Genomic DNA, 115343 nt, shown 5'->3' on the forward strand with positions numbered 1-115343 from the left:
CACGTTAACGGTAGCGACTTCAGCCACTCACTCACCGCCGCTGGCGCTGCTGGCGGCGGATAACGTGACCCGCATTGGCAGCGATCCGGATATTGCCCGCCTGCTGGCGGACAGCCTCGGGCTCAAACTTAAACTGGTACCGGCTTCCTGGGAGGACTGGCCGCTGGGGATCAGTGCCGGGCGCTATGACGTGGCCATGTTTAATATCGCGGTGACCGAAGAGCGGAAAAAGAAGTTTGATTTTGCGACCTATCGGGCCGATAACCACGCCTTTGCCGTCAAGGCGGACAGTCCGATCAGCGCGATAACTTCTCCGCCAGACGTGGCGGGCAAACGCATCATCGTGGCCTCCGGCACCAATCAGGAACGTATTTTACTCAGTTGGGACGCACAGAACCGGGCGAAAGGATTGCCACCGGTCACGCCGATTTACCTGACCGACGATGCCTCGGCCACGCTGTATCTGCTTTCAGGGCGGGCAGATGCGATGTTTGGTCCGCACGCCGTGGCGGCCTGGAAGGTGGCGTCACGCGGCCAGACGAAATTAGTCGGCGAGGGGCCCTACCGCGCCTGGGTAGCGGTGACCACGAAAAAAGGCAATGGCCTGGCCGCGGCGCTGCAAACCGCGCTGGATGGCACTATTGCCGGCGGGCAGTATCGCCAGGTGTTACAACGCTGGGGCGAGCAGGATGAGGCGATTACCCATTCGATGGTTAATCCACCCGGGATTATTTACTGAGTAAAACGAGCCAGCCAGGCGCTTCCGTTAAGGCCCATGAACGTGCACCGACCCGTCAGCTCTGGCGGGTTTTTTTATTTCCTTGCAACAGCCCGCGCAGCAGATCGGGGCGGTGTCATCGGCCCGTCATTTTCTGGCGGTATTGGTCTTCATCTTCGCGCTGACGGCGGCAAAAAAGCGGGCGGTTCAGCGGGCAACGATGGCCGCCGCACCGTTTACAGATTAATCCTACCAGATAAAAAAGACTTAGCGGGTTAAGGAGATATTGTTAACAACTAATTTGGCTTTGGTTAGCGAGTTAGAGTGATTATGTAAATTGTGATGTATAGCGCACATTCCAACCCTGCGACCTTTGTCACACTAAAGAAAAAAAGGAGACATTGTATGACTGCCCAAACTTCCAGTCTGATGTTGCTGATGTCTTTCGCAGCAGGCACATTTTCAGCTGGGGCATCAAATAACCCACAACATTTGATGTTCGCCAGCCCGTCTGCCGGCGTACCAAACAATCCGCTGCCGCTGATTATCTGGCCACGCGTGGTGCCGGAGGACGAAGAGAATATCGCCACCTGGTTCGAGGAAACCTTTGAAAAAAATGGCTGGCCGCCTGACTGGCGCGATCAGTTGTTTCCCTATATGCACTACCATCCTAATACGCATGAGCTTCTTGGCGTCGCTGAAGGCTGGGCGGAAGTGCTGTTTGGGGGCGACAGTGGCCGCATGATTACCCTGCGGGCAGGGGATGCCGTGCTGATCCCTGCGGGTGTCGGGCATCGACAGGTTTCCGCCAGCGAAGATTTCCTGGCGGTAGGTGCCTATCCTGAAGGGCTGAAGCCTGAAATTCTGCGCGATGAAATCGGCCAGCTCAAACTGTCCCAGGAAAAAGTGAAAAAAGTCCCGTTGCCAAAACGGGATCCCTTTACGGGTAAAGCGGGCGCGATGACCGAGATCTGGACCCCGGTTGCCGCCATGATGCACAACCCGTAGCGCGCACAGGGACCGGCTGCCCAAAAGGGATGAAGACGTGGCTGCAGAGGTTTGGCAGCGGCAACCGGCCCCGCTGCCTCCTGCTGAGAGGCGGCCAGGAGACGTTAGCGCCTTTATAGCAACCAGTATTAAGATTTTTCATATCCCGGCGCCGCGCCGAGCCGGCGAAATATCCTGTCTTATCCTGCTGTTTTTCCTGATGAAAACCTGTTTAGGCGCTCATGTGCCGCTGACAGCGCCAACAAATTTGCCTGCCGACCTGCCGTAATTCATAAAAGTGCAAACAATGCGACTTACTTTCGCTGTATCTCCGGGACAGGCACGAAAGGTTAACTATGTTTTCAGTCGATCAGGTCATTGAACGTTTCTGGCCGAACCAGCGTCCTGCCAACTGGCAGAAACGGATATTGAAGTGGATTCTACGTGAAGATGAATTCCAGCGCTTTGCCGCGCGCTATCCCCACCTGAAAGGGCTGGATATGGTCGAGCAGGTACTGGAACATCTTGACGTCCGTTGCGAACTTAGCGAGCGCGATCTGGAGCAGATCCCATCGCACGGACCGGTGGTGATCGTGGCGAACCATCCACTGGGTACCATCGACGGCATGGCGTTACTGCATGCGATATCTCAGGTTCGCCGCGACGTGAAAATCGTGGCGAACCGGCTAATTATGCTGCTGGAACCGCTCAACAGCCTGATGTTACCCGTCGACAATATCGGTAACCGCACCAACCGCCAGCAGCTGCAGCACATGCAACAGCACCTGAGCAATCAGGGCGTCCTGATTATCTTCCCGGCGGGCGAAGTGTCCCGCCTGACCAGCGCCGGCGTGCGCGATCGCGAATGGCATCACAGCTTTCTGCGCCTGGCCGCGAAAGCGCGCGCGCCGCTGGTACCGGTGCATGTCGAAGGTCGAAACAGCTCACTGTTCTATGCCACCGCGAAAGTCGCACCGTCCGTGGCGATGCTGATGCTGGTGCGTGAAATGTTTAAACAACGCGGGATGCGCATCAAACTGCGTATCGGCGCGCAGATCCCCTTCGCGCACTGGCACGATGGCCATACGCCCGGCAAAGAGCTGGCAAAGCGCGTGCGAAAACATGTTTACCGCCTGGGGCAGGGCAAAAAAGGGCTCTTCCAGACAGAATCCGCCATCGCGCTGGCGGAAGATCGTGCCGAACTGAAAAAGGCTCTGCTGCAAAGCGAGTTGCTGGGCAATACGCCTGACGGCAAGAAGATCTATCTGTGGCGGCGTAACGGGGCGACCTGGGTGCCGATACTGCGTGAACTGGGACGGCTGCGTGAGATTGCCTTTCGTGCCGTCGGTGAGGGCAGCGGTCGCCGACGGGATCTCGACAGCTACGATGATGACTACTATCACCTGATTCTGTGGGACGACGCAGAGCTGGAAATCGTCGGGGCTTACCGGTTTATCCCCGGTGGCGAACAGCTGGAACGACGCGGCATGGAAGGCCTCTACAGTCACAGCCTGTTCCATTACGACGAACGCATGATCCCTATTCTTCGTCAGAGCATTGAACTGGGCCGCAGCTTTATTCAGCCCGCCTACTGGGGTAAACGCGGGCTGGACTATCTCTGGCTTGGCATCGGGGCTTACGTGGCCAGATATCCCGAGGTGCGCTATCTGTTCGGACCGGTTTCCATCTCTGGCACTATGCCGCTGGCGGCGCGCGATTTGCTGGTCGCGTTCTATCGGATCTATTTCCCAACGGACTTTCCGCTGGCGACCTCGCGCTGTCCTTATCCGGCCTCTCTGCCTGCCGTACTGGCCCAGTTTAGCGGCAATGATTACAAAGAGGATCTTCAGCGGCTGAAGCAGCTGCTCAGTAACCTCGGCGTCGCCATCCCCACGCTCTACAAACAGTATTGCGAAGTCTATGAGCCAGGCGGGGTGCAGTTTATTGATTTCGGCAGCGACCCGGACTTTAACAACTGTATTGATGGGCTGGTATTGGCAGATTTAACCAAAATCAAGCCATCGCGCTACGAGCGCTACGTGGCGGTCCATCTGCCGAAGTAGCCCGGTGTCACGGTCCTGTCATCAAACTGTCGTAACGTCTTGCACAAAACGTACACGGCAAAGGCGACATCAACATGGCCGCAATTTCACTCTCCGGGCTGAATAAAGCCTTCGCGGCGCAGCCGGTCCTTGAGGCGGTCTCGCTGGAGATCCAGCAGGGTGAGTTTATCGCCGTGCTGGGCCCCTCCGGCTGCGGCAAAACGACCTTACTCAGGTTAATCGCCGGATTTGAAACGCTGGATCGCGGCGAGATCTGGGTGGACGACACGTTGTTTGCCTCCCCGGATTTTCATCTGCCTCCCGAAAACCGCGATCTTGGCGTGGTGTTTCAAAACTACGCGCTGTGGCCGCATATGACGGTGGCTGAAAACGTAGGCTACAGCCTGAAAGTCAGCGGCGTAAACCGTGCCGATCGGGAAGAACGTATCCGGCAGGCCCTGGCGCTGGTCGACCTGCTGGCCTTTGCCGATCGCCGCCCGGCCGATCTGTCCGGCGGTCAGCGTCAACGCGTAGCCCTGGCCCGCTGCCTGGTGGCAAAGCCCCGGCTGGTCCTGCTTGACGAACCTCTGGCTAACCTTGACGTGCATTTGCGTGCCGCCATGGAAGAGGAGTTTCGCCGTTTTCACCGTCACAGCGGGGCCACCTTAATTTATATCACCCACGATCAGCGCGAAGCGATGGCGCTCGCCGATCGCGTTGTGGTGCTGAATGCGGGGCAGGTCATGCAGTTTGCTTCACCACAAACCCTGTGGCGTGAGCCCGCTAATGAGATGGTCGCCACCTTTATTGATGAGGGGCGCGTGCTGCCGGTAAAAGAGATTGAACCGACAGGCCAGGGCCAGGCATCGGTGATGCTGTTTGGTACACGGATGCGGTTGCGCTGTGCCGCGCATCAGACAGCCTTGCCGCAGGGTAAAGCCAGCTTTCATCGGGCCAGTTTCCGCCTGGCGGCTGACGAAACCGGCCATTTCACCGCCAGGGTTGAACGCCTGATTTACCGCGGCGGCCATTACGACATCCATCTGTCTCCACAGGCAGAGCCTGAGGTTTCCATCACGCTGGCCCTTGACGATGTCTCTGCTCTCAGGGTTAACGACACCGTAAATATTGCCGTGACTGACGGCTGGATTCTTCCCGCATAAAGGACTTCAGACAGTATGAAAAAACTCATGCTTACCTCGGTTACATCTCTGCTCTTCACGGCTGCGCTGGCAGGCCCCACGCTGGCGCTGGCGGCAGACAAGCCTGCCGGCACGCTGGTGGTCTACACCTCGCAGGCACCGGAAATTGCGCAGCAAACCATGGACGCGTTCAAAGCGGCCTATCCCGGTATTCAGGTGGAATGGACGCGCAACGGCACCACGCAGTTAATGAACGTGCTGCACACGGAAATGATGAGCGGCAAGGTGAAGCCCGACGTGCTGTTGGTTGCCGACGCCATCAACCTTGGCGCACTGAAGAAAGAGAAGCAGCTCTATGCGTATCAGGATGCGCCCGTCGATCACCTGAAACCCGCCTTTTATGACCGGGATAAAACCTTTTTTGGCACCAAAATTATCGCCACCGTGATTGCCTACAACACGCAGCGCGCTAAACCCGTTAACAGCTGGAAAGCCCTGCTAAACGCGGACAACAAAGGGCAAATTGCCATGCCCAGTCCGCTTTACTCCGGGGCTGCCTTGTATAAGCTGCACACGGATATCACGACGCCTGACATCGGCTGGAACTTCTATAAACAGCTGGCGGCGCTGGGCATCGCGCCGCAGGGCGGTAACGGACCTGCGTTAAAAGCCGTAGCGAGTGGACTGGATAAATATGGTGTGATTACCGATGCCGACATTATCCGGGCCAAAAAACAGGGATCGCCCATCGACCTGGTCTATCCCGAAGAGGGCGTGTCTTACGTCACGGAACCCGTCGCCATTATGAAATCGGTGCATAACCTGCCTGCCGCGAAAGCCTTTGTGGATTTTCTGCTGTCAGAGCCGGGACAGAAACTGGTGGTTCAGCAGGGTAACCGGCCGGTCGATGACCGCATTGCCGCGCCTGAAGGCTTTGTTCCGGTAGACCAGATCAAACTGCTGACCCCGGACGTGGAGAAGGCGGTGGCCGATGATGCGCAGGTGCGTGAACAGTTTACCGCGCTATTCGGTGGCTGAGAATGAGCGTGCTGAGTAACGACTGTCAGCCTCGCCGGGTGCATCGCACGCGCTGGCGTTTTCGCGCTGAACCCTGGGTGCTAGGGCTGCTGGTGCTGACGATCGGGCTGCTGTCCGTGGCGCCTTTTACCCGGCTGATCTGGACAGCGATGGCCCCGCAGGGCGTACCGGATTTGACACGGCTGACGCAGCTGTTGATCAGCCGCCGGGTACTCAGCGCCACGTTAACGACCTTAAGCATCGGGCTGAGCGCCACCCTGTTGTCGCTGTTGCTTGGCACGCTCGCCGCCTGGCTGGTTGCGCTGAGCGATATGCGCGCTAAAGCAGCCTGGGTCTTCGCCTTTATCTTACCCCTGATGATTCCGCCACAGGTGACGGCACTTGCCTGGCTGCAGGCGCTGGCGCCAGGCAGCCTGCTGGCATCGCTGTTTCAGCTGCTGGATTTACCTTGGTTCGCGCCGGGTGAACAACCGCTCTATTCATGGGGCGGAATCGTACTGCTGCTGGGCCTGCACAATGCGCCGCTGGTGTTCCTGACGGTGCGTGCCGGGCTGCGTCGTTTACCGGCAGAACTGGTGGAAGCCGCGCAGATTAGCGGCGCTTCGCACGGGCAAATCCTGCGCACCATTATTTTACCGCTGGCGCGTCCCGCCATCTTCGCGGGCGCGGCGCTGGCTTTTGTGGCGGCGGTCGGGAATTTTGGTATTCAGGCGATGCTGGGCATTCCGGCACGCCTGCCGACCTTAATTACGCTCGTCTATCAGCAACTTAACGCCATTGGCCCCAGTGCGCTGCCGGATACGGCCGTCTATTCTTTGCTGATTGCGCTGATCACCTTAACCGGCATGATGCTGAGCGGCTGGCTGGGCGGACGGCGTGATGTTCGCGTGAGTGGCTCGCCGCGCCCGTTTCAGCAACCGCTTAACGGCGCGCGGCTGCCCACGGAGGTGATGGCCTGGCTGTGGATGGCGGCTACGCTCATCATGCCGGTCAGCGCGCTGCTGACCAGTGCGCTGACGCGCGGCTTTGGTCAGGCCTTGACGTGGCAGACCCTGACGCTGGAAAACTTTTATCAGGCGCTGTGGGGCTATCCCGCAATACGCCATGCTTTCGCGACCAGCCTGTGGCTCACCTCGCTGGCGACGCTGATGCTCACGGTCATGGCGCTGTTTCTGGCTTTCTTCCTGAGCTGGCGACGCACGCGACTGGTGCGCGGCCTGTGGTTTGCCAGCGAGCTGACTTATGCGCTGCCCGGTATCGTGACAGGCGTGGCGGCAATCCTGTTTTTTCTACCGCCGCTTCCTCTGCTGGCGGTCTCGATTTACGGCACGGTCTGGATCATTCTCGCCGCCTATCTGTCCAACTTCCTGGCCTTGGTCTTGCGCCCCACGCTGGCGGGCTTCGCACAAATTGACCCCTCGCTGGATGAGGCCGCGCGTCTGTGTGGGGCGGGGTTTCTGCGCCGCATGGGCGATATTTTACTGCCGCTGGCGGCGCCGTCTGCGCTGGCGGGAAGCCTGTTGGTCTTTCTGACCGCACTGAACGAAATTCAGGTCTCGGTGCTGCTGGTGACCTCCGATACGCAAACCCTTGGGCCAACCATTATCTTTCTTGATGAGGGCGGCTCTGCACCGCTGGCTGCCGCCGTAGGATGCCTGATGATTCTGGTTGTTCTGACCTTGATGTTGCTGGCGACGCGCCTGACGCGCGCGCTGCCGCAGGGAGTATTGCCATGGCAAGCCTGACCGTGGTGAGCGGCGTGGGGGGAAAGTTGCCCGCCGCTTTCCTGCTTGAGATTCAGGGATACCGCCTGTTGTGGGATCTGGGCGCGGGGCCGGAGCCCGGCGTAAGGCCGGATTTAACGGTCACGGGGCACGTCGATGCCATCTGTCTGACCCATTCTCATGGCGACCATACAGGTGCACTCGACAGCTGGCAGGCGTTGGGATCGCCGCCGGTTTACGCCACGGAGCTGACCTGGCAGCAGTTGGGAGAGTGCCCAGTACCTGCGCGATCGCGGCACGCATTGCCCTTACGCGGGCAGTGCGCGGTTGGCCCGCTTAATCTGTTTACCGGCCGGAGCGGCCACTCACCGGGATCCGTCTGGTTTCACCTGCCGGTCGCGGGCGGCATCACCTACATGGGCGACTGGAGTCGCGAATCACTGCTGCTGCCTTTTGACCGACCACCACGGGCGCGCTGGTTGATTACCGATGCCTCTTACGGCGACCGTCATCAGCGACTTAATCAGCAGGTTGACGCGCTGGTACAGGCTGCCCGCCACGGGGCGGTGGTCACGGCGCCGTTGCACGGCAGAGGCCCGGAGATGGCACTGCGGCTACGAGCAAAAGGATTACCGGTGGTGCTGTGCCCGCAGGTGCGGGAAGACGTGTCACAGCTGCTGGCGCAAAATGCGCTGCCGGCCGCCACGGCGCTGGCGTTGCTGCCGTTGCTGCGTGAGCCGACGCCTGCGCAATGGCGACCTGACAGCGTTATCGTCGCGGCCGATGCGGTGGCGGACAGCGGCCTGGCCGCCTTGCTGAGCCAGCGACCCGAGTTCAACCTGATTTTTAGCAGTCATGTCGCTCGCGGCACGCGGGCCTTCGCGATGCTACAAAACGGCTCAGCGCAGTGGTTGCCCTGGAATGTCCATCCCCCGCTGGACGATCAACTGGCGTTGATCAAACACAGCGGAGCGGAACAGGTCATTCCCGCTTTTGTCGAGCCGGCATTGTGCCAGCAGTTAATCGCCCGAGCGTCTGCCACGCTCAGCTGGCAGCGTCACTTTACGCTGTCATCCCGCTGGGAAAGCTTTGCCTGATCGCATTAGCTGTAAAGCCCGTGCTGCTGCACCGGCGCATGACCCGGATTATCCCGGATGCGTCGTACCGAGTCGCGTACCACCAGCTTGCCGTTCAGCAGCAGATTACCGGGCGGCAGGTTTGGATCTAAACGCAGCGCCTGAAGCATTTTGACGGCGGCCTCGCCCAGCTCGTCTCGCGGAACCTGAACCGAGGTTAACGGGATCTCCTGCACGGTGGCCAGGTTGAAACCATCCATGCTCATCACGGACACATCTTCCGGCACCCGCAGGCCCGCTTGCTGTAACGCCTGCACCGTTCCGGCGGCAATATAATCGCCACTCGCCAGAATCGCCGTAGGGCGCTGCGCCTGCGGGCAGCGACGCAAATAGTCGCCCAGACAGGCGCTGGCTTCGCTGCTGCTAAAACTGTTGAGCGTAATCAGGTGCTGGCGGCTGTCGAAGCGCAGATTCATGGCATGCCAGGCATCGCGTACACCCTGAAGCCGCTGCTCCATGGTGTAACGCCGAAGGCAGTGCAGCGACAGAATTTGCCGATGGCCCTGTTCAAACAGATAGCGCGCGGAAAACTCGCCAATAAGCTGATGATCCGGCGACACCGAGGGCAGGCGCATTCGGCGGTCGCGGGCGTTGATCAGCACGCAGGGTTTGTTCATTTCGGCCGCCAGCTGATGAATGTGTTCATCGTCGATACCGATCAACAGCGCGGCTTCCGTCTGCTGCATCTTGTCGATAAACAGCGCGGCATCACTTTCCACTTCTTCCAGCGGGCAGTAGCGCAACCGCACATCGTGCGGTTTAACGGCTTCGCTGATCCCCTGGATCACCTTGTAATAAAAGATATCCGTGCGGATATCGAATGCCCGCGGTGGCGCAAATACCATCAGGTCATTAAGCAACAGCCGACCATGCTGAAGATTATCCAGTACGCCTTGCTGTTGGGCGATGCGTAACACTTTGTCGCGCGTGGCGGCGCGAATATTGGCTTTCCCGGCAAGGACGCGCGAAACCGTGCTGATCGACACGCCGCTCAGGGCAGCAATTTCGCTCACTTTTAAGCTTTGCTTCATTCTGTGATCGCCCTCAAATCTGCAAATGAAAAAATTTTCATAAGGTGCTGAATCGTGTCCCTGCTGGTCTGCAAGGGCATTTTTGTTATTTCCCGATAGTGCCATGAAAAGGTTTGCAAAAAATGGGCTGTACCCACGTTTTCGGCTTTTTTAAGGTCGGATCAGATAAACAGGCTCGCTGCGCGGCAACGCGTCAATCACTGGCTACAGGAGTTTCATCATGAGTCTCGACTCGACCACCCGCACTCACGCGTCGTCGCGCCCGCTGCGGATGATTAAAAATTTGCGCTGGTGGATGCTGGGCATGTTCCTGCTGGGCGTCACGGTGAATTACATCACCCGTAACTCCCTGGGGATTCTGGCACCGGAACTGAAAAGCACCCTGAATATGACCACGGAGCAGTATTCCTGGGTCGTGGCGGCTTTCCAACTGGCCTATACGCTGTTTCAGCCTGTGTGCGGCTGGTTAATTGATGTTATCGGTCTGAAAGTGGGCTTTTTGATCTGCGCCGTTATTTGGTCTGTCACCTGTCTGCTGCACGCCGGGGCAGGAAGCTGGTTGCATCTGGCGCTGTTACGTTTTGTGATGGGCGCATCAGAGGCGGCAGCCACGCCCGCGAATGCCAAGGCCATCGGGGAGTGGTTTCCGAAAAAGGAGCGGCCGGTAGCGGCAGGCTGGGCGGGCGTTGGCTTTTCCGTCGGCGCGATGCTGGCTCCGCCCATTATTTATATCGCGCATATCTCGTTTGGCTGGCAGGGCGCATTCCTGCTCACCGGCGGGCTGGGTTTGATCTGGGTGGCGCTCTGGTGGTGGGGCTATCACTCGCCTGAACGCCATCCGCGCCTCTCGGATGAGGAGCGGGCGTTTATTACCCAGGACAACGAAGTCATCGGCGAAAAGCTGCCGTTTTTCACTGCGATGAAAGTGATTGGGAAAGAGAAGAAGTTTTACGGAATCGCTATTCCGGCTTTTTTAGCCGAGCCCGCCTGGGCGGTCCTGAGCTTCTGGGTGCCGCTCTACCTGGCCAATGAACGCGGCATGGATCTGAAGCAGATCGTGATGTTCGCCTGGCTGCCGTTCCTGGCCGCTGACTTCGGCAGCGTCGCCAGCGGTTACCTGACAAAACTCTACGTGCGCTGGTTTGGCTGCTCCCGCGTGAACTCCATCGTCGCCAGTTCCGTCACCGGGGCCGCGCTGATGATCTCGCTGGCACTGATGACGCTGGTTAAAGATCCCTATCTTGCCATTGCCCTGATCTCCATCGGCGGTTTCGGCCACCAGGTGATTTCCTGCATGTTGAGCGCGCTGGTGGTTGAGCGTTTTGATCGCCGCCAGATGGCGACGGTCAACGGCATGCGCGGGTCCTGCGCCTGGATAGCCAGCTTTATTTTTTCACTGATTATCGGCGTTACCGCCGACACCATTGGCTTCAATCCCTTGTTTATTGCTATGGGCTTTTTTGATCTGATTGGCGCGGTTTTTCTGGTGATGTTTATTGCCGAACGCCGCCAACGTACTGCTAAACAGTGAGGGTAATCTCATGAAAACACTTAAGACATGGACGCTACATCAACAAACGCCGCATTTTGTCGAACTGAAAGTCGAGCAGCGTCACTTTTTACGGATTTACGTATTAGAAAACGGCCTGATGCGCGTGCTGCTGAAACGCGACGGGGAACTGGCGCTGAACCGCACCTGGAGCATTGCCCCGCAGGAGGATGTGCCCTGGGAGGGGCGCGACCGCGAATCGCTGGAAGGTTTTACGCTGCCCGCCTTTACCCTGCAACAGGAGGCGCAACAAATCCGTCTGGCCACGGATCGACTGCGGGTTACCGTGCATTATCCCCTTTGCCTCAGTTGGGAACATTTTGACGGCACCGACTGGCAGCCGCTGGCGGTCGATCGCCATACCGGGGCTTACCTGCTGAACATGCATGGCGATGGCGTGGAACATTATCAGCGTCGTCAGCCGCAGGACCGGGTTTACGGCCTGGGTGAAAAGAGCGGCGATCTCAACCGGGTCAATCGCCGTTTCGAAATGCGCAATCTGGATGCGATGGGCTATAACGCTGCCAGTACCGATCCGCTCTACAAACATATTCCTTTCACGCTGACCCAGCGTGACGGCGTCAGCTTCGGGCTGTTTTACGATAACCTCACCAGCAGCTGGCTGGACCTGGGGAATGAGTTAGATAATTATCATCTGCCTTATCGCCGTTACCGCGCAGAGGCGGGCGATCTGGATTACTACATGATGCTGGGCCCGACGCTGCTGGAGGTGACCAAGGCATTTGTTCGCCTCACCGGCCGGACGCTCTTTCAACCGAAGTGGAGCCTGGGCTACAGCGGCTCCACCATGCACTACACGGATGCGCCTGATGCGCAGCAACAGCTCCTGTCCTTTATTCAACTGTGCCGCGAGCATGAGATTCCCTGCGATTCGTTTCAACTGTCGTCGGGCTACACCTCCATCAATAACAAGCGCTACGTGTTCAACTGGAACTATGACAAGGTGCCGAATCCCAATGCCATGTGCGCTGCTTTCCATCAGGCCGGGATGAAGCTGGCGGCCAACATCAAGCCCTGCCTGTTACAGGATCATCCACGTTATAAAGAAGTGGCGGATCAGGGGCTGTTTATCCGCGATTCGGAACAGGATCGGCCTGAGCGTTCCGTATTCTGGGATGATGAAGGCTCGCATCTGGATTTCACCCATCCCAAAACGGTGGCGTGGTGGCAGCAAAACGTCACTGAGCAGTTGCTGAAAAAAGGGATCGATTCGACCTGGAACGATAATAACGAATATGAAGTCTGGGACGGCGAAGCACGCTGCTATGGCTTTGGCCAACCCATTGCGATTAAGCACATCCGACCGGTGATGCCGCTGCTGATGATGCGCGCCTCGATGGAGGCTCAGCAGCGCTTTGCCCCGGAAAAAAGGCCGTACCTGATTTCCCGTTCAGGCTGCGCAGGCATGCAGCGCTATGTGCAGACGTGGAGCGGGGATAACCGGACAAACTGGCAAACCCTGCGCTATAACATCCGTATGGGGTTGGGAATGAGTCTGTCGGGCCTGTTTAACGTCGGGCACGATGTGGGCGGGTTTGCCGGCGATAAACCGGATGCGGAGCTGTTTGTGCGCTGGGTACAGAATGGCGTGATGCATCCCCGTTTTACCATTCACTCATGGAATGACGATCACACCGTCAACGAGCCCTGGATGTATCCGGAAGCCACATCAATGATTCGTGAGGCTATTCGCCTGCGTTATCGCCTGATGCCGTATCTGTATACGCTGGCCTGGCAGGCCAGCGAGCAGGATGAGCCAATGCTGCGGCCAACCTTCCTCGATCACGAGCACGATCCGCGCACCTATGACGAGTGCGATGATTTCATGCTGGGGCGCGATTTGCTGGTGGCAAGCGTGGTTGAGCAGGGCGCCCGTCAGCGCCAGGTCTATCTGCCAGATAACGCCCACGGCTGGTATGACTGGCACAGCGGTAGCTGGCTGGCGGGGGGACAGTCGGTAATGCTGGATGCGCCGCTGGATCGTCTGCCGTTACTGGTCCGTGCCGGTGCTGCCATTCCACTGGGACAGTGTGAAAGTACCACCGATGCGCAGCGTGATAACGTACGGGAACTGCAGCTGTGGCCTGCGCCGGGCAATGCGACCACCTCCGGCGAACTGTTTGACGACGATGGAGAAACGCACGGCTGGCAGAAGGGCAATGCGCTTTGGCTGAGCTGGACGTTAACCAGCAGCGCGTCAAGGTTGGAGCTGAGCATTGAAAAGCGGGGAGATTATCAGCCAGCGTGGCGTGATATGGCGATTAGCTTACCGCCGGGCGAGAAGCGTCCGTTGTGGGTCAACGGGGAAATGACAACCTGTTACCGACTGGCGTAACTCAGAGCGCAAATCACACTACCGGCCCACCTGCGTGGGCCGGTTTATTTTAGGCGGAGTGGGTTTCGGTGCTCATGCGTCCAAGGTCTTTATCGACCAGGAACAGACCGTTACCGCTATCGCCAACCATCGCCAGTTTATCCAGCACGGTTTTAAACAGCTTCTCTTCTTCATGCTGTTCTGCAACATACCACTGCAGGAAGTTGAAGGTTGAATAGTCCTGCGTTGTCATCGCTGAGTGCGCCAGTTCATTGATTTTACTGGTAATCAGCTTCTCGTGATCCAGCGCCTGAATCAGCACTTCGTTCAGTGAATTGTAGGCAACGGGCGGTGCAGCAATGCTGCCCAGCACCGGCATAGCACCGGTATCGCTCAGATAGTCGAACAGGCGCTGCATGTGTTCCATCTCTTCACGCGAATGCATTTTCAGGAAGGACGCTGCGCCCTCATAGCCTTTATCGCTGCACCACGCACTCATTTGTAAATAGAGATTGGCGGAGAAAAATTCGAGGTTCAGCTGGTCGTTTAAACGTCCAGTCATTTCAGCAGTCAGCATGGCCGCGTCCTTTGAGTGTTAATAAATTAGTGGTGAATTATGCAACAGGCTGGTAACGAATGGGAAGCCTTTTATTGAAAAATTTGCAATTTATCTGGTTGATTTAAAAAGAATTATTTCAACTGTTGAATGCGAGCGATTATCATTGTGGTCAGCTTTTCGGGTCGCCAGTTGTCACTCCCTAAGCCGGTGCGCCTGGCTTCCGTGCGGCTTCCTTTACCGGCAGGTCAGGCTGGATGCGGCCTGGCAGGAAGGCAAGGGTGACCCGGCGATGAACTGGCTGCAGCGCATGCGCAAGAAATGCCTGACCAGAGATTTGTGAGGCAAGGCGTGAAGGTGAATCTTATGCGGGTTCATCGCGAAGAAATCGCATAAACTTTTCGTGAAATGCCACCGTTAACCCTCAGGGTGAATATGCAATCTGTCAAAAGCCATGCTGAATTTTACGACGTCCAGTTTTCAAAAGAAGATTTCACCGGTCTGACGATCGCTGAAACGCATTTTGAAGACTGCGAATTCAATAACGCCAACTTTACCTCTGCGGTGTTTTCGGCCTGCAAGTTCATCAACTGTGTGTTTAATCACTGCAATATGAGCCTGCTGAACCCATCCAATAGCCGCTTCTTTGGCGTTCACTTCAATGAGTGCAAGCTGACCGGCATTGACTGGACGACAGCCTACTGGCCCGATTTTTATCTGGATCACGAACTGCATTTTCAGAAATGTATTCTGGCCAGCGGCTCTTTTTTTGGGCTGCGGTTGCAGGGCTTAAAAATGGAGGCATGCAAACTGACAGAGGTGGATTTCAGGGAGTGCGATTTAACCGGCGCAACGCTCACCGAATCGGACCTGACGGGCAGTTTATTCAATCACACCGTGCTACGTGGCGCAGATCTCACAGAATCCTGGAATTACGCCATCAATATCTTCCATAACACGGTCGATAAAGCCAAATTTTCTCGCCTGGAAGCGGTTTGTTTGCTGGAAAGTCTGGGCATCGAACTCGTCGATTAGTCGAGGCCTGAGGAGTAGCAGCCCCCGCGAATACGCTTTATGGGGCAGGTTTCGTTCGGGGTAACGCCTGGCCACCCTGACGCGCTACCGGTGCGGCGGCCTGCCGTTTCTGACTGACGCCACTTTCTCTTCCGTACGCTGTAGGCCAATAGCACAAAATATTGTATGCTATGCCGCCTTAAAGTTGACCAGGTAACCGGAAGCACGCCAATGTAACTTTGCGCTCACCCCGCGACGACATAAAGTCGCATTTGGCACCGTTTATCCGCCGGTAAGGTTCTGCCGGCCACCGTGATTTATCTGCCGCGCCTGTTAGCGCGTGGCTACGTTGAGAAGAATTCACTCATGTCTAATCCCTTTTTAGAAGAGGTGGCACGCCGCCGCACCTTCGCGATTATCTCGCACCCGGATGCCGGTAAAACCACAATTACCGAAAAAGTCCTGCTGTTCGGACAGGCGATCCAGACCGCCGGTACGGTAAAAGGCCGCGGCTCCAACCAGCATGCGAAGTCTGACTGGATGGAGATGGAAAAGCAGCGTGGTATTTCAATCACGACGTCAGTTATGCAGTTTCCCTATCGTGACAGCCTGGTAAACCTGCTGGATACGCCGGGGCACGAAGACTTCTCTGAAGATACCTATCGTACGCTGACCGCCGTTGACTGCTGCCTGATGGTGATCGACGCAGCGAAAGGCGTTGAAGATCGTACCCGTAAGCTGATGGAAGTGACGCGCCTGCGCGATACGCCGATCCTGACCTTTATGAACAAACTCGACCGTGACATCCGCGATCCGATGGAACTGCTGGATGAAGTGGAAAGCGAGTTAAAAATCGCCTGTGCGCCCATCACCTGGCCAATAGGCTGCGGTAAGTTGTTTAAAGGGGTTTATCACCTTTATAACGATGAAACTTATCTCTATCAGACCGGTAAAGGGCACACCATCCAGGAAGTGCGCATCGTTAAAGGCCTGAACAACCCAGACCTCGACGCGGCCGTCGGCGAAGAGCTGGCCGCACAGCTTCGTGAAGAGCTGGAGCTGGTGCAGGGCGCCTCGCACGAATTCGAAAAAGAGGCTTTCCTTAGCGGTCAGCTCTCTCCGGTGTTCTTTGGTACTGCGCTGGGTAACTTTGGCGTTGATCATATGCTGGATGGCCTGGTGGAGTGGGCGCCGCGCCCCATGCCGCGCCAGACCGATACCCGCCAGGTTGAGGCAAAAGAAGAGAAATTTACCGGTTTCGTGTTCAAGATTCAGGCTAACATGGATCCCAAGCACCGTGACCGCGTGGCGTTTATGCGCGTGGTATCAGGCCGTTATGAAAAAGGCATGAAGCTGCGCCAGGTGCGCACTGGCAAAGACGTCGTGATTTCTGATGCGTTAACCTTTATGGCGGGCGACCGTTCGCACGTAGAAGAAGCCTATCCGGGCGATATCATCGGCTTGCACAACCACGGCACGATTCAGATCGGCGACACCTTTACCCAGGGTGAGAACATGAAGTTCACCGGTATTCCGAACTTTGCGCCAGAACTGTTCCGCCGTATTCGCCTGCGCGATCCGCTGAAGCAAAAGCAACTGCTGAAAGGGCTGGTCCAGCTGTCGGAAGAGGGCGCGGTTCAGGTGTTCCGTCCGGTTCACAATAACGACCTGATTGTGGGAGCTGTTGGTGTCCTGCAGTTTGACGTGGTCGTCGCGCGTCTGAAAAGCGAATACAACGTTGAAGCCATCTATGAGGCGATTAACGTTTCTACGGCACGTTGGGTCGAGTGCAGCGATGCCAAAAAGTTCGAAGATTTCCAGCGTAAAAATGAGGTGAACCTCGCGCTGGATGGCGGTGATAACCTGACCTATATCGCTCCCACCATGGTGAATCTGAATATTACTCAGGAACGCTATCCTGATGTGACATTCCGTAAAACCCGCGAGCACTAATTCGTGCTTTCAGGGTCATTCCAGCACGGAATGGCCCTGTTTCAACGGATACAGAACCCTCCTAAAACGCGCCTTTTCCTCTCTTTTGACGCACGATCAACCAGTTACCCGAGCAAAACTCTAAATCCCGACTATGATTACTTCATCGGACGGTTTAAGAGACTTATTCTCCCCGCGTCCAGTGCCGCAGCAGCACTGTTTGCTGCTCTTGCGCCCACAGTTTTGGGCGAGTTAACAGATAGAAGGATGATATCGATGCACACAACTAAGATTACTAAAACATTGATGGCTGCGATGATCGGTACTGCTCTGCTGAGCGGAAGCGCATTTGCAGAGGAATCCGCGTCTCAGAAAGCCTCACAAACGGCTGACAGCGCTGGTGCAAAAATTGACAGCTCAATGAAGAAAGTGGGCGGCTTTATGGATGACAGCGCCGTGACGGCTAAAGCAAAAGCGGCCCTGGTTGATGACGACTCCATCAAAAGCACCGACATTTCTGTCAAAACCCATCAGGGCGTTGTTACCCTGAGCGGCTTTGTGACCTCACAAGACCAGGCTGAGAAAGCCGTGGCCGTGGTGAAAAAAGTTGAAGGCGTTAAATCAGTCAGCGACAAGCTGCACGTGAAAGACGCGAAAAAACAGTCAATGAAAGGTTATGCCGGTGACGCTGCCACAACCAGCGAAATTAAAGCTAAGCTATTAGCAGATGACATGGTTCCTTCACGTAACGTGAAAGTGGAAACCACCGACGGTGTGGTTCAGCTTTCAGGTGAAGTGGCGAATCAGGCACAGTCTGACCGTGCCGAAAGCATCGCTAAAGCTATCGAAGGCGTAAAAAGTGTTAAAAATGACCTGAAGGTCAAGTCTTAACACGACCCGGTGCGGCTTCTTTTGGAAGCCGCACTGATAAAAATACCCATCGTGGGATGAAACAAGCAGTTCAATATTAAAATGGTTAAGGAGAGGCTTATGTTTCGTTGGGGCATTATTTTTCTGGTGATCGCACTGATCGCTGCTGCATTAGGTTTTGGTGGCCTTGCCGGTACCGCAGCCTGGGCAGCTAAAGTCGTATTCGTGGTGGGTATTATTCTGTTCCTCATCAGCTTGTTCACTGGCCGTAAAAAGCTATAGCGATGACCCAGACTGTTTGATGCTGGCGTAGTCAGCATCAAACGGAGACCAGTTATTTGTGCGAATGTTATTGTGAGGCAAAGGATGCTTCATATTCGCAACGATGTGTTAAACGGCGCAACGCCAATAGCACAATTTATGGACAACGTAGCTGGTTCTCCGTGCTAGTATCCTTTCACAATTCTAATCCCTGCATTCCCTACATTTGCCTATCGGGAACCCAATCTGAGGTCGGTACATTGGGTATACGTATTCCCGTGACGCTTGGGGCGATTGAACCCCTTGCTCTCACACCTTTTAAAGCCAGGAAAATCGCCTTAGTGTGCGAGGGTGGCGGTCAACGCGGCATCTTCACCGCCGGCGTATTAGATGAGTTTCAGCGGGCTAAATTCAACCCTTTCCAGCTTTTGCTTGGCACGTCTGCCGGGGCACAGAATCTGTCTGCCTTTGTCTGCGCGCAGCCGGGCTACGCGCGCCGGGTGATCACCCGCTATACGACCAGCAAGCAGTTTTTCGATCCGCTGCGTTTCTTACGCGGCGGCAATCTTATCGATCTCGACTGGTTAATCGACATCACCCGAAGCGAATTCCCCCTGGCGATGAGCAGTGCCGAAACCCTGTTTTCCAGCGGGCGCGAATTCTATATGTGTGCCTGCCGCAGTGATGACTATGCGCCCAGTTATTTTGCGCCCACCAGTGATAACTGGCTGGAAATCATTAAGGCATCCAGCGCCATTCCGGGCTTTTATCGCCTGGGGGTGGATCTGGAAGGCATCAGCTATCTGGACGGTGGCGTCAGTGATGCCATTCCCGTGCGTGAGGCGGCCAAACGTGGCGCAGATACGATCGTGGTGATCCGTACCGTGCCCTCTCAGATGTTCGATACTCCACGCTGGATAACGCGTATGGAACGCTGGTTCAGCGGCGGTGCGCTGCAGCCGATGCTCACTATCCTGCATCATCATGAGCAGACCTATCGGGAAACGCAGCAGTTTATCGAGTCACCGCCAGGGGATTTACGCATCATTGAAATTTTCCCACCGCGCGTGCTGGCCAGTAACGCGTTAGGCAGCCGGATCGCCTCGCTTAACCAGGATTACCACCTGGGACGCCGCTGTGGCCGCTATTTTATGGCCACGCTGGGCCAGTGGCTGAGCGATGCCGAGCCGCAAACGGGGCTGGATATCGTTACGCCTGCCGCGCCGGTGGCGAATGAACCCAACAGTGGGGCGATCGTTACGCCGCTGGCGGGCAATGACGACGCCTGGAATGAAGGCTCGCTGGCATGAGGTTTGTGGATACCCATTGCCACTTTGATTTTCCGCCCTTCGTCGGACAGGCGGAGGAAAGTCTTGCCCGGGCCGCCCAGTCCGGCGTTGAAAAAATTATCGTGCCATCGGTAGACGCGGGACGCTTTGCAACGGTCTGCCAGTTGGCTCACGCCCATCCCGCCCTTTATGCTGCGCTGGGGCTGCACCCGATTGTTATTGAACATCATCAGGAATCGCATCTTCGCGAGCTGGAAGCCCTGTTGATAAAGTCGCCCGCTAAGCTGGTAGCGTTAGGTGAGATCGGCCTGGATCTTTATCGGGACGAGCCGCAGTTCGACAAGCAGAAACATTTTCTGGATGCGCAGCTGAAGCTGGCTAAACGTTACGATCTGCCGGTGATCCTGCACTCGCGTCGAACGCACGATCAGCTGGCGCTGCATCTGCGCCGTCACGATCTCTCGCGCCGTGGCGTGGTTCATGGTTTTGCCGGTAGCCTGCAGCAGGCCCAGGCTTTTATCAAACTTGGCTATGCGATTGGCGTGGGCGGCACCATTACCTATCCGCGCGCCAGTAAAACCCGACAGACCATCGCACAGTTACCGCTTTCATCCTTGTTGCTGGAAACGGATGCCCCCGATATGCCGCTGAACGGTTTTCAGGGCCAGCCCAACCGACCAGAGCGCGCTTTTCAGGTGTGGCAGGTGCTGTGTGAGCTGCGTGAAGAAGCGCCAGAGGTCATTGCCGATGCGCTATGGCACAACAGCCACAGACTTTTTCGCCTTTCCTGATGTCGCCCGTTTACCCTTCTTCTCACAAAATGTTATAATAATAACATTCCCGTCGCGGGCTTATACGGGCTCCACTTTGCCTGATTTCGTGACTGAATCAACTTTTATCTGAAATATTGCAGTTGTTTCATATTTCGATGTGACGAATGGCACATATTCACCGGCTCCGAATTGTTATTATTATCACATACGGGTGGATAAAAACTCACCCCTTGTCCTGGAGATTGTTATGACTGATATCAAACAGCAGGCTCTGCGCGCGCTGAAACTGATGGATTTAACCACCCTGAATGAAGATGACACCGATGAGAAAGTGATCGCACTGTGTCACCAGGCGAAATCCCCGGTGGGCAATACCGCCGCCATCTGCATTTATCCGCGTTTTATTCCCATTGCTCGCAAAACGCTGCGTGAGCAGGGCACGCCGGACGTGCGTATTGCCACCGTCACCAACTTCCCCCACGGCAATGACGACATCGAGATCGCACTGGCTGAAACCCGTGCCGCTATCGCCTACGGTGCTGACGAAGTGGACGTAGTTTTCCCTTATCGCGCGCTGATGGCTGGCAATACTCAGGTGGGCTTTGATCTGGTTAAAGCCTGCAAAACAGCCTGTGCGGAAGCGGATGTACTGCTGAAAGTGATTATTGAAACCGGTGAGCTGAAGCAGGAAGCGCTGATCCGTCAGGCCTCTGAAATTGCCATTGATGCCGGAGCGGACTTTATCAAAACCTCAACCGGTAAAGTGCCCGTGAATGCAACGCCCGAAGTGGCGCAGATCATGATGAGCGTGATCCGCGATAAAGGTGTGAAAGCGCAGGTTGGCTTTAAACCGGCTGGCGGCGTGCGTACCGCTGAAGATGCCGCCATCTATCTGCAACTGGCTGAAGATACGCTGGGTGCCGACTGGGCTGACGCTCGCCACTTCCGTTTTGGCGCTTCCAGCCTGCTGGCAAACCTGCTGAACACCCTTGGACACAGCAGCGATACCCGTCAGTCAGGCTACTGATATCTCCGGGCGGCATCTTGCCGCCTTTTCTCCTCTTTCCCTGACGTAAGGGGGCGACTTTGTACCTTGCACAAGAAATCATTCGAAAAAAACGTGACGGCCACGCGCTGAGTGAAGACGAGATTCGTTTCTTCATTAACGGCGTGCGTGATAACAGCGTTTCGGAAGGACAAATTGCCGCGCTGGCAATGACCATTTATTTTCACGATATGTCGCTGCCGGAGCGGGTTGCCCTGACGATGGCGATGCGTGACTCAGGCACCGTGCTGAACTGGAAATCCCTGAATCTGAACGGGCCGGTGGTCGATAAGCACTCCACCGGCGGCGTCGGCGATGTCACCTCGTTGATGCTGGGGCCGATGGTGGCCGCCTGTGGCGGCTATATCCCGATGATCTCAGGTCGCGGGCTGGGGCACACCGGCGGCACCCTGGACAAGCTGGAAGCGATTCCCGGGTTTGACATTTTCCCCAGTGATGACCACTTTCGCCAGACCATAAAGCAGGTTGGCGTGGCAATTATTGGCCAAACCAACTCCCTGGCTCCGGCGGACAAACGCTTTTACGCCACGCGCGACATCACGGCCACCGTGGATTCGATTCCGCTGATCACCGCCTCGATTCTGGCGAAAAAGCTGGCCGAAGGGCTGGATGCGCTGGTGATGGATGTCAAAGTCGGCTCCGGGGCATTTATGCCCACGTATGAAGCCTCTGAAAATCTGGCGCAGGCCATTGTTGGCGTCGCCAACGGCGCGGGCTGTCGCACCACGGCGCTGTTAACGGATATGAACCAGGTGCTGGCCTCCACGGCCGGTAACGCGCTGGAAGTGCGCGAAGCAGTGCGCTTCCTGACCGGTGCGCAGCGTAACCCGCGCCTGCTGGAAGTCACTTTGGCGCTGTGCAGCGAAATGCTGATCTCCGGCAAACTGGCGGAAAATGAGGCTGAGGCACGCGAAAAACTCATGACTGTGCTGGATAACGGCAAGGCCGCAGAGGTGTTTGCCCGCATGGTGGCGGCGCAGAAGGGCCCGACCGATTTTGTTGAGCGCTACGACAGCTATTTACCTGCGCCAACGATGAGCAAAGCGGTTTTTGCCGACCGGGCAGGCTGTGTTACCCATATGGATACCCGCGCGCTGGGCATGGCGGTGGTGGCGATGGGCGGTGGACGCCAGCGCGCCAGTGATGCCATCGATTACAGCGTGGGCCTGAGCGACATGATCACCCTGGGCGAGCAGGTGGATGCTTCACGTCCGCTGGCGGTCATCCATGCCAGCAGTGAAGCGCACTGGCAACAGGCCGCTGCCGCCGTAAAAGCCGCGATTACCTTGGGTGAACGCGCCCCGGCAGCCACGCCTGTCGTGTATCGCCGCGTCACTGAGGCAGGCTGACGCAGGGAACCCCTTTATACCGTCCCGGATTCAGGTATACTGATCTGATCGCTTTTTTTTGACTTGTCGCGCGCTTTTGGCGCAGGAGACTGGCATGAAACGTGCTTTTATTATGGTGCTGGATTCGTTTGGAATCGGCGCTAGCAAAGATGCCGATAAATTCGGTGATGCAGGTTCAGATACGTTAGGTCATATCGCAGAAGCCTGCTTTAACGGTCAGGCGGATAAGGGCCGTAAAGGGCCGCTGCACTTACCTAATCTGACCGCGCTGGGCCTGGGCAAAGCGGCTGAGCTGTCTACTGGTCGTTTTCCTGCGGGGCTGGATCCTGAGGCGAAGATCACGGGCGCCTATGCTTACGCCAGTGAGCTTTCATCGGGCAAAGATACGCCGTCAGGCCACTGGGAAATCGCCGGCGTGCCTGTTCTGTTTGACTGGGGATACTTCAGCGATAAGCAGAACAGCTTCCCGCAGGCGCTGCTGGACAAGCTGGTGGAACGCGCCGGTTTACCCGGCTATCTCGGCAACTGCCACTCATCCGGTACGGTAATCCTCGACCAGTTGGGCGAAGAGCACATGCACTCTGGCAAGCCGATTTTCTACACCTCGGCGGACTCCGTATTCCAGATCGCCTGCCACGAAGAAACCTTCGGGCTGGAGCGGTTGTATGAACTTTGTGAAATTGCGCGCGAAGAGCTGACCGAAGGCGGCTACAACATTGGTCGCGTGATTGCCCGGCCGTTTGTGGGCGACAAAGCAGGCAGCTTCGAGCGCACCGGCAACCGTCACGATCTGGCCGTTGAGCCGCCATCGCCGACCATGCTGAAGAAGCTGGTGGACGAGAAGGGCGGTCATGTGATTTCGGTTGGTAAAATTGCCGATATCTATGCTGAGCAGGGCATCACTAAAAAAGTGAAAGCCACCGGTCTGGACGCGCTGTTTGATGCGACCATTCAGGAAATGAAAACTGCGCCGGATCAGGCGATTGTGTTCACCAACTTTGTCGACTTCGATTCCACCTGGGGCCATCGCCGCGACGTTGCGGGTTATGCGGGAGGCCTGGAGCTGTTTGACCGCCGTTTGCCGGAGCTCATGGAACTGGTCAAAGAGGATGATATTTTGATCCTCACCGCCGACCACGGCTGTGACCCGACCTGGGAAGGCACGGAACACACACGCGAGCATATTCCGATCCTGATTTACGGACCGAAGGTTGAGCCGGGGTCGCTGGGCTATCGCGACACCTTTGCCGATATCGGCCAGACGATCGCGCACTATTTTGACCTGTCCCCCATGGACTACGGCAAGAACATGCTGTAAAAACAGCGAAATTTTTAAAAAGGATAGAGAATTATGGCAACTCCTCACATTAATGCAGAAATGGGTGATTTCGCAGACGTCGTACTGATGCCGGGCGATCCGCTGCGTGCGAAGCACATTGCAGAAACCTTTCTGGAAGATGCCGTTGAGGTGAACAACGTGCGCGGCATGCTGGGCTATACCGGCACTTATAAAGGCCGCAAAATCTCCGTCATGGGCCACGGCATGGGCATTCCCTCCTGCTCCATTTACGCCAAAGAGCTGATCACCGAGTTCGGCGTGAAGAAAATCATCCGCGTGGGTTCCTGTGGTGCCGTGCGTCCCGACGTGAAACTGCGTGATATCGTGATCGGCATGGGCGCATCGACCGATTCCAAAGTGAATCGTATGCGTTTCAAGGATCACGATTTTGCCGCGATTGCGGATTTCGATATGGTGCGCAACGCTGTCGATGCGGCCAAAAATCTGGGTGTTGACGCGCGCGTAGGGAATATCTTCTCTGCCGACCTGTTCTACACGCCCGATCCGCAGATGTTTGACGTAATGGAGAAGTACGGCATTCTCGGTGTGGAAATGGAAGCCGCCGGCATTTACGGCGTGGCTGCTGAATTTGGGGCGAAAGCGCTGACGATCTGCACCGTGTCCGATCATATCCGTACCCATGAGCAGACGACTGCCGCAGAGCGCCAGACAACCTTTAATGACATGATTAAGATTGCGCTGGAATCTGTGCTGCTGGGCGATTAATCTCCACGCTCATCGATGCTCTTGCTCACCCGGCAGCGCGACGTTGCCGGGTGAGCGCGTCAGAAGATTTACGCTTCCCGCTCATTTCGCAACATTCTCATCAAATGACACACTTTTCATCAGGCTTGTGCATCTTGCTACTGGCAAGGACCGCTTATGCCACTATCATGAAGCCGAACAATAAATAACAACATGCCAGACTGAAAATACCTGCCTGATGAATTTTCGAAATTTCGACGCTGAAGAGAAGTTGTTTGTACGCCGTGCCGCCATGGCATTTGTGCTGGTCTGCATCTGCTTCACCATCCTGGGTTTAAACCTGTATCGCCTGCAGGTACGCGATCACAGCTATTACCAGACGCGCTCAAACCAAAACGATATCAAAATGATCCCTATCGCGCCCACGCGCGGGCTGATTTTCGACCGTAACGGGATTCCGCTGGTGCGCAATGTGACCTGGTACGACATCACTATCACCCCGTATAAAGTGGACGATATGAAGGACGTGCTGCGCCAGCTCACGCCGCTTATCGATTTGACACCGGACGACATTGCGCGTTTTCAGCACGATCTCCGGCAGAACAGCCGCTACAAACCGGTTATCCTCAAAGAGGAACTTACCGACGAAGAGGTGGCGCGCTTTTCAGTCAACCAGTTCCGGTTTACCGGCGTCAGCATTGATACCTATCAGGACAGGGAATATCCCTATGGGGCCGATCTGGCGCATGTTGTCGGCTACGTCTCTAAAATCAATGATAACGACTATAAGCGGCTGAATGCCGAAGGCATTGCTGAAAACTACGCGGCTGACCACAACATCGGTAAGCAGGGGATTGAAGGCTATTACGAATCCCTGCTGCACGGTAAGCCTGGCTATCAGGAAGTGGAAGTGGATAACCATGGCCGCATTGTCCGGGTGCTGAAAGAAGTGCCGCCGGTAGCAGGCAAGAACATCACCCTGACGCTGGACCTGCATCTGCAACAGTATGCGGAAAGCCTGCTGGCCGGACAGCGTGCCGCATTGCTGGTGGAAGATCCCCATGACGGATCCGTGCTGGCGATGGTTTCCAGCCCCAGCTACGATCCCAACCCTTTTGTGAAGGGCATCAGCTATAAAGCCTACAAGACGCTGCTGCAGGATAAAAACCTGCCGCTGATTAACCGTGTCACCCAGGGCCTGTATCCCCCGGCCTCCACCGTCAAACCCTATATGGCGATGTCTGCCCTGTTAACCCATGTGATTACGCCGCAAACCACCTTTTTTGGCGGCCCAACATGGACGCTGCCGGGCACCGACCGTCGCTACCGTGACTGGAAAAAAAGCGGCCACGGCACGCTCGATGTCACCAAAGCGATCGAAGAGTCTGCAGATACCTTCTTCTATCAGGTGGCCTTTATGATGGGCATCGATCGCATTCACACCATGCTCAGCAAATTTGGTTACGGCCGCTCCACAGGCATCGACCTGAACGAAGAGTACAGCGGCCTGCTACCCAGCCGCGACTGGAAAATGAAAGTCCATAAAAAACCCTGGTATCAGGGGGACACGGTGTCGGTGGGGATCGGTCAGGGCTACTGGATTGCGACCCCGATTCAGATGGTGAAGGCGCTGGTAACCTTGATTAATAATGGACGGGTGATTACGCCGCACTTACTGGAAAAATCCCAGCTCGGCACCCGGGTTCAGCTCTATCAGCCTAAGCTGCCACAGGCGCAGATTGGCGATCCGAATTCTCCCTACTGGTCATTAGTGCGCCACGCTATGTTTGGCATGGCCAACGCACCGAACGGGACGGGCTATAAATATTTCCATACCGCGCCTTACGGCATTGCAGCGAAAAGTGGGACATCTCAGGTGTTCAGCCTGAAAGAAAACCAGACCTACAACGCCAAAATGATTCCGGTACGGCTGCGCGATCATACGTTTTATACCGCCTTCGCGCCCTTCAGCGCCCCCAAAGTTGCGGTGGCGTTGATTCTGGAAAACGGCGGAAGTGAAGGCGTGGTTGCCGCGCCGGTGATGCGCAAGCTGCTTGACCATATCTTCCTGCCGCCGACCACCCCGCCGCCCGTTGAGGTGGCACAGCATCAGGCAGGCTAGCGGAAGAATACCCGGTTACGCCCGTGCTTTTTGGCATCGTACAGCGCGGCATCTGCCTGGGTGTAAAGCGTTTCGAACCGGGTGCCTGCTGCGCCCCAGCTGACGCCGAGGCTGGCCGTGACCAGCCGCTCTGGCAGCGCATTTAACGGCGAAGCGTTCAGCGAGGCGAGAATGGCTCCGGCGACGATAACCGCATCGCCCAGCCAGGTATTGGGCAGCATGATGGTGAACTCTTCACCGCCGATTCGACCGATGCTGGCGATGGCAGGCGTATTACGCTGAATACGTTGTACCAGTTCGCAAATCACCTTATCCCCGACGGGATGACCGTATTCATCATTGATGCGTTTAAAGAAGTCGATATCAAGAATGATTAGGGCCGCCGGCGCCTGGTCCAGCGTATCGCTGATGCGTTGAATAATGGCGCTGCGGTTCCAGACATCCGTCAGGGGATCGTGCGTGGCTTTGTACTCCAGTTCCGTTGCCAGCTCGTTCAGTTGCTCATTTACCCGGTTCAGCTCACGCTCTGCCCGATCGCTGCGTGAGATTAACCGATAGGTTTCACGCATCAGCCGCTGGTAGTGCCCGTTGAGCTGTAGCAGCGCCTGCCGATACTCTTCAGCCTGCAGGCTATGCTGCGCCGCGACATGGCTGGCCTGATTGAGTGCCTGGGTTTCTTCCAGAAACAGCTCATTGAGGTGCGTCATTGGCGCTGTTCCGCATGCAGCTTCACGGTTAACGCGGTGAAATCCAGAGACAGCTCTTCGCCAAACTCTTCTGACACGTCATCTTCGGCATCGTAAAACCAGTTCAGTACGATCGTGCAGCCGCTCTGCGCGAGCCTGTTGAACTGATCAAACAGCCCAAACAGCATCTTGGTGCTTGAGCTGTTGAAATAGCTCAGGTCGATATTCACCTCTGCCGCTTGGCTGGCATGAGGCTGCCAGCTTTCCAGCGCGCTTTGCAGCGGACGGTAAAAGGCGGCGGCATTCTCTGGCCAGGATTCTCCCCGCAGGGAGAATCGGTGGGCCACAAAGTCAAACTCTACGGCGGGCGTACATTCAGTGGCGGTAAGTTGAATGATTTGCATAGGGGCTTCTTCAGTCATGGCAGATAGTGGCCTTAAGCCAAAAGGCAGAGAGCTCGCTGGCCTCCAGTGGCTGGAAACAATACTCCAGCGGTTCACTGACGTCGCGCGCCAGGGTAAGCAAGCCGATATTGGCGCCTTTGCTCCAGACCGGACTCTCAGCGCGTAACCGGTTTCGGTAAGCTTGTTTAATTTCATCCGCATTCATCACCCGCAGCGAATCCAGATCCCCGCGCAGTTGATGAGTGGCGTCGCTGCCGACCAGGTTTGCGCTTTCCAGATAGTAGCGGCCATCATCGTAACGCAGGCTCAATGAACCAAAGCGATACAGCTGATCGTTGTGGCTCAGCGCCCGGCTGTCCTGCGAGTAACGCAGAATGTTTTGCGCAATCTCGACAAAGCTGGAGAACAGCCGCCGCCTGACTTTTTGTGACCGCTCGTGATTCTCCAGAAACAGCTTGACCACTTCGCCCATCGCCGTGATGTTCTGCGGTGAAAAAAAGCCGGTATACTGCAATGCAATAAGGCCGGACTGCGATTCGGTATTAAAGGGCAGACCCCGTAGTGACTCGTTTTTCATTTTCTTCCCGGTGCAGTCAATAGCGAAAGCCAAACCAGGTGACGTCATCGCGTCGCGCCTGATTACCTTGCCAGCTTAAATAGTCTTGCTGAAACGCCAGCGATAACTCCGCCATAGGCAAATGCTGATAGCGCAACAGCAGAGACTGAATACGCTTATTGCCAAACATGATATTCCGTTCGCCACCTGGTTGATCGGTGACGCCATCCGTGAGGACAAACAGCATGTCGCCCGAATTAAACGCCAGGCTCTGTTCAGGCCAGTGATAGTCTTCCGGCGTATCGGTATAGCCGACGCCGACGCGATCCTGACTGAGCGAGATAATTTCATTGCTGATGTTGCTGAGCATAAATGCCTGGGTTCGGGCGCTGGCCCAGCGCAGCTGATGCAGCCCGGTATCAACTGACATCACGATGGCATCGCAGCCATCGTTAGAGAGTGAGGTTTGCTGGGAGGCGTTCAACTGGCCCAGGGTTTGTTTAATATGGTGATTAAGGGCATGCAGGATGCTGGCAGGTGCCTGCAGATCGACCTCGCGCAGCGCGTTTTCCAGCGCAGACTGCAAAATCACCGTCATAAAAGCGCCTGGAATTCCGTGGCCCGTGCAGTCGGCGATGACCGCCAGCCAGCCATTGTCATGGCGGTGAAAAGCGTAGTAATCGCCGCCCACGCCGTCTCGGGGCTGCCAGTACAAACACCAGTCGTCGAGCAGGGAGGCAATCAGCTGGTTGGAACGATCCAGCATCGCGTCCTGAATGACCCGCGCGTAATCAATGCTTTGTAAAATTTGCTGATGCTGGCGCGCCTGTAAATCGGAGACGCGGCGAATCAGATCGATCCCCAAGCCAATGCCGATATAGTGCCCGTTCTCCGTCAGGATAAACCCATCGGCGACGGACTTATCCCCGTTGGCCACGACCTGCTGCGCAACGCTTTCCAGCGTATTTTCCACGTCAATCACCAGCGGGAACTTATCCATAAAGGCAATGCAGCTCTTGCGGTCATAGAGTTCGGGAAAGAAAGGGCGCGCCATCTGCGACAAAAAGATGTGGCGGTTGATCATGCCGAACGGCTTGCCGTTTTCCACTACGGGCAACCCGATCAGATCTTTGTGTTCGGCAAAGAGTGCCATGACGGCACGGTTATCTGTTTCCGGACTGACAAAAGGGACCTCAATGCATAACACCCGCGCGTCATAACGGCTTGAGGCGGAAACCACAGTATTCACAGAGGCGGGTAACTGCATGATGCGGCTCTTGATTGTCCAGGAATAATCTTAGAGTAATGAGCGCAGATGACGGATTTATGGCAAAAAAACGGTTGGTAAAAAGAGGGCCGATAAATCGCAGTTAAAGCAAAATTGCAGCGAAAAATAGCCTGCCAGAGGGCGTTCTGCAGCGCGAAAATCCGGCGGTTGATTGGGCGGATTGTTAAATTTTCGCCCGTTCCCCTTCCTGTTGATGGAAAACCCGTCAGTTGATTTCATTTTTGTGAAAAGCGTTTGACGCTGGGGCCTGCTTAAGGTTTAATGCGCCCCGTTGCCCGAATAGCTCAGTCGGTAGAGCAGGGGATTGAAAATCCCCGTGTCCCTGGTTCGATTCCGGGTTCGGGCACCACAAATTTGAAACCCTCGCTTCGGCGGGGGTTTTTGCGTTTGGGGGCTTTAACGCTGTGATGTTGTTGGGGTAAGGTTGATTTACGCGATCGTAATGTTCTGGTTTACGGTTTCGATGGTCGGCATTTTCACTATGTGATGCTGAAAGCCTATGGGCGGGGATGGCACAGAGGCGCATTTTCGTCATTGCCTTGCACAACATGCAGCTTCGCCGTGTGCGAGCTGATGAGATACCGCAGAAGCGAATTATTCCCTAGATAACCAAACAGGTCAAACAGCAACAGGAAGCTGTATGATGAAACGTACATTATTTTTAGGCATCTTATATCCTGCGTTGGCATTCTCATACACTCCCGGTTTTATGACACCCGAAGTGGAATGCCTCAATGACAATACGATTCCTTTCATAAGCACAAAAATTCCACCAAAAAAAAACGTCGACGACGCATACATAAAATGCAAGCCAGAACTGGATGCCTGGTCAAAATCTCGTGAAATGCTTCCTAAAGAAATCAGAGAAAGGCAATATAAAGAGTTTCATGATTTCTATATAAGAATGATCGAGAAAAGACGGGCATACGACGCTAAGAAATAGTGTAAATTGCTCAAAAAGCATAAGGAAGTTTTACAGTTAATGAGCAGGCTATTGCTAAGCTGACTAATTTATTGAAATATATTTCAATTTTTAATTGTTAGTCCATGTAAAATACATATTTATTTAAGCTATCTGAGTATCACTACACTGTTTTTTATAGCTTATATGTTAATTTTGAGGAGTGGTTTGATTTGGTAAGGGGGTTATCTATTTGTGCAAAGGACGGGCTAATCATATAGCTAAAATAATGAACCCGATGAAAAATTAAAAGCAATAAAAAACTGATAATAATATTAATCCAGAAAGATTTGGTTAGCTTATTGAGGTGCGTGCGTTCTATACCTGTTTTTCCTGTTTCTTATATTGATGAAAAAACCGATTAGTGAAGCTAAGCCTCTTGTTACGTAGGAAACAAGATAAAGCACAAAAATAATTTTAATTGTGCCAGGGCTGAAACTGACTCGTCAAAGTCTTACGAAATGTCCATCATATTACCTTCATTCACGCTTAATTGGCGGTTTACCGCCTCCACGCTGTTTCTGCTCAGATCATTTGACTGACGGACTCCTCCGCTGCTCAAGAAGCTCTGTATGCTGAGCCGCAGAAAATGCATCACCTTTCATCTGTCCCCTCTGGCAGCCTACCGTCGAGCTCATACATCAGCGCGTGAGAGAGTACTGGTCGAAGGTGTTCGAGTTTCGTTAGCGGAGGGAAATCGAGTTGTGGTTGCATCTTACCTGGGGTCAGACTCAGGGGCTACCTGAAGGTGTGGGGCTGACTTAATCGCAACCTGCTAAAAGGCGTCCCTTTGAGAGATTCTGCCCGCGCCCTGCCCTGATGCAATTGGAAATTTTCTCCCGGCAGTGGCATTGCATGTTACGCACCAGATGGCCGGAAATGCTGTTGAAAATAACTTCTTAACCGAAAAAATAATTTCGAATGTTAATTCATAAAAGGGATGTCCACACTGATTACAGACATGTATTCGATTTGAACGATCGAAATATCGCGTTATGGACTGAAGCATTTAACGATGCCATGGGGGAACCCGCGTGGCATCTTCAGGTCGACGATGCTTACGGCCCACTTTTCGTACCGATCAATACGGTGGTGCATCTGAAGGAAAAGTTTGGCTTCGTCTATGACGCGGGTGTAGCGGCCGCGCATAACAGCGGCCAAAAGAATACAGACTGCTCAGCCTCGGCCGTTTTAGAGGGCACCATCTGGTCAGCAGAGCCCGGCAACTATTACTGCATGTCCAGAAACTGGGCGGGAAATAACAGGCTGACGATTGAGGTTAGCCGCACGTCTGATATAGCTGGTAGCTCCGCCACAAGGAAAGGAGCTTTATTAAATCGATGTATATCACATCCGATCTTAAGCTAGTCACTGATGCCTGGACGAAGCGTCTTTTCAGTCAGATTCATACGGGGACACGCATTGAAGAGGAGTAGAGCTGTCAGCTGGCACCGGATTGTACGGTGCTTCAGAACCATGAAGGAGAATGCTGACTATGAATGTGTGCTGCGAAGAGCATGCACACATTCATTACGTTGAGCCCTTTATTAACGCGACCTAATTTACTATGCCCGGTAAGCCTCTGGAGTGTTTATGAAGAATTTGCATAGTAAAATCAACTTACTGGATTCAGAGAGAGATACGGACATACAAACCGTAGAACGTCGAGAGCGTTCTGTAAAGCGTGCGGAGCGCAATCTGGTCCAGGCTGAGTGACCGCTGTATGAACTTTATATTCAGAGAGACATACTGGTGATTAAGTCTTGGGGAGATAAACCTAACTGGCAGGCCATTTATTATATATCGGCCCCAACACCTATAAAGAAGAACGTCAGAAAGGGAATTTATGCTGAGCGAAGAAAAAACCCGGAAACATATCACGGTACTGAATGGAAGGATCGTACTCACTCGGCTGCTTTCAACGGTTATGCCATGAACGAATAATGCCACCAACGTTATCTGTCCCAAAATGCGGATCTTATCACCCAAGATGAAAACAGGGGATTCAGTAACAGTCAAAGTGAGGCGTGTAAGATCAATTTATCCCCCGCCTTAAGCAATTTTCCAAAAGTCATTATCGTGGAGCTTGAGATAAGATAATTAACCTCGGATATAAGATAAATCTCATTTACTTGGAAGTGGCGGCACACGGAGAACGCTTGAGTATAAACAAATTAAAACAAAGTTTATTAACAAAAGAAACAAATTGTTTCGTACTAAAAGTTACATCAGAAAATACATAGAGTTAAAAACATGAATAAGTTTCATCTGTTACATGTTTTTTGTGGTGACTATCCTAAGTGTAAAAGATTGCTCTTTTCTAATGTTTAATATCGAATTGCCGCCATTAAATTTAATTTTAATTAAAGTTTAACAATGTAAAGTGTTGGTTTTAAGGGTTTTTTTGCAAAATTGACAAAAGATTACACTTTGATTAACAAATTGAAATATAAATTAAGTTGATAAGATTGTCGGGCGATAGCTATAAGATAGTTCACAGACATAAGCGTGACGGCAGTGATAAATCACGGTTAGTGTTTAACATTACTAATGTTGAAGCATTTTCAGTGTCGAAATACTCCAAACCAGATAGCCAGAATTTAAAGGCGTATTGAATAAACGAACGACTTTTTTCAAAAATTTTTTATTGATCATTTTATCACCACGGAAATGTAAAGCGTTTAGGCAGGCACTCTATAAGAGCGTCTTAATTTCTCATCTTTACGCATCAAAGGTGTTTATATGATCAAAAAACTTATTGCAGAAAAGGGTACTCTGATTTTTATTGAGGCCCATAATCCGCTCTCCGCATTAATTGCGTCTAAAGCAGAACAAACTAATTCAGAAGGCCGTATTGTCAAATTTGACGGTATATGGTCAAGCTCGTTAACGGACTCAGCATCTCGCGGTATTCCCGATAACGAAACACTGGCATTAAGCAGCAGGTTAGAAAATATTGCTGATATCCGAAATGTGACAGACATGCCCATCATCATGGATGCTGATACGGGGGGAAAACCAGAACATTTTAGTTATTACGTAAAAAGAATGATTAACAACGGTGTAAATGGCGTCATCATCGAAGATAAAACAGGATTAAAGAAAAATTCTTTGTTCGGCACTGAAGTAGAACAGACTCTCGCAGATATTAATGATTTTTCAGAGAAGATTAAAAGAGGAAAATCTGCAGTTTATATTGATGATTTTATGATCATAGCCAGACTTGAAAGTCTTATTGCAGGGTTCGACGTAGAACATGCACTCGAACGTGCCGACGCATACGTCGAAGCCGGGGCAGACGGAATTATGATTCATAGTTGTAAGAAGACTCCGGATGAGGTTTTCTTATTCAGTACGAAATTTCGGAAAAAATATCCATCAGTACCATTAATTTGTGTTCCTACTACTTATTCTGCAACCAGCAACAGAGAACTCAGTGAAGCGGGTTTTAACGTGATCATTTATGCAAACCATATGCTCAGGGCTGCTTATAAAGCAATGGAAAATGTTTCAAAAGAAATATTGAGATATGGCAGGACGGCAGAGATAGAAAAATCTTGCATGAGTGTAAAGGAAATTATTTCACTGATTCCTTAAAGAGAATGACCATGAAAAAAAAAGAGATGATAATAGGTGCCTATATATCGTATGGAACAGGACATCATCCTGCTTCATGGCGCGAAAGTGGCGTAAATGCAGCGGCAGCGCTTGATATTGATACGTATGCCAATCTTGCAAGAGTATGTGAGAAAGGATTAGCTGATTTACTTTTTCTTGCAGATACGCCTTCTGTATTTCAGGACAATATGGACGGTTATGGCAGCAGGGTATCTGTACTGGAGCCATTATCATTATTATCGTATTTAGCATCTCAAACACAAAATATTGGGCTGGTTGCGACGGCTTCAACGACGTACAAACACCCTTACAACATTGCGAGGGAATTTGCTTCGCTGGATTACATTAGCAAAGGAAGGGCAGGGTGGAATCTGGTGACATCCTCAAAGTCGGATGCGGCTAAAAACTTTGGCCTTGCCGCTCATCCAGAACATTCAAAGCGTTATGATATGGCCTGGGAAGCATGGCAGGTTATCAGTGGTTTGTGGGACAGCTGGGAAGACAATGCTTTAGTAAGGAATAAAACCAGTGGACAATTCTTCGTTAAGGATAAATACCGGGAAATAAATTTTGAGGGTGAATATTTTAATGTAAAAGGCCCATTAAACATAGCTCGCCCTCCTCAGGGCTATCCCGTCATCGTCCAGGCGGGTTCCTCTGAGGAAGGAAAAGAGTTAGCTGCAAAAACAGCAGATATTGTTTTTACTGCACAAAACAATATTGAAGATGCAAAAAAATTCTATGATGATCTTAAAGGGCGAATGGAAAAATACGGAAGGTCAAAGAGTGAACTTCTTATTCTTCCCGGATTAAGCTTTTATATTGCAAGTGACGAATCTAAAGCCCGTAAAAAGCTTAATGATCTCAACGCACTGATCCCTCAATCATTTGGCTTAAGTATGTTATCAGATTTACTGGGTGGGGTTGATTTAAAAAACAATGATCCTGAAGGACCATTACCAGATTTACCGAAATCTAATGGTAATCAGAGTAGACAAAAAATTATTATCGATTTAGCTCGAAAAGAAAAACTATCTATCAAGCAACTTTATGAAAAAATAATCATTTCAAGAGGACATTATACATTTACAGGTTCCTATCAAGATTTAGCAGATGAGATGATTAAGTGGGTTGAAAATGAAGCATGTGATGGTTTCAACATTATGCCTCCTCTCATGCCTGAATCTCTTATTAATCTTTTCGATCATGTCATTCCACTTATTCAGGCAAGAGGATGGTATAAAAAATCATATTCTACTGGAACATTAAGAGAAAAACTGGGGCTTAAAAGACCTACTAATAAATTGTTTAATCAATAATGTATTGCGAGGAAATATAAAATGCTTAATAAAAATCTGATTCTTGAAGATACCACTTTACGTGATGGTGAGCAGGCGCCAGGTGTTGCATTTACACCAGAGCAAAAAGTAGAAATTTTTTATCTACTTGCAAATATGGGCGTTAAATGGATCGAAGCCGGAATACCTGCGATGAAGGGTGATGAAGTAAAGGCTCTGTCGGAAATGTTAGAGAGAAAAAATGAAATTAACATCATCGCGTGGAACCGAGGCGTGCTTGAAGACATTGAGTACAGTATCTCACTTGGATTCAAAGCGGTGCATATCGGGCTACCGACTTCAGCTATCCATTTAGAGAAAAGCGTTAAGAAAGATAAGTCCTGGCTTGTAAAGACGGCTTCAGATTTAGTTAAGTTTGCCAAAGACAAAGGGATGTTTGTTTCTATCAGCGCAGAAGATATAGGCCGAACAGATATTGGATTCTTACAGGAGTATGCACAGGTAGTTGCTGAGGCTGGAGCCGATCGTCTTCGCCTCTCTGACACGATTGGTATTCTTTCTCCTGCACAATACAAAGAAAAAGTCTCTTTGTTAAATAAGAACGTCAACATCGATTTGCAGTGCCATTGCCACAATGATTTTGGTTTTGCAGTTGCTAACACGCTGGCAGGCATTGAAGCAGGAGCACGCTACTTTCATGTCTGCGTCAATGGCATTGGTGAAAGGGCTGGAATGCCAGACCTGGCACAAGTTGCTATGGCATTGCACTTTTTCCACGGGGTTGATTTAGGGCTCGATTTAACAAAATTAATCGCGTTGAGTGAAACGGTCGCCAGGTACAGCCATCAAAAAATCAGTCCATGGCAGCCGATCGTAGGCGATAACGTTTTTGCACATGAATCGGGCATTCACGCAAATGGTATGCTCAAAGACAGCAGTACTTTTGAACCCTTCGACCCAGCTACGGTGGGAGGAGAACGACGTCTGGTCGTGGGTAAACATTCCGGTCGCGCCATTATCAAACATTTTCTCGAAGAATCAGGCGTGAAAGCTGCCGACGATAAGGCTCTTGATCGCTGTTTAGAACGCGTGAGAAGTCATGCCGTGCGCCACCCCGGTGGGATCCCTCCACATGTATTAGTTGATCTGTATACCGCGGGGTAAACAGGTATGAAAAGTAATCAGCCGATTGTTAACCAGATCATTGCGTCACACAGTGGCAGAGGTCAGGTTTCAGCAGGTGAACTGATCACGGTAGATGTTGACTACGTCTATGTTCAGGATGGAAATTCACCGACCGTGGCAAAACTGTTTCAGGATTATCATCTGTCTGAGGTGCTAAAACCCGATAAAATCGGGTTCTTCTTCGACCATTCAGTTCTGGTACCTGATAAAACCATGGCTAAACGTGTCAACGAGGCCATGGAATTTGCAAAAAAACTTGGAATAAACATCTATTCACGAGGGGAGGGAATTAGTCACGTCATTGCCCTGGAGAGTAAAATATTTAAACCCGGCAATATAGTGCTGGGCGCAGATTCCCATACTTGTACAGGGGGGGCCGTACAGTCTTTAGCGCTGGGAATGGGGGCTTCGGATATTCTGGTTGCTATGTTAACAGGACAAACGTGGTTGAAAGTCCCTCAAACAGTCCATTTGTGTATTAAGGGTAAAACGGGAAAAGATGTGCGGGCAAAAGATGTCATGTTGGCACTTTTAAATAAGTACGGACAAACACCATTTCTTTATAAATCGATCGAAGTTTCAGGGGAATGGGCAGAAGAGCTAACGCTTGACGAAGCTGCAAGTTTTGCAAGTATGGCTGTTGAGTTAGGAGCCAAATGCATATTTATGCCAGATGGGCAAGGCAGGCCTGAGGGGCTATTGAAGGCGGATGCCTCAGTGGCAGACAGTGTCATCAATTTTTCTGTATCAGAATTAATGCCCCATATCGCACCACCTCACAGTCCTTTGTATGCTAAACCTGCAAATGACTTTGAGGGTCTGAAATTTGATTATATTTTCATTGGAAGCTGTACTAACAGCAGACTTGAAGATATCAAAGAGGTGGCCGAAATTGTTGCTGGTAAAACAATACATCCCGATATTCACTGCCTTCTGACGCCAGGATCGAAAAGTGTTTATCTAAAAGCTCTCCAGGCGGGATATATCGATACGCTTATCCGCTCGGGCATTATTGTCACCCCACCGGGTTGTGGAGCTTGTGTGGGTACCCAAGGAACCATTCCTGCGGATGGGGAGAAAGTATTAAGTACGATGAACCGCAATTTTAAGGGAAGAATGGGGAATGCTGAGGCAGACATCTTTTTATGTTCTCCACGAACTGCAGCGATGGTTGCATTGAACGGCACTGTTCCACATTTTGAGGGAGAGTCCGCATATGAGTAAAACTGCTGAAAATTATCGCGTCAGACGCGTGGAAGGGAACATCTCGACCGACGATATTATACCTGCGCGCTATAAACATATGTATACCGAGCCGGCCCAGCTGGCACCGCATCTTTTTGAGAGCCGTTTTCCCGGATTTAGGGAAACGCTCAGTATCAATGATGTGCTTGTATGTGATCAAATATTCGGTATAGGGAGTTCGCGGGAGCAGGCAGTAACAACTCTGTTGGCATGTGGTGTTAAATATGTATTTTCCCCTTCTTTCGGGAGGATTTTTTTTAGGAACTCTTGGAATTTGGGTTTACATGCGATTGAGGTCGATACGAGTGAACTTGCAGATTTAAGTGAAATTAAAATAGAACTGACTGGAGGGGTAATTTATACAGAAAATAATCAAATAAATTTTTTCCCTCCCAGCTCGCAGATGACGGCAATTGTCAGTGCAGGTGGCATAATACCCTACACCATAAATAAAATTATGGAAAAAAAAGGTGATATTTTAAGAGGTTATAGCAATGAAAAGTGAAAAGTTTGATGGTTTGGCTGATAACTATGATAAATATCGTCCCCGTTATCCTGCAATCCTTTTCAAGGAAATCCATGACTGGATGCAGCCGTCTGCCAAAAATATATACGATATTGGCGCAGGCACAGGTATTGCTATTGAAGGTATGACACGTGTCACTGGAAAACACTATGATTTCACGGCGATAGATATTTCTGAAGATATGATAAAAAAAGGAAGGGAAAAACTGCCTGGTACGACTTGGGTTAAAGGAAAAGCGGAAGATATTCTTTCTGATAAAAGCCGTATTGACGTCATTATGGCGGCACAGTCCTTCCAATGGATGGATAGAGCTAAAACATTAGAAGTTTCGATAAAATCTTTAAATAAGGGCGGGGTTTTTGCAGTTTTGCAAAACAATCGAGATTACAGAAATAATGAAATGCTTAACAAATATGAAGGTTTGCTAGAGAAATTTAGTCCAGGTTACAGCAGACATTATCGCGACTATGACTATGAAAATGAAATCACCAATGTTTTTAAATTGCCTATTGCTAACTTTAAGAAAGTCGTCACAGGGTGGACTATGGAAATGATTTCAGAAGATTTTTTTGGATTCATTTCTTCCTCAACCCAGGTACAAAGAGCTATTGAGAACGATCGTAATGGATTCTGGAAGGAGATTGAAATCTTGATTGACGAACACTCAGTTGGTGGAAAAATTAGCATAGATTATATAAGTGAGTTATTTATAGCTAAGAAGCGTGATGATTCATAGCATGACGATTCAGGACATCAGCATTGAACAAGCTTCGTATGAAGATGCGAAGCTGTTAAGAAAGGCTTTAGAAAAAGTTTACGAACCTTATACACTGAATTTCTCACCTACCGCTTTGCAGTTTACTGAAAATATCATTGCTCAGGAATCCTCGAAGTGGCTAGTCGCGAAATACAAGTCAGACATTGTGGGGGCAGTGAGATATGAACTTTATGATATTTATCTGGACTTCCATTTTCTCTGCGTCACACCACCATTCAGAAAAATGGGAGTAGGGAATGAATTATTTCATAAACTGAAGAAAATAGCGTATGAAAAAAGAAAGGATTTTATGAAGATCGTTTTGCGAGATTCGCTAAGCTATAACCGACGCTATTTTGAAAGTAAAGGATTTTACTTTTATCATAAATACCAGACAAATATGCATAGTGTATTTATTTTAAAATTAAACGGTGAAAAGCCATGAATAAAAAAGCATTGGTTATTGGGTTGAAAAGTAATATGGAAAGAGTCATCAAAGGGCTCAATGAGATAGAATTTATTATTATTGACAGAGGAACACTGGATAACGAAAGTATAGATTATATCATTAATCTTTCAGATGATTTAATGCATAAAAAATCATTCAGTTATGTTATAGCCAGTTCTGAGGATTTTATCGCTTTGGCTGGGTTATTGCGTAATCGTTATTCACTTTATGGTGAAAAATATTATAAAAGTACAATTGCAACCAATAAATTCCTGATGCGTAATTTTTGCTCAGGTTTTTTATCCTGTCCAAAGTTCTGGCTATCAGGTGAGATCATCAATTCAGAGAATCTTTTACTGTCATCCCAGAAAGATTACATCGTAAAACCTCTTACAGGTAGTTCTGCAAAACATGTCGAAACAGTCACACAGGAAGACTTAAACCAATATCTTAATGAAAATAACAAATTGATGTTAATTGAAGAAAAGGTTTTAATGAGAGATGAATATCATCTTGATTGTATAATCAAAGACGGTAATATCCTCTTTTCAACACTGTCAATTTACGACAGGCCTATACTCGAGGCAAAAAGTAAAAACAGAGCCAGTATCAACTTACCCGATGGCACACGGCTTCATGAAGATGCCTTAATACTTGCCACGAATTTGCAAAGTCATTTTGAAATGACTAATGGCGTTTTTCATATTGAAATGTATCATACTCAGGATGGATTTATACTCGGTGAGTTTGGTATCCGCCCTCCCGGAGCGGGTGTGACCGATATGTATTATATGTATAGAGGCGTCGATTTCTGGGAGGCATTTATTTATTCTCAGATTGATAAAGAATTTATTTTACCCCTAAATCATAAGTCCGATAAATATTGTGCTGCTATTGGGATATGTTCTTCTTTCCCGGTCGATGATATCAGAAGTACGTCAAAAGTATCCGTGGATAAATATGTAAATTTGCGTGAGAATGCTGCTAAACCCGCAGTTCCCAGTTCAACGTCTTTTAATCATATGATTTATGTTTCTTCATCATCCTTAGAAGAAATAAGGAATTTTTTGCATGATATTTCTGACAGACAAGAGTAAGATTCGATATGTTAAAATATGAAACCAAAAAAAACGCTTTCTTCCAGATATACAATTTTCTTTCATGCTCGGCTGAAGGGATTCAGACGGTTATATTTTTGTGGCTTATATATCATGAAACTCATAGTCCGATGCTTGTCAGTCTGACTATAGTTTCTTCATATCTTCCATCAGCCGTATTAGGATTCTTTTTCCTCAAAAAAGCTGATGCGAGCAGTCCTGGAAAACAGTTATTTATCAGTAATGTTTCTCTTAGTGCCATATCGCTAATTGTCTATTTTATTTTAATGAGAAATGAGGGTTTTGAACTAATCACGCTCAGTATCTTTTATTTGGCACAGGCCGTATTATCTGTTGTCAAAATGTTTAATAAGACATCCCAAAATCGCATTATCAGAACAGCATTCAGTAATAGTGATGCAATAAAAGCACTTCAGCTTGCCTCCTCTGGCATGCAGGCCGCTCAGGTTTTTGGCGCGGCCATAGGAGGATGGGCTATCAGTACGGGTTACTACATGCAAGCGCTCATGCTGACCTGCTGCATCTACCTTTTGAATATTTATATTTCGACACTTTTTGAGAAAGGGAATCCTGATAATAAAGACGCTGAGGTTATTGTGCAGATTCACTCTGTCACTAAGAAAAATGAATCCTTTACATATCTTTTTCGCAGTAAGGACTTTTTGTTACCCTTGATTTTTACTGTTCCATCAAGTGGAGCTTTACAATTTTTAAACACATCCCTTCCTTCATTATCTTCTCTATATGGTAATAGCGAGAAAATTTATCCAGTGCTGAATATGACTCTACAATGTGCTGTCATTATCTCGGGGATAGCAGCAGCACTCAATATGCTTTCTCTAAAGTCTTCATTACGGTTTTCTCTGTGTATTTCTGGCATCTGTCTGATTTTGATGTGTTTATCAACGAGAAATTATTATGCCGTATACTTTTTTTTATTTCTCACTTCTTTTTTTGTTTCATGGCATATGATTTCTATTAAGGTACTCACGAATCAAATGCCTGATATAGAAAATATTGGTAAATTCACAATGATGAGAAACTCAGTCGCTTCTGGTGTGAAAATTGTCTTTTCTATTTCGTCTGGTGCTTTTTTGACTTTTTACAGCATAACTACAACTTATCTAATACTTGCGATACTGCTTATTTTTTTCAATGTATTATGGGTTTGTCAGAGTCGCAGTTTTAACTATGAGGATTTAGGTGATGTTAAATTTCAAAAGTGATTTTTCTGAATTTATTACTGGTTTTTATCTTAAACAGTTTACTCATTTAAATACGCAGGAAAGAGAACATGTGCTTGAAACGCTTGGCGTCACACCCAGCGCAATCAATGAGTTTATAACATCAGAAGATATTTATATTACCTTACCTCATGCAAGTATGAATGTTTTTTTTCCAAGAGCGGGGGTCTCACGTTATGTCTACGATCTACAAAATAGTAACAAAAACGCGTTCCATTTAAGGTTTTTCTTGACCCATACCAACTTTAGCGATCTGAACTGGCGCCCTTATGCATGGTGGTTTAATAACGGCGGGAAAATAGATAAACTTACCTTTTTCACACGAAATAAAAAAAAGAAACATAATATCGTTTACTCGCTAAAACCAAATGAAATGCACTCTGCCTCTGTAGATCGACGTCTGCGTCATGACTTTGATACAAGTATGAAGTTTAAACGTATTTCTCTTAGCTTCATCTATATGACAGCCGTTCAAGAGGTCAATAGCGGTTTTGCACATAAAGGCCGTACCCTTTATCTCCCACTTGACGCATTTGTAGCTTTTATTATTCATCAGGCAAAAAACGATGTTATATCTTTTAATTTTTTAGAAGCTTTTTTAAGCCAGGCACAATGCAGAAGACTGAATGGCGAAGAATTGAGTTTTACCAGTGAATGGCGCGATGCATTTATCTTTGATAATTTTACAAACATTGCGCTGTTAAATTTTTTTCAGCCTGCAGCATTTGTGGGAGGCGAAAAAATGGATAACTACTGGCATCAGGTGATTGAAAAATGGAAAATGGCATTACCAAATCAATCTGAAGTTGAGTTTGCGTTACCCACTAATCTGGTCATGCCTGCCGTTCAAGAGTATATTTACCCTTATAAACCATCAAGCGATATAGCAGAACAGCTTATTAAAAATAACATCCCATACAGTCTTACCATGGCTATTCAGGAACATGATCTTTTTTCAAAGAAAGAATAATAAAACATAAACTAGAAATAACCTCTCATTTTGAAAAGGCGACATGGTTACCGGGTTGAAGGTTGTATATAAGAACCAGTTTAAAATATTTTAAAGTTACATGTCATTGCTCATTTAACATCATGCGATAACACCTCAACACTCATTGGAGCTCTATTATGCTAGATAAAAGTGCTTTTCGCCACGCAATGTCGCATCTTCCTACTGCAGTCACTATTGTAACATCAAGCGGCTCCTGCGGGGCTGCAGCATGTACAGTTTCATCCGTGTGTTCTGTCACCGACGACCCACCCACTTTACTCGTATGTATAAATCGTGCCTCCAATAACAATAGTGTTATAAGAAATAATGGCTCTTTGTGTGTCAGCATTCTTTCAGGAGAGCAAAGCAACATTGCAATGCAATGTGCTAATCATCAGGTTTCAGTTGAGGAGCGCTTAGCATTATTCGACGCAGACGTTCTGGTCACGGGGTCTCCTGCTGTAGTTGATTCCGTTTGCTGTTTAGATTGTCGTGTAGATAATATTGTGGAATCAGGAACCCACTCTGTCTTCTTTTGTCAGGTTCTTTCTTCTAAAGCTTTTGTGGGGAAAGATGCGCTGGTTTATTATTGCCGGAATTATCATCGTGTATCATAAGGCACTATGCCTAAAATGCTGTAATACTGTCTTTATTTCGTGGCATAAATATTCTGAGAAAAAACAGGCCGCATCATATTCATCAGATATAATCACCAGGTGTTAATATTCTTGTTTCTACATTAAAATAGAGTTGTAAGGTGTGTTTTTTTTAGGTGTTTAAATTATACCTTCCGTGTAAATATTAATTTTTTATTTGATTTTCACTTTCATTTAAATTCTGAATTTTTGCTTCCTTTTTCCTGAACCCATTATACCTGAATCCCAATTTAAATCAGATTCGGGAACCAGGTCAGGAAGTCAGGAAGGCCGTCAGCAGGAATCAGGGGATCTTCATCAACTATGTGTCCGTAATTAAGACGAAGGTTAAGCTGAGTTTTTACGTAATGCACTATAATTTTTGCAGAAGCCGTCTAATCATAATTCAGTAACATAAGAGGATTAGTCATCCTGATGTAATGCATAGGTACGATTCCTTAATAAAAAGGGAACCTTCCCAGAGTAAAATTATTTTTTTGAAGTGAGAATCAGGCACAAAATGCCAGATGAGTAAAACAGGTGTATGGGAGTGTGATGTGAAGTAGAAAAGGACCGGTGCTCTATTTTAAAGGTTAAACGGATTTGTTACCGCCCGATAGCGTCATCTCTCAGGTAATGATGACATTTGGATGTGGTTACCCCAAGGCGTTTCTCTCAATTCACTGGAACATAGGCAGTTGTTATGATGACAACAGCTAGCATTGATATCGTATTTTTTGATAAAACTAATGCCGATTTGTGGTCATTCTGGTCGTCTTGATGTAGTATTAATTCAGGTTTGGCTTACATATTAGACACTTGTTAGTAAAGGCGATTCCAGCCAAAGGACATGTATTGACGGCTTGCCGTCAGGCTCACAGTGCATGTATTATTATATTTAAGATATCGAAACTACATACTTATTTAGTGCGAGTTAGAAATTTAAATCTGGCATTTAGTTACTCTTTATAACCATTTTAGCTATTGAGTTAGTATTTTATAAACGTTCATTTTTCTATGGATGAAATTAAAGTAGCATAACTAAAGGTGTAAAATGATGAAAAGTTTAATTATTACGTCGCATTTTAATAGTGATTTATCCTCTATGGCATGCGATGAGTTTGGATTAAAAAGATCACTAATTTTCTATACTCCAAAAATAAATGAACTTAGCTTAGGTTTAAAATATGAGTACTACGATAAGATAGATTCTTACTCTGTAAGATTAATGGAGCTTGGGAATGAAATTGATTTTATATGGAGCACTTCCGGTTCTGAAATCAACTCGTTCGCTGAATTAAAAGCTGTTGAGTTGGCAGGATTAAGAAACATCTATCTAGGCATGAATGAAAATGCTTTTTCTACAGCTGCTTATAAAAGCATCACGCAAGAGTTAATGGCATTTTTGGGTGTTAGTATTCCCAAAGGGCTTCAATGTAACACAAAAAAAGAAATACATGATTTCCTTGAATATAATGGTGGAACTATAGTCTGTAAAGCTAACAATGGAGCAGGTGGTGTAAATCAATTTTATTGCCAAAGATTTGATGACATATATAAACTCCCTCATGAGGTAACTGATTGGTATGTAGAACAGTTTCTGAAAGGACTTGAGTTTTCTGTAAACGCTTATATGCTAAATGGGTTTTATATAGCCTCCCCGATAATGTTTAAAGGCGAAACTGATATTCATAGCGGGCACGCAATGGACAAATTCAGGTATATTAGCAAGCTAAAAAATAAAAGCTTAAATGAAAAAATAAATGCCATATTAAGTAAAATTAGTAATACCAATATCTTTAATGGATGGATAGAGGTTGAGTTTATAAAAACACATCAGGATTTGGTAGTTATAGAAATTAATGCGAGGTATAATGGAACAATCAGAGCTACTGGATATGCTTGTAATGAAAATTTATATCAATTGGATTTGGAAAGTAAAATTTATAATAAATTTTCTTCACAATTAAATCATGAAAACGAAGTCATTGAGATGCCAATTCATTTGAAACTTGAAACAGGTTTAAAAGAATTTGGTTTCGTCCAAAAAATGAAATCTCGAAAAACCAACACAGGAAGGGCCACAATATGGGGTGAAGATCAATGTGAACTATTAGAGAGGATCAAAAATACTGAATTAGAAATATACTCAGAAAGAATTATTCATGGCATAAATGAGAGTAAGGAGTTATTCGAAAAATATATTTAAATTTACATGTATTTGTAATATGCAGTTTTAAAATAGAAAACTATAAGTTTATTGGGGAAATAAAATAATTAACTGTATTATTTTGAGGTTGTCAAAAAAATTAGAATTAATTGATAAGTATGATGATTAATTATTATAGTAAACAGAGTGGGGTAGTAATTGATTAATTTAAAGATGGTTGCCCTCCCTGGTGTGGAATTAATTTTTTCAAAAAATGATCTATATTATTGGTTAGCTATGGTGAGACTATACGTGGTATTATATTTATTTAACTCGTAGGCAATGTTTTTGAAGGTCTGTAGATATTTAGATGTTCTGAGTTAATGGGAGTTTCGATGTTCAGAGGGGAGTTGTAATCTGCCTCAATGTTACTTCGCATTGATAAATATCATGTGTCTACGAATTGATGCCAATAATTGTTCATTTTGCCTCCCACAAATGCAGTTGGTATAAAAAGAGTTTAAAAGAACAATGTTTGTGATGTTATCAAAATTAAATGCTTCTTGCCATTAATAAGTTAGACTTAGCTCTTAACCATCAATTCTTCTGCAGCAAGCACTTTTTAAAAATTCATTTAAGATTTAATAATAGATAGTATCATATTTAGCTGTCAGCATCACGTCAAAGCGGACCATTCAACTTTAGAGATCTTTCGGCATAATAATTATTTTACCGGAGGAGATTGTCATGCGCAAAGCCCGATTCATCGAACACCAGATCTTTGCCGTTCTGAAGTCCGTGAAACATGTCTGCCGCGAAGTCGGAATTTCAGAGGCCTGTGATATCAAAAACATGAAAGACCTCGAAAATGTAAACCGCCGGCTAAAACCGATGTTTGTGGACCTGAGTCTCGAGTGTCGGCATTGAAAGACGTTATTTAAAATAAATGTTAAAACCAGCGATAAAGCGTCAGGTAGTCAGCTGTCTGACCGCGCAGTTTGCTATGAGATGACGTCATGCCTGCAGGATATTTTCGCTGAGCAGGACGGTATTTCGATATCAGCCGGATACGCGACGTGATGAGCCGGCCATTATGGCACTGACCGTGACGGCTGAACGCTATCCGCGATAAGGCTTTAAAAGCTTTTTCAGGTGCTGCGCATGCAGGGCAATAGCTGGAACCATAAGCGCGTTTACCGGATTTATTGCCTGCTGAACCTGAATTTTCGCCATAAGGGAAAACAGCGCTTTGCCGGTGAGTAATCCAGGCTCGCTGCCTACGCCAGAGGCAATGAACCAGAGCGGGTCCATCTATTTTATGCACGATGCGCTGGTATGCGGAAGACGCTTCCGGACCTAAAATGGGTTGGGTGATTTTAACAGCGAAGTACTGGCGTTCGAATTGACCTGAATATCACAGCCCAACGTGTCATCAGGGGACTGGACAGGATAGTGGCGAACCGCGGATATCCGCTGAGGGTGCGGATATGGTTAATTGCCTGGAGCGGGTCTCGCTGAGCTGGCACAATGGGCAGAAGAGCATGGTGTGATGCCAGAGTTTATCAGGCCTGGCAAGCTAACGCATAATGCCTTTGTCGAGCGATTCTGCGGGACGTACTGGACAGAAATACTGGGTTTTTATCTGTTCAGAACCCTGAATGAAGCACAGGAAATTCTAGAGCGCTGGCTGATGGAATATAAAAGCGAGCGCCCTCATGAATCCCTGAATAACCTGACGCCGGAAGAATACCGGCTGATAACTGAAAACCCGGAAATCTCAAAAAGTGCGTGGAACTAAAAAGGTGTACTTACAAGGGAGGAAGCCCGTAGCGATTTTTTTGATTACATCGAAATGTTCTATAACAGTAAGCGTCGGCATGGTTCGAGCGATCAGATGTCACCGACAGAATATGAAAACCAGTATTATCAACGGCTCAGAAGTGTCTGGATTATCCGTGGCGATTCATAGTGGTAAACTTGTTAAAAAAACTTTAAAAGAATATTAAAGTGAATCTTATTAATTTCTCTATGCTTGTGCTTATTATAGTCACTTCTTATCTCTTGAGAGATTTTTTTTAATTTTTAGATGTTATATTCAAACCCAGAAAAATAATCAGTTAAAATAAAAAACCTCTCCACATCAACTTTATACTCGCCTTCACTAAATATGACTTTCATTATATAAGTAGAGTCATCAAATTTATAAAGAGTGAAGTCCTATGGATTAATTGCAACTTTTACTGCACTCATTATAAATCCTCACCTGTCTAAAGCCATTTAGCTATGTAATCTTTACTTTTAACCATACCCTCTTTATTAACTACTGCTTCGAGATCACTTTGGGGTAATTTTACTCTACGTATCCATTATTCGTCAGCACTGTAGTAGTCAACTAAAACTGGCAACCGCATAAGCATTTATCTCTGGCAGCTGAAACATTGGCTGGTTGTTGAGACAACAATAATAATGCCGTTAAAGCGAAATAACTCCAACCTAAATTCCCCTTCGGCTCAATGCCCCTTACCTTAAGCTCTTTCCGCAGTACCCGCTTTATCCACGTCGCCAGGTTGACGTCACCATCCTCACACGCCTGTTCTTCGAGCTGCGTCCGAAACTCGTGAGAAAGTCGGATTTGGTACTGATTTGTTTTGGTCTTTTCCTTAGAGATTGTCATCCCATCATCCTTGTTATGAGAGAGGTACACACTTCAATGACTGGGCATGATGCAACAAAAAGAGTGAAGCCCGGTCATGCTGAAATCGAACCGAGTTGCTGACCACACCGTAAAGATGAACCATGCGCCATAACGTGTAAATGATTAAGGTTGCCATGACGAACAGCGGAAATCTGACATGGATGACAAAAATGGGAATCTCTTTCCAAAAACATGCTGTCTGTTCATCACGATGATAAAATCCGTCAGGTGCACAACCCTGTGCACCTGTCCTCTCACGTCACCCGCTTCTGGCTTCGCAGCAGCGCCAGGCCGCTCAGCACCGACATCGCCATCAGGTAATAGCCGGGAGCCAGGCTGGTGCCGGTGGCGGTGATCAACAGCGTGCAGATCAGCGGCGCAAATCCGCCAAATACCGTCACCGCCACGTTATAGCTGATCGCCATGCCGCTGGCGCGCGTGCCCATAGGAAACAGATCGGCCATGACCGAGGGTACCGTGGAGAAGTAAATCGACTTGAGCAACGCCATCCAGCAGACCAGCACGATCAGCGTGGTGGGCGTGGTGTGATTCACCACCAGCTTAAAGGCAGGGTAGATGGTGACAATCAGTAAAATCAGCGATCCCCACATCAGCGGAACCCGGCCCACGCGCTCTGCCCACAGGCCCATAATCGGCGTCACCACGGTCAGGATCACCCCCGCCAGCAAGGTGGCGGTAAAGGCCACAGAGCCGGGCAGGTGGAGATTGCGGGTGGCGTAGGTCGGCACATAGTTGAGCATGTAGTTAACCGCCGTAGAGATAACCATCAGGCCAATCGCCAGCAGCATCAGCTCTTTCTGGCGACCAAACAGGCGCTTAAGCGGGGCGACCTCGGGCTGCCGGGTGGCGAAGCTGGCAGGTTCATGTACGTGGCGGCGAATATAGATCCCCAGCGGGCCGATCAGCAGACCAAAGGCAAAAGGAATGCGCCAGCCCCAGTCCTGGATCTCGCTTTCCGTCAGGATTTTCGTTAATCCCAGACCAAAGGCCGATGCCATCAGGGTACTTGCCCCTTGCGTGGCGAACTGCCAGCTGGCGATAAAGGCTTTGCGCTCGGGAAAATGCTCGACCAGAAACGCCGTCGAGCTACCAAATTCGCCACCGGCAGAGAAGCCTTGTATCAGACGCGCCAGCAGAATCAACAAGGGCGCAGCCAGACCAATGTGTTCGTAGCCCGGCATAAACGTAATGATGGCACCGCCCAGCATCATCAGATTGATGGAGAGCAGTAGCGCTTTTTTACGCCCGTGGCGATCGGCATAGTTACCCAACACAATCGCGCCCAATGGCCGGATCAGGAAGGAGACACCGAAACTGCCGAAGGTCAGCAGCATAGAAACGGACGGATCGCTGGTCGGGAAAAACGCATGGGCAATATAGCTGGCAAAAAAGCCGTAAACCGCAATATCAAACCACTCCAGCGCGTTACCGATGCAGGTGGCGAAAAGGGTTTTATGCAGGCTGGGTTTATTCGCGTGCAGCGGTGCAGCGGTGTTGAACGTGCTCATGCGGCACCTACGGCATGTTGACGATGCTTCGCCACCAGTTCGCGGCCTTGCTCGCCTAAGTCCCATAACAGTCGGGTCATGATTTGCAGACCTTCACGCGCAATCGACTTCAGCATATGTTCGTTCACGCCGTGTTGGCCGCAGGCGGGATAGGAGTGCGGCACCCACAATGTGGGCAGGCCGAGGATGTCAGAAAACACCTCGTTGGGCAGCGAACCACCCAGGTTGGGCAGCAGAGCCGGTTTCTTACCGCTGGTTTCGGCGATGCTGGCCAGCACCCAGTCGACCAGCGGATCGGTGGGATCAAGGCGGGTTGCCGGCGATCCGCGCAGGAACTCGACCTTCACATAGCCAAAGCCGTGCTGCGTCAGATGTTCGCTGACGTGCTGCGCCAGCTTTTCCCAGTCGGTGCCTACCACAAAGCGCAGCTGACAGACGGCCGTTGCCTCACCCGGAATGGCGTTCATCGGGCGCGCAGGATTGCCGGTCAGGAAGGCCAGCACTTCCAGAGTGTTCCAGCCGTACAGGCGTTCCGTTGGCGTTAATGCGGGTTCGCCCCAGTTCGGATCGATCTCGGGATCGCCCGGCATCCCGCCCACGTTGATCTGGCTGAGAATGTCACGTACCTGCGGCGACAGTGAGTCAGGCTTCAGTGCTTCCACCTGAAGTACGCCCTGTGCGTTAACCAGCGCGGCAATGGCGTTGGCCAGCTGCGTGCCGGGATTGCTCAGCAAACCGCCCCAGTTGCCAGAGTGATAGGCGTTATCACGGGCCGTCACCGTCAGGCGGAAATTCACGGCACCGCGCGATCCCAGAAACAGGGTAGGTTGCACCGCATTCAGGCGCGGGCCATCCGAGGCGATAAACAGATCGGCTTTCAGCAGATCGCCGTGCTGCCGGCACAGCTGCGCCAGGCCGGGTGAGCTGATCTCTTCGCCCATCTCAAACAGCAGCTTGCAGTTGAAGCCCAGACGTCCGCCGCGTGCGAGAAACACCTGTTCCAGCGCGGCCAGATTCACGCAGTGCTGACCTTTATTATCTGCGCTGCCGCGGGCATACCAGCGATCGCCCTCTTCAACGAGCTGCCAGGGCATTAATCCTTCACGCCAGTTTTCATCATCGCCGAACACCACATCGCCATGGCCGTAACTCAGCAGCGTAGGGAGCGCAGGATCTTCGATGCGCACCGCCACCAGAAAAGGACGATGGGCCGCTTCGGCGTTCTCGATGAAGTGGAGGGTGAAACCCAACGCACTTAGCTGTGGGCCGATTTCGTCGTGTAAATAGTGGTGTAATTCACTGTCGCGATCCTGGCGCTGGCTCTCAGTTCGCTGCGAAACGCGGCGCGCCAGAACCTGCTGAAATTCCCCACTGTCGAACCAGGCGGTGGCCTGGTCTACCGCTTGTTGGGCTGTCATGTTTGCTCGTCTTTTATTCGTATTATGGTTTTCCCATCATTTCCGAAACGCTGCTTTGCCACAATTATCAATTTATCGAGTAAGATTTGCTTTTAAAGCAAAGCTGCCTGCCCGTTTTCGAGGCATGCACCAGCAAAAGGCGTTCGCATGATCAGTAATGAAATCCGCTATTTTCTTGCCGTCGCCAATGCCGGATCGCTCAGTGCGGCAAGCGAGCAGCTGTTTATTGCGGTATCGGCGATCAGTCGTCAAATTCAGCGGCTGGAGGCGCAGGTGGGCGTGCCGCTGTTTGATCGCCACGCGCGCGGCATGGTGCTGAATGAAGCCGGGGAAATTTTTGCCCATCACGTGCGCAAAAATATGCTGGATATGGAATACGCGCTGGCGGAAATCAAAGGATTAAAAGCAGTACGCCGCACCCTGATTCGACTGGTCTGTACCGATGGCCTGGCCTTCACGTTGCTGCCCCGCATGATCGCCGCATTTCGGGAGAATAATCCCGGCATCCTTTTTGAGATCAAGGTCGCCAGCCCACAGGGCGTATCAGAACTGATACGTAATGGCGACTGCGACCTGGCGCTGCAGTTCAGCCTGCACGCTGAGCACGGGGTTGAGATCCTCGGTTCCTGGCCTGCACCGGTGCTGTTAGTCATGCATCAGGGTCATCCACTGGCCAGCGCGCCGCAGGTAACGCTCAGCGATATCAGCCACTATCCACTGGCACTGCCGCAGCAAAACACCACGGTACGACAGCTGTTCGAGCTGGCAAGCCATATGAGCGGCAATCTGATTGAACCGGTCGTGACCTGCGACAATTTCTCAACCCTGTTCCAGTTCCTGCTGCATACGCCATTAGCCGTCACCATTTGCAGTGCGTTCAGCGTGATACAGGAAGCCGAAGCGCACGGACTGGTTTTGCGCTCCGTCGGCATCGATCAATTAAGCCAGCGCAATCTGCAGTTGCAGGTGCCTTCCGGCCGGCCCCGTAGCGCCGCGCTGGAGGTATTTCTAGCGTTTGCGCGGCAGCAACTGAACGCGCTGGACGAGTCGCTGACCATACAACCCGACCGTTAGCCCGATAATAATCAACAGCAGAGCAAGCATTTTTTGCGGTGAGATATGCTCGCCGAATATCATCATGGAACCTAAAATCCCGAAGACCGGCACCAGTAGTGAAAGCGGTGCGACTGTGGAAACCGGATACTGCTTGAGTAACGAATTCCATATCCAGTAGCCGAAAAGTGTATTGGGATAGACCTGGAACAAAACAGACAACAACGCGCGGTTGTCCATGTGGCTAAACATCTCTGTAAAGCCGCTGCTACCGTTAACCAGCCAGTCCAGGCCAAAAAGCGGTAGCGGCGAAAATGCGCTCGACCATACCAGAAAGGCGAATACCTGTTTTGTGCCTGCCTTTTTAATAATGATGTTGGCGACGCTCCAGGCAAGCGCACCGGCCATGACCAGCAGCATACCGCTCAGTGTAACCGAGCCATCCGTTACAAAAACAATGCTCAGTAAACCCGCACAGGCGATAACAAAACCGGTGATTTGATAGCGACTGAGGCGCTCCCGGAATATCAGGCTGCCCAGCAATAAGGTAAAAAAAGCGCTGAACTGCAGCGCAAGCGATGCTATCCCGGCAGACAAGCCTGTTTTGATTCCCAGATTGACCAGCCCCCACAAGCCGATGCCAAAAATCAGGCCGTAACCGATGAGGTAACGCCACGGCACATCGGGCTTTTTGATAAAAAAAAGGGCAGGCAGGGCACTCAGCGTGAAGCGAATGGCTGCCAGTATGAAGGGATCGATAGTGTGCAGGCCAAGTTTAATGACGGAAAAGTTTACGCCCCAGATTGCGGTAACCAGGATGGCGAGCAGAAGATGTGGGTATTTCATGATTAACGGGATCCTGACCAGATAAGAAAGGCACACGCGCTGACCGAGGCACCGGCAAGGCAGACGGCCTGCCATCCCCAGTAGGCATACAGTTGCGTTGCAATGAGGGCGCCTGCTGCGCTGCCCAGCGAATAAAAACACATATAAGCACCGACCAGACGGCTTGCTGCTGCGGGTCTGGCTGCAATGATGAGGCTCTGACTGGAGACATGAACGGCCTGCACCGCAAAGTCCAGCGCGATGATGCCTGCCACCAGCCAGCACAAAGAGTTTTCGACATATGCGACAGGCAGCCATGAGAACACCAATAGTGCCAATGCTAACCCTGTTGTGCGTTGGGCAAATCCTCTGTCAGCCCACTTGCCCGCGCGTGATGCCGCGAGCACGCCAGCCATTCCGGCTAAGCCAAACATACCTGTCTGGGTATGTGTCAGGGAAAGTGCCGTAAGTGGCATTACCATGGTTGTCCACAGCATGCTGAAAGCCGCGAAGATCAGGAGCGCAATCATCCCACGTTTTCGCAGTTGAGGTTCCGTGATAAACAACCGAAAAACCGACTTCAGCAGGGAGAGGTAACTGGGCCTGCAGGGCCGTGGCGGGGGCGATGGCATCACTTTCCAGACGAAACAGGTAATCAGCAACATCAGGCAGGCAGAGGTGAGATAAACAGCCCGCCAGCCGGCGATATCGGCAATGGCGCCTGAGATAAAACGGGATAACAGGATGCCTGTAACAATTCCGCTGGTCAGGGTGCCAATCACCTGGCCTCGTTTTTGTGGTGTCGCCAGTCTCGCTGCCCACGCTACGATAAGCTGCACCACCACGGCCATCAGGCCAATAACCAGCACGGCGCAGAGCAGGACCGTGACACTGCGTGATAACCCCGCCATAACTAACGCCACAACGGAGAATAACAACTGCGTCATCACTACGCGTTTAGGGTTCATCCAGTCCCCGAGCGGCACCAGAAAAAGCAAGCCGATGGCATAGCCCGCCTGTGTGGCAGTAACAATGCTGCCGATCATAGCGGGCGAGACTTTCAGGCTTGTCGCCATCGACTGGAGTAACGGTTGCGCAGAATACACATTGGCTACCGCCAGTGCACAGGTCAATGAAAATAGCATCGTCATCCCTGAACTCAGCGCAGTGACACTGGTCGATGCGGTTTTCGTCCCGTCATTGCGACACGTACTTGCCTTACCTGCCATAAGGTGCCTTTATTCTGGTTTCTTTTTAAAACTAGGTTGCTTATAGAAGTAACAAGAGTGGTTTTTTTTTGCAACTGTTAAATGCGGGAATTAAGCTTACATCAGTAGACAGACTGACAGGGAGAACACCCATGGCAAAACAGGAATCGCTAAGAACCAGCGAATGTCCCGTTGCGCGGACGCTGGAATCGATTGGTGAGCGCTGGTGCATGATGATTATCCGCGAGGCATTTGATGATGTGCGGAGATTCAGTGAGTTTCAAAAAAACCTGGGGCTTGCCAAAAACATCCTGGCTTCGCGCCTGAAACATCTGGTCGATATCGGCGTGTTCGACATTTTGCCAGCATCGGATGGCAGCGCCTACAGGGAATACGTCCTGACGGAAAAGGGGCGTTCCGTTTTCCCCATTGTTGTGGCGATGCGGCAATGGGGAGAGCGTTATATGTTTGAACAAGGGGAAACCTATTCTGTTCTGCTTGATAACGAACAGGGTAAGCCGGTTCAGTTTTTGGATGTGCGCTCCTCTCAGGGAAACAAACTGCAACCGGGCGACTGCCACCGCAGGCGCGTCGTTTCTGATAAAACCGCCGGGTGAATTGCTGAAATACCCGCAGTAAAAGGATGCAAAGCGCCTGAAGGTTATGGCGCAGCCTTTGATGGCTAACAGCTCGCTTACAAGGGGGCTATACCGCGCCGTGGTCACACCATGATATCTCTCGTTAGATAGTGTAAAGGACGTAAAAGGCTGTAAACAGGCGCGTTTTTTACCTGTGACACGCTTATCATTCCTGCTATGCGTTACTGTCACTCTGACGGTCATATGCCGATATAACAGAGAGCGGTGCACATACTGACCTGAACATTCATCTGCAAAGGAGAACCACCATGGATTCTTTCTTTCCTGAGGATGTCATTGATACCCTCAGTAAAACGTTCTGGCAGCGCGTCAGTGCGATGAAAGGGCTTATCGAACGTCACCAGAGTTTTCGCCTGCTGTGGTTTGGCGAGGCGCTGAAGCGTAACCGTAACTGGAAGGACATCACTGCCGAACAGGCCGTTAATCGGGCGATTAGCGAAAGTCATGGGCTGCCGCTGTCCGACGTTAAAAAAATGACGATTGCCCAGAAGTGGGTGGCGCTGGTGCCGGTGAGAAAAGCGCTTTATTCCCGCCCGGATGGCAAAGCGTTTCAGTGGCTGGTGGAAAAGAAACTGGACGAGCTTGATCGTCCTTGTCGCTTTTCGGCCTAACGGCTTTCCCCTAAATGAGTCCGTAGGGAGAACACCGATGCTTAGCACAGCGCCTGACGGTAATTAATAACGCCCCGGATATCAGCCTGTCTCTGTATCCGGGGCGGTTATACTGCATGACGCCTCAGATGGTGGCGCAAAAGGTGATCAATATTCGTCATGCCCCGCGCAGCGTTGAGATGACGGTTTACTGACTGGAACGCGATCATCCACGGGGCATCGTCAGATAACATTGAGCACTATCATCCCTTAAACGTCCTCATTACGGCACAGGCGATTACCAACTCTTAAGCGCCTGTGCCGTTAGCGGCTTTTTGAAACGAAAACGGCATGGTCGGCCGTATGGCGATTTTCATCATCAAGCCAGCCCTTAAGATCATGCTCGATCTGCTCCAGGCTTCTGTTACGGGTTTCCGGCACGCATTTGATGCCAAAAATGGCACCAAAGAGTCCAATGGCGGCGAAAATAAAGAACGTACTCGCCAGACCGACCCAGACAAGAAGAAGAGGGAAGAAAAGAGAGATCAGGAAGTTCGCTATCCACATGGCGAATACGGCACCGCCCATAAAGATGCCACGCAGTCGCGTCGGAAATATCTCTGACAATAACAACCATGTCACGGTTGATAAGGCACCCTGCTGGAAACTGAGAAACATCAGCATGCCCGCCAGTACCCTATAAGGCCGTAGCGCATCTGGCTGACCATTAACCGTTTCAGGCAGCAGATAGCTCACCATACCGATAAAGATTAGGCAGGCGGTGCAACCAAACTGTCCCGTCATCACCATGGTTCGGCAACCCACTTTACCCAGCATCCAGATCCTAACGAACGTCATCAGGACGGACACCACGCCATTGGCGATGGTGGCAAAAAGCGCGGCGTTATACTACATACCGACTGACTCCAGCACGGTGGGGGCATAATACATAATGGTGTTAACGCCGGTTAGCTGCTGGATGGCTGATCTCCACTAATAACCTAACCCGCGATAATCAGGTACTGGCCTGACACCGGCAAAAGATTCACACCTGACTGTCGCTGTCCTCGCAGGGTGCTTAAGGGCATTTAAATGAAATGAAATTTCCATTTCATCAGGGATGCATTTTTTCACGTGAACCTGCCCATTCTTGTCAGGAAAAGAATAATGAACAGTTAGTTGTTAATTAAGAGAAATGGTGGGGTTTATTCTTTATTTTCTGGGTTATTTAACCGGGCGTTAACGTATTTGCGAGTGTCATCAAAGAACTTTATTTTCCTTTTAATCTAAAATGAAATAAATATTTTTATTATCCCATTGGGTTCGCTTGATGTTACCGGGTTCAGGAGAGTCGCATGACCATCGCCGCAGAACGTTTTTGTATTAACAGAAAGATCGCCCCCTCGCTGAGCATTGAAGCCTTCTTCAGGCTGGTGAACGGTTTAGGGTTGAATAAGGTGGAACTTCGTAACGACTTGCCCAGCGGTAACGTGATGGACAACCTGAGTGCTGCCCAGGTTTGCGCACTGGCTGAACGTTATGGCATTGACATTATTACCATAAATGCCGTTTATCCCTTCAATCAGCGTACGGAACAGGTTCGCCAACTGACCGAATCCTTGCTGGCCGATGCGAAAGCGGTGGGGGCGCGTTCGCTGGTGCTTTGTCCCCTGAACGACGGCTCGTCGGTTGCGCCAGAGGTAACATTAAACGCACTGCGCGATTTGGCACCGCTGTTCGCGACCTATGGAATAACCGGACTGGTTGAGCCACTCGGCTTCCCACAAAGCTCGCTGCGTTCGGCAGCGCAGGCGCAGAAGCTTATTCGCGATGCCCATGTTCCCTTTAAATTATTAATCGACACCTTCCATCATTATCTCTATCCCGATGCTGACGCCGAATTCAGTCAGGTGGATATCGCCCAAATTGGTCTGGTTCACCTGTCGGGCGTGGAGGACAAACGTCCGCGTGAAAGCCTGACAGATGCCGAGCGCATAATGTTGACGCCGGAAGATCGCCTGTTCACCTGTCGCCAGGTTAAACAGCTTGAAGAACGAGGCTATAAAGGCATTTATGCCTTTGAACCTTTTGCGCCAGAACTGGCGGACTGGGATGAGAACAAGATTCAGCATGAAATTAAAAACAGCATCCAACTGATTCAACATTCCTTGAAGTAAAGCGCCTCGCCTGTGAGGTTTAACCCGCTGATTTATCGATGATATCTCATGCATCTTCGGTTCGCAGAAACAGCATTATGAGGAACAGCCAACAGGGCGTAGAAGTAAACGCGCCCAGGCTTCGTTGATGCACTTACGGGCAATTATGCCCGTAAGTGTGATTCATCATCTGTCCGCTCTGAGAGACGACAAATTTCCCGGCAGAAAGGCAGGATGTTTTACTCTGTCGCTATCGGCGTAGCATTTTCGTCAATCTTCGTATCGCCCTGAATCGCCTGGATGCGTTTTTCCACCGCATTCACCTGCTCGCTGTTATGCAGCAAGGTATAGGTCAGATCGAAGGTTGCACTCGCGCCCGGTGCCAGCTGTTTCACGCGCTTCTGTTCTCGTTCAATGGTCACCGGATAGGCATAGTTGGTGCCGGGCTCAATCCCGGTGACATAGCCTTGTTTCAGCGTATCGGTATTTTTCCACAGGGTCAGCAGCGGCAGCTGTTGAGTATCAAACTGGATAGAGGCACCTTTGTTTCCGGCTTTATTCACTACGGCGGCGAGGGTCTGATGATCCTTGTCAGACAGCGGCTTGATGTTAAACACCATTTCATCGAAGTCTTTTGTAGGGCCTTGATAAGTTTGCCAGTTTTTCAAACCGGCTTTGGCATAGTCATTAAACGGACTGATTTGCGACATCGGGGCGAGAAACCGTGCGCCTTCTTCCAGAATTGGCGTGCTGAAGTTGCTGTGATAGATAATCTCGTAATCGTGTGGGTAATCGGAATGGTTGGTCAGCACGTCATGCAGGCTGAACTGATTGCTGCCCGGTACATAGCGCAATTCCGTCCACGTCTGGAGATCGGCTTTCTTGAAGGTGCTCTCTTTGATCAAACCGCGGATGCGGATTTCGTGCGGGGCCGCATCCGCCACCTCGACTTCAAGCTGTGAGACCGGCGTGTTTCCAGCTTTGCCGTGCAGCGTATAGATGCGGCCTTTGTCGTTAACAGGATGGCCGGTCCATTCATAGCCGCAGCGCACCATCATCTCGTTGAACCCTTCCAGCCAGCCCAGGCCATTGCGACTTTCAAGGTTGATAAAAGCGGGATTCACCACCTCTTTAACCGGTGAATCCCAGCCCAGTCGGGTGCCAAAGCCTTCCACGCGGAGCAGGTTCATTCCCCGGGTGGGAACGAGCGTGATGGTCAGGCCATCCTGACTTCGAATCTCCAGGATCTTACTGCCTTCCTGCTTACCGCCGTGCAACACTTTCTGCTCAATGCTGAACGGCTTGCCCTGGAATTTCAGCTCGCTGCTGTTAACCTGCCAGTTTCCTTTGTCTGTGCCTTGTTCAGCACTCGTCAGCACCCAGGTTTTGGCAGACGCAGAACCAGAAATCATCACGGCTAATACCGTCAGTGCGAGTTTTGTCTTCATCATTTACCCCTTTAGCTGAATCGTTTTTTCAATCATCAGAGGAATTTACTGATTCGGACGTAACGGAAACGTGATTTTCCTCACCTGCTGGAAAATGAGGAAGGATTAAGCGTGTTAGTGGGATGTTGCTCACATTTAAAATGCTTTTTAATGGTGTTAAGTCATCTTTTTATCGGCAGTAGTCAAAAATCTGTAAACGATTCAGCCACGATGTATAGGTAAGGCTTTTTTCGTAAAACCAGGATGTATAAGGGAAGCGCGAAGAAAGGGCCTCGCGCATTTCCCGCAGGGCAGATTCACGACAGATAAAACTGGCGCTTAAAAGCAAACATATCATTCAGCAGGCAGTACTCGGGATTGCCGAGCGTGATAACCGGCGCGCGTTGGGCAATCATGGTTTTCCAGTTTGCCAGTGAATGTCGCCAGGCGGCATCTTCGTCGTCGGTTAACGGCGCAACCTGATATCCCAGCGTAATATGAAACTGGTAACGATCGTGGCCCGGCTCGTGAATGCCGGTGACTTCAGACAGGCGATCGCGCAACTGGCGCAAGCGCTTCTCCGTATCTGCATCGGCCGTTAACAGGCGCAGCGTTAACGGGGTTTCATGCGCAGAGGGCGCCTCCGGATTAACGCGCATGCGGTATGGCGCGGCATCTTCACCCAGCTTAAACGACCGCAGGCGCTCAGCCAGGATCCGATCGCACTCTTCCATAGGCATATCAAGAGCCAACCCAGCAGGCCACAGGGGATAGCGTCTTTCCTTGTCGTTGGCACCGCCGAAAACGGTCATATGATAACTGGAGGGAGGCAGCGCGGTGACCTTTCGTGACCAGCTTTCACCGGGTAACTCACGATAGACATCAAGCAGGGCATCGAAGGGTTCCGAGCCTTCACCTTGCTGCGGCAGATGGCAAATAATCGTGTTTCCCCTAAACGGCAGAACCCGGCCGTCCGCGGCAAACTTACGGCCCACGTCGTTAGGGCGGTGTTCCGCACCAATAGCGCGGGCGGCGGCCATACCGCCTAGAGTGGCAATCGTACCTTTCAACAGCATTCTCCGTGTTGTCATCGTCCTACCTCAGTATTGAGCAGATTCCGGCAAAATCATTAATGGGTTCCTCGCCTGTGCGATCTTGCACGGGCATGTAGAGAGGACGTCTTCTCTGTCTGGCCGGGATGTCACAGGACAGCAGAAGCCTGATGCAATGATGAGGGGGCGATAACACACCTGCGCGGGAGCACAGATCCCGGCATCATCGTGCTGGTTAATCAAGGGGACGCGCATCTCAATCGGCCATCCTGGCGAATGTCTGTGACTAAAAGATGAAGGGAGAGTATGATGTCCAGAAGAGGAACCGCGCGCCGGCGTTCTTGGCCGGGTTGGGTGCATTCAGCCTGCGGGACGCAACCTAATCGGCGGGGCGCAGCGGATCGTATTTGTCCTGTTAGCCAGGGCAAGAAGAAGCCAGCGTATTCAGCGCTGGCATGACTTTCCCACGTCTATACATTGAGCCGATGAATAACCGTCACGAATTCATTCACCCCGCGATTAATCTCCTGAAAACTGCGCGAGAGGTTGCTGATTTTGTCATTCTCGGCAGTAAGAAAGCGTTTAATTTCTTCAAGTTGCTGGGTCATGTTTTCAATAAGGGTGGTATTTTCTTCCACCACTCTGGTGATTTTAAGCGTCGCCTGCGATGTCGAGGCCGCCAGTCGCCGGACCTCCTCGGCCACCACGGCAAATCCACGCCCCGCTTCGCCTGCACGTGCCGCCTCAATCGCGGCGTTTAACGCCAGAATATTGGTTTGCCCGGCGATGGCGTTGATCGTCGAGACGATTTCTTTAATATCCATCGAAGAATGATTGAGCTTATCGCCAATTTCTGCTGCCGCACTGACCTGTGACGACATCGATTCCGCATTGCGGATGGTTTCACCCAGTACATCATTCGCATTAAAGGTGATCTGAGACGTCTCTTCCGACGTTGTGACGGCAATGTCAGCAACCCGTTTAGCATTCTCAACACGTTCGGTAATATCAGATGCCAGTTTGATGACCTTATAAACGTGCTCTGCATCATCTTTTATAGGGTTGTAGCTGGCTTCCAGCCAGACGCGTTTGCCTGAGGCGGTGACCCGCTCAAAACGTCCAGTAAAAGCCCGGCCTTGCTGGATCTTTTGCCAAAAATCAGGGTGCTCTTTATAAAATTCATCATAGCAAAACATACGATGATGTTTGCCCTTGAGGCCATCAAGCGGGTAGCCCATTAATTTCAGAAAATTGTTATTGGCATCAACAACCTCGCCCTGCGGGGTGAACTCGATCATGGCCATAGAGTTATTTAGGGCGGTGATAATGGCTTCTTTATGCTTCAACGCTTCATGTTTATTAGTAATGTCGTTGGCGATTTTGATGACTTTTTTTACCGCGCCGTGACGATCCTTCACAGGAAAATACGTCGCGCTTAAATACAGCCGGCTGTGATTTTTGCGAAAGCGCTCAAAAATGCCGCTAAAGGAGTGACCGGCGCCCAGGGTTTGCCAGAAATGCGCGTAGTCGCTGGAGCGCACGACGTTATCATCGCAGAACAGGCGATGGTGCTGACCCGCAATCTCGTTGAGCGTGTAACCCGTCAGTTCAAGAAAAGGCTCGTTTGCCGTAATGATGCTGCCGTCAGGCGTAAATTCAATCCAGCCAATGTTGGCTTTGATCGCCTGCGTGTTGGTCTGATCATCTGCGGACCCCCATGAAGCGCTACCGGGCATAAAACGTGTCAGGGCAAACATAACGCTCTCCATCTTTTTCAGATAAAAGGGACAAACGATTTTGGCCTGTGTCGGGGAATTTGCTGCCTGTGAAAAGTAAAGCGTCCGGCGCGGGTCGTCTTAGATTATCGGCACTGATGGATTCATATTTAGAAATAGATTAAAAAAAGTGATGTTTATCACAGTGGCAGGCAAAGCGATCCAGTGCGGTATAAGCACGCGGACTTTCTTGCCTGGCGTGCAGCCCGAAGATGAGAGGGTGGCGTAAAATACGCGAGCAGCAGTAATTTAGCGGGTTCCCTCGCCATGTTTGCTGTTCCGACTGAAAAAACGGCAGGGGCAGCGGACGGCCTGTTTCAAGAAGGAAGCCATTAAAAATTGCCAGCACACCGGCGGAATTGTTAATCATAACTTGTTGAATGATGACAAAAAACATTGGGGACGTTTTTGTTATCCAAATGAATCGGGGGATGATTCGATTGACAGGCGTTCGTTCAGCTGGACTGATTTCACTTCGGGCAACCCAGCTGCGTTTTTATCATCGGCTTAAGCGAAGGCGCTCTGCGTAAGACAACGAAATACCTGAGGAGCGCAGCGCAAGGTAATGGCGTCCGCACCCCTTTCTCAGACGGACAGCAAAAGATACCGGCGATAGCGCAATCCCCAGTACCGGCCTCTGCCGTGCTGACGCGCAGGCGGCGAAATTAAAATACAGGCGCGTAGAGGGCGGATAGTGGCAGGGACTGACGAGCCAAACAATCACGCGCCAGCGGGTGGGCCTCTGCCGGGTTGACGCGCAGGCGACGAGAATAAAATACAGGCGCGTAGAGGGCGGATAGTGGCAGGGACTGACGAGCCAAACAATCACGCGCCAGCGGGGGGGGCGCTGCCGTGGCGATGACATCTCAGGCGGTGTCGCCAATGTCCGCCTGCAACATCGCCTGTGCCGTCACACATTCAGTCGATGAATCACCGTAACGCATTCGTTCACACCGCTGAAAATTTCCTGAATACTGTCTGAGAGATGAATCATCTTGTCGTTTTCCGTCGTGAGAAAACTGTTGATGCCATCAAGCTGCTGATGCATATCGCCGATAAGACTGGCATTTTCTTCAACCACCTTGCTGATTTTCTGCGTTGCCTGAGAGGTGGAGGCGGCAAGACGTCTGACTTCTTCCGCGACTACCGCAAACCCACGTCCCGCTTCGCCCGCGCGTGCGGCCTCAATGGCGGCGTTCAGCGCCAGAATATTGGTTTGTCCGGCAATGTTGTGAATCGTGGAGACAATCTCTTTGATGTCTTTGGCCGAATAATTCAGTTTGTCACTGATCTCCGCAGCGGCTGTTACCTGAGAGGCCATGGATTCTGCATTTCGCACCGTTTGGCTCAGAACCTCATTGGTATTCGCGGTGAGATGCGACGTTTTTTCAGAGGTATTCATGGCAATATCCGCAACCTCCTGCGCCGTGACGACACGTTGGGTGATATCCGAAGCCAGCTTAATCACTTTATAAATGTGCCCCGCAGCATCTTTAACCGGGTTGTAGTTGGCCTCAAGCCAGACACGTTTTCCTGATGCCGTTACCCTTTCAAAACGCCCGGTGAACGCGCGTCCATGTTGAATTTTCTGCCAAAAATCAGGGTTTTCTTTGTAAAAGGTATCAAAACAGAATATACGGTGGTGTTTACCCTGAATCGCCGCAAGATCGTATTCCATCAGCGTCAGAAAGTTTTTATTGGCGTTGAGGATCTCGCCCTGCGGGGTAAATTCGATCATCGCCATGGAGTTGTTCAACGCAGTAATAATCGCTTCTTTATGCGTCAGCTCTTCGTGCCGGTCAGTGATGTCATTGGCGATTTTGATGATTTTCTTCACGGTGCCGTGTTTGTCTTTCACGGGGAAATAGTTGGCGCTTAAGTAGAGCAGACTTTTATTTTTTCTGTAGCGTTCAAAGATGCCGCTGAAAGACTGGCCTGATGCCAGGGTTGCCCAGAATTCGGCATATTCACGAGAGCGCACAAAGTCTGGCTTACAGAACATACGATGATGCTGGCCGGTAATTTCACTGAGCTGGTAGCCCGTGACCGCCAGGAAGACCGGGTTGGCCGTAAGAATGATGCCCTCGGGCGTAAATTCAATCCAGCCGCTACAGGCTTTGATCGCCTGTACGTTCCTCCGATCGTCGGAGACATTCAGCGGGGTTTTGCCCGGTTTAAAACGCGTAAAGGAAAACATAGCACTCTCCATTTATAGCCGTAAAAAGGTCAAAGAGTTGACCACGTAGTGGAGAGACAGCGACCTGTTTACAGGGAGGTCGATCGGCTCGGGTCCACTAACGTTATCGGCATCGCGCGTGTCATATTTAGGTCACATTACGGACACAATTAAAGTCTGGTGAGGTGCATCACGCTATTCACAAAGGGCATGCGGTGACGTCAACAATGCGCATGCCCCTCAGCGTAGGTTTCGCTCTCAACACTGTCAGTGTCGGGGAGCGGATGGTGCTGCAATGAAGCGGCCTGAAGCCGCGTTATGACGGGTTATCCGGTATTGCACTGCGCAAAAATTCAGGGATGGCAGGGCGACCGTTTTCCAGACAGGTGCCGGTGAAAACCGCCTCGGCATAAACGACATTATTCACCAGAATTTGTTGGATGAAGTTAACGCGGTTGCGTTTTTCATTGGCCGCCAGTGTACAGGTCACCTGCATCTCATCACCTTTCTTCAGGCTCTTTTTGAAGCGCAGGGTGTACTCCAGCAGCATATGAATACGACCCGCGGTAAACTCTTCTTCGAGATCGACACCAATGTGCTCTTTCATAAAAGCGTGACGTGTCCATTCCATATAAAACGGATAGTAGAGTCCGTCCACCACGCCCTGAAAATCGATGTGCTTTTCGTCAACCTGATACGTTTTCGTAAACATAATAGCGCCAGTAGTGAGTGAGGTTATGCTCACTTTAGTGATCATTGGCGCTTTGTGAAATGCTTTTTATTGGGGATGCGCGGGGACCGCGTACGGTGATATATCATGCTGTAACATGGCCGGGCCAGCGAGGCGCTGGCCCGGGTGAGGCGATAAAACGCGGTTATCGGAAGAAAAGCGCGTCAGTTATCGGAAAGCCGGCGCCGCAAGAGTGCCGCTTCTTTCGGTGCGGAAAATAGACACTGCGTTGCGCAGCATCACGGTTTGTTCCAGCATGCCCTGCGCGGCGGAGGAAACCTGCTGAACGAGCGCGGCGTTCTGCTGGGTAACCTGATCCATCTGGCTAACGGCAATGCTGACCTGACCGATACCATTGCTCTGCTCGTCCGATGCGATGGTTATTTCGCCCATAATGGTTGTTACGCCCTGCACCGATTTCACGATCTCCTCCATCGTATTACCGGCTTCTCTTGCCAGGCCTGAGCCTTTCGCCACATGCTCGACCGACTGTGTGATCAAATCTTTGATCTCTTTGGCCGCGGTTGAACTGCGTAAGGCCAGCGAACGCACCTCACCGGCGACGACCGCAAATCCGCGTCCACCTTCGCCCGCTCTTGCGGCTTCAACGGCGGCGTTAAGTGCCAGGATATTGGTCTGGAATGCAATGCCTTCAATGACTGAAATGATTTCGGCAACTTTGCCCGAGCTTTCTGAAATAGAGCGCATGGTTTCCACCACCTGCTTCACGACATCCCCGCCCTGGATCGCCACATGTGATGTAGTGTCGGCCTGAGTATTGGCGTGACGTGCGTTGTCAGTATTCTGACGAACGGTGGCGGTAAGTTCTTCCATGCTGGCAGCCGTTTGTTCAAGCGCGGCAGCCTGCTCTTCTGTGCGCTGAGCCAGATCGATATTGCCCTGCGCGATTTCGTTGGCTGAATTGTTGATCAGCTCCGCAGACGACTGAATGCCGCTGACGATGGTGACCAACTGCTGACGCATGGCTTCAAGCGACGCCATCAGGCTGCCCTGGCCTTTAAGCGGAACAGCAATGTCCACGGTCAGGTTACCCTGCGCAATCATTCCGGCAATATCGGCCGCCGTTTTTGGCTCGCCGCCCAGTGCGCGGATAATGCTGCGCGTAATAATCGTACCCAGAATAATCGAAAGCAGAATCGTAATAATACCGGCCAGGCTCAGCGTCATTTTGGTGGCAAAGGCCAGGCTGTTCACCTCTTCAGAGCGTTTAGCTAACAGCGTAGCTTCCGCGTTGTTGAATTCAGCGGCAAGGGTGCGATAGCGATCCATAAATGCCTTATCGCGGCCCTCCTGAAAGAAATGCGTCAGCGTTTCCAGCGGTTGTTTGCCGCTGTTTACATCCCGGCGCAAGGCGATCAGTTGATCGTCCACAGCCTGAACACTGTTATGCAGTTCAAGCAGCGAGGTCAGCCTTTGCTGCTGCTCGGCATTATCCGCCGTCATGCTGCGAAGCTGATTGTATTTCTGATCGAAAGCGGTTTTACCAGCGTTAAACGGTGCCAGGAAATTGTCATTGCCTGAAACAACAAACCCACGCACGCCCGTCTCCATATTCACCATATCGGTCAGCATACTGTCGCTGACGCTCATGACCTGATAACTGTGGATGTTCCAGGTGTTGGCCTGACGCAGTTTAAGAAAATTGGCGATCGACAAGCTGCTGCCAATCAGCGAAACAATAACGATGATGCCGAACGCGAAGGCGATTTTACGGCCGGTTGTGATTTTCATGTTTTTCCCCGATAAGTGATCTTATTATTTTTGTGATAAAAGCCATTACATTTCGTTTATCGGCAAAGAAGAGTGGCAGTTTATAACCGCACCTCCTTTTTTTATAAAACCTGTCCTTAAGGTTAGCCGCAGATAATTACCTGGGTTATCTATAGAAAGGATACGATGCCGTGGGGATAACATAACCGTATGTTACGAGCAGTAACGTGACTTTTAGCCGTTCCATAAGCACGTGAAAAAACAGCTTAATAAAGAGAAAGCAATTTCGCTTTGCGGAGGTGAAGGGATTCAAAACGCTAATGCAGAAAAAACATGAAGAAAGTTGCTAATGGATATGTATAAAAAATGTCGCTTTCATTCGAAATAATGAAAGCGACAGAGCAGTTAAATAACGTCGTTTTTATTAACTGCGATGATTAGCCTTTACTCCCTGTCTGCGCATGAGCGCCCGTTTGGGTGTGGTGCATCGTTGGGCTCACAGGAAGCTCAGAATAGGTTTGAGTATCATAAATTACCCCTTCTTCAGCGGATTTCAGCAACATACCTGCCTGATAGTATTTGTCCTGTTTCATCATGGCGAGTGCGCTGGAAACATCGTTTTCAGTCTGCTGCAACGGCATCAGTTCCTGCGTTTCGGTAACGGCAACGCCTGCCAGTTTCAGCGCATCAAGCGCGCCCTGTTTATCACCCGCTTTGATATGCTGGTTGGCCTGATCGATAGCATCATTTTTCTGTTTCGAAAACTGATAATCTTCTGAAACGGAGACGTCAGAACCGATACGAATATAGTTATCGCCATTCATAGGAGCTTTCTTGTCGTAGCGAATATATTTGGTCCAGTCCACGCTATTATCTTTCAGGTAGGTTTCTGCCTGGGTGGCCAGCGCTTTTGCCTGTTGCGTCTGACCGTTAAATAACGCGTTGCGAGAAAGCTGAATATCATTCATCGCCTGGGCCGCCTGCGCGGATACGACTTCGTTATTTAACGTGTGGCTGTCTTTAAAAGATTCAGCGGCAGCGGCTCCGCCAGTAAACACTAATACGGCTACAATCATTGAGCTAACAATCATCTTTTTCATGATATTAATCCTCTGTATGTATGCATCCGAAAGGTGCTAACGTCATTAATTACATAAAGCGTGCCTTATTACGGGTAATAAATCTTTCCGGAAAAATCATAGACAGTGATTGTCAGATGAATATCGCCGTCTGGGTTTTGCTACTGTGGAAATGATTATCCAGAACAGCATTACTGACACAGAAACGATCGGGAGCTGTGCTGTCTGAGGCGTAATCTTTTACAGGGCAGTTGCTGCCGCGCAGTTGGGTAAAAAACATATCGCCTGAAAAGCATGCTTCGGTAAGGTGTACATCCTGCTGTGACGGGTTTTCACACTGGCTGCCGTGAAAAGAAAGGGTCATTAACCGGGCCATAATTTATCTCCTTGATGTCGTGCTGACGTCTTTAATTAACACCCGAAAGATATTTAAGTGTGATTATGAGTTTGCAGAAAAATGTCATCGTTACATTTTTCATCTTTATTTTTCATTAAAAGTCATTGAGTTAGATGAATGAGTTTGTAACAGGTCCTCCGTTCTTTAAGAAACCTGAGTTTTCTATAGAAGAAAACGTACAGGCTGACATCAGGTTGAATTTTCATCATCCTGTTAACGGGAAAATAAGGCGGGTAACGACAGAGGAAACACACTGTCTTTTTCCCCTTAAGATTTTGTCGTGTGCTGGCCCGGTGGCCGTTAAGCGTGGGAAATCCTGTGTGTGTGGATTTTATCCGCGTCTCGTCTTCTTTTGAGTAGGCTGCTTTACACAACGTCTGGCACTGGCAAAATAGTCATTTCCCTTTCCAGTAATCGCTATGTCTGAAGAAGCTCTGCGGCAGCAAATCGCGAATTTAAAAAAGCACAATGCGCGATTAAAGCGTATTGCGCACGATGCCCGTAATAAATTAAGCGCCGCACTGGACGGAACAGGACTGTGCTTGTGGCAGCTGGATATTCCCAGCGGCAAACTGGTCATTTTTAACCGACGCTGGGGATCGATGCTGGGTTTTCAGCCCAAAGAAGTCGGTGCGCATTTCGACGTATGGAAATCCTGCCTGCATCCGGACGATGCCAGCGACGTATTGAAGGCTTTCTACGATCATATTAACGGAAAGGCGCCTTTCTATGAGGCGTTGCACCGCATGGTGGGCAAAACGGGCAAGATCACCTGGGTACTGGATCGCGGTCGGGTCAGCGAATGGGACGAGCAGGGAAGGCCCTCCAAAGTAACAGGCACCCATATCGATATGACCAAAGAGAAACAGTACGAAGAGCAGCTGGCGACACTGGCGATGCATGATCCTCTTACGCAGTTAACTAACCGCCATGCATTACTCACCCATTTTCGCGATATGAAAACGGAAGCCGTGTTTTGCATTGCCTTTATTGATTTAGATAATTTCAAACACGTCAACGATACGCTGGGGCATCGCAGCGGCGACGACGTTCTGATTCAGCTCAGCCAGCGCTTTATCGCCGCCTGTCCGTCTAATGTCATTATTGGCCGACTGGGCGGAGATGAATTTGTTTTGTTGATCCCTTTCGCCTTGTCCCATCCGCTCACAGATAAACTCACACAAGCCTGTCTTGAAGCTGCCCTGCAGCCCTTCGAACTGGCTAACGGTACAGCGTCCATTGGCGCTTCGATTGGTGTGGTTCAGGTTAACAGCCCCGAGAACTTTGACAGCGCGCTCGCCCGGGCCGATGAGGCCATGTACAGCATCAAAAAAAATGGCAAATGTGGCGTCGCCCTGTCACACGGGGAAGGCTTATAAGGACGCTTCCCGCGACTGGAACATTTTTCGCCCTCTGCCAGGCTTATGTGGTATCACCATTCTGCCAGCGCTGTCGCGGCAACATGAGCGGCGGAGGCCTGAGGCGTAATGACTTCCACCTGGAGCGAGGCACGCATGAGTCTGTTTAAAAGCAAAGATGGATATAATCTCTATTACAAAGACTGGGGTAAAGGTCAGCCAGTATTGTTTAGTCATGGCTGGCCGTTGGATGCGGACATGTGGGACAGTCAGCTCAATTTTCTTGCAGAACGCGGCTACCGCGCCATCGCCTTTGACCGACGTGGCTTTGGGCGTTCCGATCAGCCCTGGGACGGTTACGATTACGACACCTTTGCTGACGACATTCATTGCCTGATTGAACATCTGCAACTCAGAGACGTGACCCTGATTGGCTTCTCAATGGGCGGCGGGGATGTGTCACGCTACATCGGAAAATACGGGACAGATAAGGTTAAAAAGCTGGTGCTGCTGGGGGCGGTAACGCCGATTTTCGGCCAGACTGACGATCATCCCGAAGGTGTCGAGAAATCGGTCTTTGACGGCATTAAACAGGGATTGTTGAAAGATCGCGCGCAGTTTATCAACGAGTTTGCTGCGCCGTTTTATGGCACCAATGCCGGTCAGCAGGTTTCAGAAGGCGTGCTCACGCAGACCTTAAACATCGCTTTACTGGCATCGCTTAAAGCAACGCTGGACTGTGTTACCGCGTTTGCCGAAACAGATTTCCGCGCAGATCTGGGGAAAGTGGATGTGCCAGCCTTAATTATTCACGGCAGTCATGACCAGATAGTGCCTTTTGAAGCCACGGGCAAGCTGGCACATGCGCTGATACCGGGTTCGGAACTTAAGATCTATGACAATGGCCCACATGGTTTTGCCGTCACGCATCAGGACCAACTCAATCAGGATTTACTGACGTTTTTACAACAGTAACGGAACAGAATAATCTGAAAGCAACGCCCGTCAGGGCGTTTTTTTTTATTCCTCAACGCTTCGCTTATTTAAAAAACCTTTTTTACCTTCTTCTCTTTTATTTTTCATGACCGTTTTACTAATTGATGCTTTTTTGATTATTTAATGATCTGCTTTTAACAGAAACATCGATAATTAACGAATTTACCGCTTCGCTTATTTTTAGATGATGGAAGTGTGATGTTGTTGAATTTGCTTTATCAGGCGTGGTTAAAAAGAACATTTATTGATCATATTGACGACGTTCCGTGATGCTGATCCGATTTACCGCTTCGCTTATAAAGAAAAACGGGGTGGACTTTTTAATGAATCGATCGATTAATAGGGGCCGGGAAGAGTGGCTGTCACAGGGCTGACATGATCGCCATTCTCGTTAAGTTTCTTGTTTAGATAGTTTCGTTACTAAAGAATTAAAGGGATGAGCCGCAAAATGGTTTTGTCTGGCAACCCACGCCAGCGCTCAGCGTTTATGCTTGATAAGGTGATTTTTATGGCTACATTTAATTCTGTAGCCTTTAAGGTAATGCAGCTTTAACTGTGCCAGTTGAATAATGAAATTTGAGGAGAATACAGAATGACGCAATATCGTGGTGGCGCGGGTAATTTCGCCGCAGATAAAGAGCGCGCGGCAGAGGCCGGGCGTAAAGGCGGGCAGAACAGCGGTGGGAACTTTAAGAATGACCCGCAGCGAGCGATCGAAGCAGGCCGCAAAGGAGGTAAAGTAAGCCGTCGTAGTTAATCATTTACTTACAATGACTTGCTATTATCTTTGGCGGTTTAAAAAAGGGAAATACGTTCAGTACGCTTCTGTCTTCCCGTCTGACCTGTTGTGAAAACACGCTCTGGTGTGAGGTCGCAAGAATCTTACCGGAAAGAACGCCCCCTTTCCGGTGTCTTTTTCAGCGCTCCGCTGACATCAAAAAATAAATATAAAAAATGGAACCTCAATCCAATGGGCGGAATGGGCATTATTTTCCTTGGGTGCTAAGTTGTACGCGAATGGGAATATTCGTACAGATTTGGCTGAATTTAAACAGATCCTCATTTTTAATAAATTTAAATTAAAAAAGATAAATCACTGGTAATGAAAGAAAAAAATGCATTTTTAATGCCACTTATGTTGTCAGGTTTTGCAAAGTTAAACACTATTCCCGCCAACTCCACTAAGGTTATATAAAGTGCGATTGACTGAAGCGGCGCTGAAACCTCGGTGCTGCTGTTTAATTAATGAGGCTCTTTTCATGACTGTTAAAACGTTAAATGATCTTTTCATCCACGACCTGTCAGATGTTTACAGTGCAGAAAAACAGATTGCCCGGGCTCTGCCAAAAATGGCGCGCGCTGCCAGTGATGAAAACCTGGTTGCTGCGTTTAATCAGCACCTTGAAGAGACACGCGGGCAAATTGAGCGTCTGGATGAATTAGTTGAGGCCACGCCCGAGGTAAAAATTAAACGTATGAAATGTCATGCGCTGGAAGGGCTGGCGGAAGAAGCACAGGAAATTATCGAGTCGGTAGAAAAGGGAGAGGTACGCGATCAGGGATTGATCGGAGCGGCGCAAAAAGTTGAGCATTATGAAATCGCGACCTACGGTACCCTGCAGGCGCTGGCACTCAAGCTAGGCTACACCAAAGCGGCGAAGCTGCTGGCACTGACGCTTGAGGAAGAAAAACAAACCGATGTAAAACTCACCACTCTTGCTCAGGCGATCAGCACGGTTGAAGGAGCAGCAAAATGACCACGGCGATTGAAAACTATCATGACTGGCTACGCGATGCGCATGCCATGGAGAAGCAGGCCGAGAGCATGCTGAGCAAAATGTCGGGCCGCCTTGAGCACTACCCGGCACTGGAACAACGCCTGGCACAGCATCTGGAAGAAACCAAACATCAGCTTCAGCTGCTTGAGCAACTGCTGGATCGTCACGGCATTGACCACTCCATCATGAAAGACGTGATGGGAAAAATGGCGGCAATGGGGCAGGCGATCGGCGGTATGTTCACCTCTGATGAAGTCGTGAAAGGGGCGATGAGCGGCTATGTGTTCGAGAACGCAGAGATCGCCAGCTATACCAGCCTGATTGCGGCAGCAGAACAGGTCGGTGACAGTGAAGGTGTCAGAGTGCTGAGCGAAATTCGCAATCAGGAGATTGCGATGGCTGAATGGCTGTTCCAGCATCTGCCTGAGGTGACGCAACAGTTCCTGCAGCGCTCCGCGCAGCCGGGCGTTGAAGCGAAGAAATAATGCGTTTGCGGTGCCGCAGGCGGTAAAAAGCCGGGAAATGTTCCCGGCTTTTTTACGTGCTTCTGCGGCGGTTAGTCAGCCATTAAATGACCGTACATCGCCATCAGGCGACGCGTTACGCCGTTTGTCCAGCCGAAGCCGTCCTGTAACGGATATTCGCCACCGCCGCCCGGGCGGGCACGATCGCCGCTGATATCGTACTTTTCTACCAGCTTATGGTGCAGCTGGTAGAAATTGTTCACCGTGGTCAGCCAGTTAACGGCAATCTCGTTCGCCAGCGACTCTTCCCCGTAGTTGTTTAAGCCCACAACGGCCATCCACTGCATGGGCGCCCAACCGTTCGGTTTATCCCACTGTTCACCGCTTTCCACCATTGAGGTCAGCAGGCCGCCGTTGCTGAGCAGCAGGTGGCGCAGAGCGATAGCTTGCAGGTGGGCCTGATAGGGCGTTGCCAGCCCGACAAACAGCGGCACGACGGCGGCGGCGGTAAAGGCACCGAAGCGCGCACGGCGCCAGTCATAATCGCGAAAGACTCCTGCCGTGCTGTCCCACAGGTAACGGGTAATCGCCCGCTTACGCGCCTCGGCCTTTTTCTGCCAGGCCAGCGCAGTCAGCTCTTCACCTTTAGCATGCGAGAGCGTGGCTATCATCAACTCAAGCTTGTACAACAGCGCATTGAGATCGATAGGGATAAATTGTGTCGTGCGAATACTGGCCAGGCGTTTTGGGTTACGCAGCCAGCGTGACGAGTAATCCCATCCCGATGCCGCCCCTGCGCGCAGATCGCGGTAAACTTCGCTTGCCGGACGTTTTGAATGACGCGCCGTTTCCACATCTTCAATCCAGGATTCGTCGCGCGGCGTATCGCGGTCGTCCCAGTAGCGGTTCAGCAGCGAGCCGTCAGGCATTCTGACCACATGGCGGTAAGCCTGGTTTGGCATCAGCGAGCCCGCGCCATCCATCCAGAACTGATACTCTTTCATCAGTTGCTCCAGATAGCGCTGAGAGCCCTGCACACCATCTTCTTCGAACAGCTCAACCATCAGGGCGAACACCGGCGGCTGTGAGCGGCTGAGGTAATAGGTACGGTTGCCGTTTGGGACATGGCCGTAGTTATCGATCAGCCACGCGAAGTTGTCCGCCATGTGGCGCAGCAGGTCGTCGCGGCCCGACTCCGCCAAACCAAGCATGGTGAAGTAAGAGTCCCAGTAGTAGGTTTCACCGAAGCGACCGCCCGGTACGACATAGGGTTTGGGCAACGGCAGCAGCGATGAGTGCGGCATATGCTGCTGCGGCATTTTGGTCAGCACCGGCCACAGATCGTCAATATGCTCGTTGAGCGTCTTGTCGGGATTCGAGACGTAAAAGCTTTCATTAATGCCCGGCATATAAAAATGCTCAGCAACAAAACGCGACAGGTCGAACTCCTTGCTGCGCTTTTGACGACGATAGCGCATCAGCACATCCAGAGGATCGTACTTAGGCGAGCAGTCGGGGAAAGTTTTACTGTCCTCGAAAATGCCTGACATCTGGACGGCTTCGAACAGCTCAAGGTAGCGATCGGCAGGCGTCAGCGCATCCGGAGCCGGTAAGCCTTCAATCAGCTCCGGCTCGGGTTCAGAATCTTGCATGCGGTCCAGCTTTAGTTCATGGGGATCGTATTGATACTCAACTTCCGCCCCGGCACGATTCTCTTCGAATGCATTGAGTTGCTGGCGATAAGTATTAATAACGGCCTCCTGAGCGAACGGGGTTGCACAAAGAAGGAATTATAGACCTCTCGCAGGCAGGAACAACAATGCAGATTGTCTATGAACGTAATAAAAATTGTCTATTAATCGTATGCATTGAATAAAACACAGTCAATTCAACTAAATATGGCGGGTTTAGCCGTAAATGCATTTCAGATGAATCTCTTAGGTAACAACGAAATAAATTTTAATCTACCCGGAGAGTAATGTTTATGACGCAGGTGAAGGTGATAATACACAAAAATGTCACGATGGAGCACAATGGCGTGAACAAGACCGCGAAGGACAATTTAGCGTGAAACCTTATACCTTACAGCGTCTCACTGACCGGGATATGGCGGCATTTCGGACTATCAGGCTTGACGGGCTCAAGCGTCATCCCGCTGCCTTTGGCGCAGATTATGACACTGAGCGTCATCAGCCTGACGCGTTTTTTGCGGCAAGGCTACGTGAAAACTGCGTGCTGGCAGGAGCAGACGATCGGGGCCGGTTGGGCGGCATCGTCGGTGTGCGCTTTAATGCCGCGCAGAAACAGCGCCATTACGCCACGATCTGGGGAATGTATCTGTGCCCGGAATGGCGTGGAAGCGGGCTGGCAAAGGCGTTACTTACGGCCGCGATAGCCGAAGCCGGTGAATGCTGCTGCCTGAAGCTCGCCGTGAGCACCACCAATACGGCGGCCGTCCGGCTTTACCGCTCGGCAGGGTTTCAGACCTATGGCACGGATGTGGCCGCGCTTTATGTCAACGGCGTTTATCACGATACCTTGCTGATGCGGCTGGACAAAGAACCTGAACGCTGAGCAATAAGCCTTACGTGCTTCGTCACCCGTAGAACTAACGGGCGACGTAAAGTGTGCGTCAGCTCAGGCTGATCTTGAACAGGCGCTGAAGGGCCAGTTTGCCGCTGTCTGTCACAACCAGTTCGCGGTATCCCGGCGCCTGAACCAGCCAGTGCTTTTGCAACAGAAAGCGTAACAAGGCGGCACCCACTTCGCCTCCCGCATGGAAGCGTCTTTCACTCCAGTCCAGGCAGGGACAGCAGGCTTTTCGCCGGGAGCGGGGCGCAAGCGCAATCCCTGCATTTGCGAAATTAGCTGTGCCACGTGGCGTCAGCCCAGTGCCGTCCTCACATATCCAGCCTTCCAGTTGCAGAAAATCATAGATGGCTACGGCAATTTCGCCGGCCAGATGATCGTAGCAGGTTCGGGCTCGCCTCAGACGGTTTGGCGTCGTGGTTTTAAGCGGGGCGCCGGACGCTACTGAAACGCCCATCAGATTTTCCAGCAGGCTGGCAACCTCGCGACCGGCCAGGCTGTAATAACGATGCCTTCCCTGCACCACACAGACGAGCAGGCCCGTCTCAAGCAGCTTATTCAAATGGCCACTGGCGGTTGACGGGGCGATATCGGCCACCACGCTCAACTCGGTGGCGGTCCATGCCCGGCCATCCATCAATGCACAAAGCATGTGCATTCTGGAGGCATCTGCCATCGCCGAGGCGACCACAGACATGCTGATCTCCAGCGAGGGCTGATTATCCTGATGATGGCGGGAAGGGATCAGTTTCATTCTGTCGCGCATGTCCATTGACGGGTCAGGTTGCCAGCTCGCAAATCGTCATCTGTGAGCAGGATGAGGCGGTTACTGTGATCGCTGTACTGAACACATATATTAATGTCGTTTTGCGCAATAATCCGCGCAATTTCGCCCAGCTCCCCCGGCCGCGCCTGTGCCAGCTTTCTGATGAGTGGCTTTTTAACGTCCCTGACGTCAAAACCGGCCTGCGACAATACCTGTTGGGCTTTGGGGCCATCTTCAACAAGGAAGTGGGCATGGCTCTCCTGGGGCGTAGAAAACACACCGCCCCCTTCCAGACCAATGCCATGCTGGCCGAGAAGCGTGCCAAAGGCGGCAAGCGCGCCTGGCGTGTTGCTGAATACGACATGAATATCAAACATGATGACGTCCCTCCGGCCCTGAATAGTCGCGCATCACCTGAGCAACGCGTATCCGGTAATGTGAAAAAATATGGCTTTTACCTTCTTCCTGCGCTGACTGATGTTCTCTGTTTTCTCGCCAGTTTTTTACCGCACTCTCATCTTCCCACCAGGAGAGCGATAAGATCTTTCCGGGCGTGCTCAGGCTCTGGAACCTTTCAATCTGGATAAACCCCGGTAATTCAGCCAGCCCGAGCGACAACTCAGCCGCCAGCGCAAGATAGCGTTGTTGCGCTGCGGGTACGGCTTCTGCTTCAAAAAGAACAGCAATCATTTTAGATCTCCATGAGTAAGCATGCGGGCAGTTTACGCGCGGCAGAATGCGATGCTTCGGCGTGTACCGAACAATGGCGTGCTCCATGTGGAGAAGGGCAGGGCGAGAAGAGAGAAGGGACGTGCGCCTGGCAGAGTAAAAACCGACAGGGGAGAAATCCGCCGTTGCCTGCCGGCGACTCTGCTCCGGTAAACAACGGCGCGATCGCAGGGCAAAACGCCTGCGATTCGGCTGATCTTATCCTTGTACCAGCGTGGTGCGAATCACGTCCTGGTAAGGCGTGGTTGGACGACCAATAAGCTGGCTCAGCGCGCGGGAATCATCGAACAGACCGCCCTGAGACGCGCCGACATCAGAGTCCGCCAGTAAGTCCGCTAACGGCGCCGGTAAGCCTGCGCCTTTCAGCGCCGCCGCAAAGTCTGCCTGCGGCAGGTTAACGTAATCAACCTGCTCACCGCTTTGCGCGGCAATCTCAGCGGCAAATTCAGCCAGGGTGTAGCTGTGATCGCCTGCCAGTTCGTAGACCTTCCCTGCCTGATCGTCACGAACCATCACTTCAGCCGCCGCATCGGCATAGTCCTGACGCGCAGCAGACGAAATCCGTCCTTCGCCCGCCGCACCAATGAACGCATGATGTGCCAGAGCAGGTGCGATGCTCGCTGCATAGTTTTCCGTGTACCAGCCGTTGCGCAGCAAGGCATAAGGCACACCTGACGCCGCCAGCATGGCTTCGGTTGCGCGGTGCTCGATCCCGAGCGAAAGCGGAGAGGTATCCGCATGCAGCAGGCTGGTATAGGCAATAAATTTCACACCTGCGGACCTGGCGGCCTCAATAACGGCTCTGTGTTGAGGTTCACGCTGGCCGACTTCGCTTCCCGAAATGAGCAGCAATTTTTCGACCCCTGCAAAGGCGTCCGCTAACGTCTCAGGTTTATTGTAATCCGCCTCACGCACGTTAACGCCCAATGCGGCAATATCCGCCGCTTTAGCAGGCGTGCGTACGGTGGCAACAATCTTGTCTGCCGCAACTTTTTTGCTCAATGCATCAATGACTAAACGGCCCAGTTGGCCAGTGGCACCCGTAACAGCGATCATGAGGTTACTCCTTAAGATGACAGTTGGTAAAAGGCAGCCTAAGCGATAAACTAACTTTTAGTAAGTACTTACAGAATTGTTAGCATGGGGTGAAAGCGTTAAATGTCTGAAAAACTGAGCGAAAAATTTAGCCGGGGCGAGTTGCTCAATGTTAACTGTCCGTCACGCGACCTGTTAAAGCGTATCACCAGTCGCTGGAGCGTGCTGATCCTGCTTGCGCTTAAAGATAAAACGCTGCGATTTAGCGAACTCCGTCGTGCGGTGGGGGGCGTCAGTGAACGTATGCTGGCCCAGAGCCTGCGCTATCTGGAAGAGGACGGCTTTGTGCAACGTATAGCCTATGATGTCGTGCCGCCGCATGTGGAATACCGCCTGACGCCGCTGGGGCGTGAAGTCGGGGAGCAGGTCGTAGGGCTGGCAGACTGGTTAGAAGAGAATCTTGAGCGCATCCTGTCTCACCGCGAAAAGGACACTGCCGCTGAATAGCCTGTTGATCCTGACGGGCGAGCGCCTGCCGGGACGAAGCGACGTTCCCTGACCAGACGATGCCCGCTAACGAATGCGCAACGCTTAGCGGAGATAAACCGTCGGCCTTATCTGCAACCTGGCGATGATATCCCGTAGCTTTTAACATCATTTTTACTACTGCGATTATTTTGACAAGGCTGCCCCCGTAAATAATGGCACTGCCAGTTAATGAACACCGGGTCATTTACATGTTCGATATTTTTTTAACATAAATAGCAAACTAATCCAGGCCGCCTGCGGCGGATAAACGCTTTTTTACAGTTCATTAAATATGTCCCAATCTGAAAAATAACCTCAGAAGGGGTAGATAAGATAAATACCCTGCTAAGGATATAAAAAAACACATAATTTCAGTGTGGGATGTGCATTTTAGCCCGAGGCAGGTGCGCGGAGTTGTGCTGAATAACAGCTAAAAACAGCGGGTTGCGCGTTTTTTCGTGCTAAGCCTGTCTGGACAGGAACTCACTTTTTTATCCCCTAATTTAATAACAATAATGTCACAAAGCTACGCTGTAATTAACCTTTCCTCGTTGTTTTTTAAATAAAAGATCTTTCAACAAAAAAATGATCTAAATCAAAAAATACTGTTATAGTTTTTACTTATCCAATTGTCTCTGTTTCACCAAGGCGAAGCGTTTTACATTCGCCATGGAATTTTTCTGTGCAATGGAATGACGTTCTTTGTACATAAGTTGTTAATTATAAGTAACTATACGGTGTTCTATGTGGCAAAGAGGTAAGCAATGTTTGGATTAGATGCCTTTCATCTCGCCAGGATCCAGTTCGCATTTACTGTTTCCTTCCATATTATCTTTCCAGCCATTACGATCGGCCTGGCCAGTTTTCTGGCTGTGCTGGAGGGAATGTGGCTCAAAACGCGTAATCAAACCTATCGCGATCTCTATCATTTCTGGTCAAAAATATTTGCTGTCAACTTCGGCATGGGCGTGGTGTCCGGGCTGGTGATGGCGTATCAGTTTGGCACCAACTGGAGTGGCTTTTCCCAGTTCGCGGGCAGTATTACCGGCCCCTTGCTGACCTATGAAGTCTTAACGGCGTTCTTCCTGGAAGCCGGTTTTCTGGGCGTCATGTTATTTGGCTGGAACCGCGTCGGTCCGGGCCTGCACTACTTTGCGACCTGCATGGTGGCGCTCGGCACGTTGATTTCGACGTTCTGGATCCTCTCGTCAAACAGCTGGATGCAAACCCCGCAGGGCTACCTTATTCAGAATGGCGTTGTCGTGCCGGAAGACTGGTTTAAAATTGTCTTTAACCCCTCTTTCCCTTATCGCCTGCTGCATATGTCTGTAGCGGCCTTCCTGGCCAGCGCCTTCTTTGTCGGCTCCTCCGCCGCCTGGCATTTACTTAAAGGCAACGACAATCCCGCCATTCGTAAGATGTTTTCGATGGCGCTGTGGATGGCCCTGATTGTCGCACCCGTTCAGGCAATGATTGGGGATGCGCACGGGCTTAATACCCTTGAGCACCAGCCGGCAAAAATTGCGGCGATTGAAGGCCACTGGGAAAATCCGCCGGGTGAGGCAACACCGCTCATTCTGTTTGGGCTGCCGGATATGGAGGAGGAGCGCACCAAGTACGCGCTGGAGATTCCTTACCTGGGCAGCCTCATCCTGACGCACAGCCTGGATAAGCAGGTGCCGGCGCTGAAATCCTTCCCGAAGGAAGATCGTCCAAACTCAACCATCATCTTCTGGTCATTCCGTGTGATGGTGGCGCTGGGGCTGCTGATGATTACGCTGGGCGTGGTCAGCTTGTGGTTGCGCTATAAAGGTCGCCTGTATCAGTCACGTCCCTTCCTGTGGTTTGCCTTGCTGATGGGCCCTTCCGGCCTGATTGCCATTTTAGCGGGGTGGTTCACCACCGAGATTGGCCGTCAGCCTTGGGTGGTTTATGGCGTGCAGCGCACTATTGATGCGGTGTCACCGCATGGTGAAATGCACATGAGTATCAGCCTGCTCGCCTTTATCCTGGTTTACTCCTCCGTATTCGGTGTGGGTTATCACTATATGATGCGGTTGATTAAGCAAGGTCCGGTCACGGGCGAAGGCGATATTGTTGAAACGGGTGGTCCCGGCCAGATTAAAACGCCAGCACGTCCGCTCTCTGCTGCCACTCACAAGAATGAGGAGCGTTGAGATGGTTGATTACTCTGTTATCTGGTTCGCGATTATTGTCTTTGCTGTTCTGATGTATATCGTGATGGACGGTTTCGACCTGGGCATCGGCCTGCTGTTTCCCTTTAATAAGGATGCAGGTGAGCGCGACATGATGGTGAATACCGTTGCGCCGGTCTGGGATGGTAATGAAACCTGGCTGGTGCTCGGCGGTGCGGGCCTGTATGGCGCTTTCCCACTGGCCTATGCGGTGATTGCGGATGCGCTTTCCATTCCGCTTACCGCGATGCTGATTGGGCTGATATTTCGCGGCGTGGCATTTGAGTTCCGCTTCAAGGCCGTGGAGCATCACCGGGCGTTCTGGGACAAATCGTTTATCGCCGGTTCGCTGCTGGCAACCTTCAGCCAGGGGGTTGCGGTGGGTGCCATGCTGGATGGCATTCCGGTATCAGGTCGTAGCTTCGCCGGTTCCACACTGGACTGGCTGGCGCCGTTCCCGCTGTTCTGCGGCGTAGGACTGGTGGTGGCCTATGCACTTCTGGGCTGTACCTGGCTCATTATGAAAACCGAGCATGAGCTGCATCGCAAGATGTCCGCTCTGGCAACGCCGTTGCTTATCGCGCTGCTGGTGATTATCGGCGTGATCAGCATCTGGACGCCGTTTACGCATGAGAATATTTCGCACCGCTGGTTCAGCATGCCGAATCTGTTCTGGTTCCTGCCGGTGCCAGTCCTGGTCGTGCTGAGTGCCTGGGGGCTGAGAAGGGCGATCAAGCGTGAGGCGCACTATTCGCCTTTCCTTCTCACCTTAGCGCTGATTTTCCTGGGCTTCTCAGGTCTGGGTATCAGTATCTGGCCGAATATTATTCCGCCATCGGTATCGATCTGGCAGGCGGCGTCACCGCCTCAGAGCCAGGCCTTTATGCTGGTGGGTAGCCTGCTGATTATCCCGATGATCCTGGGCTACACCTTCTGGAGCTACTACGTGTTCCGCGGAAAAATCAAAGCAGACGAAGGATACCATTGATATGCAAACCCAGGTCGACAGCAAAGAACGTCAGAATGAAACCCGGTCGCCGTGGTGGAAACGTGTGCTGTGGCTGGTGGTCATCTATGGGGCAAGTGTGCTGGCGCTCGGTGTGGTGGCCACGCTGTTCAGAATGATGATGACCGCCGCCGGTATGCGAAGCCACTGAGGATTTCTTCTCCGTACGTTTCTTAACCGCAGTACGCGCGCTTTACGCCAGGCTGCACTCTGCCTGTCTACTCAGCCAGCCTTCGGGCTGGCTTTTTAAATAGTAACCCAGGCAATTAATGCGCTTTTTGCCTTTCCACCCTCTCGTTTACCCGGTGCTTCATTACAATCCCTAAGGCTTTTTGTTACTCTTTTATGACGAATTTCCCTTCTGTTTTCTGTTCATACATCAATGCTAAGTCAAACCATAAAAAAACAGCATATTAATGATTTAGTCGACTGGATTGAGGCCAATCTCACCAACGATATCAATATCGACCAGATTACCCTCAAGTCTGGCTACTCCAAATGGCATATGCAGCGTCTGTTTAAAGAGATGACCGGGCAAACCCTGGCGGCCTATACCCGAAAACGACGCCTGACTCTCGCCGCCATGGCGCTGCGGCTGACCCGGATGCCGTTGATTGATATTGCGGTGCGCTTCGGCTTCGAAAATCAGCAGAATTTTAACCGGGTCTTTAAAAACCACTTTATGATGACGCCAGGCGCCTTCCGTCGCCACAGAGTCTTACCTGTGCGCCATTTTCACGGCCGCATTGCGCAGCGCGCACCAGTCAAGCAGGCGGTGCTGGTTATACGTGAAGAAGCCCTTCAGCTACAGGGTGAGACACTGGAATGGGAGTGTCGCTATGGCGACTATATAAGCGACCGCCATCATCGCGTTGCTGAGCAGGTGCGCCAGGTTGTTCGCGCCCGTCACGGGGCTGCGCAGGGCTGGCTGGGGTTCCAGTACGGGCCGGGGAACGGCTCTGTCGAGCAGCAGCATATTAGCCTGTTTCGTGGCCTGGAAGCACAGCAAACGGCTGATGCACATTCCGCCCTGCCGGTTCGCACCATTGCGCCAGGCCTCTACGCCAGCCTCGCGTGGAGCGGGTCGCCGGACCAGCTCACGCGCTTCATCGCAGACATTTATTATCTGCATTTGCCCAAGCTGGGCGTAGCCTGTCGGCCGGGGATGGATTTACTGTGTCTGGACTTGGCCCGAAGCACGCAGGACAGAATCGAAGGCGTATTTTTCATCCCGGTGACCCAGGGCTGAATGCACATAACGTGCGCCATAATGTGATAAAGCGCACGATTTTATAAGCGGATTAGCTGTGCAGGCGTAAAATTCTTCCTGAAGCTCACAGAGGCGCCATTACCACGGCTTTTATTTCTCAGGGCTGGAATATTCACCTGCTTTCTACGCCTTATCAGGCTAAAACACATGATTAAAATCTCTCAGATATCAGCGATGCTGCTGGCTATCGCGCTGTGTGCGGCCCCAACGTTGGCTGCCGCACAACTGACCGATCCTGCCAATGTGCCCACAGGGTTACATCCTGGATCGCAGGGGACGCATAGCGAGATACTCGGTGACAGCTCCCTGCCGCAAGGCAGTGGACAAAACCCGGCGCGGTAACCACGTTATTACCGCTATCCCCTTAAAAGGCGCCTGAGCGCCTTTTTCGTTTTCTGTGCATCCTTCCTTTTTGTCCGCGTTTTTTCACAACGTATCGCATTTTTAGTCATTGTTCTTAAGATATATCATGGCTATTCTTAGCGAGTTTATATGAGAATGATTTCTATTTACTTAAGCGGCGCGAAAACAGCTTCTTTGCATGCAGCCGCGTTTACGGAGAGTCCTCGTGCCTACATCTTATTCCCGCCGCTTACCTGAACGCGTGCGTAACGAACTGCGCTTCCGCGCTATCCACGTCGCCGAGAAAACCCGAATTGCCGGGACGTTCTGGCGCATTGTCTTCACGGGCGACGATCTGAAGGGGTTTCATTCTCCCGGTTTTGACGATCACATTAAGGTCTTCTTTCCCCCTGCTGACGGCGCGCCGCTGGCACTGCCGACGATCAACGATGACGGTATTCAGTGGCAAGGCGGATTGCGTCCTGTCGCGCGCGACTATACGCCGCTGGCGTTTGATGGTGCGTCATCGCTGACGCTGGATTTTTATATCCACGACAGCGGTGTTGCCAGCGACTGGGCATCCCAGGCACAGCCGGGTGACAGATTGATCATTGGTGGGCCGCGTGGCTCTCTGCTGGTGCCAACGGATTATGCTTTTCAGCTTTACGTCTGTGACGAAACCGGGTTGCCTGCTTTCAGGCGGCGTAGCAGTAGTGTGGAGGCTCAGGCGCTGCATCTGTTTGCCTGTGCTGATGAGGTGACCGGACAAGCCTACCTGGGAGATACCGGTAATGCCTCTGTTAACTGGCTTGGCAGCGGCAAGATGACGCTGGCGGATTTACCACATTTGACGGCCGCGCTGGACAGGATCGCGATTCCGCAGCACGACGCTTTTATCTGGCTGACCGGAGAAGGGCAGTTCGTAAAACAGCTGTGTGACTATTTCACCACACAGCGCGGGGTTGACGCTGACCTGGTGCGCGCCGTAGCCTACTGGCATCAAAAACCCGCTGTCGTTCGTTAACTGAATTTAAGTGACCTGCCGTTGATTGAATTTCGCCTGATGGCCCACTACCATCAGGCTCTTTCCACTGACTCAGGCAGATAATGAAAATGGATTCGGCACGTTCAGGGCAAGATAACCGCGATGCGCCCTGCAGTGGACGGCGCAAGCGCCGTGAGAAAATGCTGGATGCCAGCGAGATCCGTCTGCTGATGCTGCATTTTATCTCGCAGCGCGCCACACATGGCTATGAGCTGATTAAATGCATTGAAGACCTGTCAAAGGGCGAGTATTCGCCCAGTCCAGGCATCATTTACCCGAATCTGACATGGCTGGAGGAGATGGGGGCTATTCACATCAGTGACCCTCAGGCTGCACGTAAGGCTTACGTGCTCACCGAAACGGGGCAGGCCATGCTAAAGCACGATGCACAGCCGCTGTCAGGTCTCATCGACCGGTTATCGTCTTTGGCAGTGCTGGTCAACAACCGCAGCATTCCTGAAATTGAGCAGGCGATCGATCATTTTAAAACTGCCCTGAACACGCGTCTGGCGCAGCAGGACATTACCGATGAAACCCGGCAAACAATCGTCGCTGCTCTGATGACTGCGGCAGAGGATATCAGCCGCAGTTAATCTGACGTGGACGATCAGCTGTCGTCCGATCGGTTTTTATCGATATGCCCTAGCGAACGCTCCGGAAAACAAATATCCCTTACCCGCTGCTTGAGTGCCTGAGCATCCGGGAATCCGCCATCGCGCTTGCGCTCCCACAGCAGATGTTCATCCAGGGTGATTTCAAATACGCCGCCGGTGCCGGGACGCAACGTCACGCTGGCGAGATCCTGTGCGAAGGTCTGTAACAGTTCCTGTGCCATCCACGCGGAGCGCAGCAGCCAGTTACATTGGGTACAATAGTGAATGACGACCACGGGTTTTTGCATCTTTCCCTCTCTTTATCATTAATTAACGCTCAGGCCAGCAGGGGCCGCAAGCATGCCGGCCGGGCTTTTCGCATGGGTTTTCTGTTTTCTTTATACGTTGCTAACCCTGACGCGAATCCTCACCCGTGGCAGACAGCAGCGCAAACCTTACCGCATCGCTGGCCGAAACGGTACCGGTGTGCCCCTGCGTTTATTCTGATAAAACATCAAATTAGCGGCTCCGGAACCGACAGCGAAGGGGCCGGGGTAAGGCTGTCTGACGTGAGTGGGAAGCCCTAAAAAAACAGATGGCGGTAAGTCAGGAGGCCCTCTGTAAGATGCCTCGGGACGCTCGGGACGCTCGGGATGCTCGGGATGCTCGGGATGCTCGGGATGCTCGGGATGCTCAGGATGCTCAGGTAAGCCCATGAGCCAGGCTTGTCAGCAGTAATGCGAGCCTGCGGGCGGGGAAGATAGCCCGCCCCCAGGCTCAGTCTGGATGAGCCGGGCATTGCCAGCAGGTGAAGTTATCGCCCGCTGGCAGCACTTTCCCGGCAGCCAGAAGTGGTAAGGGAAGGGGCGAGCGGGGCAATTCAGGAACTAAGCGAATGACTGATGCGCCCGCCTTCGTCGCCCCTGGCGGAAGGCGAACGTTAAGCGCAGTCAACCACCAGACGGCCCCGAACTTTGCCATCCAGCAGATCCTGTGCGCCCTGGTGCACGTCACGCAATGGAATGACCGTTGTTATCTGGTTCAGTAACGCGTCATCCAGAAGCTGCCCCAGCCGCTGCCAGGCCTGCTGGCGCAGCGGTTTAGGGCACATCACGCTGTCTACGCCAGCCAGTGTCACACCGCGCAGAATGAAGGGCGCGACACTACCGGGCAGATCCAGGCCTTGTGCCATACCACAGGCCGCGACCACGCCGTCACGCTGGGTGCCGGCCAGCACGTTGCTCAGCGTATGGCTACCGACGCTGTCGATGGCGGCGGCCCAGCGCTCTTTCCCGAGGGGTTTACCCGGTTGAGCCAGCTCGTCGCGATCTATCACTTCGGCTGCGCCCAGGGTGGTTTTTAAATAGTCTTCATCGCTGGCTCGCCCGCTGGAGGCGATGACGTTATAGCCCAGTTTTGCCAGCAGAGAGACGCTGAAGCTGCCAACGCCTCCGCTGGCCCCGGTCACCAAAACCGGGCCGCTGGCAGGCGTAATGCCTTGTTTTTCGAGTGCCAGCACGCACAGCATGGCGGTAAAGCCCGCCGTTCCGATGGCCATGGTATTCAACGGAGTTAGCGTTTCAGGCACGGCTACCAGCCAGTCGCCAGGCACGCTGGCTTTCTGAGCCAGCCCGCCCCAGTGTTTTTCCCCGACGCCCCAGCCGGTGAGCAGCGCCGCATCGCCTTGTTTCCAGTCGGGATGGCGACTTGCTGTGACCCGTCCCACGAAGTCAATGCCCGGCACCATTGGAAACTGGCGCACAATCGGCCCTTTATTGCAGATGGCCAGCGCGTCTTTATAGTTGAGGGTGGAATAGCTGACGTCGAGGGTGACGTCTTCATCGGGTAATTGTGTTTCGGAGAGTTCTTTTAGCTGAGAGCGGTAACCTTGTTCGTCCTTATCAATCACCATTGCCTTAAACATGTATCCTCCGTTAGGCGTAAGAATAATCAGGCAAGTTTACGCCCGATGCGCCGATTAGGGTAGGGCACTGGCCCGACAAGTGCGAGGCTTGGCGCAAACCTGAGGCATTTCAGTGGCGATTTCAGTAGCAATGAGGGAGCGACTGCCAGCGTGCTGAAAAATGCATAATTGCGCATAAATAACAGAAACTTAAGCGGTTATTCACTGGTATTTATTTATAAGATATTGATATTTAATGGTTTTATATTTTGCATTTATTGACCTGATATTTAAAGTTGTCGGGTTGTTCCTGCGGATAAAAAATGACATTATGACGGCCACTTTTTTCTCGCCACCGCCCGATAACAGAGGACGCTGCCATGTTCGGTTCAATGTGCAACTGCACGTGTCCCCACTCGCCTGAATTCGCGCGCGATCTGTTCTTCGTCATGTCAGTTACACACACATCGTTCACTATGCGGTGAGGCCAACCGGGCCGCTGCTGTTGGACATGAGTAAGGACTACTCTTTACTGATGTCTATCGGTTTATCGCGTCAGACATTATTCGCCGGGGAAATTTCCCCATTGCCGTGCCTCAGGCACCCACTCCCTGACTGTTAGGGATTTGTGTTATGACACCACTGAAAATTGCTGCCAGCGCTGCTGTTGCGCCTAACCTGACCCTGAATACTGCGCGCGACGTGGTCACGCTGGATAATACTGATTTTACCGATGTGGCGGCTGTTGTCGTCTCGCTGGCTGATACGCGCAGTGGCGTGCTGGCGTTGTTACGCCACACGGGTTTTAATTTACCGGTGTTCGTTGCTAATGCCTTTGAAGAAGAGGTGATGCACCTGCCCGGCGTGACCGGCGAACTGAATGGCGAGCCGCAGGACTGGGTAGCGCTGGAAGCGGCGGCTCAGGCTTATGAAGCCGCGCTGCTGCCCCCGTTTTTTGAAACGCTGACCCGCTATGTTGATATGCAGAACAGTACCTTTGCCTGTCCGGGCCATCAGGGCGGCGCATTTTTCAAAAAGCACCCAGCGGGTAAGCAATTTTTTGATTTCTATGGCGAGAACGTTTTTCGTTCGGACATGTGTAACGCTGACGTCAAGCTGGGCGACCTGCTGATTCACGAGGGGTCGGCTAAGCATGCGCAAAAGTTTGCCGCCAAAGTGTTTAACGCGGATAAAACCTACTTTGTGTTAAATGGCACGTCAAGCGCGAACAAAGTGGTCACCAATGCGTTGCTGACGCGCGGTGATTTAGTGCTGTTTGACCGCAATAATCACAAGTCCAACCATCATGGTGCGCTGATTCAGGCGGGCGCGACGCCGGTTTACCTTGAAGCGGCCCGTAATCCGTTTGGCTTCATCGGCGGCATTGATGCGCACTGTTTCGATGATGGCTACCTGCGCGAACAGATCAAGAAAGTGGCGCCTGAAAGGGCTAACGAGGCGCGTCCCTTCCGGCTGGCGATTATCCAGTTGGGCACCTACGACGGCACGGTATACAACGCGCGGCAGGTGGTGGATCGCATTGGGCATCTGTGTGACTACATTCTGTTTGACTCGGCCTGGCTGGGCTATGAGCAGTTTATTCCGCTGATGGAAGGCTGTTCTCCACTGACGCTGGAGTTGAACGAAAACGATCCCGGCATTTTTGTTACCCAGTCAGTGCACAAGCAGCTGGCGGGCTTTTCGCAGACCTCGCAGATCCACAAGAAAGATAACCATATTCGTGGGCAAAAGCGTTTCTGCCCGCATAAGCGCCTGAATAACGCGTTCATGCTGCACGCTTCAACCAGTCCGTTCTATCCGCTGTTTGCCGCGCTGGATATTAACGCCAAAATGCATCAGGGCGAGGCGGGGCGCCGCATGTGGGATGAGTGCGTGATGCTGGGGATCGAGGCACGTAAAGCGATCTTTGATCGTTGTGACATGATCCTGCCTTTCGTGCCGGAAAGGGTAAACGGCCAGCGCTGGCAGGATGCACCAACGGAAGCGATCGCTCGCGATCTGCAGTATTTTAGCTTTGAACCCAACGCTAAATGGCACGGTTTCGCCGGATACGATCGCGATCAGTACCGTGTCGATCCCTGCAAGCTGTTGCTGACCACGCCAGGCATTGACGCAGCCAGCGGTGAATATGCTGAGTTTGGCATCCCGGCGACCATTCTGGCGAATTACCTGCGTGAAAACGGCATCGTGCCGGAAAAATGCGATCTCAATTCTATTCTGTTCCTGCTGACTCCAGCCGAAAGTCCGGAAAAAATGGCGATGTTGGTGGCGATGCTGGCGCAGTTCGAGCAGCATGTAAAAGACGATACGCTGCTAGCCGAAGTGTTGCCGACGCTGTACCGCAAAAACGCTAAACGCTATGCGGGTTATACCTTGCGCCGTCTGTGTCAGGAGATGCACGACCTGTACGTAAGCTATAACGTAAAAGACCTGCAGCGCATGATGTTCCGCGAGCAGGGGCTGCCGCAGGTTAAGGTGAACCCACAGGATGCGCATCAGGCTTACATTCGTGGCGAAGTCGAACTGGTACCTATTGCAACGGCAGAAGGTCGCATCGCGGCGGAAGGCGCTCTGCCTTATCCACCGGGCGTCCTTTGTGTGGTTCCGGGCGAAACATGGGGTGGGGCGGTACAGCGCTATTTTCTGGCACTGGAAGCGGGCATCAATCAACTGCCCGGTTTTTCGCCGGAGCTGCAAGGGGTTTACACCGAGGAAGGCGCTGACGGACGTAAGTATCTGGTGGCGAATATGATGGTGGGGTGAGGGGGCTGTCGCCTGGATAGCTCATAGAGCTTAACTGTTAGCGCTGAGAAGGTATCGGTTTGTGCCTGCGGTTGGGCTTTTAGCGAAGCTTTCAGTTAATGACTCCGAGAAAGTTTCGCTCGCCAGGCGGCAGGGAGTTTCAGTTTGCCCCTGCGGGCGACCGACAAGGGGCCGCCAGCCGCCGCGGCCCCTTGACCCCGGGCTCCCGTCCTGCCCACCCGCCGCTGCGCGGTCCCTTCGCTGCTTCAGGATTTCTGCCGGACCGCCAGGACGCGCCATCCCTGGCGCGGCCCGGCTCTCGCCGACGTCCTGTCGGCTCATCCGGAAATCCCTCATCCGCTCAGCGGTCGGGAAGGCCGCCCAAAACCCCCGCTTCGATAGCTGTGTTAAAGCCACTTCCTGCATCGCTTTATAAAATAGGGAATGATTTATATAATTGATATTTAATGATTTTTAATTTTAAGCCTTTAAACATAAATTACAGGCGATACAGTCTTTACAAGAAAATTAAAGATCATACAGACGAGGGTTTGCAGGAGGCATCCGGAGCGCTGAGGAAAGAATGGAGGCCAGGGCGGAGCGGCAGGGATGCCGCGCAGAGGACGGCTGCGCCAGGGAAGGCGCATCCGGCCGGCCCGTCAGGCCGCAGTGAGTGACGAAGGAACAGCGACGGCTGCCGGGCGCCGGGATTGTTAAGGGGCTGGCGTAAGCCCCTTAACACGTCCGCCTGCACGGGCAGGCTGAAACTGCCCATCGCCTGGCGGGCGGAACCCTCTCAGAGCCAGAGGACAGAACCCCATCTCCTGGCGGGCGGAACCTTATCAGAGGCAGAGGACAGAACCCCATCGCCTGGCGGGCGGAACCCTCTCAGAGCCAGAGGGCAGAACCCCAGCGCCTTGCGCGCAAAAACCTCTCTGCGCCAGCAATCCCCCGCCAGGGGAAACCCTTCGCCATCAATACCGATGGTAGCTCCGCTGCGCCGAGCTCACCTTATACAAATAACGCCGCGATTCCGCAGACGGATGCTGTTTAGACAGCGTCTGATAAACCTGACTGGGTGACATGCCGTTAATGATAGTGACCGCACGATCCTTATCGCTGGAGAACACGCGCAGCACGCTGCCTGCACCGCCGTTATAGGCGGTAATGACCGCGTAGCGACGCGACAGCGGATCCTGAATGCCTGCCAGATAGCTGCGCTGCAGCAATGACAGGTAAGCCGTACCGGCATCAATGTTGTTCTCGGGGTCCAGCAGGTAGCTGCGGCTTGGTTTGCCCCATTTACCCTTCATACGGAATACATCGACGCCCGCGGTATGCTGTACCACCTGCATTAAACCCAGTGCGTCAGAATGGCTGACGGCGTAGGGGTTAAAACTGGATTCGGTCTGCATAATCGCGAGGATCAGAGACGCATCAACACCATATTGCTCTGCAGCCTTGCGCACCATCGGCAGATATTTATGCGCACGCTTATCAAGATGGTTCGGCACCATCGGGATGGTGACCGAGTAGATTACATGCAGACCAGAATTGCGACGCTGCAATTTATTCGCAATCAAATAGTCCGCAAACGCCTGAGCGCGGCCCTGCCAGCGGATAGCTTGTCCGGTGTTGTCCAGCACCTGTCCGTAAAGCAGCGGTTCTTTACTGATTTGGATATCGTTGACATCAGAATAAAGATCGACATTGCCCGGATCGTCGCCGATCAGCAAGGTGGTCACGATCGCCTGACGCAGGCTGGCAGCGGGATCGGTACCGGAAATGGTCTCAATCGTGATGTTACCGCTTTCAAAGTTGATATGACTGCGGGTGTAATAGTTGTCGGTGTATTTGACGTAGTCTTTCGGTCCGGCAATCAGAACCTCATTGATCCCCCAGATGTTCTCAATGTTATGGGCGAACTGCCCCATCAGGATGTCAAATCCGTTGGTGTCCTTCACCCACTCTTCTGAATAGGTCGGGTTCTTTTTGCCGGAACAGGAAACTAAAAGGGGTGCAATCACCAGCAGGGCTATCAGCTTTTTATTCATCTAAAATACATGCCTGACCTGGAAAACGGCCCCAGTACTGAGGCCAAAAAAAGTTATGCTTCGGGTGGCGTATAGCCTTCAATGTGAACGTCTTTGCCTTCGAACAGGAAGTTAATCATTTCCTTTTCCAGCACTTTGCGATCTTCGGGGTTCATCATGTTGAGTTTTTTCTCGTTGATCAGCATCGTCTGCTTAGCCATCCATTGCTGCCAGGCTTCTTTCGAGATTTCATTGTAAATGCGTTTTCCCAGATCGCCAGGGTAGAGTTGGAAATCTTGCCCTTCAGCATCACGTTGTAAAAAAGTACAAAAAATAGTGCGGCTCATTATTCTTCCTCGTTAATCTCACAGCTGCCTAAAGGCAACTGCTGGGGATGGCGCAGTTCGTGCAAAAGACGCTCTACAGGTGCGGCTAATCCCACAGGCGGCGGCAGCGTTAAGTTATACCAGAGACCGCCAGCTTCATCCATTAATGCCCCGGCAGAAGGCCATGACAGCCACATTGGGACAATATCCAGATGGAAATGGCTAAAGGTATGACGAAATGCCGTAAGCTGCTGGGGTTTGGCGTGAATGCCGCGCGCATGCAGCCAGTCGGTCATCGCCTCTTCACTGGTGAATTGCGGGAAGCAAAATAAACCGCCCCACAGGCCCACCGGCGGGCGCTGCTCCAGCCAGACCTTGTCGCCATGTTGCATCATCAAAAACCAACCGCTGCGTTCCGGCAACGTCTGCTTCGGCTTTTTACCCGGATAGCTGGCCCAGCTGTTGTTAGCCCTTGCTTCGCATCCGCTGTTGAGCGGGCAGATGTCGCATTTTGGTCTGGATCGCGTGCACACCATGGCACCCAGATCCATCATCGCCTGGTTAAACTGGCTGACGCCTTGAGCAGGCGTGACCTCTTCGCTGATTTGCCAGAGCCGCTTTTCCACATCCTTCTTACCCGGCCAGCCGCCTACCGCGTAGCAACGCGCTAAAACCCGTTTAACGTTGCCATCGAGAATAGGGAAATGCAGACCCAGCGACAGAGATAAAATCGCGCCAGCGGTGGATCGGCCAACGCCGGGTAAAGCGGCGACCTCATCATAGTGGCGGGGAAACTCACCGCCATGAAGGTCCACCACCTGTTTTGCCGCTTTATGCAGGTTGCGCGCACGGGCGTAATAGCCCAGACCGGTCCAGAGATGCAGCACCTCATCCAGGGGCGCGGCGGCCAGATCGCTGACGTCAGGAAACCGCGCCATGAAGCGCTCAAAATAGGGGATAACCGTGGCAACCTGAGTTTGCTGCAACATGACTTCGGACAGCCACACCTTGTAGGGTGTTTTTTCCAGCTGCCACGGCAGGGTTTTGCGGCCAAAGCGCTGATACCAGTCCAGCACCTGTTGCGCGAACTGCGGGGCTTGCATCATAAAAAGGATATTTCCGTGATTACGCGATATTCGGGCAGGAATTCCAGCATAAGCGCCAGTGAGAGTAAACCGGAAGATTGAAAAGGCCTGTTTCATACCGGCCTGTCTGTCCCGTGCGGCAGCGTCGTGCCGGGCCTGACAATATCAGGAGCCGCCGGGAGACAGTAGCAGGCCAGACGATGTGAATCCGGCCCGCGACATCTTTCACAGAAGCCCGCAAAGGGCTTTTACTGGTCAGACGTTGATCTTGTCTTGCATCCTGAGCGGGAGGGTTTCTGGCTCTTGCGGTTTACGGTATTTATCGAGCAGATGGATCTGGATTTTCCGCAGCATATCGCCGTTCAGCTTATAGAAGCGGAAATAGAGCAGTAGCGTCAGCATAAAAAACACAGCCGGCAGCGCAATCATAATAAATTGCATGCCTACAAGGGTTTCCTGCGACTGTACGATATTGGGCATATAGCCAATCATGCCCAGCACCACGGCGATAAAGAAAGCGGCAAAGGCGGAGCCGCCTTTCACCACCATCGTCTGCACTGAATAGGCGATGCTCTCGCAGCGCACGTACAGCTTGTATTCGCCGTAATCAACGGTGTCCGCCACCATAATGACCTGGAGCACCCAGAAAAGCGCGGTACCGGTGTTTAACAGGATGCCGGCCACCACAATCAGCAGCGTTGAGTGATAGCCTGCCAGTGCCATAGCGAACAGCACGCCACAGCTCAGTATCGGCAGCGCGGACGCGCCCGCCCACAGAATGCGGCGCGACAGGATGTTTACCAGTTTCGGGAACAGGATTAACGTGACGAGGTTTGCCGCGCCTGCATAAGAGAGGTAGTAGGGAAACAGCCCGGCATCGCCGATGACGTAGGTGAAATAGTAAATGGCAAAGCCGGTAATGATGTTAGCCGCGATGTTGTAAGCCAGCGCCATTCCCAGCAGGCAGGAAAGCTGATCGTTACGGTAAATGAGGGCAACAATGGCTTTTAGCCCCAGGCGGTCACTGCCTGAGGTTTCGTCGCGGGTGGACGAATAGACTTCATGCACGTTTCGCAGCGTGACTAACATGGAGACGATAAAAAAGGCGATTAACACCAGGGTAAACATCTGGAAGCCTAAGCCACGATTGTCGCCGCCAACATAACTGACAAAGGGCAGGGCCAGGCCTGCGGTAACAAACCCGGCAAGGCTGGCGAAAAAGCGTGGCCAGGGAACCAGCTGTTCACGTTCGCGCTTGTCCAGCGTGATGGTAGGCACCAGCGACCAGAACGGAATATCCATAATGGTGTAGGTCATGCCCCACAAGATATACGTCACACAGACATAAATAACCTGCGTGGTGCCTTCAAACAGATGGGCGCTAAACAACAGGAACAGCACCAGCGAGTTTGCCAGCGTGCCTGCAAAAATCCAGGGTTTGAATTTCCCCCAGCGCGATCGCGTGGCATTTACGATCCAGCCCATGATCGGATCGTTTATTGCGTCCCAGATCCTGGCCACTAAAAACAGCGTACCGACGAGGCCAACCGACAAACCTACCACGTCGGTGTAGTAATACATCAGGTACATATAAACAATGCCAATAGCAAAATCTTTCCCAAATGCGCCGAATCCATAGCTGAGTTTTGTCGTTATTGAAATGCTCATCGGGTATCGGGACGCTGTTGCCAGCGCCCGCCTTCTGTTAAGGAATAGAGCCGCAGCCGGACAGCACGCCCGGAGACACAGGCATTATTTGTGCAGCCAGGCGGGCAGCCAGTCCCCGTGTTCGGCGATCAGCTCATCCACCAGCGCATAAATCTCCTCGATGCCCAGCACCGCCGCCGTATGGGGATCCAGCATGGCCGCGTGGTAAACCCGGTCAGGGTTTTCGGTCAGGATGGCTTCGGTCAGCAGCGTCTGCACGTTGATATTGGTTTGCATCATGGCTGCCAGATGTGAGGGCAGGGTTCCCACCTTCGTAGGCTGAATCCCGTTGGCGTCCACCAGGCAGGCGACCTCAACACAGCATCCCTGCGGCAGGTTGTCGATTAATGCATCGTTACGCACGTTGCCGTAAATCACGGCCGGTTCACCTGTCCAGATGGCATTCATAATGGCGCTGGCATATTCGCGCGAGGGTTTGCTTTCAATACGCTCAGCGCGCTTGTAATGTTCAAGCTCGGTACGCCAGTTATCCAGCTGCTCGACGCAGCGTTTGGGATACTCATCCAGCGGGATCTGGTAGCGCGCAATCAGATCCTCTCGTCCCGGCTTGATAAACCAGGGCGTATATTCTGCAAAATGTTCTGAAGACTCGGTAACGAAATAGCCCAGTTTTTTGAACATCTCATAGCGCACAATGTTGGGACAGCGCGTGTTGCCATGCATGTTGGGTTTCGGTACCTGACCGGCTTCAAAAGCGGCAAGCAGTTCCGGGTAGAGATTCACGTAAGCCCCGTCTGCAGTTTTTCGCTCCAGCTCCAGGTAAAAGGCCATGTGGTTGATGCCGGCAGAGCGGTAACGTAAATCGGCCGGGTTAAGATTGAGATCGTAAGCCAGCTCTTCCGCCGTTCCCTGAACGGAATGGCACAGGCCAACCTGTTTGATATGCGGATAACGCGCGTACATCGCCCAGGTGTTCATCGCCATGGGGTTAACGTAATTAAGCATGGTGGCATCAGGACATACTGCCGTCATGTCTTCACAAATCTGCCAGAGATGCGGGATGGTGCGCAGCGCGCGCATGATGCCGCCCGGGCCAAGCGTGTCGGCGATTGTCTGCTCAAGACCGTAACGCTTACACACCGCAAAATCAGTGAGGGTACAGGGTTCATAGCCGCCTATCTGAAACGCGACCACGACAAAATCGGCATCCGCTAATGCCGCTTTCTGGTCGGTGTGGCAGGTGATTCTTCCGGCCGCACCAGCCGAACTCATCAGCTTACTGACCACGGTAAAGGACTCTTCAAGCCGGGTCGCATCAATATCCATCAACGCGATATGGGCGGATTTCAGCGCATCGCGGTGAAAGACATCGCCAAGGATATTTTTGACGAAAATAGTGGAACCCGCGCCAATAAAGGTAATTTTGGGTGCAGACATCAGGACGCTCCATTGCAAGGTTGGATAACGCCAGAATGTCACGCCATTCATTGAGAAACTTCCGCCTTACGGAACGAGCATTCCCGAAAACTCAGATCTGATGCTGGCGGCGAGCAGATCTGAGTTTTTGGGACAAATTTGCACGGAAAGAAGAGTATCTGGTGTGATGACAGGCGAAAACGTCATGCTGACCGCGCATTTCTCGCCTCTGAGACTGGCCTGAGCCGTTCAGATATGGCAGGGTTCTGATAATTCAGGAGAGGGAATGATGATTATGCAGCCTGTCGTACCACTTCCGCCCGACCCGCATATGTGCAGCAGCGATGAAAAGCAGACCCGCAGCCCGCTGTCGCTCTATTCTGAATATCAGCGCATGGATATCGAACTGCGTCCGCCGCTGGCCATGACCACCAGCCACTGGCACGGTCAGGTTGAGGTGAATGTGCCCTTTGACGGTGACGTGGAGTACCTCATTAATAACGAGGTCGTTCAGATCAAGCAGGGTTACATCACCCTGTTTTGGGCCTGTACGCCACATCAACTCACCCGTCCCGGACGCTGCCAGAACATGGCTATTCTGAACCTGCCGATGCATCTGTTTTTGTCCTGGCCGCTCGACAGGGAGTTAATCAATCATGTCACCCACGGCATGGTGATTAAATCTGTGGCGAAGCAGCAGCTCAGCGGCTTTGAAGTGCAGCGCTGGCAGCAGGAGCTGAACAGTCCCGACGAACAGATTCGCCAGCTTGCCGTTGATGAAATTGGTCTGATGCTTAAGCGCTTTAGTTTGTCGGGATGGCAGCCGGTGCTGGTGAACAAAACGTCGCGCACGCACAAGAACAGCGTTTCGCGCCACGCTCAGTTTTATGTCAGCCAGATGCTGGAGTTTATCGCAGATAACTACGATCAGGCTTTAACCATCAATGACGTGGCCGAACACGTTAAACTCAATGCGAATTATGCGATGGGCATTTTTCAGCGCGTGATGCAGCTGACGCTAAAACAGTACATCACGGCCATGCGGATCAATCATGTCAGGGCGCTCCTGAGCGATACCGATATCACCGTTCTGGATGTGGCGCTGACGGCCGGTTTCCGCTCCAGCAGCCGTTTTTACAGCACGTTTGCCAGGTATGTTGGCATGTCTCCTCAGCAGTACCGCAAGCTGAGCCAGCAGCGGCGGCAGACAATGTCTTTATAAGTTTCCGATAGCGTTGGCCGTCTTTGCCTGCAGGCTGGCATCATAACAAGGAAATTTTTGCGGTTTACTCTACACTCAGGCAGGAAATTGCGCTTCAGGGCACGCAGGAATAAAGCAGAACGTGGCAAAGGCTTGCTTCTGCTTTTGAACTTTGCATAATGCCCGTTTCCCAGAACAGGCAAACCAGCAGGCTTCAACATGATTAATGATGTCATCACCCCGGAATTTGATGAGAATGGACGCCCGTTGCGTCGGATTCGCAGTTTTGTGCGCCGCCAGGGCCGCTTAACCAAAGGCCAGCAGTTGGCGCTGGATAACTACTGGCCAGAGATGGGTGTTGAATATCAGCCTGATCCCGTAGATTTGCCCGCGCTGTTTGGCCGCGAAGCCCCGGTAACGCTGGAGATCGGCTTTGGCATGGGGGCCTCGCTGGTGACCATGGCGCAAAACACTCCCCACCAAAACTTCCTGGGAATTGAAGTGCACGCGCCAGGCGTAGGTGCCTGCCTGGCCTCGGCGAAAGAAGCCGACGTCAGCAATCTGCGCGTGATGTGCCATGATGCGGTTGAAGTGCTGGAAAAGATGATCCCTGATAACTCACTGCGCATGGTTCAGCTGTTCTTTCCCGATCCGTGGCACAAAGCCCGTCACAATAAACGCCGTATCGTGCAGGTGCCTTTCGCCGAGTTGGTGATGCGTAAGCTCAAGCTGGGTGGCGTATTCCATATGGCAACCGACTGGGAAGCTTATGCAGAACATATGCTTGAGGTCATGAGCAGCATCGCAGGTTATCGTAACCTGTCTGAAGATAGCACCTATGTGCCGCGTCCTGAAACGCGTCCATTGACAAAATTTGAGCAGCGCGGGCAGCGTTTAGGCCATGGCGTATGGGATTTAATGTTTGAGAGGGTGAAATAATGGCCACACAACGCAGCCGCCGTTTACGTAAAAAATTACATATCGATGAATTCCAGGAACTGGGCTTTTCCGTGGCCTGGCGTTTTCCTGAAGGCACGTCTGAAAGTGACATCGATGAAACCCTGAACCAGTTCATCAACGAAGCGATCGATCCTAATGGTCTGGCTTACGATGGCAGCGGTTATCTGGCGTGGGAAGGGCTGATTTGCCTGCAGCAAACCGGTAAATGCACCGATGAGCATCGTGAACTCGTGCGCAAGTGGCTGGAAGACCGCAAGCTGCAGGATGTGAAAGTTACCGAACTCTTTGACGTCTGGTGGGACTAAGTTACCAGCAGTGTCGCTTTCACACCCAGACAGGGAGATTGTATGATTCGTAACGCGCTGGTCGCCGGCCTTTTACTGGCGGCAACGCAGGCCCAGGCTGCCTGGGAGTGCAGTGTCAAACCGCAGGATGATGTTGTGATTACGCCACAAAGCGTGCAGGTGGTGGGCGCAAATGGCAATCTGCAGATATCGACGCTAGGGGATGTGCAGTTCAACGGTCAGAAGATGGCCCTGAACGCCGCTAACCGTCAGAAGGCGATTGATTATCAAAATGCCTTACGCCGCGATCTTCCCTGGATCGATAACGGAGCAACATCCCGTCTGGAGAAAGGGCGTGCCGCGCTGGATAACATCATTACTCAGCAGGTTGGCGAATCCAGCCGGTTACATAGCCGACTGGCTACGCTGAATACGCAGTTAAAAACCCAGATGAACCGTATTATTGAGCATCGCAGCGATGGTTTAACCTTCCATCATCAGGCGATCGATCAGGTGCGTGCCGATGGTCAACAACTGGTTAATCAGGCGATGGGCGGTATTCTGCAGGACAGCATCAATGAGATGGGCAGCAAGGCGATGTCCAACGGTGGCGGTAGCGGTTTGCAGGGCTTGATGGGCAATCTTGGCGGCCTGCAAAACGCCATTCAGAGCGAGTGGAACAATCAGGAAGCCGATTTCCAGCAGTTTGGCAAAGCGGTTTGTAACCGGGTGATTACGCTTGAGAATGACCGTAAAGCCCTGGTCGGTTCGCTGAAATAGTACTTTTCAGACGGCCTGCGCCGCCTGGTCGTCTGCCTTTCATCCTGAACGTCACGCCGCCACGGGCTGGCGTTTTTCTGCTTTAGCACGTTGTTGAAAAAAGGGGCTGGAGTCAGCCCCTGATGCCTGTCAATCGTTGTTGGCCTCTTTGACGACCGTTTTGCTACGGGCGACATAGTTATAGATAACCAGCAGGGCAAAAATTCCAGTGATCACCATGGTAATGGTCCCTTTATCAAGGAATCTGGCCATATTCCCCAACAGAATCCCCGTGACGCCGAAATCGGTGTCTGAGAAGGTGGTATTCGTCAGGCCGATGGCGCCCAGAACAGGCAATAAGGCGACCGGGAGGAAGGTAATCAGAATACCGTGGGCAAAGGCACCTAACATGGCCCCGCGTTTCCCGCCGGTAGCATTACCAAAAACGCCTGCGGTTGCGCCGCAGAAAAAGTGCGGTACCACGCCAGGCAGAATTAATATCCAGTGCAGCTGTCCCAGAATAAAAAGCCCGACCAGGCCGCCGATAAAGCTGGAAATAAAACCGACCAGAACGGCGTTAGGCGCATAGGGGAACACAATAGGGCAGTCGAGTGCCGGACGCGCGCTTGGCACCAACTTCTCTGAAAACCCGGTAAACGCCGGCACAATTTCGGCCAGAATCAAACGCACGCCCTGGAGGATAATAAAAACACCGGCAGCGAAGGTAATGGCCTGCACAAAGGAGTACACCAGATAGTTTTGCCCGTGGCTGAACTGACTCTCCACGTATTCTCTGCCTGCCGAAATGGACAAAATAAAATAGATGACCATCATCGTCAGGGAAATAGAGATGGTGCTGTCACGCAAAAAACTCAGGTTTTTTGGCATGTTCATCTCTTCGGTGGATTTAGAACCTTTGCCCACCAGAGAACCTATCCAGCCCGACAGGACATAGCCAACCGTACCGGTGTGCGCCAGCGCGACCTGATCGTGCCCAATGATTTTACGCATGTAGGGCTGCGCCAGTGCCGGGAAAAAGGCCATTAACATGCCCAGCGTCAGCGAGCCGGTATAGATAAGCTGCACGCCCTCGAAACCCGCCACCGAGAGAATAATCGCGATCATGCAGGCCATATAAAAAGTGACATGACCAGAGAGGTAGATATATTTCAGACGCGTAAAGCGGGCGACGGTAATATTGGCCACCATGCCGAAGGCCATAATCAGCGTCGTGGGCGCACCATACTTCGCCAGGGCGATAGAAACCATCGCCTCGTTATTGGGAATAATGCCCTGGACGTTGAACGCGTGTTTGAAAATATCCCCCAGCGGCGTCAGCGATCCCACTAACACCGTGGCACCGCCTGCCAGTACTAAAAAACCCAGGATGGTTTTTACCGTACCCTTTATCACATCCGGCAGCGGTTTACGTTGCGCTATCAGACCGAACATGGCGACCAGCCCGACCAGAATAGAGGGGACCTTCAGCACGTCGACAACTACCAGTAAAAGGTTTTGTATAAACATAATAACCTCAGCGGTAAGTGTTCTTTTTTAAGTGGGTGACAGGGTTATTTATTGAAGTAGTCGCGAATTTTCTGCTCAACTTCCTTCAGGTCGATAATGTTATTGATAATGATGACTTTTTCCGGTGGCAGGTTAGCGCTGTAGGCGATGTCTTTTGCCATCACGAACACATCCGCTACGTCTGGCGTGACCGAACCGAGATCGGCGTGTTCAACGTCTGCCGTCATATCCATCGCTTTAAGCACTTTTTTGATGTTCATTTCCATCATGAAGCTGCTTCCCAGGCCTGAACCACAAACTGCCATAATTTTCATAAAAACCTCTTTTAATTTTAACGAGTTAACGGGATATGCTGTCTGCTAACAACAGGGCACAGAGTGCGTGTTGGCTTTGTGCCTGATAAACGCGTTCCATCACGTCGTCATCGGTAAGCACCTCAGCCAGCTGGGAGATCATCTCAATGTGGCTGTTGCTGTCAGGGGCGGAGAACATAAAAAGGATATCGACAGGATCATTCTCTCCTGCATCAAAGGTGACCGGGTTAGCCAGCTTGACTACGGATAATCCCAACTTTTTGGCACCCTGCTCAGGGCGGGCATGCGGCATGGCAATGCGCGGCGCAATAACGAAGTAGGGACCGGTTTCCTGTTTGAGGCGGATGATGGTGTCAATGTAATCCTGTGAAATCGCCCCCTCATTAAGAAGAGGATCGCCCGCGACCTGAATCGCGGCTTTCCAGTCGGATACGCGCTCAATATATTGAATTTTTTCAGCATTCAGCCATTGGGTCAGATTCGGCATACAATGTCCTGGATAAAAGGTTAGGCAAAAAAGTCAGCCAGCTGGCTTCCAGAATTCATCAAGCTGTACAGTCATCTTTCTCTGTTTATCCCTGCGTTCTTGCCTTTTTTATTTCATCTGACAAAACCACTCACGGCAGAGGGATAAACGAATATGACGTTAACTTACTCTAAAACAAGGTATTAATTTAAGTTGCACTCGTCAGTTCTGACAATTTGCTGTTGCAAAAACCGGCTTGTACGTATAGACATGTTTAAGCTGTCTAGTCATCTTGATGATGCACCTCGACCTGTACAGATACAATATGCAAGAATCATTTCTGGCGGGGCGCGTGGGGTTTGAGTGCAAAATCGTTAGCTGGATCACATCTGGATCTTTGCTCACGGGCACGTCGTGACGAAAACCGGGCCTGCAGGGTTTGCTGCAGGGCACCGCAGGCACGGGCACACTATTCGGGAATATGCTGATGTTCGATGGCATTACAGAGAAGCAAAAAGAGGTAGTCGACTATATCCTGACAAAGATCATGCAGGATGGACTGCTGCCGGGCGATAAGCTGGACACGGAAATCGCGATTGCTAAGAACATTGGTATTACCCGGGCGACGGTGCGGGAAGCCACCCGCATTCTTATTGAGCAACAGCGTATTTATCGGGTGAAAGGCTCCGGACTGTTCGTGGGGTCCATCGGCAAGAGTAATCACTCAGGCCGGTTTCATGCGCTTTCCCCGTTTGATTATCAGGCACACAAAAAAGGGCATAAAGCGGTCAGGAAGGTGCTGACTGCCAGCATCATTAAAGTGCCCGGGCCGGATATGGCGCAGGCTTTACGCATCAAGAACAGTGACCAGATTTACAAAATTGTTCGTCTGATGTGTTTTGATGACATCCCCGTTGCGCTGGAATATATCCACCTGCCTGTCAGCCTGTTTAGCAGCATGGAGTTTGGACGACTGGAGATCTCAAAATATTCGTACATTGAACAGATCACCGGCAAGAAAATTCAGCGTCGCGATCAGCAACTGAATGCCATCAATGTTACCGATGGTGAGCAGCTCAGACTATTGAATTTTAATGCGAATGAGGCGGCGCTGGAGATCAACGAAACCGTCTATCTGGATGATGGTATGCCCTGTGAGGTCAACATCGCCATTATAAATACGAAGCTGTTACAACTGAGACAGAATACCGAACGCGGTTGATGTTCGCGCAAACGGCCCGGTCGCTTTAGTGATGCTTCCGGGCCAGAATGCACTAGGCTTCCGCTAAAAACAGCTCCAGCAACGAGTTCAGAAACAGTTTCCCTTTCTCTGTAATCTGCCAGTGTTCCGGCGATTCAGTGATGTAACCTGCGGCAATGGCCTCGTCGAGCTGTGGGCGAATCAGCGTTTCATGCAGCCCGGTATAGCGGCTAAAGTCTGCACGCGGCGCCGCCTCCAGCAGACGAAAACGGTTCATGAAGAACTCAAAAGGCTTATCCTCGTCTGCAACGTCGTACTGCTTATCGAGATAATTGCCCTTCATAAAGCCACGCGGATGGCGCACTTTTACGGTACGGACAATACGGCCATCTGGCTGAGTCAGTTTGCCATGCGCACCACAACCAATGCCCAGATAATCGCCAAAGCGCCAGTAGTTCAGGTTGTGCTCACAGCGGTAGCCCGGTTTAGCATAGGCCGAGGTTTCGTATTGCTCATAACCTGCCGCAGTCAGCAACTGGTGGCCCTGCTCAAAAATATCCCATAGCGCATCATCATCCGGTAGGGTTGGCGGGCGAGAGCCAAACAGCGTATTGGGCTCAATCGTCAGCTGATACCAGGAGAGATGCGGCGGGTTGAGCGCAATCGCCTGGCGCAAATCATCCAGCGCCTCGGCCAGCGACTGATCGGGCAGGCCGTGCATCAGGTCAAGGTTGAAGCTGCGCAGCCCTAAACCCTGTGCCAGTGCTGCGGCACGCTTCGCTTCTTCCGGTCCGTGAATACGGCCCAGACGTTCCAGTTTCTGCGGGCTGAAGCTCTGGACACCAATCGAGATTCGGTTAATACCGGCGCGTTGATAGGCGCTGAAGCGATCCGCTTCCACCGTGCCCGGATTGGCTTCCATCGTGACTTCAGCATCGGCTGTCAGCGTCAGCCGCTCGCGTACGCCATCCATCAACATCTGCATGGCGCTGCTGCTTAACAGGCTTGGCGTCCCGCCGCCAATAAAGATCGTGCGAACCTCACGACCCTGAATCAGCGGCAGGTCGTGTTCAAGATCGCGCAGCAGGTGCTGCACATACTCAACGTGCGGCACCTCATCCTTTAATGCGTGAGAATTAAAATCGCAGTAGGGGCATTTCTGTACACACCAGGGAATGTGGATGTACAAACTCAGAGGCGGTAAATCAGGCATTACGCATCGCTTCCAGTAACAGCGTCAATGCTTTACCACGATGAGAGACTTTTCCTTTCTCTGCCTTAGTCAGTTCGGCTGCAGTTTTACCCAGTGCCGGAACCCAGAACACCGGATCGTAACCAAAGCCACCTTCACCGGATGCCGTTCGGGTAATTTCCCCTTCCCAGGCACCGTGGAAGACCAGCGGCGTTGGGTCGGCAGCATGACGTAGATAAACCAGCACGCAGTGAAACTGCGCCTGACGTTGTCCGTCAGGCGTGTTTTCCAGAGCCTGAAGCAGCTTTTCCAGGTTCTGCTGGTCGCTGGCGTCTTCACCAGCATAGCGGGCTGAGTAGATCCCGGGCGCGCCACCCAGCGCATTCACGGCTAGGCCAGAGTCATCTGCGATAGCCGGCAGGCCGGTCACCTGCGCGGCATGGCGCGCTTTCAGGATGGCATTTTCAATAAAGGTCAGGCCGGTTTCCTCGGCGGATTCCACGCCAAGTTCGGTTTGCGCCACGACATCCAGACCAAAGTCAGCGAGCAGATCCGCCAGCTCACGTACTTTGCCGGGATTGCCGGTGGCAAGAACAACTTTTTGCATAACAGTTCCAGTTTGATTCATTTACAGCAAATACCAGAGACCCGGGAACAGATCCATGCCAAGGAAATTCAGGGCATACAGCACCAGAATCACGATCATGGCTGAGAAGTCAATGCCGCCCATGGCAGGAAGAATACGACGAATCGGCGCCATTAACGGCTCGGTCAACTGAATCAGCACATAGTCCATCGGGCCGCGGCCCTGACTGATCCAGCTCATCAGGGAGCGAATGATAATGACCCAGAACACCAGATAACCCGCAGATTTAAACAGCGACAGCAGGCCAACCAGCAAATTCGTGGGATCGACAGAGAATACGCCGACCTGAATCAGCAGCAGAAGAGGATATTTAAGCGTTGTCAGCACAAAGGCCAACAGCAGGGAGGCCGTATCAATCGGACCCAGAGCCGGAAGGATACGACGCAGGGGTTTTACAATCGGCTGAGTAATCTTCACGACAAACTGCGCAAGCGGGTTATAAAAATCACAACGTGACCACTGCATCCAGATGCGCAGCAGCAGCACCATGACGTAGAGATCGATTAGCGTTTTTACTAAAAACGTCATTGTTAACATGAAGTTCCTCAATTATTGTTGTGAAGGTTGTGTGTAATCTCGCGCGCCAAAAATGGCGGTGCCAATGCGCACCATCGTACTGCCAGCGGCAATTGCCGCCTCCATGTCATCGCTCATCCCAAGGGAAAGCGTATCAACGTCGCTATACTGCTGTTTAAGCTGGTCAAAAGCATCAGCCATTTGCTGGCATACCGCCAGCTGTCGCTGATAATCTTCTTCGGGTGCCGGAATCGCCATCAGCCCGCGCAAACGCAAACGCGGCATTGTCAGGATGTCCTGAGCCAGTCCGGCAACCGCCTCCAGCATGATGCCAGATTTGCTGTTTTCATCACTGATATTTACCTGGATTAAGACATTGAGCGGCGGCAGATGTTCAGGCCGCTGATCGTTAAGACGCTGTGCGATCTTCTGACGATCGACCGTATGACACCAGGCAAAGTGTTCAGCGACCAGGCGGCTTTTATTGGACTGCAGCGGGCCAATGAAGTGCCAGGTCAAGGCAGGATGTGAGGTCAGTGACTGAATCTTTTCAACCCCTTCCTGAACGTAATTCTCACCAAAATCGATCTGTCCCGCCGCTGCGGCTTCTTCGACCGCGCTCGAAGGCTTTGTTTTGCTCACTGCAAGTAGCGTAATTTCTTCTGGCGACCGGCCGCAACGGGTTGCAGCAGCAGCGATTCGCTGACGGACTTGCTGTAAGTTGTGCTGGATTGAAGTCATAGTCTGGAGATCAAAATGGATTTGGATGAATTAGTGGAGCTTAGTGTAAAGCATAACGCCGCCGATCTGCACCTTTGTAACGGACATTCGCCGTACTGGCGCCGTCAGGGCGGGCTTGAAACGCTGCCCGGCCAGCCCATCCTGCCATCCGACTGGATGGCGCGATTTACCTCGTCATGGCTGGACAGCGAACAGCAGCAGGTGCTGAAGCGAGAAGGGCAGTTGGATTTCGCCTTAACACTGGTTAACGGGCAGCGCCTGCGCGCGAACCTGTTTATGCAGCGCAACGGGCTGTCTCTGGCGCTGCGTATTATTGCCAGCCGCTGTCCTTCGCTTGCGGATTTACGCCTTCCGCAGGTTGTGCCCACCTTGCTGAACAAACAGGACGGGCTGATTTTGATTACCGGCGCGACCGGTAGCGGTAAATCCACCACGCTCGCCGCCATGGTCGATGCCATCAACCGGCAGCAGGCCCGTCATATTCTCACGCTGGAAGATCCGATTGAGTTTATTCATCACAGCCAGCAGTCCCTGATTCAACAGCGCGAAGTGGGGCTGCATTGCCGCTCGTTTAGTCTGGGCCTGAAAGCGGCCTTACGTGAAGATCCCGATGTGATTATGCTGGGAGAGTTACGCGACAGCGATACCATTCGCCAGGCATTAACCGCGGCAGAAACCGGACATCTGGTGCTGGCGACGTTGCATACGCGCGGCGCAGTCCAGGCGGTGGATCGGCTGGTGGATGTGTTCCCTGCAGATGAAAAGGCGCTGATACGCACCCAACTGGCGGGCAGTCTGAAAGCCGTTATTGCGCAGCAGCTGGTTTCAGCCACAGATGAGACACGCGTGGGGCTGTTTGAGGTGCTGATTGCCACCAGCGCGGTGGTCAATCTGATTCGGGAAGGCAAAATGCATCAGATTCCCGCTATTTTGCAAACCGGCGCGCAGGCCGGAATGCAAACCTTTGAGCAGAGTCGCTTAGCCCGTCAGGCCGAAGGGGTGATTCATTAATGGGTTTCAAACCAGTCCTGCAGGATAATCGCCGCTGACTGGGAATCGACTGAACCTTTATTCAGGGCACGATAGCCACCCCGTTCAAACAAACCGGCGCGCGCTTCAACGGTGCTGAGGCGCTCATCCTGTAGCTCAACGCGAATACCAAAACGGCCATGCAGGCGATTCGCAAACTTACGGGCGCGGGCTGTTAAAGGTTGCTCGGTGCCGTCCATGTTCAGTGGCAAACCCACCACAACAAAGTCGGGCTGCCACTCTTTAAGCAGCTTTTCAATTTGCAGCCAGTCTGGCGTCCCGTCCTGCGCCTTAATCGCGCTTAACGGACGGGCGCTGCCCGTCAGCTGCTGACCAACCGCAACGCCGATGCTTTTGGTGCCGAAGTCAAAACCTAACAACGTTTGTGTATTCATCAGGCGTGACCTGCATCGCTGGCCATGTTGTGAATATCAATGCCCATACTGCGCGCGGCTTCACGCCAGCGCTCGGCGATGGGCGTCTGGAACAAAATATTACTGTTAGCCGGTGTGGTCAGCCAGGCGTTCTCCATCAGCTCATTTTCAAGCTGGTCTTTTTCCCAGGCACAATAACCCAGCGCGACCAGCACATGATCGGGCTGTGAGGCTGTACCGATCGCTTCCAGCACGTCACGTGAGGTGGTAATCACGGTGTTGTCTGAAACCCGAATGCTGGAAGTAAAGGTGCGCTGTGCCGAGTGCAGGATAAAGCCCCGATCTTCCGCCAGCGGACCACCGCTGAACACCGGCTTATCAAGATTGATAGCCGGATCGCGGTTATCTTCGGCGATCTTGAGCTTTTTCAGAATGCCTTCAACCGTCAGGTTTTCCATCGGCTTATTGATAATCAGCCCCATTGCCCCTTCTTCGTTATGCTCACAAACGTAGACGACAGAACGTTTAAAAAAGGGATCTTGCAACGATGGCATGGCAATTAAAAAGTGATGCTGTAAATTCATTCTCACATGCTTTACCAAAGATAACCGGTGCGTGATTGCTGCACCGGTGTTGGGTTGATCACGGAGCATGGCCCCAGCGTTATGCTCAGCTCAGGCGCTTCTCAATGGCGTCCATCAGCATACTGGTGATGGAGACAGGGAAGGCGGCCTCAATTTCACGAATGCATGTTGGGCTGGTCACGTTAACTTCAGTCAGTCTATCACCAATAATGTCGAGGCCCACAAAAATCAGGCCTTTGGCCTTCAGTGTTGGACCGACGCGGCGGGCGATTTCCCAGTCACTTTCGCTCAGCGGGCGCGCTTCACCGCGTCCGCCAGCCGCCAGGTTTCCACGGGTTTCTCCCCCTTGGGGAATACGCGCCAGACAATAAGGAACCGGTTCGCCATCCACCACCAGCACGCGCTTATCACCGTCTTTGATAGCCGGCAGGTAGTTTTGCGCCATGCAGTAACGGCTTTCATGTTCAGTCAGGGTTTCAGCGATAACGCCGAAATTCGGATCGTCCTGCTTCACACGGAAAATAGAGGCGCCGCCCATGCCGTCCAGCGGTTTCATGATGACGTCGCCATGCTCTTGCCAGAACGCCCGCAGCTGTTGCTTAGAACGCGTGACCAGGGTGTCCGGCGTGAATTCAGCAAACCAGGCGGTATACAGTTTTTCGTTACAGTCGCGCAGGCTTTGCGGCTTGTTGACGATCAGCGTGCCCTGCTCTTCAGCCCGTTCCAGGATGTAGGTACAGTAGATAAACTCGGTGTCAAACGGCGGGTCTTTACGCATCAATACGACGTTGAGATCGGCCAGTTTAATCTGCTGCTCACTGCCAAACTGATACCAACTTTCGGCATTCTGTTCCACGCTAAGCAGGCGAGTGCGGGCGTAAGCCACACCACCGCGCAGGGAGAGATCGTTCATCTCCATGTAGTGGATTTCGTAACCCCGGCGCTGTGCTTCCAGCAGCATTGCAAAGCTGGAGTCTTTTTTAATGTTGATGGATGAGATTGGGTCCATCACGATGCCAAGCTTGATCATTATTATCTCCTGAAGGAGGCGGCGGTTACCGTCTCGTTTCGTTCGGGCAAAAAGGGGCTGAGCAGTCAGAACGCGATGTTGATTACAGGCGTCCCAGTGGAGCTAAAAGTATCGCTTAACCCAGGTCACCAAACCTCACCTGAAGTGCCGTAATGGCAGTCAGGGCCGTTGTTTCGGTACGTAAAACCCGTGGGCCAAGCAGAATATCGGTAAAACCGTGCTGCGCCGTCATGGCAATTTCGTCAGCTGAAAGCCCGCCTTCCGGACCAATCAGCAGGCGAACGCGCTCAACCGGCTGAGGCAATGTGTTGATGCTATGGCTGGCGCGCGGGTGCAGGTTCAGTTTTAACCCACTTTCCGCTTCACTGCACCAGGCTTCCAGTGCCATGGCCGGACGGATTTCGGGTACCCGGTTACGACCACACTGCTCGCAGGCGGCAACAGCAATCTTTTGCCACTGCTGAATTTTTTTTGCCAGGCGTTCGGCATCCAGTTTGACACCACAGCGTTCAGAAAACAGCGGCGTAATAACATTAACGCCCAGTTCGATTGATTTCTGGATGGTAAATTCCATTTTTTCGCCGCGAGACATGACCTGACCGAGATGCAGATGGAGGGGCGACTCGCGATCGTCTTCCTGACTTGCCGTGATGGATACTTTTACACGTTTTTTATCAACATGCGTGATTTCTGCAGCGAAAGTCAGATTACTGCCATCAAAGAGTTCTAAATGCTGTCCGCTGGTCATACGCAGCACGCGACCAACATGACCGGACGCGTCTTCATCAAGCGTGATTTCACTGCCAACATGAACAGGCTGTGAGTGATAAATGCGAGGTATGCGCATAATGTCCCTGAGAGCTAAACGCCGCGAGGTTGACGCGGCGGGGCTGTGAAACAGTTAGTTTAGGGCAGGGATTTTAACGCGTGCAAGCCTCAAGCACATAAGGATTATGATTCCCCTGTACGCGAGCGATGCGCTGGTCGCGCTCGCATTCCCATTTGCTGACCGGATAGAGCTTGTTCCAGGCTGTAAATAACTGCGTTTGCTGACGTGACAGACGCAGATGATACTGGTCGCGCATATAGAAGTAAGTCCGGGCGATCGCGCCACGGGCCCGTTCGGGCGGCTGCGCCTGCTTGTTTTTAAAATCAATCTGCATGCTGCACTGACCGTACTGTTTATCCGTACCGTTCCACTGACTGTAGGCATAGTTACCGCGATCGCCATTCACTTCACCGATTGCCGGCTGCAGATTATGCAGGTCGGTTTCGATACGGCGATAGTCGGCATCTTTGCTGCAATTTTTGCGGCCGCCGTTCTGCCAGCACTGACGTTGATGGCCGAACTCCCAGGCGGGCATCACGTGTTCCCACTCGATACGTGCGGCGCGGTGGGCATTTTTGCGCGGCTGGTAGCCACAGCTGTTCAGATCAGGCTCCCCCTTTTTGCCGTGCCAGGTAATTTTACAGCCACAGTAAAAGCTGCCGGGCGCATCGTCATTAATCTCTGCGGCGTAGGCTTTTGCCTGTTGAAAATTATTTTGATGATAGTTGTTGAGGTTTAGGGCCTGGCTGTTAAAAGACGCGAGTAACAGTGCAGTCGTGATGAGAAATTTGCGAGACATGTTCCAGTTTTACCCCTGGTCCTTAAAAGGGCGGCAGGGTAACAGAATGCCTGCTCAGGCGGAATGAGAATCCGCTCAGGAAAGGGGAAAAACCTCGGCTTTCAATAGGCTACCGCAGTGAACGCAGCGGTACTCGCTTTCGCCGCGAACGACACGATTATGGCGCCTCACGGTAAGCTGGTGCTGTTGACACTGGCAGCGATAAGCAAAGGTGCGGCTGCGCACCGACTCGACCTCAAACTGATGGGTGCGCCGCGCCGGCACGCCCAGCACAGTCTCCATCATCCATTTCCACTCTTTGCCATGCGGTGCAACGCGGCCGAAGGTTTTCCACACCAGCAAATGGGCCAGCTCATGGGGAACGACCTCATCAATAAAGGCCTGCTGATTTTCCATCAGCAGGACAGGATTCAGGCGGATTTCCCATTTTTCCAGCCAGGCCGTTCCGGCAGCCGTGCCGCGCTGCTGATAAACCAGCCTGGGTTCGGGATAATGTTGTTCGAGCTTTTCATTTGCCCGTTCGAGCCCACTACGCAGGGCGCGCATAACGGCTTGTTGTAGGGCAATGGGAAGACGGGATGTTTTCATGGCGCTCAGCATAAGCGGCAGCGGCGTGGAACTCAACTCAACAGCAATATCGGTCCTGCAAAAAAGTCGTACCCGCCGAACCCGACGGGCAGACATGACATTATTTTAATGGAACTGCCTTATTGTCTGAGCCAGTTGCTGCGCCTGATCCTCAAGTGAGCTGGACGCCGCTGACATCTGCTGAACCAGCGCAGCGTTTTGCTGGGTCGTGCCATCCATTTCATTGACCGCGATGGTCACCTGCGCAATACCGCGGGCTTGCTCATCGGATGCAGCAACGATTTCACCAATGATGCGCTGCACTGATGAAACGGCATTTGTCATCTCATGCATGGTTTTGCCTGCATCGTTGACCAGCACAACGCCATTTTCAACCCGAACAACTGATTCCTCAATCAGGGCGGAAATATCTTTCACGGCGCTGGTTGTCCGCTGCGCGAGATTCCGGACTTCGGCGGCTACGACCGCAAAGCCGCGCCCCTGTTCGCCTGCGCGTGCAGCTTCAACAGCAGCATTAAGTGCCAGAATGTTGGTCTGAAACGCGATGCTGTTAATCAGCGTGGTGATATCACCGATTTTCTTTGAACTTTCATCAATCTGCGCCATGGTAGTGACCACCTGATCGACCAGGGTTTCCCCCCGGCTGGCGATGCGCGTGGCATTTTCAGTCAGGCTCGTTGCCTGCTGTGCATTATCCGCGTTCATGCGGATAGCTGCACTAATCTGCTCCATGCTCGCGGCAGTTTCTTCCAGTGCAGCAGCCTGTTCCTCGGTGCGTGAGGCGAGGTTGAGGTTTGCACCGGCAATTTCGCCCGCTCCCTGCTGGACCGAGGTGCTGGCGTCTTTGATTTGTCCCACAATGCTCTGCAACTGTGTCTGCATGGTGTTGAGGGCATAAAACAGGCTGCTGCTGTCGCCTGGCGCAACCTGAATGCCATTGTTTAACTGACCTTCAGCAACGGCCAGCGCAATGCGCGCCGCCTCTTCGGGTTCACCGCCAAGATGACGCATCACTTTACGGTTGAATAACAGACCCAGCACGGCCCCCACGGAAAGGATACTGACAATCATCAGCGCAATAGCCCAGTAAAGCTGCTTGTCAGCCGCCGCCATTACCTGGCTGACGGGTGCCACAATCCCTACATACCAGGGTTTCGTGTTGTTGCCCACGCTTATCGGGTACCAGGTGTACATGGCATTTTCTTTCAGTACGGGATCGTACTGTTCTGTCACTGCCGTACGGTAGCTGTTGCTGTTTCCATGCCATTTTTTGCCGGCTTCACCTGCATTGGGGGAGGAAATCACGTTGCCGCTGTTCGAAAGCAGCAGCGCGTAGCCGGTTTCGTGCCAGGGTTTGATCTGGTTTACTTTTTTCTGGATGGCGGAAAGCAGGATATCGGAACTGACAACCAGCTTCAGTTTGTCATTGACCATAACAGGGGTAGCCACCGAGGTTAACCACTCTGGTTTTGCGCCATCATAAGCGAAGCTGTAAGGCTCAATCAGGGTGTCCTTTTGCGTTTCTTTCGGCAGTAAATAGTAATTACCGGCCCCCGGCTGCAGAAAGTCCAGTGCCGGATTCATTTTGTAGCGCCCGTCTTTGTCCCGGTCAACATACCAGGCATAGCGACCACCCGGTGGCGTTCCCTGCGGCCCGACAAAGGCACTGTCACGGCCATCAAAGGCATCGGGTTCAAACACTACGGTCATCGACACAAAGTCAGGGTTTTTATTCAATGCATATTCCATCAGCTTGTCGGCAACTTTGCGATCATTTATCCCTGCTGCAGGCAGGGCAGCAAGGCTTTGCCCCAGGTTTTGAGCGGCATCCAATGCATGCGTCAGTTCCTGCTGAATTTGCCCGGCGTGACTAGCAGCAATTTGCTGCAGGTAGTTAGCGGCAAGAGATTTTTGTTCTTTCGAGGACTGCCAACTGAGTAATCCGATGGTCGCAGTAAACCCCACGACGATCGTCATTCCGCCTGCCAGCAGCATCTGAGCACGGGTGCTCATCGTCTTTTTAGGGCTGGTATTGTTCATGCTATTTCCTGGTCAACGCGAAGTCTGAAAAAAGCTTTTTATAATGAAAACGTCAGGTAATTTATCGGCGTATATTTTTTCGACTTTAATGAAAGAAAAGCGAAGCGGGGAGGTGCAAGCCAGTAACGGCAAGGTCTGGGCGTTGAAACGGTAGGATATTTTTCGTTGTCAGTTGTGGGTAAAGCGGCAAGAAAAAAGCCAGTCAGCTTACCTTGACTGGCTCTAGGGGACATATTGAGGAGGGCTTACTGACCGATATCGCGCAGCTTTTTACCTGCCATCAGATTACGTTCAATGTGCTCCAGCGAAACGTTTTTGGTTTCGGGAATCAACATCACCGTCAGGACGATGAAGAAGACGTTGAGCAGGCCGTAGACCCAGAAGGTCGGCGCATTGCCCAGCGTATTCAGCATGGTCAGGAAGGTTGCGCCGACAATCATGTTGGCGATCCAGTTAGTCGTGGTTGAAACAGTGATACCGAAATCGCGTCCTTTCAGAGGCTGAATTTCAGAACACAGAACCCAGATCAGCGGACCGGCTGACATGGCAAAGCCCACGATAAACATCAGCAGCATGCCAATGGCAAAGTACTGCGCACCTTGTGAATGAATGCCCATATGCAGCATGGTGCCAAGAACGCCCATACCGGCTGCCATCACCAGGAAGCCCAGAATCAAGGTAGGCTTACGGCCCCAGCGATCCACCAGACCGATAGCAATAAAGGTTGCCAGTACGTTAACCAGGCCGACAATCACCGTTCCCCACATCTGCTGGGTGGTATTCGCAAAACCCGCAATCTCAAAAATTTTCGGTGCGTAATACATGATGACGTTCATGCCGGTAAACTGTTGCATCACCTGCAGCAGAATGCCTAGGTACACCGCACGACGGAAGTGGCTGCTACTGGTAAATAATCCCCAGCCTGACTGTTTGATCTTCAGGCTTTCACGGATCTCATCCAGCTCGCGCTTCGCCTGCTCACTGGTATCACGCAGGCGATCCAGTACGCGTTGCGCATCACGGAAGTTTCCTTTCGCCGCCAGCCAGCGTGGGCTGTTTGGCAGAAAGAACACGCCGATCAGCAGCAGCAGGGCAGGAATGGTGATCACGCCCAGCATCCAGCGCCAGTTACCTGTGAAGCTGAACGCGGTATCGGAAAGGTACGCACCCAGAATACCGATGGTAATCATCAACTGATAAAGCGAGATCATACTGCCGCGGATTTTTTCAGGCGCAATCTCAGAAAGATAGAGCGGCGCAGTGTAAGAGGCTATACCGACCGCCAGGCCTAACAGCACGCGTGCGCTGATCAGCATTTCTGGGTTAGGTGCCATGGCTGACCACAGTGAGCCAATAACAAACAGGATCGCACCAGCCATCAGGCTTTTTTTACGCCCCAGACGCGATGACATCCAGCCGCTGCCGATAGCACCGATGGCCGCCCCGAACATCATTGAGCTGACAATCCACTCCTGTTGGTGTGCCGTAACGTTAAAGTCCTTCGCGATAAAGGGCAGTGCACCGGCGATAACGCCGATATCCAACCCAAACAGCAGGCCTGCAAGGGCTGCCAGAAAGCAGACAAATAAGGTCATTGCCTTATTTGAGGTTCTGCTTTTATGTGAATTGCCAGGCATGGTTGCCTCCAAAATTATCCATCATTGTTGTTATCGATGTTAAAAAACCTTATCTGGGCAAAAAGTGAGCCCGATCACATTGATGTAATCGCTTACACTTGCTGAAACCCTGAAATCCAGCATTTATAACCCAGAAAGGTCAAGTAACCAG

The 115343-nt window shown here is 51.6% G+C and carries 106 protein-coding genes, 1 tRNA gene and 3 pseudogenes (1 of these 110 only partly in view); 62 read left to right on the forward strand and 48 right to left on the reverse strand.

Annotated elements, in window-relative coordinates:
- The 7 genes from PAGR_RS03915 to PAGR_RS03955 form a co-directional block, all read left to right on the forward strand.
- Positions 1–739 carry the 3' portion of an ABC transporter substrate-binding protein gene (locus PAGR_RS03915; RefSeq protein ID WP_014594600.1) on the forward strand. Its footprint begins 161 nt before the window's first position, so 739 of the gene's 900 nt are visible here — the last part of the coding sequence; the start codon falls outside the window, past its left edge; its stop codon occupies positions 737–739.
- 384 nt (positions 740–1123) lie between these two features.
- Positions 1124–1726, forward strand: coding sequence for a cupin domain-containing protein (locus PAGR_RS03925; RefSeq protein ID WP_013027187.1), 603 nt, complete (start codon positions 1124–1126; stop codon positions 1724–1726).
- A gap of 335 nt (positions 1727–2061) precedes the next feature.
- Complete coding sequence (olsF, locus tag PAGR_RS03935) at positions 2062–3768, forward strand: bifunctional ornithine lipid synthase OlsF (RefSeq protein WP_014605058.1); 1707 nt, start codon at positions 2062–2064, stop codon at positions 3766–3768.
- 74 nt (positions 3769–3842) lie between these two features.
- A complete protein-coding gene (locus PAGR_RS03940) occupies positions 3843–4910 on the forward strand; it encodes an ABC transporter ATP-binding protein (RefSeq protein WP_014594597.1) in 1068 nt (355 codons plus the stop codon).
- A 15-nt stretch (positions 4911–4925) separates the two neighbouring features.
- The gene (locus tag PAGR_RS03945; protein ID WP_013027184.1) at positions 4926–5927 is read left to right on the forward strand and encodes an ABC transporter substrate-binding protein; all 1002 of its coding nucleotides are present in this window, start codon (positions 4926–4928) and stop codon (positions 5925–5927) included.
- 2 nt (positions 5928–5929) lie between these two features.
- The gene (locus PAGR_RS03950; protein WP_014605059.1) at positions 5930–7672 is read left to right on the forward strand and encodes an ABC transporter permease; all 1743 of its coding nucleotides are present in this window, start codon (positions 5930–5932) and stop codon (positions 7670–7672) included.
- On the forward strand, positions 7660–8748 hold the full coding sequence (locus tag PAGR_RS03955; protein ID WP_014605060.1) for an MBL fold metallo-hydrolase: 1089 nt from the start codon (positions 7660–7662) through the stop codon (positions 8746–8748). Before PAGR_RS03950 ends, PAGR_RS03955 begins: the two co-directional genes overlap by 13 nt.
- A 5-nt stretch (positions 8749–8753) precedes the next feature.
- Here PAGR_RS03955 and PAGR_RS03960 read toward each other — a convergent pair whose 3' ends face one another.
- Positions 8754–9818, reverse strand: coding sequence for a LacI family DNA-binding transcriptional regulator (locus PAGR_RS03960; protein ID WP_015699526.1), 1065 nt, complete (start codon positions 9816–9818; stop codon positions 8754–8756).
- A 220-nt stretch (positions 9819–10038) separates the two neighbouring features.
- On the opposite strand from PAGR_RS03960, the gene PAGR_RS03965 reads away from it, so the two are divergent.
- Together PAGR_RS03965 and PAGR_RS03970 are read left to right on the forward strand one after the other, a co-directional pair.
- Complete coding sequence (locus PAGR_RS03965; RefSeq protein ID WP_013027180.1) at positions 10039–11349, forward strand: MFS transporter; 1311 nt, start codon at positions 10039–10041, stop codon at positions 11347–11349.
- A gap of 10 nt (positions 11350–11359) precedes the next feature.
- Positions 11360–13723, forward strand: coding sequence for a glycoside hydrolase family 31 protein (locus PAGR_RS03970; RefSeq protein WP_014605061.1), 2364 nt, complete (start codon positions 11360–11362; stop codon positions 13721–13723).
- A 49-nt stretch (positions 13724–13772) separates the two neighbouring features.
- Here PAGR_RS03970 and ftnA read toward each other — a convergent pair whose 3' ends face one another.
- Positions 13773–14279: a non-heme ferritin gene (gene ftnA / locus PAGR_RS03975; protein ID WP_013027178.1), complete on the reverse strand. Its 507-nt coding sequence runs from the start codon at positions 14277–14279 to the stop codon at positions 13773–13775.
- 414 nt (positions 14280–14693) lie between these two features.
- Here ftnA and PAGR_RS03980 point away from each other — a divergent pair, with 414 nt between their 5' ends.
- The 11 genes from PAGR_RS03980 to mrdA2 all read left to right on the forward strand — a co-directional run bounded on the left by PAGR_RS03980 (position 14694) and on the right by mrdA2 (position 26978).
- Positions 14694–15293 (forward strand): pentapeptide repeat-containing protein, encoded by a 600-nt coding sequence (locus tag PAGR_RS03980; protein ID WP_014605062.1) that lies wholly within the window; start codon positions 14694–14696, stop codon positions 15291–15293.
- Positions 15294–15638: 345 nt separating this feature from the next.
- Positions 15639–17225 carry a peptide chain release factor 3 gene (gene prfC, locus PAGR_RS03985; protein WP_014594591.1) on the forward strand — a complete coding sequence of 529 codons (1587 nt, stop codon included), beginning with the start codon at positions 15639–15641 and terminating at the stop codon, positions 17223–17225.
- A 255-nt stretch (positions 17226–17480) separates the two neighbouring features.
- Positions 17481–18095, forward strand: coding sequence for a molecular chaperone OsmY (gene osmY, locus PAGR_RS03990; RefSeq protein ID WP_014605063.1), 615 nt, complete (start codon positions 17481–17483; stop codon positions 18093–18095).
- Positions 18096–18194: 99 nt separating this feature from the next.
- Positions 18195–18356 carry a DUF1328 domain-containing protein gene (locus PAGR_RS22935; RefSeq protein WP_003848537.1) on the forward strand — a complete coding sequence of 54 codons (162 nt, stop codon included), beginning with the start codon at positions 18195–18197 and terminating at the stop codon, positions 18354–18356.
- A 239-nt stretch (positions 18357–18595) separates the two neighbouring features.
- Positions 18596–19645, forward strand: a complete 1050-nt coding sequence (locus tag PAGR_RS03995) for a patatin-like phospholipase family protein (RefSeq protein ID WP_014605064.1) — start codon at positions 18596–18598, stop codon at positions 19643–19645.
- A complete protein-coding gene (locus PAGR_RS04000) occupies positions 19642–20415 on the forward strand; it encodes a metal-dependent hydrolase (RefSeq protein WP_014605065.1) in 774 nt (257 codons plus the stop codon). The genes PAGR_RS03995 and PAGR_RS04000 overlap by 4 nt, the downstream gene beginning before the upstream one ends.
- A gap of 229 nt (positions 20416–20644) precedes the next feature.
- Positions 20645–21424, forward strand: coding sequence for a deoxyribose-phosphate aldolase (gene deoC / locus PAGR_RS04005; protein ID WP_014605066.1), 780 nt, complete (start codon positions 20645–20647; stop codon positions 21422–21424).
- Between the two features lie 59 nt (positions 21425–21483).
- Complete coding sequence (gene deoA / locus PAGR_RS04010) at positions 21484–22812, forward strand: thymidine phosphorylase (RefSeq protein ID WP_014605067.1); 1329 nt, start codon at positions 21484–21486, stop codon at positions 22810–22812.
- A 94-nt stretch (positions 22813–22906) separates the two neighbouring features.
- Positions 22907–24130, forward strand: a complete 1224-nt coding sequence (deoB, locus tag PAGR_RS04015) for a phosphopentomutase (RefSeq protein WP_014605068.1) — start codon at positions 22907–22909, stop codon at positions 24128–24130.
- 33 nt (positions 24131–24163) lie between these two features.
- Entirely contained in the window at positions 24164–24877 is a 714-nt protein-coding gene (deoD, locus tag PAGR_RS04020) for a purine-nucleoside phosphorylase (protein ID WP_014594584.1), read from the forward strand.
- A 217-nt stretch (positions 24878–25094) separates the two neighbouring features.
- Positions 25095–26978 carry a peptidoglycan DD-transpeptidase MrdA2 gene (gene mrdA2 / locus PAGR_RS04025; protein WP_014605069.1) on the forward strand — a complete coding sequence of 628 codons (1884 nt, stop codon included), beginning with the start codon at positions 25095–25097 and terminating at the stop codon, positions 26976–26978.
- On the opposite strand, the gene PAGR_RS04030 is transcribed toward mrdA2, so the two are convergent.
- From PAGR_RS04030 to PAGR_RS04045, 4 genes are read right to left on the reverse strand one after another with little or no spacing between them, the layout of a single operon-like run.
- Positions 26975–27685 carry a GGDEF domain-containing protein gene (locus PAGR_RS04030; protein ID WP_013027166.1) on the reverse strand — a complete coding sequence of 237 codons (711 nt, stop codon included), beginning with the start codon at positions 27683–27685 and terminating at the stop codon, positions 26975–26977. The two genes, mrdA2 and PAGR_RS04030, sit on opposite strands and share 4 nt — an antisense overlap.
- Positions 27682–28068, reverse strand: coding sequence for a DUF1987 domain-containing protein (locus PAGR_RS04035; RefSeq protein WP_202799412.1), 387 nt, complete (start codon positions 28066–28068; stop codon positions 27682–27684). Before PAGR_RS04035 ends, PAGR_RS04030 begins: the two co-directional genes overlap by 4 nt.
- Before the next feature lie 10 nt (positions 28069–28078).
- Entirely contained in the window at positions 28079–28645 is a 567-nt protein-coding gene (locus PAGR_RS04040) for a SiaB family protein kinase (protein WP_014605071.1), read from the reverse strand.
- A 16-nt stretch (positions 28646–28661) separates the two neighbouring features.
- A complete protein-coding gene (locus PAGR_RS04045) occupies positions 28662–29891 on the reverse strand; it encodes a SpoIIE family protein phosphatase (RefSeq protein WP_014605072.1) in 1230 nt (409 codons plus the stop codon).
- 294 nt (positions 29892–30185) lie between these two features.
- Between PAGR_RS04045 and PAGR_RS04050 the strand changes: the two genes are divergently transcribed.
- The 16 genes and pseudogenes from PAGR_RS04050 to PAGR_RS22950 form a co-directional block, all read left to right on the forward strand.
- A tRNA-Phe gene (locus tag PAGR_RS04050) sits at positions 30186–30261 on the forward strand.
- Positions 30262–30552: 291 nt separating this feature from the next.
- Complete coding sequence (locus PAGR_RS04055; RefSeq protein ID WP_014605073.1) at positions 30553–30855, forward strand: hypothetical protein; 303 nt, start codon at positions 30553–30555, stop codon at positions 30853–30855.
- A gap of 2760 nt (positions 30856–33615) precedes the next feature.
- Positions 33616–34470, forward strand: a complete 855-nt coding sequence (gene aepX / locus PAGR_RS04065) for a phosphoenolpyruvate mutase (protein WP_013027161.1) — start codon at positions 33616–33618, stop codon at positions 34468–34470.
- A gap of 11 nt (positions 34471–34481) precedes the next feature.
- A complete protein-coding gene (locus PAGR_RS04070; RefSeq protein WP_014605074.1) occupies positions 34482–35810 on the forward strand; it encodes an LLM class flavin-dependent oxidoreductase in 1329 nt (442 codons plus the stop codon).
- A 21-nt stretch (positions 35811–35831) separates the two neighbouring features.
- Positions 35832–36953 (forward strand): hydroxymethylglutaryl-CoA lyase-like TIM-barrel protein, encoded by a 1122-nt coding sequence (locus PAGR_RS04075; RefSeq protein WP_013027159.1) that lies wholly within the window; start codon positions 35832–35834, stop codon positions 36951–36953.
- Positions 36954–36959: 6 nt separating this feature from the next.
- Positions 36960–38198, forward strand: a complete 1239-nt coding sequence (locus PAGR_RS04080) for a 3-isopropylmalate dehydratase large subunit (protein WP_014605075.1) — start codon at positions 36960–36962, stop codon at positions 38196–38198.
- Entirely contained in the window at positions 38191–38724 is a 534-nt protein-coding gene (locus PAGR_RS04085) for a LeuD/DmdB family oxidoreductase small subunit (protein ID WP_014605076.1), read from the forward strand. Before PAGR_RS04080 ends, PAGR_RS04085 begins: the two co-directional genes overlap by 8 nt.
- On the forward strand, positions 38714–39481 hold the full coding sequence (locus PAGR_RS04090) for a class I SAM-dependent methyltransferase (RefSeq protein WP_013027156.1): 768 nt from the start codon (positions 38714–38716) through the stop codon (positions 39479–39481). The genes PAGR_RS04085 and PAGR_RS04090 overlap by 11 nt, the downstream gene beginning before the upstream one ends.
- A gap of 1 nt (position 39482) precedes the next feature.
- Positions 39483–39947 (forward strand): GNAT family N-acetyltransferase, encoded by a 465-nt coding sequence (locus PAGR_RS04095; protein WP_158279691.1) that lies wholly within the window; start codon positions 39483–39485, stop codon positions 39945–39947.
- The gene (locus PAGR_RS04100) at positions 39944–41047 is read left to right on the forward strand and encodes an ATP-grasp domain-containing protein (RefSeq protein WP_013027154.1); all 1104 of its coding nucleotides are present in this window, start codon (positions 39944–39946) and stop codon (positions 41045–41047) included. Before PAGR_RS04095 ends, PAGR_RS04100 begins: the two co-directional genes overlap by 4 nt.
- An 8-nt stretch (positions 41048–41055) precedes the next feature.
- Positions 41056–42294: an MFS transporter gene (locus tag PAGR_RS04105; RefSeq protein ID WP_014605078.1), complete on the forward strand. Its 1239-nt coding sequence runs from the start codon at positions 41056–41058 to the stop codon at positions 42292–42294.
- Complete coding sequence (locus PAGR_RS04110) at positions 42275–43282, forward strand: hypothetical protein (RefSeq protein ID WP_014605079.1); 1008 nt, start codon at positions 42275–42277, stop codon at positions 43280–43282. Before PAGR_RS04105 ends, PAGR_RS04110 begins: the two co-directional genes overlap by 20 nt.
- Positions 43283–43440: 158 nt before the next feature.
- On the forward strand, positions 43441–43920 hold the full coding sequence (locus PAGR_RS22940) for a flavin reductase (RefSeq protein WP_013027151.1): 480 nt from the start codon (positions 43441–43443) through the stop codon (positions 43918–43920).
- A 1072-nt stretch (positions 43921–44992) separates the two neighbouring features.
- Positions 44993–46147: an ATP-grasp domain-containing protein gene (locus PAGR_RS04115; protein ID WP_013027150.1), complete on the forward strand. Its 1155-nt coding sequence runs from the start codon at positions 44993–44995 to the stop codon at positions 46145–46147.
- A gap of 687 nt (positions 46148–46834) precedes the next feature.
- A pseudogene (locus tag PAGR_RS23470) lies at positions 46835–47885 on the forward strand (integrase core domain-containing protein).
- Between the two features lie 12 nt (positions 47886–47897).
- Positions 47898–48056 (forward strand): annotated as a pseudogene (locus PAGR_RS22950) (IS3 family transposase); the annotation flags it as partial.
- A 423-nt stretch (positions 48057–48479) separates the two neighbouring features.
- Here the strand turns inward: PAGR_RS22950 and PAGR_RS04135 are convergent.
- The 3 genes from PAGR_RS04135 to PAGR_RS04145 all read right to left on the reverse strand — a co-directional run bounded on the left by PAGR_RS04135 (position 48480) and on the right by PAGR_RS04145 (position 51729).
- Positions 48480–48761, reverse strand: a complete 282-nt coding sequence (locus tag PAGR_RS04135) for a hypothetical protein (RefSeq protein ID WP_014605081.1) — start codon at positions 48759–48761, stop codon at positions 48480–48482.
- Positions 48762–49036: 275 nt separating this feature from the next.
- Positions 49037–50311, reverse strand: coding sequence for an MFS transporter (locus tag PAGR_RS04140; protein ID WP_014605082.1), 1275 nt, complete (start codon positions 50309–50311; stop codon positions 49037–49039).
- Positions 50308–51729 carry a M20 family metallopeptidase gene (locus PAGR_RS04145; RefSeq protein ID WP_014605083.1) on the reverse strand — a complete coding sequence of 474 codons (1422 nt, stop codon included), beginning with the start codon at positions 51727–51729 and terminating at the stop codon, positions 50308–50310. Before PAGR_RS04145 ends, PAGR_RS04140 begins: the two co-directional genes overlap by 4 nt.
- A gap of 147 nt (positions 51730–51876) precedes the next feature.
- On the opposite strand from PAGR_RS04145, the gene PAGR_RS04150 reads away from it, so the two are divergent.
- Complete coding sequence (locus tag PAGR_RS04150) at positions 51877–52803, forward strand: LysR family transcriptional regulator (RefSeq protein WP_013027144.1); 927 nt, start codon at positions 51877–51879, stop codon at positions 52801–52803.
- Here PAGR_RS04150 and PAGR_RS04155 read toward each other — a convergent pair.
- Together PAGR_RS04155 and PAGR_RS04160 are read right to left on the reverse strand one after the other, a co-directional pair.
- On the reverse strand, positions 52738–53628 hold the full coding sequence (locus PAGR_RS04155; protein ID WP_014605084.1) for an EamA family transporter: 891 nt from the start codon (positions 53626–53628) through the stop codon (positions 52738–52740). The genes PAGR_RS04150 and PAGR_RS04155 overlap by 66 nt on opposite strands.
- Positions 53629–53630: 2 nt before the next feature.
- Entirely contained in the window at positions 53631–54758 is a 1128-nt protein-coding gene (locus PAGR_RS04160) for an MFS transporter (protein WP_161610951.1), read from the reverse strand.
- Between the two features lie 209 nt (positions 54759–54967).
- Here PAGR_RS04160 and PAGR_RS04165 point away from each other — a divergent pair, with 209 nt between their 5' ends.
- Both PAGR_RS04165 and PAGR_RS04170 read left to right on the forward strand, forming a co-directional pair.
- Entirely contained in the window at positions 54968–55432 is a 465-nt protein-coding gene (locus PAGR_RS04165) for a winged helix-turn-helix transcriptional regulator (RefSeq protein WP_014594538.1), read from the forward strand.
- Between the two features lie 290 nt (positions 55433–55722).
- On the forward strand, positions 55723–56085 hold the full coding sequence (locus tag PAGR_RS04170) for a hypothetical protein (RefSeq protein ID WP_014605086.1): 363 nt from the start codon (positions 55723–55725) through the stop codon (positions 56083–56085).
- Between the two features lie 303 nt (positions 56086–56388).
- Here the strand turns inward: PAGR_RS04170 and PAGR_RS04175 are convergent.
- Positions 56389–57051 (reverse strand): annotated as a pseudogene (locus PAGR_RS04175) (MFS transporter); the annotation flags it as partial.
- A 368-nt stretch (positions 57052–57419) separates the two neighbouring features.
- Here PAGR_RS04175 and PAGR_RS04180 point away from each other — a divergent pair.
- A complete protein-coding gene (locus PAGR_RS04180) occupies positions 57420–58241 on the forward strand; it encodes a TIM barrel protein (protein WP_014605087.1) in 822 nt (273 codons plus the stop codon).
- 218 nt (positions 58242–58459) lie between these two features.
- On the opposite strand, the gene PAGR_RS04185 is transcribed toward PAGR_RS04180, so the two are convergent.
- The 6 genes from PAGR_RS04185 to PAGR_RS04210 form a co-directional block, all read right to left on the reverse strand.
- On the reverse strand, positions 58460–59668 hold the full coding sequence (locus tag PAGR_RS04185) for an aldose 1-epimerase family protein (protein WP_026020904.1): 1209 nt from the start codon (positions 59666–59668) through the stop codon (positions 58460–58462).
- Positions 59669–59964: 296 nt separating this feature from the next.
- Entirely contained in the window at positions 59965–60738 is a 774-nt protein-coding gene (locus PAGR_RS04190) for a DUF1868 domain-containing protein (RefSeq protein ID WP_014605088.1), read from the reverse strand.
- Between the two features lie 431 nt (positions 60739–61169).
- Complete coding sequence (locus PAGR_RS04195) at positions 61170–62456, reverse strand: methyl-accepting chemotaxis protein (RefSeq protein WP_014605089.1); 1287 nt, start codon at positions 62454–62456, stop codon at positions 61170–61172.
- 139 nt (positions 62457–62595) lie between these two features.
- Complete coding sequence (locus tag PAGR_RS04200) at positions 62596–62871, reverse strand: hypothetical protein (RefSeq protein WP_237711076.1); 276 nt, start codon at positions 62869–62871, stop codon at positions 62596–62598.
- 513 nt (positions 62872–63384) lie between these two features.
- Complete coding sequence (locus PAGR_RS04205; protein WP_014605091.1) at positions 63385–64671, reverse strand: methyl-accepting chemotaxis protein; 1287 nt, start codon at positions 64669–64671, stop codon at positions 63385–63387.
- A 295-nt stretch (positions 64672–64966) separates the two neighbouring features.
- Positions 64967–65362, reverse strand: a complete 396-nt coding sequence (locus PAGR_RS04210) for an acyl-CoA thioesterase (protein WP_014605092.1) — start codon at positions 65360–65362, stop codon at positions 64967–64969.
- A 1-nt stretch (position 65363) separates the two neighbouring features.
- Here PAGR_RS04210 and PAGR_RS24340 point away from each other — a divergent pair, with 1 nt between their 5' ends.
- Positions 65364–65420 (forward strand): hypothetical protein, encoded by a 57-nt coding sequence (locus PAGR_RS24340; RefSeq protein ID WP_353938860.1) that lies wholly within the window; start codon positions 65364–65366, stop codon positions 65418–65420.
- A gap of 128 nt (positions 65421–65548) precedes the next feature.
- Here PAGR_RS24340 and PAGR_RS04215 read toward each other — a convergent pair whose 3' ends face one another.
- The 3 genes from PAGR_RS04215 to PAGR_RS04225 form a co-directional block, all read right to left on the reverse strand.
- Positions 65549–67132, reverse strand: a complete 1584-nt coding sequence (locus PAGR_RS04215; RefSeq protein WP_014605093.1) for a methyl-accepting chemotaxis protein — start codon at positions 67130–67132, stop codon at positions 65549–65551.
- Positions 67133–67548: 416 nt separating this feature from the next.
- Positions 67549–68211: a YfdX family protein gene (locus PAGR_RS04220; RefSeq protein WP_013027130.1), complete on the reverse strand. Its 663-nt coding sequence runs from the start codon at positions 68209–68211 to the stop codon at positions 67549–67551.
- 112 nt (positions 68212–68323) lie between these two features.
- Positions 68324–68566, reverse strand: coding sequence for a hypothetical protein (locus PAGR_RS04225; protein WP_014605094.1), 243 nt, complete (start codon positions 68564–68566; stop codon positions 68324–68326).
- A gap of 440 nt (positions 68567–69006) precedes the next feature.
- Between PAGR_RS04225 and PAGR_RS04230 the strand changes: the two genes are divergently transcribed.
- From PAGR_RS04230 to PAGR_RS04250, 5 genes are all read left to right on the forward strand, one after another.
- Positions 69007–69966: a sensor domain-containing diguanylate cyclase gene (locus tag PAGR_RS04230; RefSeq protein WP_013027128.1), complete on the forward strand. Its 960-nt coding sequence runs from the start codon at positions 69007–69009 to the stop codon at positions 69964–69966.
- 135 nt (positions 69967–70101) lie between these two features.
- Positions 70102–70920, forward strand: a complete 819-nt coding sequence (locus PAGR_RS04235) for an alpha/beta fold hydrolase (protein WP_014605095.1) — start codon at positions 70102–70104, stop codon at positions 70918–70920.
- 613 nt (positions 70921–71533) lie between these two features.
- Positions 71534–71698 carry a con-10 family general stress protein gene (locus PAGR_RS04240; protein ID WP_006118264.1) on the forward strand — a complete coding sequence of 55 codons (165 nt, stop codon included), beginning with the start codon at positions 71534–71536 and terminating at the stop codon, positions 71696–71698.
- Positions 71699–72200: 502 nt separating this feature from the next.
- Positions 72201–72698 (forward strand): YciE/YciF ferroxidase family protein, encoded by a 498-nt coding sequence (locus PAGR_RS04245; RefSeq protein ID WP_014594535.1) that lies wholly within the window; start codon positions 72201–72203, stop codon positions 72696–72698.
- On the forward strand, positions 72695–73204 hold the full coding sequence (locus tag PAGR_RS04250; protein ID WP_013027125.1) for a ferritin-like domain-containing protein: 510 nt from the start codon (positions 72695–72697) through the stop codon (positions 73202–73204). The genes PAGR_RS04245 and PAGR_RS04250 overlap by 4 nt, the downstream gene beginning before the upstream one ends.
- A gap of 71 nt (positions 73205–73275) precedes the next feature.
- Here the strand turns inward: PAGR_RS04250 and PAGR_RS04255 are convergent, their stop codons facing one another.
- Positions 73276–74934 carry an alpha,alpha-trehalase gene (locus PAGR_RS04255; protein ID WP_071785178.1) on the reverse strand — a complete coding sequence of 553 codons (1659 nt, stop codon included), beginning with the start codon at positions 74932–74934 and terminating at the stop codon, positions 73276–73278.
- Positions 74935–75250: 316 nt separating this feature from the next.
- Here PAGR_RS04255 and PAGR_RS04260 point away from each other — a divergent pair, with 316 nt between their 5' ends.
- Positions 75251–75757 carry a GNAT family N-acetyltransferase gene (locus tag PAGR_RS04260; protein ID WP_014605096.1) on the forward strand — a complete coding sequence of 169 codons (507 nt, stop codon included), beginning with the start codon at positions 75251–75253 and terminating at the stop codon, positions 75755–75757.
- A gap of 58 nt (positions 75758–75815) precedes the next feature.
- Here PAGR_RS04260 and PAGR_RS04265 read toward each other — a convergent pair whose 3' ends face one another.
- The 4 genes from PAGR_RS04265 to PAGR_RS04280 form a co-directional block, all read right to left on the reverse strand.
- Complete coding sequence (locus tag PAGR_RS04265; protein WP_014605097.1) at positions 75816–76544, reverse strand: ArsR/SmtB family transcription factor; 729 nt, start codon at positions 76542–76544, stop codon at positions 75816–75818.
- Complete coding sequence (locus PAGR_RS04270; protein WP_014605098.1) at positions 76523–76915, reverse strand: amino acid-binding protein; 393 nt, start codon at positions 76913–76915, stop codon at positions 76523–76525. Before PAGR_RS04270 ends, PAGR_RS04265 begins: the two co-directional genes overlap by 22 nt.
- Positions 76908–77228 (reverse strand): antibiotic biosynthesis monooxygenase family protein, encoded by a 321-nt coding sequence (locus tag PAGR_RS04275; RefSeq protein WP_014605099.1) that lies wholly within the window; start codon positions 77226–77228, stop codon positions 76908–76910. The genes PAGR_RS04270 and PAGR_RS04275 overlap by 8 nt, the downstream gene beginning before the upstream one ends.
- Positions 77229–77465: 237 nt before the next feature.
- A complete protein-coding gene (locus PAGR_RS04280; protein WP_014605100.1) occupies positions 77466–78323 on the reverse strand; it encodes an SDR family oxidoreductase in 858 nt (285 codons plus the stop codon).
- A 102-nt stretch (positions 78324–78425) separates the two neighbouring features.
- Here PAGR_RS04280 and PAGR_RS04285 point away from each other — a divergent pair, with 102 nt between their 5' ends.
- The 8 genes from PAGR_RS04285 (at position 78426) to PAGR_RS04315 (ending at position 85281) form a co-directional block, all read left to right on the forward strand.
- Entirely contained in the window at positions 78426–78809 is a 384-nt protein-coding gene (locus PAGR_RS04285; RefSeq protein ID WP_014594531.1) for a winged helix-turn-helix transcriptional regulator, read from the forward strand.
- Positions 78810–79594: 785 nt separating this feature from the next.
- The gene (locus tag PAGR_RS04290; protein ID WP_014594530.1) at positions 79595–81007 is read left to right on the forward strand and encodes a cytochrome ubiquinol oxidase subunit I; all 1413 of its coding nucleotides are present in this window, start codon (positions 79595–79597) and stop codon (positions 81005–81007) included.
- A 1-nt stretch (position 81008) separates the two neighbouring features.
- Positions 81009–82013, forward strand: a complete 1005-nt coding sequence (gene cydB, locus PAGR_RS04295; protein WP_014605101.1) for a cytochrome d ubiquinol oxidase subunit II — start codon at positions 81009–81011, stop codon at positions 82011–82013.
- A 1-nt stretch (position 82014) separates the two neighbouring features.
- Positions 82015–82182, forward strand: a complete 168-nt coding sequence (locus PAGR_RS22960; RefSeq protein WP_013027115.1) for a DUF2474 domain-containing protein — start codon at positions 82015–82017, stop codon at positions 82180–82182.
- Positions 82183–82413: 231 nt separating this feature from the next.
- Positions 82414–83280 (forward strand): helix-turn-helix domain-containing protein, encoded by an 867-nt coding sequence (locus tag PAGR_RS04300; RefSeq protein WP_014605102.1) that lies wholly within the window; start codon positions 82414–82416, stop codon positions 83278–83280.
- A gap of 168 nt (positions 83281–83448) precedes the next feature.
- Complete coding sequence (locus PAGR_RS04305) at positions 83449–83643, forward strand: hypothetical protein (RefSeq protein WP_015699569.1); 195 nt, start codon at positions 83449–83451, stop codon at positions 83641–83643.
- Between the two features lie 199 nt (positions 83644–83842).
- Positions 83843–84667: a siderophore-interacting protein gene (locus PAGR_RS04310; RefSeq protein WP_014605103.1), complete on the forward strand. Its 825-nt coding sequence runs from the start codon at positions 83843–83845 to the stop codon at positions 84665–84667.
- An 83-nt stretch (positions 84668–84750) separates the two neighbouring features.
- Positions 84751–85281 carry a PadR family transcriptional regulator gene (locus tag PAGR_RS04315; RefSeq protein WP_013027112.1) on the forward strand — a complete coding sequence of 177 codons (531 nt, stop codon included), beginning with the start codon at positions 84751–84753 and terminating at the stop codon, positions 85279–85281.
- Between the two features lie 14 nt (positions 85282–85295).
- Here the strand turns inward: PAGR_RS04315 and PAGR_RS04320 are convergent, their stop codons facing one another.
- Positions 85296–85589, reverse strand: coding sequence for an Rdx family protein (locus PAGR_RS04320; RefSeq protein ID WP_013027111.1), 294 nt, complete (start codon positions 85587–85589; stop codon positions 85296–85298).
- 632 nt (positions 85590–86221) lie between these two features.
- Positions 86222–87205, reverse strand: a complete 984-nt coding sequence (gene acuI / locus PAGR_RS04325; RefSeq protein WP_014594526.1) for an acrylyl-CoA reductase (NADPH) — start codon at positions 87203–87205, stop codon at positions 86222–86224.
- Between the two features lie 612 nt (positions 87206–87817).
- Between acuI and PAGR_RS04330 the strand changes: the two genes are divergently transcribed.
- A complete protein-coding gene (locus tag PAGR_RS04330) occupies positions 87818–89968 on the forward strand; it encodes an ornithine decarboxylase (RefSeq protein ID WP_014605104.1) in 2151 nt (716 codons plus the stop codon).
- Positions 89969–90921: 953 nt separating this feature from the next.
- Here the strand turns inward: PAGR_RS04330 and mltC are convergent.
- From mltC to PAGR_RS04360, 5 genes are all read right to left on the reverse strand, one after another.
- On the reverse strand, positions 90922–92001 hold the full coding sequence (gene mltC / locus PAGR_RS04340; protein ID WP_013027108.1) for a membrane-bound lytic murein transglycosylase MltC: 1080 nt from the start codon (positions 91999–92001) through the stop codon (positions 90922–90924).
- Positions 92002–92054: 53 nt separating this feature from the next.
- A complete protein-coding gene (locus PAGR_RS04345; RefSeq protein WP_013027107.1) occupies positions 92055–92327 on the reverse strand; it encodes an oxidative damage protection protein in 273 nt (90 codons plus the stop codon).
- The gene (gene mutY / locus PAGR_RS04350) at positions 92327–93412 is read right to left on the reverse strand and encodes an A/G-specific adenine glycosylase (protein ID WP_014605105.1); all 1086 of its coding nucleotides are present in this window, start codon (positions 93410–93412) and stop codon (positions 92327–92329) included. Before mutY ends, PAGR_RS04345 begins: the two co-directional genes overlap by 1 nt.
- A gap of 234 nt (positions 93413–93646) precedes the next feature.
- Positions 93647–95059: a melibiose:sodium transporter MelB gene (gene melB, locus PAGR_RS04355; protein WP_013027105.1), complete on the reverse strand. Its 1413-nt coding sequence runs from the start codon at positions 95057–95059 to the stop codon at positions 93647–93649.
- Between the two features lie 84 nt (positions 95060–95143).
- Positions 95144–96499 carry an alpha-glucosidase/alpha-galactosidase gene (locus tag PAGR_RS04360; protein WP_029569117.1) on the reverse strand — a complete coding sequence of 452 codons (1356 nt, stop codon included), beginning with the start codon at positions 96497–96499 and terminating at the stop codon, positions 95144–95146.
- Positions 96500–96764: 265 nt separating this feature from the next.
- Between PAGR_RS04360 and melR the strand changes: the two genes are divergently transcribed.
- The 4 genes from melR (at position 96765) to PAGR_RS04380 (ending at position 99700) form a co-directional block, all read left to right on the forward strand.
- Complete coding sequence (gene melR, locus PAGR_RS04365; protein ID WP_044042517.1) at positions 96765–97697, forward strand: transcriptional regulator MelR; 933 nt, start codon at positions 96765–96767, stop codon at positions 97695–97697.
- A 198-nt stretch (positions 97698–97895) separates the two neighbouring features.
- Positions 97896–98615 carry a tRNA (guanosine(46)-N7)-methyltransferase TrmB gene (gene trmB, locus PAGR_RS04370; RefSeq protein ID WP_013027102.1) on the forward strand — a complete coding sequence of 240 codons (720 nt, stop codon included), beginning with the start codon at positions 97896–97898 and terminating at the stop codon, positions 98613–98615.
- Positions 98615–98941 (forward strand): YggL family protein, encoded by a 327-nt coding sequence (locus PAGR_RS04375; protein ID WP_013027101.1) that lies wholly within the window; start codon positions 98615–98617, stop codon positions 98939–98941. Before trmB ends, PAGR_RS04375 begins: the two co-directional genes overlap by 1 nt.
- 42 nt (positions 98942–98983) lie before the next feature.
- Entirely contained in the window at positions 98984–99700 is a 717-nt protein-coding gene (locus PAGR_RS04380; RefSeq protein WP_014605108.1) for a YggN family protein, read from the forward strand.
- Between the two features lie 129 nt (positions 99701–99829).
- Here PAGR_RS04380 and ulaA read toward each other — a convergent pair whose 3' ends face one another.
- The 3 genes from ulaA to PAGR_RS04395 are packed head-to-tail and all read right to left on the reverse strand — an operon-like array spanning position 99830 to position 102007.
- Positions 99830–101206, reverse strand: coding sequence for a PTS ascorbate transporter subunit IIC (gene ulaA / locus PAGR_RS04385; protein WP_013027099.1), 1377 nt, complete (start codon positions 101204–101206; stop codon positions 99830–99832).
- A gap of 44 nt (positions 101207–101250) precedes the next feature.
- On the reverse strand, positions 101251–101520 hold the full coding sequence (locus tag PAGR_RS04390; RefSeq protein ID WP_013027097.1) for a PTS sugar transporter subunit IIB: 270 nt from the start codon (positions 101518–101520) through the stop codon (positions 101251–101253).
- Positions 101521–101545: 25 nt separating this feature from the next.
- Entirely contained in the window at positions 101546–102007 is a 462-nt protein-coding gene (locus tag PAGR_RS04395; protein WP_014605109.1) for a PTS sugar transporter subunit IIA, read from the reverse strand.
- 466 nt (positions 102008–102473) lie between these two features.
- Here PAGR_RS04395 and PAGR_RS04400 point away from each other — a divergent pair, with 466 nt between their 5' ends.
- On the forward strand, positions 102474–103208 hold the full coding sequence (locus tag PAGR_RS04400) for a GntR family transcriptional regulator (RefSeq protein WP_015699576.1): 735 nt from the start codon (positions 102474–102476) through the stop codon (positions 103206–103208).
- Between the two features lie 52 nt (positions 103209–103260).
- Here PAGR_RS04400 and hemW read toward each other — a convergent pair whose 3' ends face one another.
- The 4 genes from hemW to PAGR_RS04420 are packed head-to-tail and all read right to left on the reverse strand — an operon-like array spanning position 103261 to position 106282.
- The gene (hemW, locus tag PAGR_RS04405) at positions 103261–104400 is read right to left on the reverse strand and encodes a radical SAM family heme chaperone HemW (RefSeq protein ID WP_014594517.1); all 1140 of its coding nucleotides are present in this window, start codon (positions 104398–104400) and stop codon (positions 103261–103263) included.
- On the reverse strand, positions 104393–104986 hold the full coding sequence (locus PAGR_RS04410; RefSeq protein WP_014605110.1) for an XTP/dITP diphosphatase: 594 nt from the start codon (positions 104984–104986) through the stop codon (positions 104393–104395). Before PAGR_RS04410 ends, hemW begins: the two co-directional genes overlap by 8 nt.
- 21 nt (positions 104987–105007) lie before the next feature.
- On the reverse strand, positions 105008–105562 hold the full coding sequence (locus tag PAGR_RS04415) for a YggT family protein (protein ID WP_014605111.1): 555 nt from the start codon (positions 105560–105562) through the stop codon (positions 105008–105010).
- A 12-nt stretch (positions 105563–105574) separates the two neighbouring features.
- A complete protein-coding gene (locus tag PAGR_RS04420) occupies positions 105575–106282 on the reverse strand; it encodes a YggS family pyridoxal phosphate-dependent enzyme (RefSeq protein ID WP_014605112.1) in 708 nt (235 codons plus the stop codon).
- A 15-nt stretch (positions 106283–106297) separates the two neighbouring features.
- Here PAGR_RS04420 and PAGR_RS04425 point away from each other — a divergent pair, with 15 nt between their 5' ends.
- Positions 106298–107293 carry a type IV pilus twitching motility protein PilT gene (locus PAGR_RS04425; RefSeq protein ID WP_014605113.1) on the forward strand — a complete coding sequence of 332 codons (996 nt, stop codon included), beginning with the start codon at positions 106298–106300 and terminating at the stop codon, positions 107291–107293.
- On the opposite strand, the gene ruvX is transcribed toward PAGR_RS04425, so the two are convergent.
- From ruvX to PAGR_RS04465, 8 genes are all read right to left on the reverse strand, one after another.
- Positions 107290–107706, reverse strand: a complete 417-nt coding sequence (gene ruvX, locus PAGR_RS04430; protein WP_013027089.1) for a Holliday junction resolvase RuvX — start codon at positions 107704–107706, stop codon at positions 107290–107292. The two genes, PAGR_RS04425 and ruvX, sit on opposite strands and share 4 nt — an antisense overlap.
- Positions 107706–108269, reverse strand: coding sequence for a YqgE/AlgH family protein (locus tag PAGR_RS04435; protein WP_019104764.1), 564 nt, complete (start codon positions 108267–108269; stop codon positions 107706–107708). The genes ruvX and PAGR_RS04435 overlap by 1 nt, the downstream gene beginning before the upstream one ends.
- Before the next feature lie 85 nt (positions 108270–108354).
- On the reverse strand, positions 108355–109299 hold the full coding sequence (gene gshB / locus PAGR_RS04440) for a glutathione synthase (RefSeq protein WP_014605114.1): 945 nt from the start codon (positions 109297–109299) through the stop codon (positions 108355–108357).
- Between the two features lie 115 nt (positions 109300–109414).
- Positions 109415–110146, reverse strand: coding sequence for a 16S rRNA (uracil(1498)-N(3))-methyltransferase (rsmE, locus tag PAGR_RS04445; RefSeq protein WP_014605115.1), 732 nt, complete (start codon positions 110144–110146; stop codon positions 109415–109417).
- 73 nt (positions 110147–110219) lie between these two features.
- Positions 110220–110927, reverse strand: a complete 708-nt coding sequence (gene endA, locus PAGR_RS04450) for a deoxyribonuclease I (protein WP_014594511.1) — start codon at positions 110925–110927, stop codon at positions 110220–110222.
- Positions 110928–111002: 75 nt separating this feature from the next.
- The gene (locus tag PAGR_RS04455; RefSeq protein ID WP_042677525.1) at positions 111003–111515 is read right to left on the reverse strand and encodes a SprT family zinc-dependent metalloprotease; all 513 of its coding nucleotides are present in this window, start codon (positions 111513–111515) and stop codon (positions 111003–111005) included.
- A 105-nt stretch (positions 111516–111620) separates the two neighbouring features.
- Positions 111621–113555, reverse strand: coding sequence for a methyl-accepting chemotaxis protein (locus PAGR_RS04460; protein ID WP_014605117.1), 1935 nt, complete (start codon positions 113553–113555; stop codon positions 111621–111623).
- 245 nt (positions 113556–113800) lie between these two features.
- Positions 113801–115192 (reverse strand): sugar porter family MFS transporter, encoded by a 1392-nt coding sequence (locus tag PAGR_RS04465; protein WP_014594508.1) that lies wholly within the window; start codon positions 115190–115192, stop codon positions 113801–113803.
- Positions 115193–115343 lie beyond the last annotated feature (151 nt).

The organism is Pantoea ananatis PA13, assembly GCF_000233595.1.
Taxonomy (GTDB): domain Bacteria; phylum Pseudomonadota; class Gammaproteobacteria; order Enterobacterales; family Enterobacteriaceae; genus Pantoea; species Pantoea ananatis.

Coding starts and splice junctions, on each gene's coding strand:
- PAGR_RS03925 (WP_013027187.1), top strand. CDS start 1,124: ATGACTGCCCAAACTTCCAGTCTGATGTTGCTGATGTCTTTCGCAGCA.
- olsF (WP_014605058.1), top strand. CDS start 2,062: ATGTTTTCAGTCGATCAGGTCATTGAACGTTTCTGGCCGAACCAGCGT.
- PAGR_RS03940 (WP_014594597.1), top strand. CDS start 3,843: ATGGCCGCAATTTCACTCTCCGGGCTGAATAAAGCCTTCGCGGCGCAG.
- PAGR_RS03945 (WP_013027184.1), top strand. CDS start 4,926: ATGAAAAAACTCATGCTTACCTCGGTTACATCTCTGCTCTTCACGGCT.
- PAGR_RS03950 (WP_014605059.1), top strand. CDS start 5,930: ATGAGCGTGCTGAGTAACGACTGTCAGCCTCGCCGGGTGCATCGCACG.
- PAGR_RS03955 (WP_014605060.1), top strand. CDS start 7,660: ATGGCAAGCCTGACCGTGGTGAGCGGCGTGGGGGGAAAGTTGCCCGCC.
- PAGR_RS03960 (WP_015699526.1), bottom strand. CDS start 9,818: ATGAAGCAAAGCTTAAAAGTGAGCGAAATTGCTGCCCTGAGCGGCGTG.
- PAGR_RS03965 (WP_013027180.1), top strand. CDS start 10,039: ATGAGTCTCGACTCGACCACCCGCACTCACGCGTCGTCGCGCCCGCTG.
- PAGR_RS03970 (WP_014605061.1), top strand. CDS start 11,360: ATGAAAACACTTAAGACATGGACGCTACATCAACAAACGCCGCATTTT.
- ftnA (WP_013027178.1), bottom strand. CDS start 14,279: ATGCTGACTGCTGAAATGACTGGACGTTTAAACGACCAGCTGAACCTC.
- PAGR_RS03980 (WP_014605062.1), top strand. CDS start 14,694: ATGCAATCTGTCAAAAGCCATGCTGAATTTTACGACGTCCAGTTTTCA.
- prfC (WP_014594591.1), top strand. CDS start 15,639: ATGTCTAATCCCTTTTTAGAAGAGGTGGCACGCCGCCGCACCTTCGCG.
- osmY (WP_014605063.1), top strand. CDS start 17,481: ATGCACACAACTAAGATTACTAAAACATTGATGGCTGCGATGATCGGT.
- PAGR_RS22935 (WP_003848537.1), top strand. CDS start 18,195: ATGTTTCGTTGGGGCATTATTTTTCTGGTGATCGCACTGATCGCTGCT.
- PAGR_RS04000 (WP_014605065.1), top strand. CDS start 19,642: ATGAGGTTTGTGGATACCCATTGCCACTTTGATTTTCCGCCCTTCGTC.
- deoC (WP_014605066.1), top strand. CDS start 20,645: ATGACTGATATCAAACAGCAGGCTCTGCGCGCGCTGAAACTGATGGAT.
- deoB (WP_014605068.1), top strand. CDS start 22,907: ATGAAACGTGCTTTTATTATGGTGCTGGATTCGTTTGGAATCGGCGCT.
- deoD (WP_014594584.1), top strand. CDS start 24,164: ATGGCAACTCCTCACATTAATGCAGAAATGGGTGATTTCGCAGACGTC.
- mrdA2 (WP_014605069.1), top strand. CDS start 25,095: ATGAATTTTCGAAATTTCGACGCTGAAGAGAAGTTGTTTGTACGCCGT.
- PAGR_RS04030 (WP_013027166.1), bottom strand. CDS start 27,685: ATGACGCACCTCAATGAGCTGTTTCTGGAAGAAACCCAGGCACTCAAT.
- PAGR_RS04035 (WP_202799412.1), bottom strand. CDS start 28,068: ATGCAAATCATTCAACTTACCGCCACTGAATGTACGCCCGCCGTAGAG.
- PAGR_RS04040 (WP_014605071.1), bottom strand. CDS start 28,645: ATGAAAAACGAGTCACTACGGGGTCTGCCCTTTAATACCGAATCGCAG.
- PAGR_RS04045 (WP_014605072.1), bottom strand. CDS start 29,891: ATGCAGTTACCCGCCTCTGTGAATACTGTGGTTTCCGCCTCAAGCCGT.
- PAGR_RS04055 (WP_014605073.1), top strand. CDS start 30,553: ATGATGAAACGTACATTATTTTTAGGCATCTTATATCCTGCGTTGGCA.
- aepX (WP_013027161.1), top strand. CDS start 33,616: ATGATCAAAAAACTTATTGCAGAAAAGGGTACTCTGATTTTTATTGAG.
- PAGR_RS04070 (WP_014605074.1), top strand. CDS start 34,482: ATGAAAAAAAAAGAGATGATAATAGGTGCCTATATATCGTATGGAACA.
- PAGR_RS04075 (WP_013027159.1), top strand. CDS start 35,832: ATGCTTAATAAAAATCTGATTCTTGAAGATACCACTTTACGTGATGGT.
- PAGR_RS04080 (WP_014605075.1), top strand. CDS start 36,960: ATGAAAAGTAATCAGCCGATTGTTAACCAGATCATTGCGTCACACAGT.
- PAGR_RS04085 (WP_014605076.1), top strand. CDS start 38,191: ATGAGTAAAACTGCTGAAAATTATCGCGTCAGACGCGTGGAAGGGAAC.
- PAGR_RS04090 (WP_013027156.1), top strand. CDS start 38,714: ATGAAAAGTGAAAAGTTTGATGGTTTGGCTGATAACTATGATAAATAT.
- PAGR_RS04095 (WP_158279691.1), top strand. CDS start 39,483: ATGACGATTCAGGACATCAGCATTGAACAAGCTTCGTATGAAGATGCG.
- PAGR_RS04100 (WP_013027154.1), top strand. CDS start 39,944: ATGAATAAAAAAGCATTGGTTATTGGGTTGAAAAGTAATATGGAAAGA.
- PAGR_RS04105 (WP_014605078.1), top strand. CDS start 41,056: ATGTTAAAATATGAAACCAAAAAAAACGCTTTCTTCCAGATATACAAT.
- PAGR_RS04110 (WP_014605079.1), top strand. CDS start 42,275: ATGTTAAATTTCAAAAGTGATTTTTCTGAATTTATTACTGGTTTTTAT.
- PAGR_RS22940 (WP_013027151.1), top strand. CDS start 43,441: ATGCTAGATAAAAGTGCTTTTCGCCACGCAATGTCGCATCTTCCTACT.
- PAGR_RS04115 (WP_013027150.1), top strand. CDS start 44,993: ATGATGAAAAGTTTAATTATTACGTCGCATTTTAATAGTGATTTATCC.
- PAGR_RS04135 (WP_014605081.1), bottom strand. CDS start 48,761: ATGACAATCTCTAAGGAAAAGACCAAAACAAATCAGTACCAAATCCGA.
- PAGR_RS04140 (WP_014605082.1), bottom strand. CDS start 50,311: ATGAGCACGTTCAACACCGCTGCACCGCTGCACGCGAATAAACCCAGC.
- PAGR_RS04145 (WP_014605083.1), bottom strand. CDS start 51,729: ATGACAGCCCAACAAGCGGTAGACCAGGCCACCGCCTGGTTCGACAGT.
- PAGR_RS04150 (WP_013027144.1), top strand. CDS start 51,877: ATGATCAGTAATGAAATCCGCTATTTTCTTGCCGTCGCCAATGCCGGA.
- PAGR_RS04155 (WP_014605084.1), bottom strand. CDS start 53,628: ATGAAATACCCACATCTTCTGCTCGCCATCCTGGTTACCGCAATCTGG.
- PAGR_RS04160 (WP_161610951.1), bottom strand. CDS start 54,758: ATGACGATGCTATTTTCATTGACCTGTGCACTGGCGGTAGCCAATGTG.
- PAGR_RS04165 (WP_014594538.1), top strand. CDS start 54,968: ATGGCAAAACAGGAATCGCTAAGAACCAGCGAATGTCCCGTTGCGCGG.
- PAGR_RS04170 (WP_014605086.1), top strand. CDS start 55,723: ATGGATTCTTTCTTTCCTGAGGATGTCATTGATACCCTCAGTAAAACG.
- PAGR_RS04180 (WP_014605087.1), top strand. CDS start 57,420: ATGACCATCGCCGCAGAACGTTTTTGTATTAACAGAAAGATCGCCCCC.
- PAGR_RS04185 (WP_026020904.1), bottom strand. CDS start 59,668: ATGAAGACAAAACTCGCACTGACGGTATTAGCCGTGATGATTTCTGGT.
- PAGR_RS04190 (WP_014605088.1), bottom strand. CDS start 60,738: ATGACAACACGGAGAATGCTGTTGAAAGGTACGATTGCCACTCTAGGC.
- PAGR_RS04195 (WP_014605089.1), bottom strand. CDS start 62,456: ATGTTTGCCCTGACACGTTTTATGCCCGGTAGCGCTTCATGGGGGTCC.
- PAGR_RS04200 (WP_237711076.1), bottom strand. CDS start 62,871: ATGTTTTTTGTCATCATTCAACAAGTTATGATTAACAATTCCGCCGGT.
- PAGR_RS04205 (WP_014605091.1), bottom strand. CDS start 64,671: ATGTTTTCCTTTACGCGTTTTAAACCGGGCAAAACCCCGCTGAATGTC.
- PAGR_RS04210 (WP_014605092.1), bottom strand. CDS start 65,362: ATGTTTACGAAAACGTATCAGGTTGACGAAAAGCACATCGATTTTCAG.
- PAGR_RS04215 (WP_014605093.1), bottom strand. CDS start 67,132: ATGAAAATCACAACCGGCCGTAAAATCGCCTTCGCGTTCGGCATCATC.
- PAGR_RS04220 (WP_013027130.1), bottom strand. CDS start 68,211: ATGAAAAAGATGATTGTTAGCTCAATGATTGTAGCCGTATTAGTGTTT.
- PAGR_RS04225 (WP_014605094.1), bottom strand. CDS start 68,566: ATGGCCCGGTTAATGACCCTTTCTTTTCACGGCAGCCAGTGTGAAAAC.
- PAGR_RS04230 (WP_013027128.1), top strand. CDS start 69,007: ATGTCTGAAGAAGCTCTGCGGCAGCAAATCGCGAATTTAAAAAAGCAC.
- PAGR_RS04235 (WP_014605095.1), top strand. CDS start 70,102: ATGAGTCTGTTTAAAAGCAAAGATGGATATAATCTCTATTACAAAGAC.
- PAGR_RS04240 (WP_006118264.1), top strand. CDS start 71,534: ATGACGCAATATCGTGGTGGCGCGGGTAATTTCGCCGCAGATAAAGAG.
- PAGR_RS04245 (WP_014594535.1), top strand. CDS start 72,201: ATGACTGTTAAAACGTTAAATGATCTTTTCATCCACGACCTGTCAGAT.
- PAGR_RS04250 (WP_013027125.1), top strand. CDS start 72,695: ATGACCACGGCGATTGAAAACTATCATGACTGGCTACGCGATGCGCAT.
- PAGR_RS04265 (WP_014605097.1), bottom strand. CDS start 76,544: ATGGACATGCGCGACAGAATGAAACTGATCCCTTCCCGCCATCATCAG.
- PAGR_RS04270 (WP_014605098.1), bottom strand. CDS start 76,915: ATGTTTGATATTCATGTCGTATTCAGCAACACGCCAGGCGCGCTTGCC.
- PAGR_RS04275 (WP_014605099.1), bottom strand. CDS start 77,228: ATGATTGCTGTTCTTTTTGAAGCAGAAGCCGTACCCGCAGCGCAACAA.
- PAGR_RS04280 (WP_014605100.1), bottom strand. CDS start 78,323: ATGATCGCTGTTACGGGTGCCACTGGCCAACTGGGCCGTTTAGTCATT.
- PAGR_RS04285 (WP_014594531.1), top strand. CDS start 78,426: ATGTCTGAAAAACTGAGCGAAAAATTTAGCCGGGGCGAGTTGCTCAAT.
- PAGR_RS04290 (WP_014594530.1), top strand. CDS start 79,595: ATGTTTGGATTAGATGCCTTTCATCTCGCCAGGATCCAGTTCGCATTT.
- cydB (WP_014605101.1), top strand. CDS start 81,009: ATGGTTGATTACTCTGTTATCTGGTTCGCGATTATTGTCTTTGCTGTT.
- PAGR_RS22960 (WP_013027115.1), top strand. CDS start 82,015: ATGCAAACCCAGGTCGACAGCAAAGAACGTCAGAATGAAACCCGGTCG.
- PAGR_RS04300 (WP_014605102.1), top strand. CDS start 82,414: ATGCTAAGTCAAACCATAAAAAAACAGCATATTAATGATTTAGTCGAC.
- PAGR_RS04305 (WP_015699569.1), top strand. CDS start 83,449: ATGATTAAAATCTCTCAGATATCAGCGATGCTGCTGGCTATCGCGCTG.
- PAGR_RS04310 (WP_014605103.1), top strand. CDS start 83,843: ATGCAGCCGCGTTTACGGAGAGTCCTCGTGCCTACATCTTATTCCCGC.
- PAGR_RS04315 (WP_013027112.1), top strand. CDS start 84,751: ATGAAAATGGATTCGGCACGTTCAGGGCAAGATAACCGCGATGCGCCC.
- PAGR_RS04320 (WP_013027111.1), bottom strand. CDS start 85,589: ATGCAAAAACCCGTGGTCGTCATTCACTATTGTACCCAATGTAACTGG.
- acuI (WP_014594526.1), bottom strand. CDS start 87,205: ATGTTTAAGGCAATGGTGATTGATAAGGACGAACAAGGTTACCGCTCT.
- PAGR_RS04330 (WP_014605104.1), top strand. CDS start 87,818: ATGACACCACTGAAAATTGCTGCCAGCGCTGCTGTTGCGCCTAACCTG.
- mltC (WP_013027108.1), bottom strand. CDS start 92,001: ATGAATAAAAAGCTGATAGCCCTGCTGGTGATTGCACCCCTTTTAGTT.
- PAGR_RS04345 (WP_013027107.1), bottom strand. CDS start 92,327: ATGAGCCGCACTATTTTTTGTACTTTTTTACAACGTGATGCTGAAGGG.
- mutY (WP_014605105.1), bottom strand. CDS start 93,412: ATGATGCAAGCCCCGCAGTTCGCGCAACAGGTGCTGGACTGGTATCAG.
- melB (WP_013027105.1), bottom strand. CDS start 95,059: ATGAGCATTTCAATAACGACAAAACTCAGCTATGGATTCGGCGCATTT.
- melR (WP_044042517.1), top strand. CDS start 96,765: ATGATTATGCAGCCTGTCGTACCACTTCCGCCCGACCCGCATATGTGC.
- trmB (WP_013027102.1), top strand. CDS start 97,896: ATGATTAATGATGTCATCACCCCGGAATTTGATGAGAATGGACGCCCG.
- PAGR_RS04375 (WP_013027101.1), top strand. CDS start 98,615: ATGGCCACACAACGCAGCCGCCGTTTACGTAAAAAATTACATATCGAT.
- PAGR_RS04380 (WP_014605108.1), top strand. CDS start 98,984: ATGATTCGTAACGCGCTGGTCGCCGGCCTTTTACTGGCGGCAACGCAG.
- ulaA (WP_013027099.1), bottom strand. CDS start 101,206: ATGTTTATACAAAACCTTTTACTGGTAGTTGTCGACGTGCTGAAGGTC.
- PAGR_RS04390 (WP_013027097.1), bottom strand. CDS start 101,520: ATGAAAATTATGGCAGTTTGTGGTTCAGGCCTGGGAAGCAGCTTCATG.
- PAGR_RS04395 (WP_014605109.1), bottom strand. CDS start 102,007: ATGCCGAATCTGACCCAATGGCTGAATGCTGAAAAAATTCAATATATT.
- PAGR_RS04400 (WP_015699576.1), top strand. CDS start 102,474: ATGTTCGATGGCATTACAGAGAAGCAAAAAGAGGTAGTCGACTATATC.
- hemW (WP_014594517.1), bottom strand. CDS start 104,400: ATGCCTGATTTACCGCCTCTGAGTTTGTACATCCACATTCCCTGGTGT.
- PAGR_RS04410 (WP_014605110.1), bottom strand. CDS start 104,986: ATGCAAAAAGTTGTTCTTGCCACCGGCAATCCCGGCAAAGTACGTGAG.
- PAGR_RS04415 (WP_014605111.1), bottom strand. CDS start 105,562: ATGTTAACAATGACGTTTTTAGTAAAAACGCTAATCGATCTCTACGTC.
- PAGR_RS04420 (WP_014605112.1), bottom strand. CDS start 106,282: ATGACTTCAATCCAGCACAACTTACAGCAAGTCCGTCAGCGAATCGCT.
- PAGR_RS04425 (WP_014605113.1), top strand. CDS start 106,298: ATGGATTTGGATGAATTAGTGGAGCTTAGTGTAAAGCATAACGCCGCC.
- ruvX (WP_013027089.1), bottom strand. CDS start 107,706: ATGAATACACAAACGTTGTTAGGTTTTGACTTCGGCACCAAAAGCATC.
- PAGR_RS04435 (WP_019104764.1), bottom strand. CDS start 108,269: ATGAATTTACAGCATCACTTTTTAATTGCCATGCCATCGTTGCAAGAT.
- gshB (WP_014605114.1), bottom strand. CDS start 109,299: ATGATCAAGCTTGGCATCGTGATGGACCCAATCTCATCCATCAACATT.
- rsmE (WP_014605115.1), bottom strand. CDS start 110,146: ATGCGCATACCTCGCATTTATCACTCACAGCCTGTTCATGTTGGCAGT.
- endA (WP_014594511.1), bottom strand. CDS start 110,927: ATGTCTCGCAAATTTCTCATCACGACTGCACTGTTACTCGCGTCTTTT.
- PAGR_RS04455 (WP_042677525.1), bottom strand. CDS start 111,515: ATGAAAACATCCCGTCTTCCCATTGCCCTACAACAAGCCGTTATGCGC.
- PAGR_RS04460 (WP_014605117.1), bottom strand. CDS start 113,555: ATGAACAATACCAGCCCTAAAAAGACGATGAGCACCCGTGCTCAGATG.
- PAGR_RS04465 (WP_014594508.1), bottom strand. CDS start 115,192: ATGCCTGGCAATTCACATAAAAGCAGAACCTCAAATAAGGCAATGACC.